Origin of the sequence: Ferrovibrio terrae (genome assembly GCF_943372915.1) — a bacterium.
GTDB lineage: Bacteria > Pseudomonadota > Alphaproteobacteria > Ferrovibrionales > Ferrovibrionaceae > Ferrovibrio > Ferrovibrio terrae_A.
In genome coordinates this window covers 56,323-167,997 of sequence record NZ_CALSAN010000002.1, presented here as the reverse complement: position 1 = coordinate 167,997, position 111,675 = coordinate 56,323, and the positions used below count along the sequence as shown (strand labels likewise).

109 protein-coding genes, 1 tRNA gene and 1 pseudogene (2 of these 111 cut by a window edge) are annotated in these 111,675 nt (G+C 64.1%); 78 read left to right on the top strand and 33 right to left on the bottom strand.

Annotation, left to right across the window (positions count from 1 at the left end):
• The 7 genes in view from AAG821_RS02285 to AAG821_RS02255 are tightly spaced (at most 44 nt apart) and all read left to right on the top strand, a layout consistent with a single transcriptional unit that may run on beyond the window.
• Positions 1-1,643, top strand: partial view of a hypothetical protein gene (locus AAG821_RS02285; RefSeq protein ID WP_341913702.1) — the 3' portion only. 595 nt of this gene lie to the left of the window's left edge; the window shows 1,643 of its 2,238 coding nt (coding positions 596-2,238); its start codon lies beyond the left edge, outside the window; it ends in the stop codon at positions 1,641-1,643.
• Positions 1,643-6,082, top strand: a complete 4,440-nt coding sequence (locus AAG821_RS02280) for a hypothetical protein (RefSeq protein ID WP_341913700.1) — start codon at positions 1,643-1,645, stop codon at positions 6,080-6,082. Before AAG821_RS02285 ends, AAG821_RS02280 begins: the two co-directional genes overlap by 1 nt.
• The gene (locus AAG821_RS02275) at positions 6,079-8,250 is read left to right on the top strand and encodes a hypothetical protein (protein ID WP_341913698.1); all 2,172 of its coding nucleotides are present in this window, start codon (positions 6,079-6,081) and stop codon (positions 8,248-8,250) included. The genes AAG821_RS02280 and AAG821_RS02275 overlap by 4 nt, the downstream gene beginning before the upstream one ends.
• A gap of 5 nt (positions 8,251-8,255) precedes the next feature.
• Positions 8,256-8,537, top strand: coding sequence for a DUF6127 family protein (locus AAG821_RS02270; RefSeq protein WP_341913696.1), 282 nt, complete (start codon positions 8,256-8,258; stop codon positions 8,535-8,537).
• Between the two features lie 3 nt (positions 8,538-8,540).
• Complete coding sequence (locus AAG821_RS02265; RefSeq protein ID WP_341913694.1) at positions 8,541-8,984, top strand: cell wall hydrolase; 444 nt, start codon at positions 8,541-8,543, stop codon at positions 8,982-8,984.
• The gene (locus AAG821_RS02260; RefSeq protein ID WP_341913692.1) at positions 8,981-9,400 is read left to right on the top strand and encodes a 3TM-type holin; all 420 of its coding nucleotides are present in this window, start codon (positions 8,981-8,983) and stop codon (positions 9,398-9,400) included. Before AAG821_RS02265 ends, AAG821_RS02260 begins: the two co-directional genes overlap by 4 nt.
• Positions 9,401-9,444: 44 nt before the next feature.
• Positions 9,445-9,675: a hypothetical protein gene (locus tag AAG821_RS02255; protein ID WP_341913690.1), complete on the top strand. Its 231-nt coding sequence runs from the start codon at positions 9,445-9,447 to the stop codon at positions 9,673-9,675.
• A gap of 59 nt (positions 9,676-9,734) precedes the next feature.
• Here AAG821_RS02255 and AAG821_RS02250 read toward each other — a convergent pair whose 3' ends face one another.
• On the bottom strand, positions 9,735-10,019 hold the full coding sequence (locus tag AAG821_RS02250; RefSeq protein ID WP_341913688.1) for a hypothetical protein: 285 nt from the start codon (positions 10,017-10,019) through the stop codon (positions 9,735-9,737).
• 382 nt (positions 10,020-10,401) lie between these two features.
• Between AAG821_RS02250 and AAG821_RS02245 the strand changes: the two genes are divergently transcribed.
• Complete coding sequence (locus tag AAG821_RS02245; protein WP_341913687.1) at positions 10,402-10,818, top strand: hypothetical protein; 417 nt, start codon at positions 10,402-10,404, stop codon at positions 10,816-10,818.
• A 33-nt stretch (positions 10,819-10,851) separates the two neighbouring features.
• On the opposite strand, the gene AAG821_RS02240 is transcribed toward AAG821_RS02245, so the two are convergent.
• The gene (locus AAG821_RS02240) at positions 10,852-11,742 is read right to left on the bottom strand and encodes a response regulator (protein WP_341913686.1); all 891 of its coding nucleotides are present in this window, start codon (positions 11,740-11,742) and stop codon (positions 10,852-10,854) included.
• A 196-nt stretch (positions 11,743-11,938) separates the two neighbouring features.
• Between AAG821_RS02240 and AAG821_RS02235 the strand changes: the two genes are divergently transcribed.
• Positions 11,939-14,242 carry an ATP-binding protein gene (locus AAG821_RS02235; protein WP_341913685.1) on the top strand — a complete coding sequence of 768 codons (2,304 nt, stop codon included), beginning with the start codon at positions 11,939-11,941 and terminating at the stop codon, positions 14,240-14,242.
• A gap of 8 nt (positions 14,243-14,250) precedes the next feature.
• On the opposite strand, the gene AAG821_RS02230 is transcribed toward AAG821_RS02235, so the two are convergent.
• The 3 genes from AAG821_RS02230 to AAG821_RS02220 are packed head-to-tail and all read right to left on the bottom strand — an operon-like array spanning position 14,251 to position 16,489.
• Positions 14,251-14,829 carry an amino acid synthesis family protein gene (locus AAG821_RS02230; protein WP_341913683.1) on the bottom strand — a complete coding sequence of 193 codons (579 nt, stop codon included), beginning with the start codon at positions 14,827-14,829 and terminating at the stop codon, positions 14,251-14,253.
• A 22-nt stretch (positions 14,830-14,851) separates the two neighbouring features.
• Complete coding sequence (locus AAG821_RS02225; RefSeq protein WP_341913682.1) at positions 14,852-15,718, bottom strand: fumarylacetoacetate hydrolase family protein; 867 nt, start codon at positions 15,716-15,718, stop codon at positions 14,852-14,854.
• A gap of 39 nt (positions 15,719-15,757) precedes the next feature.
• Complete coding sequence (locus AAG821_RS02220; RefSeq protein WP_341913680.1) at positions 15,758-16,489, bottom strand: FCD domain-containing protein; 732 nt, start codon at positions 16,487-16,489, stop codon at positions 15,758-15,760.
• A 137-nt stretch (positions 16,490-16,626) separates the two neighbouring features.
• Here AAG821_RS02220 and AAG821_RS02215 point away from each other — a divergent pair, with 137 nt between their 5' ends.
• The 5 genes from AAG821_RS02215 to AAG821_RS02195 all read left to right on the top strand — a co-directional run bounded on the left by AAG821_RS02215 (position 16,627) and on the right by AAG821_RS02195 (position 22,319).
• Positions 16,627-17,604, top strand: a complete 978-nt coding sequence (locus AAG821_RS02215) for a tripartite tricarboxylate transporter substrate binding protein (protein ID WP_341913679.1) — start codon at positions 16,627-16,629, stop codon at positions 17,602-17,604.
• A 4-nt stretch (positions 17,605-17,608) separates the two neighbouring features.
• Positions 17,609-18,601: a zinc-dependent alcohol dehydrogenase family protein gene (locus AAG821_RS02210; RefSeq protein ID WP_341913678.1), complete on the top strand. Its 993-nt coding sequence runs from the start codon at positions 17,609-17,611 to the stop codon at positions 18,599-18,601.
• 15 nt (positions 18,602-18,616) lie between these two features.
• Positions 18,617-19,576, top strand: coding sequence for a hypothetical protein (locus tag AAG821_RS02205; protein ID WP_341913677.1), 960 nt, complete (start codon positions 18,617-18,619; stop codon positions 19,574-19,576).
• Positions 19,577-19,670: 94 nt separating this feature from the next.
• Positions 19,671-21,467: an SLC13 family permease gene (locus AAG821_RS02200; RefSeq protein WP_341913676.1), complete on the top strand. Its 1,797-nt coding sequence runs from the start codon at positions 19,671-19,673 to the stop codon at positions 21,465-21,467.
• Between the two features lie 150 nt (positions 21,468-21,617).
• A complete protein-coding gene (locus AAG821_RS02195) occupies positions 21,618-22,319 on the top strand; it encodes a hypothetical protein (RefSeq protein WP_341913674.1) in 702 nt (233 codons plus the stop codon).
• Positions 22,320-22,322: 3 nt separating this feature from the next.
• Here the strand turns inward: AAG821_RS02195 and AAG821_RS02190 are convergent, their stop codons facing one another.
• Positions 22,323-22,850, bottom strand: a complete 528-nt coding sequence (locus AAG821_RS02190) for a hypothetical protein (RefSeq protein ID WP_341913672.1) — start codon at positions 22,848-22,850, stop codon at positions 22,323-22,325.
• A 303-nt stretch (positions 22,851-23,153) separates the two neighbouring features.
• Here AAG821_RS02190 and corA point away from each other — a divergent pair, with 303 nt between their 5' ends.
• The 3 genes from corA (at position 23,154) to AAG821_RS02175 (ending at position 27,236) form a co-directional block, all read left to right on the top strand.
• A complete protein-coding gene (gene corA / locus AAG821_RS02185; RefSeq protein WP_341913670.1) occupies positions 23,154-24,125 on the top strand; it encodes a magnesium/cobalt transporter CorA in 972 nt (323 codons plus the stop codon).
• A 67-nt stretch (positions 24,126-24,192) separates the two neighbouring features.
• A complete protein-coding gene (locus AAG821_RS02180; RefSeq protein ID WP_341913668.1) occupies positions 24,193-26,445 on the top strand; it encodes a hypothetical protein in 2,253 nt (750 codons plus the stop codon).
• A 92-nt stretch (positions 26,446-26,537) separates the two neighbouring features.
• On the top strand, positions 26,538-27,236 hold the full coding sequence (locus tag AAG821_RS02175) for a hypothetical protein (RefSeq protein WP_341916204.1): 699 nt from the start codon (positions 26,538-26,540) through the stop codon (positions 27,234-27,236).
• Here the strand turns inward: AAG821_RS02175 and AAG821_RS02170 are convergent.
• Both AAG821_RS02170 and AAG821_RS02165 read right to left on the bottom strand, forming a co-directional pair.
• Positions 27,233-27,730 (bottom strand): flavin reductase family protein, encoded by a 498-nt coding sequence (locus AAG821_RS02170; protein WP_341913664.1) that lies wholly within the window; start codon positions 27,728-27,730, stop codon positions 27,233-27,235. The two genes, AAG821_RS02175 and AAG821_RS02170, sit on opposite strands and share 4 nt — an antisense overlap.
• 5 nt (positions 27,731-27,735) lie before the next feature.
• Positions 27,736-29,442 carry a tetratricopeptide repeat protein gene (locus tag AAG821_RS02165; protein WP_341913662.1) on the bottom strand — a complete coding sequence of 569 codons (1,707 nt, stop codon included), beginning with the start codon at positions 29,440-29,442 and terminating at the stop codon, positions 27,736-27,738.
• 215 nt (positions 29,443-29,657) lie between these two features.
• Between AAG821_RS02165 and AAG821_RS02160 the strand changes: the two genes are divergently transcribed.
• From AAG821_RS02160 to AAG821_RS02130, 7 genes are read left to right on the top strand one after another with little or no spacing between them, the layout of a single operon-like run.
• Positions 29,658-30,122, top strand: coding sequence for an SUF system Fe-S cluster assembly regulator (locus tag AAG821_RS02160; protein WP_341913660.1), 465 nt, complete (start codon positions 29,658-29,660; stop codon positions 30,120-30,122).
• Between the two features lie 18 nt (positions 30,123-30,140).
• Entirely contained in the window at positions 30,141-31,598 is a 1,458-nt protein-coding gene (gene sufB, locus AAG821_RS02155; protein WP_341913659.1) for a Fe-S cluster assembly protein SufB, read from the top strand.
• A gap of 17 nt (positions 31,599-31,615) precedes the next feature.
• Entirely contained in the window at positions 31,616-32,368 is a 753-nt protein-coding gene (gene sufC / locus AAG821_RS02150) for a Fe-S cluster assembly ATPase SufC (protein ID WP_341913656.1), read from the top strand.
• 10 nt (positions 32,369-32,378) lie between these two features.
• On the top strand, positions 32,379-33,683 hold the full coding sequence (gene sufD, locus AAG821_RS02145; RefSeq protein WP_341913654.1) for a Fe-S cluster assembly protein SufD: 1,305 nt from the start codon (positions 32,379-32,381) through the stop codon (positions 33,681-33,683).
• Positions 33,680-34,927: a cysteine desulfurase gene (locus AAG821_RS02140; protein WP_341913652.1), complete on the top strand. Its 1,248-nt coding sequence runs from the start codon at positions 33,680-33,682 to the stop codon at positions 34,925-34,927. Before sufD ends, AAG821_RS02140 begins: the two co-directional genes overlap by 4 nt.
• Positions 34,927-35,292 (top strand): SUF system Fe-S cluster assembly protein, encoded by a 366-nt coding sequence (locus AAG821_RS02135; RefSeq protein ID WP_341913650.1) that lies wholly within the window; start codon positions 34,927-34,929, stop codon positions 35,290-35,292. The genes AAG821_RS02140 and AAG821_RS02135 overlap by 1 nt, the downstream gene beginning before the upstream one ends.
• The gene (locus AAG821_RS02130) at positions 35,292-35,663 is read left to right on the top strand and encodes an iron-sulfur cluster assembly accessory protein (RefSeq protein ID WP_341896735.1); all 372 of its coding nucleotides are present in this window, start codon (positions 35,292-35,294) and stop codon (positions 35,661-35,663) included. The genes AAG821_RS02135 and AAG821_RS02130 overlap by 1 nt, the downstream gene beginning before the upstream one ends.
• A 30-nt stretch (positions 35,664-35,693) precedes the next feature.
• Here the strand turns inward: AAG821_RS02130 and AAG821_RS02125 are convergent, their stop codons facing one another.
• On the bottom strand, positions 35,694-37,283 hold the full coding sequence (locus tag AAG821_RS02125; RefSeq protein WP_341913648.1) for a hypothetical protein: 1,590 nt from the start codon (positions 37,281-37,283) through the stop codon (positions 35,694-35,696).
• A gap of 94 nt (positions 37,284-37,377) precedes the next feature.
• On the opposite strand from AAG821_RS02125, the gene AAG821_RS02120 reads away from it, so the two are divergent.
• The 3 genes from AAG821_RS02120 to AAG821_RS02110 are packed head-to-tail and all read left to right on the top strand — an operon-like array spanning position 37,378 to position 39,454.
• Positions 37,378-38,115: a class I SAM-dependent methyltransferase gene (locus AAG821_RS02120; RefSeq protein WP_341913646.1), complete on the top strand. Its 738-nt coding sequence runs from the start codon at positions 37,378-37,380 to the stop codon at positions 38,113-38,115.
• Positions 38,112-39,122, top strand: coding sequence for a glycosyltransferase family 2 protein (locus tag AAG821_RS02115; RefSeq protein ID WP_341913645.1), 1,011 nt, complete (start codon positions 38,112-38,114; stop codon positions 39,120-39,122). The genes AAG821_RS02120 and AAG821_RS02115 overlap by 4 nt, the downstream gene beginning before the upstream one ends.
• Entirely contained in the window at positions 39,119-39,454 is a 336-nt protein-coding gene (locus AAG821_RS02110; protein ID WP_341913643.1) for an EamA family transporter, read from the top strand. The genes AAG821_RS02115 and AAG821_RS02110 overlap by 4 nt, the downstream gene beginning before the upstream one ends.
• Here AAG821_RS02110 and AAG821_RS02105 read toward each other — a convergent pair whose 3' ends face one another.
• Positions 39,455-40,579, bottom strand: a complete 1,125-nt coding sequence (locus AAG821_RS02105) for a DegT/DnrJ/EryC1/StrS family aminotransferase (RefSeq protein WP_341913641.1) — start codon at positions 40,577-40,579, stop codon at positions 39,455-39,457.
• Positions 40,580-40,589: 10 nt separating this feature from the next.
• On the bottom strand, positions 40,590-41,564 hold the full coding sequence (locus tag AAG821_RS02100) for an NAD-dependent epimerase/dehydratase family protein (protein ID WP_341913639.1): 975 nt from the start codon (positions 41,562-41,564) through the stop codon (positions 40,590-40,592).
• A 119-nt stretch (positions 41,565-41,683) separates the two neighbouring features.
• On the opposite strand from AAG821_RS02100, the gene AAG821_RS02095 reads away from it, so the two are divergent.
• The gene (locus AAG821_RS02095; protein WP_341913637.1) at positions 41,684-42,097 is read left to right on the top strand and encodes a hypothetical protein; all 414 of its coding nucleotides are present in this window, start codon (positions 41,684-41,686) and stop codon (positions 42,095-42,097) included.
• A gap of 34 nt (positions 42,098-42,131) precedes the next feature.
• Here AAG821_RS02095 and AAG821_RS02090 read toward each other — a convergent pair whose 3' ends face one another.
• From AAG821_RS02090 to ugpB, 4 genes are all read right to left on the bottom strand, one after another.
• A complete protein-coding gene (locus AAG821_RS02090) occupies positions 42,132-43,211 on the bottom strand; it encodes a sn-glycerol-3-phosphate import ATP-binding protein UgpC (protein ID WP_341913707.1) in 1,080 nt (359 codons plus the stop codon).
• An 8-nt stretch (positions 43,212-43,219) separates the two neighbouring features.
• On the bottom strand, positions 43,220-44,077 hold the full coding sequence (gene ugpE, locus AAG821_RS02085) for a sn-glycerol-3-phosphate ABC transporter permease UgpE (protein ID WP_341913635.1): 858 nt from the start codon (positions 44,075-44,077) through the stop codon (positions 43,220-43,222).
• Positions 44,077-44,958, bottom strand: a complete 882-nt coding sequence (ugpA, locus tag AAG821_RS02080; protein ID WP_341896754.1) for a sn-glycerol-3-phosphate ABC transporter permease UgpA — start codon at positions 44,956-44,958, stop codon at positions 44,077-44,079. The genes ugpE and ugpA overlap by 1 nt, the downstream gene beginning before the upstream one ends.
• 73 nt (positions 44,959-45,031) lie before the next feature.
• Entirely contained in the window at positions 45,032-46,384 is a 1,353-nt protein-coding gene (gene ugpB / locus AAG821_RS02075) for a sn-glycerol-3-phosphate ABC transporter substrate-binding protein UgpB (RefSeq protein WP_341913633.1), read from the bottom strand.
• Between the two features lie 224 nt (positions 46,385-46,608).
• On the opposite strand from ugpB, the gene AAG821_RS02070 reads away from it, so the two are divergent.
• Together AAG821_RS02070 and AAG821_RS02065 are read left to right on the top strand one after the other, a co-directional pair.
• Complete coding sequence (locus AAG821_RS02070) at positions 46,609-47,235, top strand: SprT family zinc-dependent metalloprotease (protein ID WP_341913706.1); 627 nt, start codon at positions 46,609-46,611, stop codon at positions 47,233-47,235.
• A gap of 9 nt (positions 47,236-47,244) precedes the next feature.
• Complete coding sequence (locus tag AAG821_RS02065; protein ID WP_341913631.1) at positions 47,245-48,459, top strand: multidrug effflux MFS transporter; 1,215 nt, start codon at positions 47,245-47,247, stop codon at positions 48,457-48,459.
• Here AAG821_RS02065 and AAG821_RS02060 read toward each other — a convergent pair.
• Both AAG821_RS02060 and AAG821_RS02055 read right to left on the bottom strand, forming a co-directional pair.
• Positions 48,456-49,493, bottom strand: coding sequence for an alpha/beta fold hydrolase (locus AAG821_RS02060; RefSeq protein ID WP_341913629.1), 1,038 nt, complete (start codon positions 49,491-49,493; stop codon positions 48,456-48,458). The genes AAG821_RS02065 and AAG821_RS02060 overlap by 4 nt on opposite strands.
• On the bottom strand, positions 49,493-51,607 hold the full coding sequence (locus tag AAG821_RS02055; RefSeq protein ID WP_341913628.1) for a PBP1A family penicillin-binding protein: 2,115 nt from the start codon (positions 51,605-51,607) through the stop codon (positions 49,493-49,495). Before AAG821_RS02055 ends, AAG821_RS02060 begins: the two co-directional genes overlap by 1 nt.
• 152 nt (positions 51,608-51,759) lie before the next feature.
• Between AAG821_RS02055 and AAG821_RS02050 the strand changes: the two genes are divergently transcribed.
• Genes AAG821_RS02050 through AAG821_RS02035 form a run of 4 tightly spaced genes read left to right on the top strand, consistent with a single transcriptional unit; the run spans position 51,760 to position 54,492 of the window.
• The gene (locus AAG821_RS02050; RefSeq protein ID WP_341913626.1) at positions 51,760-51,912 is read left to right on the top strand and encodes a hypothetical protein; all 153 of its coding nucleotides are present in this window, start codon (positions 51,760-51,762) and stop codon (positions 51,910-51,912) included.
• Positions 51,909-52,682, top strand: coding sequence for an ABC transporter ATP-binding protein (locus tag AAG821_RS02045; protein WP_341913625.1), 774 nt, complete (start codon positions 51,909-51,911; stop codon positions 52,680-52,682). Before AAG821_RS02050 ends, AAG821_RS02045 begins: the two co-directional genes overlap by 4 nt.
• 3 nt (positions 52,683-52,685) lie before the next feature.
• On the top strand, positions 52,686-53,561 hold the full coding sequence (locus AAG821_RS02040) for a metal ABC transporter permease (RefSeq protein WP_341913623.1): 876 nt from the start codon (positions 52,686-52,688) through the stop codon (positions 53,559-53,561).
• Between the two features lies 1 nt (position 53,562).
• Positions 53,563-54,492: a zinc ABC transporter substrate-binding protein gene (locus AAG821_RS02035; RefSeq protein ID WP_341913621.1), complete on the top strand. Its 930-nt coding sequence runs from the start codon at positions 53,563-53,565 to the stop codon at positions 54,490-54,492.
• A 72-nt stretch (positions 54,493-54,564) separates the two neighbouring features.
• On the opposite strand, the gene AAG821_RS02030 is transcribed toward AAG821_RS02035, so the two are convergent.
• On the bottom strand, positions 54,565-54,903 hold the full coding sequence (locus AAG821_RS02030) for a P-II family nitrogen regulator (RefSeq protein ID WP_290811128.1): 339 nt from the start codon (positions 54,901-54,903) through the stop codon (positions 54,565-54,567).
• Between the two features lie 208 nt (positions 54,904-55,111).
• On the bottom strand, positions 55,112-56,803 hold the full coding sequence (gene leuA, locus AAG821_RS02025; RefSeq protein ID WP_341913619.1) for a 2-isopropylmalate synthase: 1,692 nt from the start codon (positions 56,801-56,803) through the stop codon (positions 55,112-55,114).
• Between the two features lie 426 nt (positions 56,804-57,229).
• On the opposite strand from leuA, the gene AAG821_RS02020 reads away from it, so the two are divergent.
• From AAG821_RS02020 to AAG821_RS01990, 7 genes are all read left to right on the top strand, one after another.
• Positions 57,230-57,931, top strand: a complete 702-nt coding sequence (locus AAG821_RS02020) for a CoA transferase subunit A (protein ID WP_341913617.1) — start codon at positions 57,230-57,232, stop codon at positions 57,929-57,931.
• A 20-nt stretch (positions 57,932-57,951) separates the two neighbouring features.
• Positions 57,952-58,602, top strand: coding sequence for a 3-oxoacid CoA-transferase subunit B (locus AAG821_RS02015; protein ID WP_341913615.1), 651 nt, complete (start codon positions 57,952-57,954; stop codon positions 58,600-58,602).
• 115 nt (positions 58,603-58,717) lie between these two features.
• Positions 58,718-59,098: a DUF6152 family protein gene (locus AAG821_RS02010; protein WP_341913613.1), complete on the top strand. Its 381-nt coding sequence runs from the start codon at positions 58,718-58,720 to the stop codon at positions 59,096-59,098.
• Between the two features lie 3 nt (positions 59,099-59,101).
• Positions 59,102-59,608, top strand: a complete 507-nt coding sequence (locus AAG821_RS02005; protein ID WP_341913611.1) for a hypothetical protein — start codon at positions 59,102-59,104, stop codon at positions 59,606-59,608.
• Positions 59,609-59,821: 213 nt separating this feature from the next.
• Positions 59,822-60,424: a YbaY family lipoprotein gene (locus tag AAG821_RS02000; protein ID WP_341913609.1), complete on the top strand. Its 603-nt coding sequence runs from the start codon at positions 59,822-59,824 to the stop codon at positions 60,422-60,424.
• Between the two features lie 134 nt (positions 60,425-60,558).
• The gene (locus AAG821_RS01995) at positions 60,559-61,023 is read left to right on the top strand and encodes an Rrf2 family transcriptional regulator (protein WP_341913607.1); all 465 of its coding nucleotides are present in this window, start codon (positions 60,559-60,561) and stop codon (positions 61,021-61,023) included.
• 4 nt (positions 61,024-61,027) lie between these two features.
• Positions 61,028-61,714: a class I SAM-dependent methyltransferase gene (locus AAG821_RS01990; protein WP_341913606.1), complete on the top strand. Its 687-nt coding sequence runs from the start codon at positions 61,028-61,030 to the stop codon at positions 61,712-61,714.
• Between the two features lie 17 nt (positions 61,715-61,731).
• On the opposite strand, the gene AAG821_RS01985 is transcribed toward AAG821_RS01990, so the two are convergent.
• A complete protein-coding gene (locus AAG821_RS01985) occupies positions 61,732-62,151 on the bottom strand; it encodes a hypothetical protein (protein WP_341913604.1) in 420 nt (139 codons plus the stop codon).
• 36 nt (positions 62,152-62,187) lie between these two features.
• Entirely contained in the window at positions 62,188-62,664 is a 477-nt protein-coding gene (locus AAG821_RS01980) for a YkvA family protein (RefSeq protein ID WP_341913602.1), read from the bottom strand.
• Between AAG821_RS01980 and AAG821_RS01975 the strand changes: the two genes are divergently transcribed.
• The 10 genes from AAG821_RS01975 to AAG821_RS01930 all read left to right on the top strand — a co-directional run bounded on the left by AAG821_RS01975 (position 62,663) and on the right by AAG821_RS01930 (position 70,994).
• Positions 62,663-63,412, top strand: a complete 750-nt coding sequence (locus AAG821_RS01975; RefSeq protein ID WP_341913600.1) for an ABC transporter substrate-binding protein — start codon at positions 62,663-62,665, stop codon at positions 63,410-63,412. The two genes, AAG821_RS01980 and AAG821_RS01975, sit on opposite strands and share 2 nt — an antisense overlap.
• 87 nt (positions 63,413-63,499) lie before the next feature.
• Positions 63,500-64,261 carry an SDR family NAD(P)-dependent oxidoreductase gene (locus AAG821_RS01970; RefSeq protein ID WP_341913598.1) on the top strand — a complete coding sequence of 254 codons (762 nt, stop codon included), beginning with the start codon at positions 63,500-63,502 and terminating at the stop codon, positions 64,259-64,261.
• Positions 64,262-64,445: 184 nt separating this feature from the next.
• Positions 64,446-65,414, top strand: a complete 969-nt coding sequence (mdh, locus tag AAG821_RS01965) for a malate dehydrogenase (protein WP_341913596.1) — start codon at positions 64,446-64,448, stop codon at positions 65,412-65,414.
• A 188-nt stretch (positions 65,415-65,602) separates the two neighbouring features.
• On the top strand, positions 65,603-65,797 hold the full coding sequence (locus AAG821_RS01960; RefSeq protein ID WP_341915728.1) for a YqaE/Pmp3 family membrane protein: 195 nt from the start codon (positions 65,603-65,605) through the stop codon (positions 65,795-65,797).
• Positions 65,798-66,038: 241 nt separating this feature from the next.
• Entirely contained in the window at positions 66,039-66,620 is a 582-nt protein-coding gene (locus AAG821_RS01955; RefSeq protein WP_341915729.1) for a hypothetical protein, read from the top strand.
• Complete coding sequence (locus tag AAG821_RS01950) at positions 66,617-67,807, top strand: M48 family metalloprotease (RefSeq protein WP_341915731.1); 1,191 nt, start codon at positions 66,617-66,619, stop codon at positions 67,805-67,807. The genes AAG821_RS01955 and AAG821_RS01950 overlap by 4 nt, the downstream gene beginning before the upstream one ends.
• A complete protein-coding gene (locus tag AAG821_RS01945) occupies positions 67,804-68,409 on the top strand; it encodes a hypothetical protein (RefSeq protein WP_341915732.1) in 606 nt (201 codons plus the stop codon). The genes AAG821_RS01950 and AAG821_RS01945 overlap by 4 nt, the downstream gene beginning before the upstream one ends.
• A 284-nt stretch (positions 68,410-68,693) precedes the next feature.
• A complete protein-coding gene (locus AAG821_RS01940; protein ID WP_341915734.1) occupies positions 68,694-69,920 on the top strand; it encodes an MFS transporter in 1,227 nt (408 codons plus the stop codon).
• 4 nt (positions 69,921-69,924) lie between these two features.
• On the top strand, positions 69,925-70,296 hold the full coding sequence (locus tag AAG821_RS01935; protein WP_341915735.1) for a hypothetical protein: 372 nt from the start codon (positions 69,925-69,927) through the stop codon (positions 70,294-70,296).
• A gap of 38 nt (positions 70,297-70,334) precedes the next feature.
• Complete coding sequence (locus tag AAG821_RS01930) at positions 70,335-70,994, top strand: response regulator transcription factor (protein ID WP_341915737.1); 660 nt, start codon at positions 70,335-70,337, stop codon at positions 70,992-70,994.
• Between the two features lie 19 nt (positions 70,995-71,013).
• On the opposite strand, the gene AAG821_RS01925 is transcribed toward AAG821_RS01930, so the two are convergent.
• Positions 71,014-74,838, bottom strand: coding sequence for a NahK/ErcS family hybrid sensor histidine kinase/response regulator (locus AAG821_RS01925; RefSeq protein ID WP_341915738.1), 3,825 nt, complete (start codon positions 74,836-74,838; stop codon positions 71,014-71,016).
• Positions 74,839-74,948: 110 nt separating this feature from the next.
• Between AAG821_RS01925 and mtgA the strand changes: the two genes are divergently transcribed.
• The 5 genes from mtgA to AAG821_RS01900 all read left to right on the top strand — a co-directional run bounded on the left by mtgA (position 74,949) and on the right by AAG821_RS01900 (position 81,415).
• Positions 74,949-75,623: a monofunctional biosynthetic peptidoglycan transglycosylase gene (gene mtgA / locus AAG821_RS01920; RefSeq protein WP_341915739.1), complete on the top strand. Its 675-nt coding sequence runs from the start codon at positions 74,949-74,951 to the stop codon at positions 75,621-75,623.
• Positions 75,624-75,687: 64 nt separating this feature from the next.
• Positions 75,688-77,220 carry an ATP-binding protein gene (locus AAG821_RS01915; protein WP_341915741.1) on the top strand — a complete coding sequence of 511 codons (1,533 nt, stop codon included), beginning with the start codon at positions 75,688-75,690 and terminating at the stop codon, positions 77,218-77,220.
• Positions 77,217-77,927, top strand: coding sequence for a response regulator transcription factor (locus tag AAG821_RS01910; RefSeq protein ID WP_341915742.1), 711 nt, complete (start codon positions 77,217-77,219; stop codon positions 77,925-77,927). The genes AAG821_RS01915 and AAG821_RS01910 overlap by 4 nt, the downstream gene beginning before the upstream one ends.
• 111 nt (positions 77,928-78,038) lie before the next feature.
• Positions 78,039-79,556 carry a malonyl-CoA synthase gene (locus tag AAG821_RS01905; RefSeq protein WP_341915744.1) on the top strand — a complete coding sequence of 506 codons (1,518 nt, stop codon included), beginning with the start codon at positions 78,039-78,041 and terminating at the stop codon, positions 79,554-79,556.
• A 119-nt stretch (positions 79,557-79,675) separates the two neighbouring features.
• Entirely contained in the window at positions 79,676-81,415 is a 1,740-nt protein-coding gene (locus AAG821_RS01900; RefSeq protein ID WP_341916202.1) for a sensor domain-containing diguanylate cyclase, read from the top strand.
• Between the two features lie 83 nt (positions 81,416-81,498).
• On the opposite strand, the gene AAG821_RS01895 is transcribed toward AAG821_RS01900, so the two are convergent.
• Together AAG821_RS01895 and AAG821_RS01890 are read right to left on the bottom strand one after the other, a co-directional pair.
• A complete protein-coding gene (locus AAG821_RS01895; RefSeq protein ID WP_341915746.1) occupies positions 81,499-82,728 on the bottom strand; it encodes an ABC transporter substrate-binding protein in 1,230 nt (409 codons plus the stop codon).
• A gap of 44 nt (positions 82,729-82,772) precedes the next feature.
• The gene (locus AAG821_RS01890) at positions 82,773-84,056 is read right to left on the bottom strand and encodes a hydroxymethylglutaryl-CoA reductase, degradative (RefSeq protein ID WP_341915748.1); all 1,284 of its coding nucleotides are present in this window, start codon (positions 84,054-84,056) and stop codon (positions 82,773-82,775) included.
• Positions 84,057-84,208: 152 nt separating this feature from the next.
• Between AAG821_RS01890 and AAG821_RS01885 the strand changes: the two genes are divergently transcribed.
• Positions 84,209-85,630, top strand: coding sequence for a PLP-dependent aminotransferase family protein (locus tag AAG821_RS01885; protein ID WP_341915749.1), 1,422 nt, complete (start codon positions 84,209-84,211; stop codon positions 85,628-85,630).
• A gap of 155 nt (positions 85,631-85,785) precedes the next feature.
• Here the strand turns inward: AAG821_RS01885 and AAG821_RS01880 are convergent, their stop codons facing one another.
• The gene (locus tag AAG821_RS01880; RefSeq protein ID WP_341915750.1) at positions 85,786-86,379 is read right to left on the bottom strand and encodes a HutD family protein; all 594 of its coding nucleotides are present in this window, start codon (positions 86,377-86,379) and stop codon (positions 85,786-85,788) included.
• 236 nt (positions 86,380-86,615) lie between these two features.
• Between AAG821_RS01880 and AAG821_RS01875 the strand changes: the two genes are divergently transcribed.
• From AAG821_RS01875 to AAG821_RS01865, 3 genes are read left to right on the top strand one after another with little or no spacing between them, the layout of a single operon-like run.
• Positions 86,616-87,209 (top strand): TRAP transporter small permease, encoded by a 594-nt coding sequence (locus AAG821_RS01875; RefSeq protein ID WP_341915752.1) that lies wholly within the window; start codon positions 86,616-86,618, stop codon positions 87,207-87,209.
• Entirely contained in the window at positions 87,206-88,504 is a 1,299-nt protein-coding gene (locus AAG821_RS01870; RefSeq protein ID WP_341915753.1) for a TRAP transporter large permease, read from the top strand. Before AAG821_RS01875 ends, AAG821_RS01870 begins: the two co-directional genes overlap by 4 nt.
• A 20-nt stretch (positions 88,505-88,524) precedes the next feature.
• Positions 88,525-89,580: a TRAP transporter substrate-binding protein gene (locus AAG821_RS01865; RefSeq protein WP_341916200.1), complete on the top strand. Its 1,056-nt coding sequence runs from the start codon at positions 88,525-88,527 to the stop codon at positions 89,578-89,580.
• A 126-nt stretch (positions 89,581-89,706) separates the two neighbouring features.
• Here the strand turns inward: AAG821_RS01865 and AAG821_RS01860 are convergent.
• A tRNA-Ser gene (locus AAG821_RS01860) sits at positions 89,707-89,796 on the bottom strand.
• A 494-nt stretch (positions 89,797-90,290) separates the two neighbouring features.
• Between AAG821_RS01860 and AAG821_RS01855 the strand changes: the two genes are divergently transcribed.
• From AAG821_RS01855 to AAG821_RS01820, 8 genes are read left to right on the top strand one after another with little or no spacing between them, the layout of a single operon-like run.
• Positions 90,291-90,722 (top strand): CBS domain-containing protein, encoded by a 432-nt coding sequence (locus tag AAG821_RS01855; RefSeq protein WP_341915490.1) that lies wholly within the window; start codon positions 90,291-90,293, stop codon positions 90,720-90,722.
• Positions 90,723-90,743: 21 nt separating this feature from the next.
• Positions 90,744-91,637: a formate dehydrogenase accessory sulfurtransferase FdhD gene (locus AAG821_RS01850; RefSeq protein WP_341915489.1), complete on the top strand. Its 894-nt coding sequence runs from the start codon at positions 90,744-90,746 to the stop codon at positions 91,635-91,637.
• 1 nt (position 91,638) lies between these two features.
• Positions 91,639-92,265 (top strand): molybdenum cofactor guanylyltransferase MobA, encoded by a 627-nt coding sequence (mobA, locus tag AAG821_RS01845; protein ID WP_341915488.1) that lies wholly within the window; start codon positions 91,639-91,641, stop codon positions 92,263-92,265.
• A complete protein-coding gene (locus AAG821_RS01840) occupies positions 92,262-92,990 on the top strand; it encodes a biotin/lipoate--protein ligase family protein (RefSeq protein WP_341915486.1) in 729 nt (242 codons plus the stop codon). The genes mobA and AAG821_RS01840 overlap by 4 nt, the downstream gene beginning before the upstream one ends.
• On the top strand, positions 92,987-93,463 hold the full coding sequence (locus AAG821_RS01835) for a DUF6505 family protein (RefSeq protein ID WP_341915485.1): 477 nt from the start codon (positions 92,987-92,989) through the stop codon (positions 93,461-93,463). The genes AAG821_RS01840 and AAG821_RS01835 overlap by 4 nt, the downstream gene beginning before the upstream one ends.
• On the top strand, positions 93,456-94,469 hold the full coding sequence (locus tag AAG821_RS01830) for a DUF6352 family protein (RefSeq protein WP_341915484.1): 1,014 nt from the start codon (positions 93,456-93,458) through the stop codon (positions 94,467-94,469). The genes AAG821_RS01835 and AAG821_RS01830 overlap by 8 nt, the downstream gene beginning before the upstream one ends.
• Before the next feature lie 3 nt (positions 94,470-94,472).
• Entirely contained in the window at positions 94,473-95,018 is a 546-nt protein-coding gene (locus tag AAG821_RS01825; protein WP_341915482.1) for a DUF3305 domain-containing protein, read from the top strand.
• On the top strand, positions 95,011-95,619 hold the full coding sequence (locus tag AAG821_RS01820) for a DUF3306 domain-containing protein (protein WP_341915481.1): 609 nt from the start codon (positions 95,011-95,013) through the stop codon (positions 95,617-95,619). Before AAG821_RS01825 ends, AAG821_RS01820 begins: the two co-directional genes overlap by 8 nt.
• A 62-nt stretch (positions 95,620-95,681) precedes the next feature.
• Here the strand turns inward: AAG821_RS01820 and AAG821_RS01815 are convergent.
• Positions 95,682-96,875 (bottom strand): annotated as a pseudogene (locus tag AAG821_RS01815) (cation:proton antiporter); the annotation flags it as partial.
• A 247-nt stretch (positions 96,876-97,122) separates the two neighbouring features.
• Between AAG821_RS01815 and AAG821_RS01810 the strand changes: the two are divergent.
• Genes AAG821_RS01810 through AAG821_RS01790 form a run of 5 tightly spaced genes read left to right on the top strand, consistent with a single transcriptional unit; the run spans position 97,123 to position 102,748 of the window.
• Positions 97,123-97,932: a molecular chaperone TorD family protein gene (locus tag AAG821_RS01810; RefSeq protein ID WP_341915479.1), complete on the top strand. Its 810-nt coding sequence runs from the start codon at positions 97,123-97,125 to the stop codon at positions 97,930-97,932.
• Between the two features lie 32 nt (positions 97,933-97,964).
• Entirely contained in the window at positions 97,965-98,177 is a 213-nt protein-coding gene (locus AAG821_RS01805) for a twin-arginine translocation signal domain-containing protein (RefSeq protein WP_341915478.1), read from the top strand.
• Between the two features lie 58 nt (positions 98,178-98,235).
• Positions 98,236-101,136, top strand: coding sequence for a formate dehydrogenase subunit alpha (locus AAG821_RS01800; protein ID WP_341915477.1), 2,901 nt, complete (start codon positions 98,236-98,238; stop codon positions 101,134-101,136).
• Between the two features lie 23 nt (positions 101,137-101,159).
• Positions 101,160-101,750: a formate dehydrogenase FDH3 subunit beta gene (fdh3B, locus tag AAG821_RS01795; protein WP_341894706.1), complete on the top strand. Its 591-nt coding sequence runs from the start codon at positions 101,160-101,162 to the stop codon at positions 101,748-101,750.
• A gap of 26 nt (positions 101,751-101,776) precedes the next feature.
• Positions 101,777-102,748 carry a formate dehydrogenase subunit gamma gene (locus tag AAG821_RS01790; RefSeq protein WP_341915476.1) on the top strand — a complete coding sequence of 324 codons (972 nt, stop codon included), beginning with the start codon at positions 101,777-101,779 and terminating at the stop codon, positions 102,746-102,748.
• Between the two features lie 75 nt (positions 102,749-102,823).
• Here the strand turns inward: AAG821_RS01790 and AAG821_RS01785 are convergent, their stop codons facing one another.
• Positions 102,824-103,426 (bottom strand): superoxide dismutase, encoded by a 603-nt coding sequence (locus AAG821_RS01785; protein WP_341915475.1) that lies wholly within the window; start codon positions 103,424-103,426, stop codon positions 102,824-102,826.
• A gap of 217 nt (positions 103,427-103,643) precedes the next feature.
• Between AAG821_RS01785 and AAG821_RS01780 the strand changes: the two genes are divergently transcribed.
• Entirely contained in the window at positions 103,644-104,612 is a 969-nt protein-coding gene (locus AAG821_RS01780) for a WD40 repeat domain-containing protein (RefSeq protein WP_341915474.1), read from the top strand.
• Between the two features lie 17 nt (positions 104,613-104,629).
• Here the strand turns inward: AAG821_RS01780 and AAG821_RS01775 are convergent, their stop codons facing one another.
• On the bottom strand, positions 104,630-104,767 hold the full coding sequence (locus AAG821_RS01775; RefSeq protein WP_341894702.1) for a hypothetical protein: 138 nt from the start codon (positions 104,765-104,767) through the stop codon (positions 104,630-104,632).
• A 71-nt stretch (positions 104,768-104,838) separates the two neighbouring features.
• The gene (locus tag AAG821_RS01770; RefSeq protein ID WP_341915473.1) at positions 104,839-105,237 is read right to left on the bottom strand and encodes a cytochrome c family protein; all 399 of its coding nucleotides are present in this window, start codon (positions 105,235-105,237) and stop codon (positions 104,839-104,841) included.
• 85 nt (positions 105,238-105,322) lie between these two features.
• On the opposite strand from AAG821_RS01770, the gene AAG821_RS01765 reads away from it, so the two are divergent.
• The 3 genes from AAG821_RS01765 to glp are packed head-to-tail and all read left to right on the top strand — an operon-like array spanning position 105,323 to position 109,170.
• Positions 105,323-107,371, top strand: a complete 2,049-nt coding sequence (locus AAG821_RS01765) for a 4Fe-4S binding protein (RefSeq protein WP_341915472.1) — start codon at positions 105,323-105,325, stop codon at positions 107,369-107,371.
• A 10-nt stretch (positions 107,372-107,381) separates the two neighbouring features.
• Positions 107,382-107,918, top strand: coding sequence for a molybdopterin-guanine dinucleotide biosynthesis protein B (gene mobB, locus AAG821_RS01760; protein ID WP_341915470.1), 537 nt, complete (start codon positions 107,382-107,384; stop codon positions 107,916-107,918).
• Positions 107,902-109,170 carry a gephyrin-like molybdotransferase Glp gene (gene glp, locus AAG821_RS01755; RefSeq protein ID WP_341915469.1) on the top strand — a complete coding sequence of 423 codons (1,269 nt, stop codon included), beginning with the start codon at positions 107,902-107,904 and terminating at the stop codon, positions 109,168-109,170. The genes mobB and glp overlap by 17 nt, the downstream gene beginning before the upstream one ends.
• 4 nt (positions 109,171-109,174) lie before the next feature.
• On the opposite strand, the gene hisI is transcribed toward glp, so the two are convergent.
• Positions 109,175-109,636, bottom strand: coding sequence for a phosphoribosyl-AMP cyclohydrolase (hisI, locus tag AAG821_RS01750; RefSeq protein ID WP_341915468.1), 462 nt, complete (start codon positions 109,634-109,636; stop codon positions 109,175-109,177).
• A gap of 124 nt (positions 109,637-109,760) precedes the next feature.
• On the opposite strand from hisI, the gene AAG821_RS01745 reads away from it, so the two are divergent.
• Positions 109,761-110,216, top strand: coding sequence for an iron-sulfur cluster assembly scaffold protein (locus AAG821_RS01745; RefSeq protein WP_341915466.1), 456 nt, complete (start codon positions 109,761-109,763; stop codon positions 110,214-110,216).
• Here AAG821_RS01745 and AAG821_RS01740 read toward each other — a convergent pair.
• Together AAG821_RS01740 and cysS are read right to left on the bottom strand one after the other, a co-directional pair.
• Positions 110,213-110,641 (bottom strand): SufE family protein, encoded by a 429-nt coding sequence (locus tag AAG821_RS01740; RefSeq protein ID WP_341915465.1) that lies wholly within the window; start codon positions 110,639-110,641, stop codon positions 110,213-110,215. The two genes, AAG821_RS01745 and AAG821_RS01740, sit on opposite strands and share 4 nt — an antisense overlap.
• On the bottom strand, positions 110,638-111,675 hold the 3' portion of the coding sequence (gene cysS / locus AAG821_RS01735) for a cysteine--tRNA ligase (protein WP_341916198.1). It continues 342 nt past the right edge of the window; the window shows 1,038 of its 1,380 coding nt (coding positions 343-1,380); its start codon lies off the right edge, out of view — the gene reads right to left on this strand; its stop codon occupies positions 110,638-110,640. Before cysS ends, AAG821_RS01740 begins: the two co-directional genes overlap by 4 nt.

Genomic DNA, 111,675 nt, shown 5'->3' with positions numbered 1-111,675 from the left:
GCATTGGCGATGCCGAAAAGGGCACCATGGCGGCAGCCCGCGTGCGCGCGGCGATCGATGCGCGCAGCGATATCACGCCGCAGCAGAAGGCCGAACTGAAAGCGGGCGTTGATGTGCGCCAGCGCCGGGAAGTGGTGCTGGGGCAATTCGATCGTTTCCGCGCCAAGGGGCTGGATCAGGCGGAAGGCTTTGTGAATGACTTTCGCAAGGCCACAAAGGATCCGGGCATCCCGACCGATGAACGCGACAAGCTGGCCGATTATATGGATGCGCATCTGCGTGATCTGCGCCGCGAGGACCGCGAACGCACGGCGGCGCAGAAAGCGGACGATGCGGAAAAGCGTGCCGGCTGGCTGTCGGATTTCTCGATCCGCTTTGCCGAAGGTGCGGTGACGGAAGCCGAGATCGAAAAGCATTACAGCGCCGGCCTGCTCAAGCCAGGCGAGCGCACGCATTTTCGCGTGAAGCTGCAGGACATGGCAGACAGGGAAGCCACCGCGCAGGCCGCCATGGCCCGCGTGGATGATGCGATCGGCGGCGCGGTGGCGCTGGATCCGCGCAGCACCGATGACCGCAAGGCGATGAACGCGCATTATGCGCGGCGCACGCTGGGCTGGCAGAAGCTGCAGCCGGCCGAACAGGATCAGCGCAGTCTGATGTATGTGCAGGCCACCGGGATGGTGCCGGATCCGCTGAAAGCGCGGGTGCGTGGCGGCCTGCGCGGCACAGATCCGGGCAAGGTGGCGGATGCGGCCAATCTGCTTGACACGATGACGCGGCTCAATCCGCAGCTGCGAAACGAATTTTCGGAAGATGATATCGCCCTGGGCGATGCGATCGCCAGCCGGATCCGGCTGGGTGAGGCGCCGCAGTCGGCGGTGGCGCAGGCGCAGGCGGCGCTGTCGGTGCCGGCCGCGGAACGGCAGGCGCGGATCAAGCGGATCTCCGGCGACAAGCCCGACAAGGACGCACGGGCCTGGCTGGATGGCCAGGCCACCAGTGGCTGGTTTGGATCCTATCCGGCCGAAACCGGTGATGCGCTCTGGTCGGATTTCCGTGAAGCCTATCACCAGCACTTTTCCGCGCAGGGCGATGAAGGCGTGGCGCGGCAGATGGCCTGGAACCAAGTGAAGCGCGTGTGGTCGGTCAGCGATGCCGATGGATCCGGCAAACGCTGGATGCGCTATGCGCCGGAAGCGATCTACGGCAACGAATTCGGCGGCGCCTGGATCGGCGAACAGCTGCAGGCGGATCTGGCCGGCAATTCTATGTACGCCAAGGACACGGCGGGGCGGGTGCGGCTGGAGGCAGATCCGCTGACGGCGCGCGAGCGGGATCCTGCCACCGGCCAGCCGCGGCCTTTCTATCGCGTTCTGCTGAAAGATGACTTTGGCGCCTGGCAGCCGATGCTGGACAAGGATGGATCGCCGATGCGCTGGCGGCCCGATTTCGGCCAGCTGCCGGCCAACCTGCGCAAAAAGTATATTGGCGATCCGGTCGATCGTGCGCGCCGGGTGCGCGATGCCAGGCTGAACAGCGCGGATGCGGCGGCGGGCTGGTCTGCGCTGCAGGCGGCCGATGCCGTCGCGGCGGGGCGTGTCATGTCCAGCCCGGTCGGCGGCGTGACTGGCGAGGATCCCTGATGCCTTTCCAGCGCGACACGCCACCCGAGTTGCAGCCGGTGCTGGCGCCGGTCTGGCAGTCGCCGGATCCGGATCCGCAGCCGGGTTTCGGTGCGCTGGTGGGGGCTGCCTTCCGGCGCGAAAACACGATCGGCAGCGCCATCACCGGGATCCGCGAGGGCGCCGGGCAGTCCGCGGCAGCGCCGAACCGGGATTATGACCCGTTCGCCAGGCTGGAAGATCGCTATGCGCGCTATGCCGATGCCTTCGTGGAGGCGAACAGCGACGATGACGTGGCCGTGATCAAGCGCCGGATTGACGCAGAGGAAAGCGATCGGCGGCTGCTGGCGGCCGGTGGCGGGTCGGCGGTGGCGGCGCAGCTGCTGGCCGGCCTGGCCGATCCGATCAATCTTATCCCCGTGGGCGGGGTGGCGTTCCGCGGTGCCCGCCTGGGCGCTTCTGTGGCCCGTGGAGCGGCATCCACGGCACGGGCCGGTGCCCTGGGTGCGGCGGCGGCGGAAGGCGTCCTGCAGGCCACGCAGGAAACCCGCACGGCGGCCGAAAGCGTGGAGAGCGTCGGGGCAGGCACCCTGCTTGCCGGCATGCTGGGTGGCGCGGCGCCGCTGGCCGTGGCCGGCTTTCGCAAGCTGCGCGGTCCTGGCGGGATGCGGCAGGCCGCCGATGATGCCGCGCGCCAGCTGGAAACCGAGATTACCCCCCGGCCGGCCGGGCAGCCTGATCCGCTGGTGGAGCCTGGCGGGGTGCGGATCTCGGCCGATGAACTGCAGCAGGATCTGGCGGCGGCGCGGGCGGAAGCCCTGCGGGCGCCGCTGTCGGATGAAATGAACCCGGCCGGTGCGCCGGGCGGTGGTGGTTCGCTGTCGGCGGCCTCGGCGGCTGATGGTGTGCTGGATGAACGCCTGAAATCGGCACTGGGGGTGGAAAAGGCCATCAAGTGGACAACGCCACTGCTGCGCCTTTCCACCTCGCCATCGATCAAGGCGCGGCAGGTGCTCCAGCAGGTGGCGGAAACGCCGCTGGCCTATGACAAGAACGCGCTGGGCGTGGCCACGCCGATCGCGGCCGAAACGCTGGTGAAGCTGTCGCAGTGGCCGCTGGCCGATAGCATCGTGGATCTGGAACGGCAGTGGCTGTCCCATCGCGGCCTTGCCGGCAAGTCGAAGTTCGCCACGGAAACCGGTGATCTGGTGCGCGGCCTGCCGGAAGGCCATCTGACCTGGCGCGAATTCAAGGAACAGGTGGGCGCGGCCATGCGCCGCGGGGATACGCATGAAATCCCGCAGGTGGCTGCCGCCGCGCAGAAGCTGCGCCAAGGCGTATTCGAGCCGTGGAAAAACGAAGCGATCAAACATGGCCTGTTGCCCGCTGATGTTTCGGTGGAAACGGCGCAAAGCTATTTCAGCCGCGTCTACGATATCGAGCGGATCAAGGCCAGGCGGCCGGAATTTACCCGCACCGTGGCGGACTGGCTGGAAGGCGAGCAAAAGACCAAGGCCGAGATCCAGCGGCAGGTGCGCGATCTGGATCAGGAACGCGATGATCTGATCCGCCTGTTTGACAAGGCGGAAGCCAAGATCGGCCGGCGCGCGGCGCGGCAGCAGGATCTGGCCGTGCGCGCCGATGAAGCCAAGCGCGCGCAGGGCGTGGCCGTGCAACGCGGCTTCGATCTGGGCGCGCGACGCGACGAGATCAGGGCGGCACTGGATGATCTGGCCAATCAGAAAAAGCTGCCGGACAGTCTGCGCAAGCCCGATCGCCAGCCGGTTAGCCTGCTGGAATGGGTGCGCGTCACCGGGGGGCTGCGTGAAGAGGGCGGCGAACTGCTGGCGATGGGCGCCAGGCTGCGGCCGGGCCTGATCAACAACAAGGCCGGCCGTCACTTCGATGATGTGGCGCGCGATGCGTGGGAAAATGGTTACTTCTCGGATCTGACCGAGCGGCCCACGGTCAACCAGTTTCTCGATGCCATGCGCGATGAACTGGGCGGGCGCAAGATCTACACGCAGGCCGATCAGGGTCTGGCGGCGCAATGGCAGAATTATGCATCCCTGCGCGAACAGGTGGAACAGGCGGGCATTGATCCGCGCGGTATGGATGATGTGAAGCTGGGCCAGGCGCTGGAGCGGGCGCCGGCCAAGGCGATGGCGGCCGATCTCGGGCTGGATCTGGGCGATGATGTGGCCGACGAACTGGTGGCCCGGTCGCGCGAAACCGGGCAGCCGATCGAAGATTTGGTGGATGATCATGTGGAGCGCGCAGCGATCCAGTGGTATGAAGAGGAATACCGCGCGAAAGGCGGAGACAAGCGCAATGCCGAACCCATCCCCTTCGAGCCCAGCGAATTCCCGGAAGGGGCCGCGGCTCAATTCCCTGACCGGCCAGCCCAAGCTGGACAAGATCCGGATGGCGGCGCAGCTGCGCGCGGCGGCGGCGGATCCCGAAATGCCGGAGGAAGCCAGGGCGGCGGGCCTGAAACTGGCCGGGGCGCTGGAGCGGCTGACGGAGAAGCGGCCGGCCGATCGGCCGCAGCCGAGCGCCGACGACTAGACGACAATCTGCGGCGCCAGCGGATCCGCGGCGCCGAGGCGGATTTTCAGGGCCGGCGCCTGGGGGCGCGGGTCCAGGGGCTTTATGACAATCTGAGCGGGATCGAAAACGATCTGGCGGCCCTGCAGCGTTACCGCGACGATCTCGGCGCGCGGCTGGAAGGCAATGCCGATGCGCTGGATCAGCTGGTGCAAAGCTGGCCCGGCAAGTCGGATACGCCGGAAGCGATCCTGAAAGCGGCCACCGGTCTGGAGCGGGCAGAACTGGAGGATCTGGCCGATCAGATCGCCGATCATATTCTGCGCACGCCAGGCGGCCGGTCGCCTTATGAGGCTGTGCCGCTGGTGCGCCGTGTCGGGGATCCGGCCGCGCGCGGCCCGATGAAGGCGCGGGCCTTCAATATCCCTGATCAGCTGATCGAACCGTTTCTGATCTCCGATGCCGAAAAGGTGGCGCAGCAGTATGTGCGCACCATGGCGCCGGACGTGGCGCTGAAGCGTGCGCTGGGGTCGATCGACGGCAAGGAATGGCTGGAAGAGATCCGGCAGGATTATCGCGTGCTGCTGCGCGAGGCCAAGACGGAAGCGCAGCGGCAATCGCTGGAGCGGCAATCTGCCCGTGATGTGAATGACGCGGAAGCCCTGATCGCGCGCCTGCGCGGAACCTATGGTGCGCCGGCAGATCCCGATAGCATGTTCGTGCGGGTGGCGCGCGGCGTGCGGGACTGGAATTACCTGCGCATGATGGGAATGATGGCCACCAGCGCCATACCCGATATGGGCCGGCCGGTGATGGTGCATGGTTTCCAGCGCGTGTTCGGCTCCGGCCTGAAACCGCTGATCAGCGATTTCAAATCGTATCGCCTGGCCGCCGATGAAGTTAAGCGCGCATCGGCCGGGCTGGATATGGTGCTGGATACCCGCGCCATGAACATCGCCGATATTGGCGATGACTACGGCCGCCAGACGAAATTCGAGCGTGGCCTGAAGGCGGCGGCTGACAAGTTTGGCGTGGTGGCGTTGATGGCGCCGTGGAATGCCGCCATGCGGCAGTTTGCCGGCATCGTCACCAGCCAGGCGGTGATTGATGCCGTACAGGGCATGAAGGCGGGCAAGGCCGATGCCAAGACGATCGAGCGGCTGGCGTCGGGCGGTATTGATGCCGGCCGCGCGCAGATGATCGCGCAGCAGCTGGCCGAGCATGCCGAAACGCGCGGGGATCTGGTGCTGGCGAATACCGAGCGGTGGACCGATCGCGGCGCGGTCGAAAGTTTCCGCGCGGCGATCATCAAGGATGTGGATCGCATCATCGTAACGCCGGGCATCGGCGACCGGCCGCTGTGGATGTCGAGCGAGATGGGCAAGATGATCGGCCAGTTCCGATCGTTTGCGTTTGCCTCAACGCAGAAGGTGGCGCTGTCTGGCCTGCAGCAGCGCGACATGGCGGCGCTGAACGGCGTGGCGCTGATGACCGGGCTTGGTGCGCTGACCTATGGCGTGCAGGGCGTGGCGGCTGGCCGCGAGATCTCGAACAAGCCGGCCGTGTGGATCGCCGAGGGTATCGACCGGGCCGGCTGGACCGGCTGGCTGTATGACGTGAACAACATCATGGAAAAGGCCACGCGCGGGCAGATCGGCATGAACCGCCTGGCGGGCGGCGAACCGTCCTCGCGCTATGCCAGCCGCAACCTTGCCGGCGCCGTGCTGGGTCCGTCGATCGGCACGCTGGCCGATATGGGCCAGATCATCGGATCGGCCGCCAGCTTCGACTGGCAGGAAAGCGATAGCCGCGCGCTGCGCCGCATGGTGCCGACGCAAAACCTGTTTTACCTGCGCCGCCTCTACGATCAGGCCGAGGCCGGCATAAACGCTTCGCTGGGGGTGCCGCAATGAATGTACCGGTCCTGAATATTCCGTCGCTGGAAGTGGTGACCGCCAATCCGGGCCAGACCGCCTTTGATATTCCGTTCACCTTCTTCCTCGCGGCGGAAATCGCCTGCTGGGTCGATCAGGATCCGGCCGTGGGCTTTGGTGTCGTTGGCATGGGCGCTGCTGATGGCGGCACGCTTACGCTGTCCTCCCCCTGCGCGGGTGGCGAGCGCATCACCATTGCCCGCGTGACGGCGCAAAAGCGCGAAACCGAGATCGGTGTTGGTGCCGATTTCCGGGCCGATGCGATCAATGAAGAGTTAAGCCGGCTTGCCATGCAGGTGCAGGATCTGCAGGTGAAGGTGGGCAGGGCTGCGCAGCTGGCGCTGACGGATCCGCTGGTTGATATGACGCTGCCCACCTTGGCGGCGCGCGCCGGTAAGGCGGCGGGCTGGGATGAAGATGGCTTGCCGGGCGTCAGTACGCTTTCGCTGGCTGATATCGAGGGCGGTGTTACCATCGCCACCACACAGGCCGGCATCGCCACCACGCAGGCCGGCATTGCCACCACGCAGGCCGGCATTGCCACCACACAGGCCGGTATTGCCACCACACAGGCCGGCATCGCCACGGCGCAGGCGGCGGCCTCTGCCGCTTCGGCGCTGAATGCGCAGGCCGCGGTGCAGTCGGTCAGCTGGCGCAATGTGCGCTATGTGACCTCCGCGGCCAGCCCGGTCACTCTGGTTGATGAAGACGGCGGCGCGCTGTTTATCTGCGACACCAGCGGCGGCGCGATCGTGTTCAACCTGCCTTCGATCGGTGGGCTCGGGCTAGTCGATGATGTGGCCTGGTCGGTGGCCATGCAGAAGAAAACCGGTGATGCAAACGCCGTCACGATCAACCGCAATGGCACCGATACGATTGACGGCGGCACGGCGGCAGTGGTGCTGGAAAGCCTGAATGCCGGTGTCCAGTTGGTGGCTGATGCGACGCCCGCGCCGGATGACTGGGGCACGCTGGTGGTGACTGCTGTTCCGCCTGATAAGTCGGTAACTTTTGCCAAGATCCAGGATATCGCTTCGGCGCGGTTGCTTGGGCGCTTTACGGGCGGCAGCGGTTCGGCGGAAGAGATCCAGATCGGCAGTGGGCTGCAGCTGACTGGCGGCGTGCTGTCGGCGCCGGCCGCGACGCTGGCCGCGCGATATATGGCGGCCTCGGCGCTGACTCCTGTGGTTGCTGGTGGGGTCGGCGGCAAGATCGGCAGTTTCTATCATGCTGACAGCTTCGCCAGCGACACGCTGGCCACCAAGACGAATGCCAACTATTCGGCGGCGAATGACTGGTACGAGCCGCAGCGGATCTGGACAACGACCTTTGACGCCACCGTGTCGGCTGCGTTCACGGGCAGCCTCTTGGCGCGCAACCAGTATGGCTTCAAGCAGGTGATGCTGGCGTCGGTATTCAGTGCGTCGGGCAGCGCCATCCGCTTTAGCCTGCGCGGCCAGGCCGCCGAAGGCTTTACAACTCTAAGCTTCGATTTTGGCGAAAAAGCTGCCTCTGGCAATGCGTGGGACCGCGTTGGCAGCACCACGCAGATCACCGCAGATAATGGCAGCGCCAGCTTCACGATACCGACTGGCGCGCTCAAGGTGACTGACGAAATCACTATGACCTTCGATCACACGAAGGATTATGTGGCTTCGTTTGGCGTCAACAACTCGAACGATAATCTGGTGCATCGCAGCACCGCCACCACGGGCCTATCCTTCTATGAGAAGTCGGGCGGTTATACCGACTACATGAACGCGACCCCCAGCGGTTACGGCGCGCAAGGCGCGCTGTCGATGATCGAAAAGATCGAGGTGGCCACCGGTTACCTGAATATGACGCTGCGCCCAACCGCGCAGACGCTGGTGGCGGCGGATCCTGATATCGTTCGCGGCTTCTTCCTGATCTCGCCAGTGGATAGCATCAGCATGGGCGTTGACGTGATCGGTAAGGCTTCGATCAACGGCGGCAGCGGTTATGCCACCGGCACCTGGACCCGCGTGGGCGATTATGGATCCTTCCAGCAGTGGTGCCTGGAGGTTGATGTTAGTGCCCAGACCGGCAGCAGCCTGATCTGGGAAATCACCACGGCGAACAACAAAAATCTGCGGATCAAACAGTGCACTGGCTTGGTGCCGGAGTAACAGCGATGGGGATCGAAGATCTGCGCGTCCTGCATAAGGACGATCTGAAAACCCTGATCGAGGATGCAGCCGAGGAAGGCGCGCGCAAGGCGCTTTCGGCGCTGGGCCTTTCCGACCATGAGGCCGCCACGGATCTGCGCGAGTTGCGCGGCTGGGTCGCGGCGGTGCGGCTGGCCAAGCGCGAGGCGTTCAAGACGGCGATCAAATGGGTGATCGCGGTTCTGATCAGCGTGTTCGTCGCCGGCATGGCGGTGAAATTCGGCGTGAAAATCGAAATGAAGGATTAAGCCATGGATCAACAGGCGCGTGATCTCGATACGCTGGCGCGCACGCTGTGGGGCGAAGCGCGCGGGGAAGGCCGGCAGGGCATGATCGCGGTGGCCTGGGTGATCCTGAACCGTGCGCGCAAGCCGTGCTGGTGGAGCCGCAACAAGGGTGATGGCATCGAAGATGACACGATCGAGGCGGTGTGCCGCGACCCGTGGCAATTCAGCTGCTGGAATGTGAGCGATCCCAACCGGGCCAAGCTGCTGGCGGTGGATACCGCAGATCCTGCATTCCGGCTGGCGCTGGCGGTGGCTGAGGATGCGCTGGCCGGCCGGCTGCCGCCAGATCCTACGAGCGGCGCCTGCCATTACAAGGTTTCGTCGCTGCCGTGGCCGAAAGACTGGGGCGAACCGCGCGATGCGGATTTCGTGCATGGGCATCATGCTTTTTATAGGGGGATCGCATGAGCATTTTGGGCTTTCTGACGGGCGGCGGCGTTCAGGCCACTGCCACGCCGATCGAGGCGATCGGCAACGTGTTCGACAAGTTGTTCACCAGCGACGATGAAAAGGCCGCGGCGGCAGCAGTGATGGAAAAACTGCGGCAGCAGCCCGGTGCGCTGCAGGTGGAACTGAACAAGATCGAGGCGGCGCACAAGTCTGTGTTCGTTGCCGGCTGGCGGCCGGCCGTGGGCTGGATCTGCGCGGCTGGAGTTGGTTGGGCCTATCTCGGCCATCCGCTGTTCATGTGGGCGGCGGCGCTGTGGTCGCCCGGCCTGAAACCGCCTGAGATCCATACTGACAGCCTGTTTGAGCTTGTGTTGGCCATGCTTGGCATGGCCGGCCTGCGCAGCTTTGAAAAGACCACAGGTAAATCGAAATAGGATCCGCGCCGGCCGGCTGCCGGTTCAATGTCGTGAGGTGCAAGATGGTTGTGCGTCGTCTGTTTTTCGGCCTGGCTGGCCTAGTGGCCTTGTCGCTCTCCTTCGCCTTCGATCTCCTGGCGCTGCCTTCGGCAGATGGCTGGCTGCAGCTGGTGCATCTGCAACAGCTGGCCACGCTGGAAGATGTGCAGGTGATCGGCCGGCCGATGACTGGCTGGCAGGATCTGGATCTGCGCGTGGTGCGCATGTCTGGCCTGGGGCCGGTGTTCGCCTGACGCCCTGGATCCCTGCGGGTGGAATGGCGGCGCTGCAGAAATGCGGCGCCGTTTTTCGTTTAATCGATCTTCTCCGGATCGTAGGCGCCACCGAACCAAATCGCTTTGAAGGGCAGCGGGATCTGCACAACATGGTCCGGCAGCACCGCGAAGGCGAACACGGTGCGCTTGCCGCAGGATCTGCAGCGCATGCGCCTGGCGATCGCGTTGGGGTCGATCGTCGGCCGGAACTCTTTGATCAGATCTCCCGCGCGCACCACCTTTTCCACGCCGCATTGGCAGCGGAACGCCACATCAGCGTGGATCCTCTTATGCTCGGCCAGGGTTTGCAGGCGATAGGACATGGCGGGGGACTATATGTTCCCCTCTTGTTCTGGCGCAAGCCCGGTGCTATACCCGCCATCGATCCCGCCAAGTCGCCATCACGCTGGCGACTTGGCGTCATGGCATCCAAGTGCCTGCGGAGGCCCGTCCAAGTCGTGCGCGAGATCGATAAAAGCTTGGACGCGGCGGGGGTGTTAACGCGTTGATATTCCGTCACCGGCCAAGATCTCTTAATCAGCGGGTCCCAGGTTCGAGCCCTGGTGCGCCCACCATTTTTCCACTGTCGCGAAAGCACCTGCCGTTTCCGATAAAAGTCCAATGACCGCCCGGCAAGGGCTGCGCTAGCATGGATTTGCCGTTCAGATTGCCCTGCCCGGCGGTGCAGGCACGGAGTGCATGGCCATGACACCAGATGTCATTGCGTCTTACGCCACTATCATCCTGTTATTCCTGATGGCCTATTTCATGCTGGCCGCACCGGCTTTCCTGCTGGTGAAACTGGATATCCCCGTTGTCGCACAATTGCTGCGCGGCCTGTTCAGCGCCTATTTCCAAATGGTGGCCATTGCCGGTGTACTGGCGACGGCGGCAATAGCCAACACCGGCCGGCTGCATTTCGCCATCGCGATCGGCCTGATCGCTGCTTTCGCCGTGGCGGCGCGCCGTTGGTTCCTCGCCCGTATGGATGCCCAGTTCACGGCGCGCGATCGCGGTGATGTAGAGGCGGTTCACCGGCTCCGCCGGCTGCATTGGGCCGGCATGACTGCCAATTTCATCCAGCTCGCTGCCGTGATCGGTGGCGTACCGTATATTATGTGACTGCGCCGGCCTTGCCGGTGATCGGCGGCGGTCTCACGCCGCGGCGAAGCCGCGCAGCCGGTCGATGATGCGCTGGCCGATCTGGCCGCCATCGCCGGTGACGCGGTTGCGTGACACCGTATCCAGGGCGGAGGCATAGCCCGCGACCAGCGCAAGGTCGCGCGCGTCCGGCGCCGTGCGGGCGCGCAGGAAGCGGCAGAGCTCGTCGGCAATCTCGGTCACCAGCGGGTAGCCGAAGGTGCTGCCTTGGCCCTTCAGGTTATGCGCCAGCTGGAAAATCCGTTCACAGCAGGCGCGAGCTTCGGAAGGATGGCTGCTGGCAGTGCGCAGTTCAGCCGCGATCATGGTGGCCGCTTCACCCAGGAAGCGTTCGAAGTCGTCGCGCAGGCGGTCGAGGGTGCCGCAGGCATCGGCCAGTTGCCGTTGGGTCGCGGTGGTGTCGTCGCCGTTGGCGGCGCGACGGTCGGGCCCGTCATAGGCGCGCTGGCCGCGTCGACGGTCCGGTCCGCGATAGCCGTCGGTATCGACGAATTCGCGCACATTCAACAGGGCGGTGCGCAGCTTGGCCTCGATCTGCACCGGCGAGAAGGGCTTGAGCATGAAGTCGGTGATCCCGGCATCGCGCGCCGCCTTGACTCGCCACTCTTCGCCATAGGCCGTCATCATGATGATCGGAATCCGGCTGATGCGCTCGTGATCGGCACGCCGCACGCTGTCAACCAGCTCCATGCCGGTCTCGCCGATCATCTCCCAGTCGGTGAAAATCAGATCGATGGTGCTGCCGTGCAAAGCCTTGAGGCCATCCTCGACGCAGGCGCAGGCGATCACCTCGCGCACGCCAAGATCGCGCAGCAGCATGCGGAGCAGGCGGCGTGTGCCGTCATTGTCATCGACGATGAGGACGGTGGCGTTTTTGATTTTCATTCTTGCAGATCCGGATTTGACGTGCAGCGAAGTGCTGGCTGCATTCTATGGCGGGCCATGACCGCGACAAATTCATTTGCGTAGAGAATGGTGATCGTTATCGAAAATTAACGCGGTGCGCCGCGGTTTCTGTCTCATAGTGCGGCCTGACGCGTTCAGCGCCGATCATCCGGGATTGCACCGGGATACTGTTATCATGGTTCTGTTCAATCGCTTCCGCATTCGTCTGTCTGCTGCCGTTCTCGCGTTCGGCATCCTGTTCACGCTCGGCCAGATCGCCGGCGTGGCGTTGCTGCTGGGCTATGGCCGTTTCGAAACCATCGAGAATGCGCGGCACGAACTGGAAGGCCGCTCGGCGCTGATGGCGGCGCATACGCGACAAATCCTTACCGCGGCGAATATTGTTCTGGAATCCGTGGCGGAAGACGCACGGCGGGCGAATGCCCAGACTCCGGAGCAGTTCCGCGCCCTGCTGGCCGGGCGTGACAGTTTCGACCGCCTGGTGCAGCGCGCCCAGGTGGTGCCGCAGGTCGATGTCGCCACCATTGTTGCATTGAATGGCGATGTGCTGAACTTCACCCGCAGCTATCCGCCGCCGCCGATCAATCTGTCCGACCGTGACTATTTCAAGGCGCATTTCGATGGCGCCGGACTGGCGCTCTATGTCTCGGTGCCGGTGAAGAACCGCGGCACCGGCAGCTGGACTTTCTACCTCAGCAAGGCGATCCGCTCGCCACAGGGCGAAATCATCGGCATGGTGCTGACCGGCGTCGAAAGCCGCTTTTTCGTCGATGTTTTCCAGGCTCTGGCCGCCGAGGAGGCGGGTGTCGCCGTGTCACTGTTCCGCGAGGATGGTGTGCTGCTGTCGCGTTCGCCCTGGCGCGAGGATGCCGTTGCGAAATCCTTCGCTCACCAGGCCGCCTTACGTATCCTCGGCTCTGCGCCGAAGGCGCATGCGGCCGTGACCAGCGATTACCGCCTGGCCGAGCCCGGCTCCTCGGTCGAGCGCATCGTCGCGCCCAGCCGCGTCGAGGGCTTCCCCCTGGTAATCAACATGACGCTGCCGACCGGCCCGCTGCTGGCCGAATGGTGGCGGCATTCGCTGACCCTGCTTTGGGTGATTGTGCCGGCAATCCTGCTGTTCCTGCTGCTGACCGTGCTGGCGGCCCGGCTGTTCCGGCAGCGCGAGGAGATGATCGTCGCCCTGACCGAGGCGCGGGAGCGGGCCGAAGTCGCGTCGCGGGCGAAATCGTCCTTTCTGGCCAATATGAGCCACGAGATCCGTACGCCGCTCAATGGCATCCTCGGCATGCTCGATCTGGTACGCCAGCACGATCTCGCTCCGGATGTCAGCCGCTTCGTCGGCAATGCCGATCTTTCGGCGCGCCACCTGCTCACCGTGGTCAACGATATCCTCGACCTCTCCAAGCTGGAGGCCGAGATGATGACGGTGGAGCCGTTGAATTTCTCGGTGCATGACCTGGTGACCCAGGTCATGTCACTGATGAAAGTGCAGGCCGATGCCAATGGCGATGTGCTGGAATGCCAGATCGCCAATAACGTGCCGGAATATCTTTGTGCCGACGAGGCGCGGCTGCGCCAGATCCTGCTCAACCTGGTTTCCAATGCGGTGAAGTTCACGCGCAAGGGGACCATCGGCATCGCCGTCACTGCCGAGCCGCGCGGTGTCGAGACCGAAGGCAAGGCGGCGGAATGGATGCTGCGTGTCGAGGTCTCCGATACCGGGATCGGTATTTCCGAGGCGGCGCGCGCCGCCCTGTTCCAGGATTTCACACAAGCCGACAATTCGATCTCGCGCCGCTTCGGCGGCACCGGTCTCGGCTTGTCGATTTGCCGGCGCCTGGTGCGCTTGCTCGGGGGCGATATCGGCTTCGACAGCGAGGAGGGCCGTGGCGCCCGCTTCTGGCTGACGGTGCCTTGCCTTGCCGGTGAGGCGGTGGAGGCAGCGCTCAGCCAGGTGGAAATCCAGGCGGCCGCGGAGCATCGAGCGCTTCGCATCCTGGTGGCCGAAGACAATCCGATCAATCAGGAACTGATCACCCATATGCTGAAATGGGCCGGGCATCATTGCGATATTGCCGGCAACGGTATCGAGGCTCTCTCGGCCCTGGACCGTGAACCCTACGATCTGGTGCTGATGGATATCCACATGCCTGAAATGGATGGTGTGACAGCGATGCAGCAGGTCCGCGCCATGGCACCACCGCTGTCGCATATTCCCATCATCGTATTAACCGCCAATGCCATGCAGGGCGACCGCGAGAAATATCTGGCAGCCGGGGCCGATGGCTATATTTCAAAGCCGATCGAGGCGACGGTGCTGTTCAGGGCTATCGCCCACGTCATAGGGGAACGGCAGGATGACGCGGAGGTCCCTGTCACCATGCCGGTTACGCCGGAGCAACCGATGTCGTCCAAGGCGCAAGAGGACATGAGCAGCCTGCTCGCGCAGCTCGACCGTCTGGCCGATCCGCGCTAGCGCGGGATTCAGCGCAACCCGTCCTCGCCCTTGATCTCGGTTGCCGCCAGGCCACCCAGCCGGGCATGCGGCCGGCCGCCGGTCGCCATCGCCAGTGCATAGACGATCTCGTCCGGCCGCGGCGCATCGTCGATGCTGAGCCCGATGGTGTTGAAATGCGAGCGCACATAGGCCGCATTCACATGGCCCAGCGGCATCATCAGTCGCGCGCCCACCGCGCCGATCATCTTGCCGGCCGGCACGATCGCCTTGGTATCGCCCAGCACCTGGCGCATACCCCAGCCACCCGAGGGGTGCCACATGGCGCCATGCTCCATCTCGCCATCGGCACCGACAATGGCGCCCTTGCCATAGGCCTCGACCTCGTCGGGTTTGGCATCCAGCGCCTTGAGCAGGCGGCGGGCCACCTCGCGGCCCAGCTCGTTCAGCGCCTCCATGCCGGGCATCAGGTCGGCCTCGTAACGGCCGGCATATGGATTGTTCACCACAACGGCTGCCGTGCCGATGCGCAGGGGCGAGGCGAGGGCGGGGCCGCGTTCGTGCAGCACCTCCTCGACGGAGGTGACATATTTGCGGACGGTCCACATGGCGGGGCGCCTTTCTGTGCGGTCAGGCTTCGTTGACAACCGGGTTACGCAGCAGGCCGATCTTCTCGATCTCCACCTCCACCACGTCGCCATGCTTCATGAAATGCGGCGGCTTGCGGCTCCAGCCCACGCCGGCCGGCGTGCCGGTGACGATCACATCACCGGGCACCAGCTCGAAGATGGTGGAGCAGTAGTTGATGATGGTGGGAATCTTGAAGATCAGGTTGCTGGTATTCGACGACTGCTCGGTCTTGCCGTTCAGCCGCAGTTCCAGTTTCAGATTCTCCGGCTCCGGCACTTCATCGGCGGTCACCATCCAGGGACCGAAGGCACCAGTGCCCTGGAAATTCTTGCCCGCCGCGATCTGCTTGGCGTGGAACTGCCATTCGCGGATGCTGGCGTCGTTGTAGCAGGCATAGCCGGCGATATGTTTCCAGGCGTCGGCCTCCGCGATATGGCGGCCGGCCGTGCCGATGATCAGCGCCATCTCGCCTTCCCAGTCGAGCTGCTCCGACACCTTGGGGCGGATGATCGGCTGGCCATGCGCCACCTGCGAGCGCCAGACCCGCAGGAAGATTGGCGGAAACTCCGACAGCTCGCGATGCATGCCGGCGGCCAGCACCTCCTGGTGATGGTCCATGTAGTTGCGCACCATGCAGACGATCTTTTCCGGGCGCGGGATCACCGGCAGCAGGGCCACTTCATTCAGGGCCAGATCAGCCTTCAGACCGGCGACGATCTTGTCGCGCGCAGCGAAATCGGCACTGCCGATGAAATCGGCCAGTGTCGCATGCTTGCCGGCGAAGTGCTGGCCGAGGTCGACAATCCGGTCGCCTTGTACGGCGCCATAGGATTCGCGACCCTTGGTGGTGAAGGATGCCAGCTTCATACGTTTTCTCCCTGATGAACGCTCGGACTGATATGAAAATTATTCTGCAGGTTCAGCTTCTGCCTGCTGCGCCTTCATGGCATTGGCAATGTTCTGTGCCGTATTTTGCACATGCTCACGCAGGCGTTCGGCGGCCAGAGCCGGATCGCGCGACAGCACGGCATCCATCAGCCGCTTATGCTCGCCGCTTTTGTTATGGGCACGTTTGCGCATGGAGGCAGACAGACGGCGATAGCGCTCGGCCTGATCGAACAGGCTGGCGCACATATTGGCCAGCCGCTTCGAACGGCCACCGGACAACAGCGCCATGTGGAAATCGCGGTGGCGCCGGCTCCATTCCTCGTTCAGCGGCACCTGTTCCTCGTAGATGCGCTTTTCCTCGCGCTCCAGCCGGTAAAAGGCGGCAACGATGCGCGCCTCCCAGTCGTCACCACCCTCGGTGATCGAGGCTTCCACCGCTTCACGCTCCAGCACGATCCGCAGGCCCACCAGGTCATGCAGATCATCCAGCGAGATCGGGGCGACGCGGAAGCCGCGATTGCCTTCCGCCGTCACCAGGTTCTCGGCGGTCAGACGGTTCAGCGCCTCGCGCAGCGGGCTGCTGGAAATGCCGTATTCCTTTTGCAGCAGGTCGATCTTCAGCTTTTCGCCGGGAAGCAATGCGCCGCGCAGGATGGCCTGTCGCAGCAGGGCATGGGCCTTTTCCACCAGGGTGGCTTCGGCCCCCGCAGACGGGGCTTCGGGGCGGGCGGCAGAGGCTGTGGCATCCATGGCTGAATCTGTTTTGTGCATTGTTGTAGACATTATGCATAAAATTGGTCTTAATGCAAACACTACAAGGGTGCCCGCGGAGCGAAATCGCATGCTCCGGAGCGGTAATCCGCAGAAAACGTCTAGGGAGAATCACCATGCGCAGAATCGCAGCGCTCGCCGGAGCCGTCTTCAGTGCCTCAGTCCTTGCCAGCCCGCTGGCCCAGGCTGCCGACTATCCCACCCGCCCGATCACCCTGGTGCATGGCTTTGCCGCCGGCGGCACGGCGGATGTGATTTCCCGCCTGGTGGCCCAGCCGCTGAGCGAGATTCTCAAGCAGCCGGTGATCGTCGAGCAGCGCCCGGGCGCCGGTGGCAACAATGCCTCGCGCTCGGTCGCCAATGCCGCGCCCGATGGCTACACCATCGGCCTGCCCACCGGCGGCCATGCCGTCTCGGCCGGCCTGTACAAGAACCTGCCGTTCCATCCGGTCGACAGCTTCGAGATGATCTCCACCGTGGTCTATTACGCCTTCGCCGTGGCGGTGAAGCCGGATTTCCCCGCCAATGACATGAAAGGTCTGCTGGCCTATGCCAAAGCCAATCCAGGCAAGCTGGATTACGGTTCGGCCGGCATCGGCTCGACCCATCATCTGACCGGTGAACTGCTTGGCTCGGTGGCCGGCATCCAATGGAACCATGTGCCCTATCGTGGCGAGGCGGCGGCCTTCACCGGCCTGCTCAGCGGCGATCTGCCAATCATCATCGCCACCACGGTGACGGTGCAGCCGCAGCTGACCGCGGGCAAGCTGAAGGCGCTGGCGGTCAGTTCACCCACGCGTTTCCGTGGCATGCCGAATGTGCCGACCGTCGCCGAAAGCGCCCTGCCGGGCTTTGACGTGCGCACCTGGGCCGGGCTCTTTGCGCCCAAGGGCACGCCGAAGGAGATCATCGCGCAACTGAATTCCGCCGTGCAGCAGGCGCTGGCCCGCCCCGAGGTGAAATCCAAGATCGAGGAAATCGTCGGCGGCGACGTGCAGGGCAGCACGCCCGAGGCGATGCGGACCATGGTGGCATCGGAAGCCGCGCGCTGGACCGATGTGATCAAGAAGGCAAATATCCCGCAGCAGGAATGATGGTGTGAAGACAGTCCTGATTCACAAGACCGGTGGGCCCGAGGTTCTCGAGCCCACCGATATTGCCATGCCGGTGCCGGGCCCCGGCGAGGTTCTGGTGCATGCCGCGGCCATCGGCGTCGGCTGGCCAGATGTGTTGATCCGCACCGGTGTCTATAAATGGATGCCGCCGCTGCCGACCAGTCCGGGCAGCGACATGAGCGGCCGGATCGCCGCACTCGGTGCCGGGGTAAACAACTGGACCGTCGGCCAGAAGGTGCTGATCACCGCGCGCGAGCTGAAACAGCGCGGCGGCTGCTATACCGAGGCGCTGGTGGTGCCGGCGGCAGCGCCATTTCCGCTGCCGGAGGATGTCGATCTCGAGGCTGCGGCCTGCCTGCCGAATTACCAGGTGGCCTGGGCGATGCTGCGCGATGTGCTGCAGGGCCGCAAACTGCGCAGCGTGTTCATCGCCGGGGCTGCTGGCGGTGTCGGCTCGGCTGCCGTGCAGCTGGCGCGCCACCTCAATCTCAAAGTGATCGGCAGCGTCAGTTCGGCGGCGAAGGAACGCTTTGCCCGCGAGCAGGGTGCCGATCATCTGATCGACTACAGGCGGGAAAACCTGCTGGCCCGTGTCCTGGAGCTGACCGATGGCCGCGGCGTCGATCTGGTGCTCGACCATATTGGCGGTCCAGGGCTGAACGATTGCCTGAAGATGCTGGCGCCGTCTGGCACGCTGGTGTCCTACAATGCCATCGCCGGGCTGCCTTCGAGCGACATTTTCGGCGAGATGCGGGCGCTGCTGACCAGGAGCCTGACACTGCGCTGCTTCTCCATGCATGTGCTGGATGCCGATCCGGACCTGCGCCGCCAGATCATGACCGAGGTGATCGACCTGCTCGCCAGCGGCGCAATCCGGCCGGTGGTCAGTGCGCGCCTGCCGCTGGCGCAGGCCGCCGATGCCCATCGCATGATCGAGCGTGGCGACGCGCTCGGCAAAATCCTGCTTGTACCGTAAGATTTGAGGACTGACATGGTCGAACCGATCATCCGCATCAAGGACATTGCCTGGATCCGCCTGCGTTCACCCGATCTCGACCTGCAGGAAGAGTATCTCACCACTTTCGGCCTGCATCGGGTCGAACGCACGGCCACGGCGCTCTACATGCGGGGCACCGATCCGGTGCATCACATCCATATCACCGAGAAGGGCGACCCGGCCGTGCTGCGCATCGGCTTCTGGGCGAATTCACTCGATGACCTGCACAAGCTGTCAAAGGAAGGCGCCGGCGCCTCGGCGGTGGAATCGCTGGACGAACCCGGCGGCGGCAAGCGGGTGCGGATCAAGGAACATAACGGCATGGAGCTGGAGGTGGTGTGGGGCGTCGAGGGCGCCGCGCCGCTGCCGGTCGAAACCCATACCCTGAATGCCGGCTACGACAAGCTGGCCCGGCCCGGCGCGCTGCTGCGCGTCGGTCACCGGCCCTCGCAGGTCAAGCGCATCGGCCATGCCGTGATCAGCACGCCCGAGATCGAGAAATCGGTGGCCTGGGCCCAGCGCCATCTCGGCATCGTCGCCTCCGACGATGTGCATGCCGAAGATGATCCGTCCATGCTGCTGGCCAGTTTCAACCGCGTCGATGCCGGCGAGACCTATGTCGATCATCATGTGATGATGTTCGGCCGCCATGCCAGTGTCGGCCTCAATCACATTTCCTTCGAAGTGCAGGATATCGACGATCTCGCCACCGGCCATGACACCCTGATGCAGAAATACCCCGACCTGCATCTCTGGGGGCTGGGCCGCCATACGCTGGGTGCGCAGATCTTCGATTACTGGCGCGACCCCTGGGGCCGCGTGCATGAGCACTGGACCGATACCGATGTGCTCAACAGCAGCCATGAATACCGCCGGCACCCGAAAAGCACCGGCCTGCATTCGCAATGGGGGCCGCAGGCGCCGCAGGCTTTCCGCGATGCGGCGAGTCGATAACGCCTGCATTTGATTCCGGCGGTTTTCCACCGCCGGGATGGAACCAGGGCCAAGCTGCGCCGTTTCATGGGCTCACACCAGTTGGGGTAGCCCTTTGACACTTCCGCAAGCTTTATCGTTCGGCCTCATCGCCGGCATCGTCGCGCTGTTCATCTGGAACCGCTTTCGCTTTGACCTGGTCGCCCTGTTCGGTCTGCTGGTCGCTGTCGCCATCGGCGTGGTGCCGGTGGAGAAAGCCTTTGACGGTTTCAGTGACCAGGTGGTGGTGATCGTCGCCTCCGCGCTGGTGATCAGTGCCGGCGTCGGCAAGTCCACCGTGATTGCCCGCCTGGTGCGCAAGGCAGAACCGTTCCTCACCTCCACCACGCGGCAAGTGGCGGCACTCACCTTTACCACCATGGTGCTGTCGGCCTTCATGAAGAATATCGGCGCGCTGGCTATCCTGCTGCCGATTGCAATCCAGATGGCGCGGCGCAGCCAAACCTCGGTGTCCAAGCTGCTGATGCCGATGGCCTTTGCTTCGCTGATCGGTGGCCTGGTCACACTGGTCGGCACTTCGCCGAATATCCTGGTCGCCCGCGTACGCGCCGAGCTGAGCGGCGCACCGTTCGAGATGTTTGACTTCGCACCGGTCGGTATCGGTATTGCCGTCTGCGGCTTTCTGTTCCTGACCTTTGGCTGGCGTTTGCTGCCCTCTAACCGCACGCCGCCCACCTCGGCCGATCAGGCCTTCGCGACCGATCCGTATCTGACCGAGGTGCGCATCGGCGAGAAGTCGATGCTGCTGGAGAAGACCGTCGGCGACCTGGAGGCGCTGGGTGAGGGTGATGTCGAGGTGGTGGCTATCGTGCGCGAGAACAAGCGCCGCTACACGCCAGCCTGGCATTGGAAGTTATTCGCCAACGATATTCTGGTGCTGCGCAGCGACCCGCATGCGCTGAACAAGCTGATCGAGGAAGCCAAGCTCGATTTGCATGCGGCCAAGAAGGCCGAAGCCGAGGCCGAAGCGGGGGGCAGCGTGCCGCCGAAGGACGTGTCAGTGGTCGAGGCCGTGGTGACGGCCGACTCGCCGATGGTGAATGCGTCTGCCCGCAGCCTGCGCCTGCGCGAACATGAAGGCTTGAGTCTGCTGGCGATCAGCCGCTCGGGGGAACCGCTGAACAAGCGTCTGAGCCAGATCCGCTTCCAGACCGGCGATGTGCTGGTGCTGCAGGGGCCGAGCGAAACCCTGGCGGATTCCCTGCGCAACCTCGGCTGTCTGCCGCTGGTCGATCGCGCCATCGGCCTTGGCCGCAAGCGTCAGGAATACCTGCCGCTGGCCCTGCTGGCGCTGGCCATGATCCTGGTGGCGTTCAAGCTGGTGCCGGTGACGGTGGCCTTCTTCGGCGCCGCCGTGCTGATGGTGGCGCTCGGGGTGCTGACGCTAAAGGAAGCCTACGAGGCCATCGATATCCCGATCATCATGCTGCTGGCCTGCCTGATCCCGGTCAGCGATGCGATCAGCAGCACCGGTGGCGCCGAACTGATCGCCGGCGGCCTGGCCGTGGCTGCCGGTGCCCTGCCGCCAGTGGGCGCGATCACACTGGTCATGGGCACGGCCATGCTGCTGACCCCCTTCCTGAACAATGCCGCCACGGTATTGATCATGGCTCCGATCGGCGCCAGCCTTGCGCAGAAGCTTGGCCTCAATCCCGATCCTTTCCTGATGGCGGTGGCCCTGGGTGCAGCCTGTGACTTCCTCACTCCCATCGGCCATCAGTGCAACACCCTGGTGATGGGGCCGGGCGGGTATCGCTTTGGCGACTATGCGCGGCTCGGTTTGCCCCTGTCATGTCTGGTGCTGCTGGTCGGCACGCTGCTGGTTCCGCTGGTCTGGCCGCTGCAGCCTTAGTCACGTTTGAATACATTGTAATGCAGCCTTCCGTCTGTGGCGGCCTGTCCCCGGATTTTTAACCAGGCCGGATGTATGTCTGATGCGCGCTGGCCAGCTGATTTGCCAGGGGCGCGGCGCGATCCTCATCGAACAGAAGGAAGCGCTGCCATGTCAGCCACATCCGTGGATTCCTACATCCAGACCATCGTCGCCGCACTGGAACAGGGCGGTTTCAGCATCTTCATCGAGCCCGATATGGGTGACTGGGTTCGTTTCATTGCTGCTGCGCCGAAGAATGCCGGCGTCAATCCAACCTTCGATCCGCGCCATCATGCCTTGTCGCCTGCCGATGGATCCTACTGGTTGCGCGTGATGCATGACGACCGGCCGGCAGCCTGCATTGCCTTCCGCCGCTTCTTTGCGCCCGATGGCTGGATTGCATTGCTAAAGTCCAATCGCATCTGGTCGGAATACCTCACGCCGCTGGCACCGCCGCGTATCGTGCATCCGCTTGCGCAGGATTACCGCGGCGAGATCGGCCATCACGGCGGCCTCTGGGTGCACCCCGATCATCGCGGTCGCCATCTGCCCTATTATCTGACGCATCTGGTGCGGGCCCGCTCCGTGGCTAGCTTTGCTGTCGACCATCATTGCGGCATTGTTTTCGAGGGCCTGAAGCAGTCTGGCCTGCCGGTGCGGATGGATGGCTACGAATACGAACGCGTCGATCCTTCGCTGGAAGGATTCCTACAGCCGGTCGGGCGCACCAGCCGCATGTTCACCACGCATATCTCGCGTGCCGGCATGCTGGGACAGATTGCAACGGGGATTCAGGCCTTCGGCACCGAAAAGGTCCGCAAGGCAGCCTGACGATCAGTGCAGGTCGGACAGACGACGCAGATGCAGGATTGGTTCGACCAGGGTGACGATGGCGGCTACCGCGCCATTCGGTTCGGCGGGGAAGGGGAACATCGCGCGATGATAGACGCGCTCGGTCATTGAGACCGTGAAGAAGCATGGCTCCGCGCGCTGTTTCACCAGGGGATAGGTGTGCATGGCGACGAGCAGGGCAAGCGGCGAGGAGATCTCTCGCATCCTCTGGCCCTCGCAGCGCTCGCCGTCCATGGCGAAGCTGTGCGGGATATAGCTCAGCATCATGAAGTCGTTGGGATCGCTGTCCACGCAATCAACCATATGGGCCGGATCGGGGTCGAACAGCGTGCGGCAGTTGTTCAGGAATCGCGTCGCTCCCTGCCGGGATTGCTCGCTCTGCCGGAACAGCGACAGTGCCATGCCGGTTTTGGGGTTGGTACGCGCCACATGCCGGATTTCATTGGTGTAGATTTCCACCGTGGCATTCGGGCTGGCTGAGAGCACCAGTTTCTGGCTTGGGGTCAGCATGCTGCCCCCGCAGTCTGGCCGGGACGGGCCGGTCGGCGGAGGTGTGAAACTTGCGGCATGGTACGCAGGAGTTGCATACCCGCAGCTTGTCTTTATCGCCCACCGGCTGCAATCCGCAGATCCCTTAAAAGCCGGTAAGGTATTCATTTGGCTATGTCTTCCTGTCGCCAGCCAGGGTGAATAGCCTGGTAATCCGCGTCCCCGCGGAATCGTGGTTTCCCGGCCGGTTACCGGGTCGCCAAGGCGTGTTCCGGCCGGGCATGCGCGGTAGCATCGGCCCGGACAGTCAACGAGGAGGTATCGATGAAGGGCGTGATCGCCTGTGCGGCTTACGGCAATGGCAGGCGGCTGGCCGATGTGCCTTTCGAGGCCTGTGGAACGGCACTGCCGTCAGAGGCTGATTTCATCTGGATCGGATTGCATGAGCCCGAACCGCGCGCCCTGCAAATCCTGCAGCAGCAATTCGGCCTGCATCCGCTGGCGGTGGAGGATGCCGAGCGCGCGCACCAGCGGCCCAAGCTGGATATCTATGGCGACAGCCTGTTCGTGGTGCTGCGCACAGTTCGGCTGGTCGAGGGCGAGCCGGAATATGGCGAGACGCATATTTTTGTCGGCAAGGGCTATGTGATTTCGGTCCGGCATGGCGCGTCGTCATCCTATGCGGAGGTCCGGACCAGGCTGGAAAGCCGGCCCGACATGCTGAAACTGGGCGAGGCGGCGGCGCTGCATGCGATCATGGATTTCGTGACCGATAATTTCTTCCCGGTCATCGATGATGTTCAGGCCGAATTGACCGAAATCGAAACCCATGTGCTGGATGAAACGTTCGACCGAAAAACTATCGAACGGCTGTATCACCTGCGTCGCCAGCTGCTGGGTATGCGCGGCACCGTGCTGCCGCTGCTGGAGGTCTGTAACCGCCTCAACCGACTGGATCAGTCGCTGATGCCGGCAGAAATCCGGCCCTATTTCGCCGACGTGCATGACCATGTGCAGCGGGTCGCCGAGGCGATCACCGATCTGCGCGATGCGGCGGCGGCGGCCTTCGAGGCGGAAATCCTGCTGGCCAATACGCGGCAGAATGATGTCGTGCGGCAACTGGCGGCCTGGGCCGCGATCCTGGCGGTCCCGACCGCCGTTGCCGGCATCTACGGCATGAATTTCGACCATATGCCGGAACTGCACTGGATCTATGGCTATCCACTGGTGCTGGCAGGGATCGCCGGTCTCTGCAGCCTGCTGTATTGGCGCTTCCGCCGCAGCGGCTGGCTGTGAACCGGCCATTGGCAGCCGGAAAATCGAGTTATATCCTGCACTTCCATTGAATGCCGGGGAGGGCTCCATGGCCGAGGCGCAAACCGACCAGAGCGGAACAGAAACTGCCGGGCGCCCACAGCAGCGGAATCCGCATCGCTGGCGGTTTTTCCGCGCCGGCGGTTTCGACCAGCTGCGGCTCGAAACCGGCGAAGACCTCAGGCATCTCTCCCAGCTCGACCAGAAGCTCTGGCTGGCACTCAGCTGCCCGACCAAGGGCATTGATTTCGACCGTCGCACGCTCGAACTGATCGATGCCGACAAGGACGGCCGCATCCGCGCGCCGGAATTGCTGGCCGCCGTGAACTGGACCTGCCGCATGGTGCGCGACGCCGATGCGCTATTCGCCGGCCATGGCGAACTGCCGCTCAGCCTGATCAATGACCGCCATGAGGAAGGCGCGCGCATTCTTGCCTCGGCCAGGCGCATCCTGACCAATATCGGCAAAGCCGATCTCGCAGCGATCAGCCCGGCCGAAGCTGCCGATGTCAGCCGCATCTTCGGCAAGACGCAGCTGAACGGCGATGGCATCGTGCCGCCATCGGCAGCCGGAACGGATACTGAAACGGCCGCTGTGATGGCGGAGATCATGAAGCTGGTGGGCCAGAAGCCCGATCGCGGCGGCGAGGCCGGTCTCGGCCAGGAAGAAGCCGACACCTTTTTTGCTGCGCTGGATGCCTATCTTGCCTGGTGGGACGAAGCGCTCGCCAAACCGGAAATCCTGCCGCTGGGCGAAGGCACACTGCCAGCGGTCGAGGCGGCACAGAAGCTGTCGGCCAAGCTGGATGACTATTTCTTCCGCTGCCGGCTAGCCGCCTTCGATCCGGTGGCCGGTGTCGCGCTCAATGCCGATGACAAGGATTTCGCCGCGATTGCCGATACCGACCTGTCGGCTGGTGCGGCGGCGGTCTCGGCGTTTCCGCTGGCGCGCGTCGCGGCCGAGCGCCCATTGCCGCTTGGCCAGGGCATCACAATGGGGGGAGTCAATCCGGCCTGGTCCACGGAAGTGGCGCGGCTGCGCGATGCTGCCGTGACGCCGTTGCTGGGCGGTGGTCGCGATGCGTTGAGCGAGGCCGACTGGCGTGACATGCAGGCGCGACTGGCGCCGGCAATGGACTGGCTCAAGCGCAAGGCTGGCGCTCTGGTCGAGCCATTGGGCATCACCCGCCTGCGTGCGATCAGGCAGAACAATGTGCAGCAGAAGATCAATGCCCTGATTGCCGCCGATACGGCGCTGGCGCCGGAATTCGAGGCCATCGCCTCGGTCGAGACGCTGGCGCGCTATGTGCGCGATCTGGTGCCACTGCTCAACAATTTCGTCGCCTTCAAGGATTTCTACACCCGGCGCGGCCGGGCGATCTTCCAGGTCGGCACCCTGTATATCGATGGCCGCTCCTGCGATCTTTGCATCGCCGTGGACGATCCGGCCAAGCATGCCACATTGGCATCGCTCAGCCGCATCTATCTGCTGTATTGCGAGTGCACGCGACGGGGCCCGGATGGCAAGCCGACTGGCGAGAAGCTGGTGATTGCCGCCGCCGTTACCGCCGGCGATGCCGACCAGCTGATGGTCGGCCGCAATGGCGTGTTTTATGATCATGACGGCAATGACTGGGATGCGGTGATCATCAAGATCGTCAGTCACCCGATCTCGATCGGTGAAGCATTCTGGCTGCCGTTCAAGAAGGTCGGAAAATTTGCCGGCGATCAGATCGAGAAGTTTGCCACCGCACGGTCCAAGGCAAGCGAACAGCAGATGACGACGCAGCTGCTGCAGACCGGCACCCAGGCGATAGCCGGGCAGCCCGCCCCGCCAACACCTGCTGCCCAGCAGCAGGCTTTCGATGCCGGCAAGTTCGCCGGTATCTTTGCCGCCATCGGCCTGGCGATCGGTGCCATCGGCACCGCGCTCGCCTCCGTCGTTACCGGTTTTCTCAATCTGGCCTGGTGGCAGATTCCGCTCGCCATCATCGGTGCGGTGCTGATCGTCTCGGGTCCGTCGATGATCATCGCGGCGATGAAGCTTCGCCAGCGCAATCTCGGCCCGCTGCTGGATGCCAATGGCTGGGCGGTGAATGCGCGCGCGCTGATCAACATTCCTTTCGGTGGCAGCCTCACGCATCTGGCCAAACTGCCGCCTGGTGCGGAGCGGGCGCTGACCGACCCCTATGCCGAGAAGCCGCAGCCCTGGGGCCTGTATCTGCTGCTTGGCGTGCTGGCCGGGATCGCCATCGCTGGCTGGCGCTATGGCTGGTGGGCCAGGCTGTTCAACGGGGGCTGACCCGTTAAGAGTCGATTAGGGCGGCTTGGTTAACCAAGGCGGGGCAAGACTCTGGGCCGGGAGGCGGCTAAGATATTGCCCAGAGACAGGCTATGACCCTTAACCCGCGCTTCTTCAATCCCATCGGCACGCTGCGCCATGCCGATCGTCTGGGTTTCCTGACCCAGGATGTCCGTGCTGCGGGCACCGTACTCGGATTCTTCGGTGCCGCTGCGGCGCTGGGTGCGCGGCCCGATGAGCTGGCCCTGCTGGTCTGCCGCCGCCATAGCCCGGCCGACCTGCATCGCCAGTTCGTTCTGGTGTTCCACAAGGATCCGGGGTTCGCCGATCATCTCGGCCGCCTCTATCGCGCCCATAACCGCCCGCTCGGTTTCGAGGCGCAGCGCCGCTGGTGTGCAATCCCTGAGCCATCCTTCCTGGCCGACGAAACCTTTGCATTGCTGGCTGCGCGTTTCCCCACCCTGCTGCTGATCGAGGAAGAGCATGACGGTCGCGCTCACATCGCCGTCTATGCTTCGGCAGGTTTCAAGGAGCATCCGAAGCTGAAGCTTGCACCGCTGGCGACGCGGCCGGCTGCCAAGGTGATGGCACTGCCGCGCCGTGCACCGGCCCCGCAACCGATCCTGCGGCCGCAGCCCCGCCCTGCCGCCATGGCGGCAGCGCCGCTGGCATCCAGTGTGCCGCTGCGGCCCCGCAAGCTGAAAAGCACGGTGGCGCTGAATGAAAAGGTCGAACGTCAGGTGGTGAACGAGTTCCGCCGCCTGATCAAGACGGTGGCGCTTTATACCTAAGGTGTCAGCGGCCCTGTGCACATGTAGGTGCCGTCCTGGTAGACCAGCGGTGCCACATCGGGGCGACATACCGCATGAGTCACCCGGCTGATGCACACCGAATGCGTGCCATAGGCATGCAGCGCCTCGACCTCGCAAAAGATATTCGCCTGGGCATCGGCCAGATAGGGCACGCCCTCAGCATTGCTCAGCCAGTCGCCCTCGGTGAAGCGGATCTCGCCCTCCAGCGCGCCGGCAAACACTTCTGAGAGGCGTTGCTGGCTGCAATGCAGCAGGTTGATGCAGAGCCGGCGGCCAAGGCCGAGCTGGGCATGCAGTGCGGCCGAGCGGTTGACGCAGGCCAGCACGGCCGGTGGATCGGCCGAGACCGAGGTGACGGCCGTGGCCGTCATGCCGTGGCGCGCGCCGTTCTCCGCCGTGGTGGAAATGACGGTCACGGTGGCAGCCATGCGTCGCATGGCGGCCCGGAAGGTGGTGTTGAGGCTGTTGTCCATCCCCTTCATTTAGCGGAGGGGAAGCGCAGCTTCAATTCTGCCGCCACGGTTTCGGCCAGGCTGTGCCAGTCGCCGGCGGCGGGCTGACGCAGCAGGCGGGCGGTCGGATACCACGGCGTGGTCTCGCCATTGCGGGTCCAGTACCAGTGCGGCGAAATGCCGTGATGTAGCAGCACCAGCGTGGGTTTGCCCAATGCCGCCGCCATATGCGCGGTGGTATTGCTAGTCGAGATCACCATGTCCATGGCCGCCACCTGGGCGGCAAAGGCATCCAGATCCTTCATCTGGTTGATGGCCGGATCGGCGATCACATCCACGTCATGGGCTTTTTTCAGGGCCGCGCGGTCTTCTGCGCGGTCGCCGTATTGCAGGTCGACAAAGCGCAGGCCGGGCAGGGTGAGGAAGGCGGCCAGGTCGGTCAGCAGGGCCGATTTCGGCGCCCCCAGCTTCGGGCTCGCACTGTGCCAGGCAATGCCGATCAATGGCGCATCGCTGCCAGCCCGATACTGCGTGCGCAGGGCCGCGGTGCGGGCGATATCGGCGCGGATCGGCAAGGCGCCAGTACAGTCGGCCGGCGACTGGCGGAAGACACGGGCGAGATCGAACAGGGTGGCCTGCATCGCCAGATCGGGCGCACTGAAGCGTGGATGCGGCGGGTTGGCGCGGCCATAGGCTTCGATGCCGGGGAAGCTGCGCTCCAGGATCGGGATCATGCGCGGGTCGCATTCCACGATCGGCGTGATGCCGCGCGCCAGCAGTTCGGGCAGCAGGCTCCACAGCACCAGCGATTCACCCACGCCCTGTTCGGTGAACAGCAGCAGATTTTGCCCCGGTGCCAGCGCCTCGCCCTTCCAGAAGGGCTGGGTGAAGGGACGCTTGTCGACATCGGTGTCAGCCAGGCTCCAGCGCGCCTCGAAATGCGGCCAGGCCTCGCGATAGCGGCCATCAACCATCAGCGACACGGCATAGCGGTTATGCGCCTCGCCATAGCCCGGCCGTTCGTTCCAGCCGCGCTCATACCACTGCCGCGCACTGTCCAGATCATTGCGCAGCCGTGCGATGTCACCAAGCAGCAGGCAGACTTCGGCGGTATCACCGGGTGGTTTGTATTTGGCGACCAGGCTTGCCTTGTAAGCGGTTTCGGCGCCGGCCATGTCCTGCAGCCCGGTCAGCGCCAGGCCGAGATTGCGATGGATCATACCCATGTCGGGGCTGAGCCTGGCCGCTTTCTTCAGCACTTCGGCTGCGCCGGCAAAGTCCTGCCGGTCGATCAGCACGGCACCCAGGTTGCTCATCGCATCGGCATAGTCAGGCTTCAGCTTCAGCGCAGCGCGATATTCTGTGGCGGCCTCCTCGCCGCGGCCGAGCTGGCGCAGCAGATTGCCGCGGTTGCTGTGCGCTTCGGCATATTTGGGATTGAGCCGGATCGCCTCGTCCAGACTGGCCATCGCCAGATCGGTCTGGCCCTGCAGGCGCAGCAGTTCGCCCAGATTGTTGTGATACAGCGGCTGGCCCGGATTGAGCGTGATCGCCATGCGCAGCAGGCTGAGCGCTTCGTCGCTGCGGCCGGCGGCATGGGCCTGCAGGGCCTGGTCGTTGAACTTGTTGGCCTCGCGCTGCACCTCGGCCGAGGGAGCGGCGATGGTGAGCGGAATCGCCGCTGCTGCCGGGGACTGGGCCGCAGCCCCGCCCGCCGCCGGTTTCCCGGCCATCTTTTCCTGTGCCCGCCGCTGCTTCCGATTCACGCCACTGCCCTCGATTCGACCCCAATATTAACCATTGCGCCCCAACCCCTTAAGACCCGGTTTAACCGGCTTGACTTCCAGCGATCCGAAATCATCTTGCAATCAAGACCAAATTGGTCTTATTTGCCGCCGTCCAATCGGACCGAACTGGTCCGGATTGCTAATTGCGAAGGATTTGCAACATGTTGCGCCTGAGCCGCCTGGCCGATTACGGCGTCATGGTCATGGCCTATGCCGCTGCCGAGCCGGCTGGCGTGCATAATGCCGCCGATGCCGCTGCCGCCACCGGTCTGCCTGGCCCCACGGTGGCCAAGATCATGGCCAAGCTGGCCAGGCACGGCCTGCTGGTATCCCATCGCGGCGCCCATGGCGGCTACCGCCTGGCTGCAGCGCCGGAGCAGATCACGGTGGCCTCGATCATCACGGCGCTGGATGGCCCGATCGCGCTAACCCAGTGTTCGGACCATCACCAGCCCAGCGCCTGCGACCGTGAAAACCTCTGTGTCTCGCGGCGTGGCATCAACCGCATCAACACGGCGATCCGCAGCGCGCTGGAAGGCGTGACTTTGGCCGAGCTGTCGCGGCCCGCCTTTGATTTCCTCGGCCCCCTGCCGCCGCGCGCCGATGCGCCGGCGCCCAACGCTTAAACCCGGAGCCACTGCCCCATGGCTGCCAATGCCCAAACCATCGAAACCGTCGAAGGCCTGGCCGGCGACTACAAGTATGGTTTCGTCACCGACATCGAATCCGAGCTGCTGCCCAAGGGCCTGAGCGAAGACACCGTCCGCTTCATCTCGGCCAAGAAGGGCGAGCCGCAGTGGATGCTGGACTGGCGCCTGCGGGCCTATAAGGCCTGGCTGCGCATGGCCAAGGAAAAGGGCGAGCCGGGCTGGGCCAAGGTCAGCTACCCGGAAATCGATTTCCAGGACATCCATTACTATTCTGCACCGAAGAAAAAACTGCAGAGCATGGATGAGGTCGATCCGGAGTTGCTGGCAACCTACGAGAAGCTTGGCATCCCGCTGAAGGAACGCGAGATCCTCGCCGGCGTAGCGGTGGATGCCGTGTTCGATAGTGTCTCGGTTGCCACCACCTTCAAGGACAAGCTGAAGGATATGGGCATCATCTTCTGCTCGATGTCGGAAGCGGTGCGCGAGCATCCCGAACTGGTGCAGAAGTATCTGGGCTCGGTCGTGCCGGTCACCGACAACTTCTATGCCACGCTGAATTCCGCCGTCTTCTCCGATGGCTCCTTTGTCTATGTGCCGCCCGGCGTGCGCTGTCCGATGGAGCTTTCCACCTATTTCCGCATCAACGAGGCCAAGACCGGCCAGTTCGAGCGCACGCTGCTGATCTGCGACAAGGGCGCCTACGTCTCGTATCTGGAAGGCTGCACCGCGCCGATGCGCGACGACAACCAGCTGCATGCCGCCGTGGTCGAACTGGTCTGCATGGAAGATGCCGAAATCCGCTATGCGACGGTGCAGAACTGGTATCCGGGCGACAAGAACGGCAAGGGCGGCATCTACAATTTCGTCACCAAGCGCGGCGCCTGCCGCGGCGCGCGGTCGAAGATCAGCTGGACCCAGGTGGAAACCGGCTCGGCGATCACCTGGAAATATCCGTCGGTGATCCTGCAGGGCGATGACAGCGTCGGCGAGTTCTACTCGGTCGCAGTCGCCAACAATGCCCAGCAGGCCGATACCGGCACCAAGATGATCCATATGGGCAAGAACACCAAGTCCACGATCATTTCCAAGGGTATCTCGGCCGGCAAGGCACAGAACACCTATCGCGGCCTGGTGCGGGTGATGCCGGGTGCGGCTGGCGCGCGCAACTATTCGCAATGCGACAGCCTGCTGATCGGCGACCGCTGCGGCGGCCATACCGTGCCCTATATCGAAGTGAAGAACCGCTCGGCCAAGGTCGAGCATGAAGCCACCACCTCGCGCATCTCCGACGACCAGCTGTTCTACTGCCGCCAGCGCGGTCTGTCGGAGGAAGACGCGGTATCCACCATCGTCAACGGTTTCTGCAAGGAAGTGCTGCAGAAGCTGCCGATGGAATTCGCGGTCGAAGCCCAGAAGCTGCTCGGTGTCAGCCTCGAAGGCTCGGTCGGTTAAGGTTTAAGGATTGCCCCATGCTTGAGATCAAGAACCTGCACGCCACCGTTGATGGCAAGGATATCCTCCGCGGCATCAACCTGACCATCAATCCCGGCGAAGTCCATGCCATCATGGGCCCGAATGGCTCTGGCAAATCGACGCTGTCCTATGTGCTGGCCGGCCGCGACGGTTATGAGGTCACCAAGGGCGACATCCTGTTCCACGGCCGCAGCCTGCTCGGCCTGGAGCCGGAAGAGCGCGCCCGCGACGGCCTGTTCCTCGCTTTCCAGTACCCCGTCGAGATTCCCGGCGTCGCCAATGCCACCTTCCTGCGGTCGGCGGTCAATGCCGTGCGCAAGCACAAGGGCCTGGCCGACATGGACGCCATGACCTTCCTGAAGACTGCCAAGGCGAAGATGAAGCAGCTGCAGATGGACGAGAAGTTCCTGCAGCGCGCCGTCAACATGGGCTTTTCGGGCGGCGAGAAGAAGCGCAACGAGGTGTTCCAGATTCTGATGCTGGAACCCACGCTGGCCATTCTGGACGAAACCGATTCCGGCCTGGATATCGATGCACTGAAGATCGTGGCCGAAGGCGTCAATGCGCTGCGCAGCCCGGAGCGTTCGGCCCTGGTCATCACGCATTACCAGCGCCTGCTGGATTACATCGTGCCCGATGTGGTGCATGTGCTGTCCAAGGGGCGCATCATCAAGACCGGCGGCAAGGAGCTGGCCCTCGAACTCGAGGCCAAGGGCTATGCCGATGTCATTGCTGCCGATGCGGCCTGAGGTCTGAGCGATGTCCGCCTTGCCCTTTGTCGAACAGCTCGCCGTTGCCTATCGCGCCGCGGCCGGCGGCCTGCCCGGTGCAAAAACCCCGGCCGTGGCTGCGCGTCGCGATGCCGCGCTGGAGGCTTTCCGGCGTCTTGGTCTGCCGAACCACAAGCTGGAAAGCTGGAAATTCACCGGCCTGAATGCGCTGGAGCGCCAGAACTGGTCGCTGCCGGCCAATGACGGTGGTGTCGATGCCGCCCGCCTGAAGGCCGCCGCCCTGACCGCCGATAGCCACCGGCTGGTTTTCATCAATGGCCGTTTCGATGCGGCTGTCTCGAAGATCGGCGACCTGCCGCAAGGTGTGATGCTGCTGCCGCTCAGCCAGGCCGGCGACGCGGTGCAGGACGCACTGGTTGCGGCTGGTAATGATCGCGCGATCTCTCTCAGCGAGCTGAATGCGGCCCTGGCCAGCGACGGCGTGGTGCTGCTGCTGGCCGATGGCGTGCAGCTGGATCGCCCGGTCGAGATTCTGAACTTCGGTACGCCGGCACTGGTCAACCTGCGCCACCTGATCCGGCTGGGCCGCAACGCGCAGGCGACAGTGGTGGAAAGCTACCGCGATGGTGGCGTGGCGCAGCCAGGCTGGAGCAATGTGTTTGCCCATGTTGCCGTGGGCGAGGGTGCCAGGCTGACCCATATCCGGCTGCAGGGCGAGAATCCTGCGGCCTATCATGCCGCGTTGGGCCGGGTTTCGATTGGCGCCGGCGCGCATTATGCCCATGTGTCGGTACAGGCTGGCGCGGCGCTGGCCCGCCATGAACTGCATGTCGCTTTTGCCGGCGGCAATGCCACGGCCGATATCCAGGGGCTGGTGCTGGCGCGCGGCAAGGCGCATCTCGATCACACGCTGTTCCTGCATCATGCGGTGCCCGAATGCCGCAGCAACCAGCTGTTCAAGCATGTGGTGGATGATGAAGGGCATGCGGTGTTTCAGGGCGGCATCCGGGTCGCGCCCCATGCGCAGAAGACCGATGCGCAACAACTCAGCCGCACCCTGCTGCTGGCCGATCGCGCCCAGATCGACACCAAGCCGGAGCTGGAAATCCTCGCCGACGATGTGAAGTGCAGCCATGGTGCGTCCATCGGCGATGTCGATGCGCAGCAGATGTTCTATATGCAGACGCGCGGCATTCCCGCCCATGAAGCACGCCGCCTGTTGCTCAGCGGCTTTGCCCATGAAGTGGTATCGGCCGTGCCCGAAGGCGCGCTGCGCGACCATGTCGAGAGCTTTGTCGAAGCCTGGCTGGCCGAAAAGGGAGTTGCTGCATGAGCGCGCTTCCGAAGACCAAGCAGACGGGTTTCGATATTGAGCGTATCCGCGCCGATTTCCCGATCCTGTCGGAAAAGGTCTATGGCAAGCCGCTGGTTTTCCTGGACAGCGGCGCCAGCGCGCAGAAGCCACGTGCCGTCATTGATGCGATGACGCAGATGTATGAGCATACCTACGCCAATGTGCATCGCGGCATCTATGCCTTGAGCCAGCAGGCGACGGATGCCTATGAGAAGGCACGCGAGAAGATCGCGCATTTTATCGGCACCCGGGATGTTCGCGAGATTGTCTTCACCCGCAACGCCACCGAGGCGATCAACCTGGTGGCCCACAGCTGGGGCTGGAAGAATCTGAAGGCCGGCGATGAGGTGTTGATCACCCATCTGGAGCATCACGCCAATATCGTGCCCTGGCAGATTCTGGGCGAGCGGTATGGTGTCGTGCTGAAAGTGGCGCCGATCAATGATCGCGGCGAGCTGATCTTGGACGAGTTCGTCAAGCTGATTGGCCCGAAGACGAAACTGATCGCGCTGGCCCATGTCTCCAACACGCTGGGCACCATCCTGCCGGTGGCCGATGTGATCCGCATCGCCCATGAGAAGGGCGTCAAGGTGCTGATCGACGGCAGCCAGGCCGTGCAGCATATGCCGGTGGATGTGAAGGCACTGGATGCCGACTTCTACGTCTTCACCGGACACAAGCTCTATGGCCCCACCGGCATCGGCGTGCTCTATGCCAAGGCGGAGATCCTGGAAGGCATGCCGCCCTGGCAGGGCGGCGGCGACATGATCCTGTCGGTCAGTTTCGAGAAGACCGAATACAACGACATTCCGCACCGCTTCGAGGCCGGCACGCCGGCCTTCGTCGAAGCCGTGGGCCTGGGGGCTGCCATCGACTATGTGCAGTCCATCGGGCTGGAGGCGATTGCAGCGCATGAGGCGGACCTGACGGCCTATGCGATGGAAAAGCTGTCGGCGATCAACTCGCTGCGCATCATCGGCACGGCCGCGCACAAGGCCGGGGTGATCTCTTTTGTGCTGGAAGGCATTCACCCGCACGATATCGGCACTATCCTGGACCGTGAGGGTATCGCGGTGCGGGTTGGCCAGCATTGCGCCCATCCGCTGATGGAACGCTTTGGCGTGCCGGCCACGGTGCGGGCCAGTTTCGGGATGTACAACACGCGGGCCGAGATCGATGCGCTTTGCGCCGGTCTGCGGCGGGTCAGGGAGATTTTCGGCTGATGTCGTCGTCAGATACGGAAAACAAGGCGGAAGTGGGCCAGAATCAGGCGGCCGGGACCCCCGATGAGCTGCGCGAGCAGGTGATCGAGGCAATCAAGACCGTTTTCGACCCTGAAATACCGGTTAACATTTACGAATTGGGCCTTATATACAGTGTCGAGGTGAACGAGGCGCGGGATGTCCAGATCGACATGACGCTGACCTCGCCGAACTGTCCGGCCGCCCAGTCGATGCCTGCCGAGGTGGAGCAGAAGACCCGCTCCCTGGCCGGAGTCGGCGAGGTGACTGTCGATGTGGTATGGGATCCGCCGTGGGGCCCGGAACATATGTCCGAGGCGGCCCGGCTTGAACTGGGTGTGATGTGATGTCGACGACCGAAACCACGACAGCAACGGCCCGGCCGGCCTTCAAGCCGGTCACGCTGACCGATGCCGCGGCGGAACGCGTGCGCACGCTGATCGCGCAGTCAGACAAGCCGGTGCTTGGCCTGCGCATCGCCATCAAGACCAAGGGCTGTTCGGGCTTCTCCTACGACATCCAGTATGCCACCGAGAAGGAAAAGTTCGACGAGGTGGTGGAGGACAAGGGCGTCACCGTCCTGATCGAAGCCAAGGCGCAGATGTACATCTTCGGCACCGAGATCGACTGGGAGGAAGACAAGCTGCAGTCCGGCTTCGTGTTCCGCAATCCCAATGAAAAGGGCCGCTGCGGCTGCGGCGAAAGCTTCCACGTTTAAGCGGGATTTGCCATTAGAGGGCGCGATGCCTCACTTGAGGCCGTCGCGCCGGCGGTAAATCGTGTAGCGATCCAGATCGAGCGCGCGGTCGTAGTCCTCGAAGCGCTTGGCAAACAGCGGATTGCGCGAGAAATAATCCAGATAATTGAAGGCCTCGCCCTGGCAGCGTGGAATGCCGGGCACATTGTCGACGATCAGCAGCGACGGTTTCTTCTTGTAGAAATCCTCGGCCACGCTGCGGAAGACGAATTCCTCGGCCCGGCTCATCGTGTCCGGCGAATTATAGAGCGGCGCGAATTCCTGGCAGCCGGAATAGGCGCCCTGCAGCAGCCACATGCTCTCGAACCGCATCGTCATCTTCATGTTGAGATAGTTCAGCAGCGGGAACATCGGATAGATGCCGGGCGATAGCACCAGCATCCTGTCGTTGCGCGCCTCCTGTTTCACCACATGCATCAGTCGCTGCAGGTCTGATCCCTTGTATTCCAGCTGCTTGAAGAACGGCCGGCTGTGCAGGCCTTCCTGATAGAACACCAGCAGCATCAGGGCTGCGGCAAACAGCTTGGCCGGGCGGGTGTCGCGGCGCTTGGGCCAGACCACGTGGTCCATGACATGAGCGATGATCACGCCTACCAGCAGCAGGGTGAAGGCCTGGGCCGGCAGGGCATGGTAGGGCCAGCCCTTGCCCTGGGCATAGGCTGAGACCAGACCGCCGACACCGGCCAGGAAGATGATCCGGGCCATATGCGAGCGCACCGCCACAAAGGCGGTGATGCCGAGCAGCGGCAGGATGAAGGTGGGCGGGCCGAGATTGGCGCTGATCGCCAGGTCAACCATGCTCCACTGGCTGACTTCGCTGTAGAAGGCGCGGGCCAGCGGCAGGGCGATGGTGAAGTATTCCGGCGTGACAATGATGGCAAACAGCCCATGGGCGACGCAGATGGCAAAAACCGCCCAGGGCGAGGGGTCGGCCAGGCTGCGGCGCAGGGTCAGCTGGCTCGCGACATACAATTCGACGAACAGCGGGATACCGAGGAAATACGGCTTCATCGCAAAGCCGATGCCGGCCATGATGCCAGTGGCGATCTTCAGCCGTGTCGACAGTTGCTCGCCATCGGCTCGCCCGCTGGCCACCAGAAGATAGGGCATCGCCAGCACCAGCATCATGTGCTCGCGCTGGGCAAACATGTTGTTGGGATAGACGATCAGAAGGAACAGCAGCAGCAGCGGCAGCAGGGCGTCGGCGGTGGCATGGGCCGGGTCCAGGCTGGCGGCCAGCACCTTGCGACAGGTGATGAACGAGCCGGCAATACCCAGACCGAGCAGGGCGACCAGAATGGTGGTGCCCTGGATGCCGGTCAGCTTGGCGATCGCCTCGGGCAGCAGGTGGACAACGAAGACCAGCGGGGTGTTGATATCGATGGCATCGACATACAGCCGGCTGCCCGCCAGCCAGGCCTTGGAAATGTAAAGCAGGACCGCGGTATCGTGATTGATCGGGGGGAAGAAATAGCCCACCAGCCAGAGGGTACAGACCGCCAGCACCAGGCCGTGCAGCAGGCGCGGCCAGTCCCATCCGCGGCGCAGCGCGGCATCTTGAGGGCTGAGGGTCTTGTTCATCTCGGTTGTTGGCAATCTGGACTGGCCTAACCTAGGGTCGCCTTGGTAAATCATTCACTTACATAGAAATCAAATGGAAAACCGGTAAGCGCGCATGGAACGGGTTGAATACCACCGGATGGCGATGTTGGAGGCGACCATGTGGTGGTATCGCGCCCTGCATGCCCGCATGGAGGCTCGGCTGCAGCGGCTCGGGCTGCCGGCCGGCGCCAGGCTGCTGGACGCCGGCTGCGGCACCGGCGGCCTGCTGGTCTGTTTGTCTTCCATGCGCACCAGCCTCGCCCTGCATGGCCTGGAATTCGATGCCGAGGCGGCTGCCGTGGCCCGGGAGAAGACCGGCCTTGCCATCCAGGTCGGCTCGGTCAATGCCATGCCCTATGCCGATGGCGCCTTCGATGTGGTGGTGAGTGCCGATGTGCTGTGCCATGCCGGCGTGGACGAGGCGGCCGCCCTGGCCGAGTTCCACCGCTGCCTGCAGCCGGGTGGCCGGCTGCTGCTCAACCTGCCGGCCTACCAGTGGATGGCGTCGGCCCATGATGCCCATGTCCATAATGCCCGCCGCTACACCGCCGGGCAGGCACGGGCGCGGGTGGCGGCGGCCGGGTTTACGGCGGTGACGGGCAGCTATTGGAACAGCCTGCTGTTTCCGCTAATGCTGCTGCACCGGCTGATGGCCCGCACCGCCAGCGATGAAGGCAGCGATGTGCGGCCGTTTCCAGCCTGGCAGGACCGGCTGTTCTTCGCCGTGACGGCGCTGGAACGGCAACTCGACCGCGCCGGATTGCGGCTGCCATTCGGTGGCTCGGTCTGGATCGAGGCAAGAAAACCATGAGGCCGCAGACCATGCCCGGCGAGACCATGACCGACACCACGTTGGCGCCCAAGCCGCTCTTTGCCCTTTCGATTGTCGTGCCGGTCTATAACGGCGCCACCAGCGTGCCTACCCTGGTCGAGGCGCTGGCCCAGCTGGAGGTCCCCGGCGGGCTGGAGATCGTGCTGGTCAACGACTGCAGCCCTGACAATTCGCTGGAGGTCTGCCGCGAGCTGTGCCGCAAGAATGCCGTGGCGCTCACCGTCGTCAATCTGGCCCGCAATTTCGGCGAACATAACGCGGTGATGGCAGGCCTCAGTCATGCTCGTGGCGACTACATCATCAACATGGACGACGACCTGCAGAACCCGCCAGAGGAAGTGGTGCGGCTGTGGCGCTATGCCAAGGAAAACGCCTTCGACGTCGTCTATACCTACTATGCCGACAAGCAGCATGCGGCCTGGCGCAATCTCGGCAGCCGTTTCACCAACTGGTGCGCCGATCACCTGCTCGACAAGCCCAAGGGCCTGTATCTTTCCAGCTTCCGCTGCATGAGCGCTTTCGTCGCCCGCACCATCCTGATCCATACCGGGCCGTTCCCCTATGTGGATGGCCTGATCATGCAGGTGACGCAGAATATCGGCCGGCTGCAGGTGCAGCATCTGGCGCGCGCCGAGGGGCGCAGCAACTACACGATCCGCCGCCTGGTGCGGCTGTTCATGTCGATGTTCCTGAATTTCTCGGTGATGCCGCTGCGCATCGGCACGCTGGTCGGCTTTGTCATGGCCGCACTGGGCCTGCTGGCCTTCCTGGTGATCCTGGTCGAGGCGATCAGTGGCCGCACGCCACAGGGTTATGCCTCGGTGATGGCGGCGATCCTGCTGCTCGCCGGCGTGCAGCTCATCATGCTGGGCCTGGTCGGCGAATATCTCGGCCGGCTGTTCCTCACCGTCAATCGCAAGCCGCAGTTTGTCGTGCGCGATGTCGAGCGCAATGCGCGCGCCATGCCGGTGGAGCCGCAGTCATGACCTGGTTCTATGTCGCGCTGGGTGTCGGCGTGCTGCTCGGTGTCGCCGGGCAGATCCTGCTGAAATCCGGCGCCAGCGGCGAAACCCTGCTGCAGCAATTCCTGGCGCCGCAGTCGATCATCGGTCTCGGCCTCTATTTCGCTGCCGCGCTCTGCTACATGTACGCCCTGCGCAAGATCCCGGTCTCGATCGCCTTCCCCAGCGTATCACTGTCCTATGTGCTGGTCGCGCTGCTCGGCTTCTGGCTCTACGGCGAGGCGCTCACCCCGTCCAAGCTGGCCGGTATCGCCCTGGTCTGCGTCGGCGTCTTCCTGATCACGCGAACGGCGTAATCACGCCGCCCAGGCCGCCTTCACGGCGCCGATCACGGTATCCACATCGGCATCGGGCAGTTGCGGGAACAACGGCAGGCTGAGCACGCTTTTCGCCGCCCGCTCCGTGTTGGGCAGGCCGCCGGGGCCCAGCGCGATCTTGCCTAGATAGGCCGGCTGCAGATGCACCGGCACTGGATAATGGATCAGCGTGCCGACGCCGGCCGTCTTCAGCCTGGCCTGCAGCTCGTCACGGCGCGCACCGGCATCGACGACATAGAGATGATAGACCGGCGCAGCATTGGCGCGGATCTTCGGCAGGCCGAGGCCCGGCAATCCGGCCAGCCCTGCGGTGTAGCGCGCGGCAATGGCGCGCCGGCGCTCGGTATCTGCGGGCAGCGCCGTGAGCTTCACGCGCAGGATGGCGGCCTGCAGCGGGTCCAGGCGGCTGTTCATGCCGGCAAGGGCGCTGATATAGCGCTCGCGCCAGCCGTATTCGCGCAACGCCCGCAGGGTTTCGGCCACACCGGCATCGTCGGTGGTGATGATGCCACCATCACCGATGGCACCCAGATTCTTGGTCGGATACAGGCTGTAGGCCGCCGCCTTGCCCCAGCGGCCGACCATGCGGCCCTGCAGCGTCGCGCCATGGGCCTGGGCGTTGTCTTCCAGCAGGATCAGGCCGTGGCGCTCGGCAATCGCCGAGATCTCGTCCATCGCCGCCGGCTGGCCATAGAGATGCACCGGGATCACCGCCTTGGCCTTGGGCACGCCGGACGGCCAGGCCTTCAGCACGGCCTCCAGGGCAGCCGGTGCCATGGTCCAGTGTTCGTCGGTATCCACCAGCACCGGGGTTGCACCGGCCAGTTCGATGGCCGCCACGGTGGCCACGGCGGTATGCGAGACGGTGATGACCGCGTCGCCGGGCCCGATGCCAAGGCCGCGCAGGGCCAGGATCAGCGCATCGGTGCCGCTGGCGCAGGCCACGGCGTGCACGCTGCCGGTATAGGCGGCAAAATCACGCTCGAAGGCCGCCACTTCCTCGCCCTGGATGTACCAGCCGGTCTCCAGCACGCGGCGGATCGCGGCATCGATGGCCTCGCGCTGGGCGAGGTAGGCGGCTTTGGGATTGGTCTGCGGAATCATCGTCTGTGTCTCACAGGTAATGCGATGCGTTGGCGCGATAGAAGTCGAGGGTCTTTTGCAGGCCGTCGGCCAGCGCAGTACGCGGCTGCCAGCCGGTGGCGGCGCGGAAGGCGGTGTCGTCGGCCACATAGTCGCCGATATCGATCTTCTTGCGCTCGGCGGGGAATTCCTTGCGGTCGAAGCCGCCGCTGCCACCGATCCTGATCAGCAGTTCCGCCAGTTCCAGCAGCGACATCGGCGGGCAGCCGCCGATATTGTAGATTTCGCCGATGGTGCTCTCGGTCTCGGCGGCGATCAGCGCCGCATCCACCATGTCCTCGACATAGGTGAAATCGCGCTTCTGTTCCCCGCCCCAGACCTCGAAGCGGCTGTTCTCGATGACATGGCGGATCCAGATGCCGAGGAAGGTCTGCTTGGCATCGCGGATGCGCATGCGCGGGCCGAACACATTGGTCAGGCGCAGTGCGGTGGTGCGCATGCCATGCACCCGGGCATACAGCATATGATAGGACTCGGCGGCGTATTTATGGATGCCGTTGATATCGGGCGGTGCGATCGGATGCTTCTCGTCGACCGGCAGGTATTTCGGCGGGCCGTAGAACTGCCGGGTCGAACTGAAGATCAGGCGCACCTGCGGGTTGACCCGCCGCACCAGTTCAAGGAAACGCAGGTTGGCTTCCTGGTTCAGCCGCAGGTCTTCCAGCGGCTGCTTCATCGAATCCATATGCGAGGTCTGGCCGGCGAAGTTGAAGATCACCTGGGCCTTGCCAATTGCCTCGAAGATCGCCGCCTCGGCACCGATATCGGCCTCGATCAGCTCAGGCAGCTGCAGGCCCGAGAGGTTGAACGGGTTGGCGCCATACTGCGCCAGCATGCGGTCGATCACCGTGACAGCGGCGCCGGAGTCGACCAGGCGACGGACCAGGTTGGACCCGATGAAACCCATACCGCCGGTGACGATCACCGACTTGCCGCGCCACGACATCACATCTCCAACATTGCTTTGGCCTGTCCGGCCATTCCCGCAGGCAATTATGCCCGAAATAGGGCGGTTTTGTCAGGGTCGGGCTTGCCGTTACGAAGAGGGCGCGGCAAAGTACCGCCATGGACAAGACGCTGACATTCTCGTGGCCCGCCCTTGCCGGCCTGCTGCTTCTGCTCGGCGGCTGCGGCGTTGTGGGCAGCGAGCCTTACATGCTGGGGCGTGCACAGCCGGGCGATGCCTCCAAATTCGAGCTGGGCCTGCTGCCGACAGTCAATGATGCGCAGACTGGCCGGCCGTATTTCTCGCTCTGCTACAACCGGCTGAGCCACAAGCCGGAGCAGATCCGCGCCCTGGTGCAGAAGCACTGTGCCGATCCGCAGCCGTTTTATAACCAGACCGACCTGTATTCTTGTTCACTGTCGGCGCCGGTACGGCTGACCTACAGCTGTGCGGCGCTCAGCCGCACGGCAGAGGAAGCGCGTCCGAACCTGAACGCTTCAGGCTCCTATCTCGGGACGATTCAGCTCTACTAGATCACATCTACCAGGCCAGCGTCGGCAGGCCGCTTTACAGTATGATCCGCATGCCGCTTTCGGGATCGAACAAATGCGCGCGGGCGATGTCGACGACCAGGCCCGGCTTGGAGTTATCGTGGAAGCCGGCATGGCTGGGCACGCGTGCGACCAGGTCTTCGCCGCCGAGCTTGCCATGCAGAAGGGTGTCGGCGCCCAGCTCTTCGGCCACATCGACGCTGAGGACCAGCTGCACCGTCTCGCCGGGGCGGGCAATACGCATGGTTTCCGGCCGGATGCCCAGTGTATAGGTGCCAGCCGGCGGGTTCCATTCGGCGGGCAGCATCAGGGCGGTGCCGTCGGCCAGCACGGCCTTGGGGCCGCCATTGCCGGTCTCGACGCGGCATTTCAGGAAATTCATTGCCGGCGAGCCGATGAAGCCGCCGACATAGGTGGTGGCGGGCTTGCCATAGACATCGAAGGGTGAACCGACCTGGTCGGCGCGCCCCTGGTTCATCACCACGAGGCGGTCGGCCAGCGTCATCGCCTCGACCTGGTCGTGGGTGACGTAGATCGAGGTAACGCCGAGCTGCTGATGCAGGCGCTTGATCTCCAGCCGCATCTGCACACGCAGCTTGGCATCCAGGTTGCTGAGCGGCTCGTCAAACAGGAAGACGCTGGGTTCGCGCACGATGGCACGGCCCATGGCCACGCGCTGGCGCTGACCGCCCGATAGTTCGCGCGGCTTGCGCTGCAGATAGGGCTGCAGCTGCAGGATTTCGGCGGCGCGCTGCACGCGTTTCTCGATATCCGCCTTGTCCATGCCGCGGATGCGCAGGCCGTAGGACATATTCTGGTACACGCTCATATGCGGATAGAGCGCATAATTCTGGAACACCATGGCGATATCGCGGTCAGCCGGTTCGATGTCATTGACCACACGGTCGCCGATCACGATCTCGCCCTCGCTGATCGCTTCCAGGCCGGCGATCATGCGCAGCAGGGTGGACTTGCCGCAGCCGGATGGGCCGACGATGACGATGAACTCGCCATCCTTGATCTCCATGTCGACGCCATGGATGGCCTTCACCGGGCCGTAATTCTTTTTTACGCTTTTCAGCGTCACCTTCGCCATGAGGGCGCTCACTTTTCCGTTTCAACAAGACCTTTGACGAACCAGCGCTGCATCAGCACAACGACGGCCACCGGCGGCAGCAGGGCCAACACGGCCATGCCCATGATCACCGGCCATTCATAGAAGGCGTCGGGCGCGCGGATCAGGCGGCCGATGGCCAGCACGATGGTCTGGTATTTGTAGTCAGACGCGATCAGCAGGGGCCACAGATACTGGTTCCAGCCATAGATGAACTGGATCACGAACATGGCGGCGATGCTGGTGCGGGTCAGCGGCACCAGGATGTCCCAGAAGAAACGCATGGGGCCGGCGCCATCAATGCGGGCAGCCTCCACCAGCTCGTCCGGTACCGTCATGAAGAACTGGCGGAACAGGAAGGTGGCGGTGGCCGATGCGATCAGTGGCAGCACCAGTCCGGTATAGGTATCCAGCAGCCCCAGATCGGCGACGATCTTGTAGGTCGGGATGATACGCACCTCGACCGGCAGCATCAGGGTGATGAAGATCATCCAGAAGAAGAAATTCTTCAGCGGGAAGCGGAAATAGACAATCGCAAACGCCGACAGCAGCGAGATGATGATTTTGCCCACGGCGATCGCGATCGCCATGATCAGGCTGTTCATCATCAGCACGATGGCCGGTGTCGCGCCACTGACACCCACCAGCTGCGGACCATCGAACAGCGCGCGCGCGGTGTTGGTCAGCAGCTCGGCGCCGGGCAGCAGCGGCATCGGTGTCTGCGACACATCCTGGATCGTGTGCGATGCGGCGATGATGGCCAGGTAGATCGGGAAGGCGACGATGATGATCATCGCCACCAGCATCAGGTGACCAAAGGCATTGGCAACGGGACGGCGCTCGATCATCAGTAGTGAACCTTGCGCTCGATGTAACGGAACTGGATCACGGTCAGGCCGATCACGATGGCCATCAGGATCACCGACTGCGCGGCCGAACCGCCAAGATCCTGCGCCTCGAAGCCGTCATACCACACCTTGTAGACCAGGATTTCGGTGCTCTTGGCCGGCCCGCCGCGAGTCAACGAATGGATCACGCCGAAGGTCTCGAAGAAGGCATAGACCACGTTGACGACAACGAGGAAGAACAAGGTGGGTGACAGCAGCGGGAAAACGATAGTCCAGAAGCGGCGGATCGGGCCGGCGCCATCGATGGCGGCTGCCTCGATCAGCGATTTCGGGATCGACTGCAGGCCGGCGAGGAAGAACAGGAAGTTGTAGGAAATCTGCTTCCAGGTCGCGGCGACGACGACGACGAACATCGCCTGGTTGCCGTTGAGGTGGAAGTTCCAGTCGACGCCGGCCTGCAGCAGCAGCCAGGCGAAGATGCCCGGTCCGGGCAGGAAGACGAAGCCCCAGAGCGCACCGGCCACAGCGGGCGCTACGGCATAGGGCCAGATCAGCAGGGTCTTGTAGGCGGTGGTGCCGCGCACCAGGCGGTCGGCCGTGACGGCCAGCAGCAGCGACAGCGACAGGCCGATCGTGGTGACCAGCGTGCTGAACAGTGCCGTGATCTTGAAGGAGTTGAGATAATACTCGTCCTCGAACAGGATGATGAAATTCTCCATCCCGACGAAATAGCTGCTGGTGCCGAAAGCGTCCTCGCGCAGCACCGACTGCACGACCGCCTGACTGGCCGGCCAGAAGAAAAAGACAATGGTAATCGCGATCTGCGGTGCAATCAGCAGATAGGGCAGATAGCGATTATGAAAGACGACTCGTTTTTCCATGGGGCGCCAAAGAAAAGCCCGCGCCCTGCAAAGTCAAGGCGCGGGCTTCCGTTAAGAGGACCGAATCAGCTCATTACGAGCGCTTGGCGTCGCGCTCGAACTGGCGGAGCAGGCGGTTGCCACGCTCCACGGCAGTATCGAGGGCTTCCTTGGGCGACTTCTTGCCCGACCAGACCGCTTCCAGCTCCTCGTCCATCACGTCGCGGATCTGCACGAAGTTGCCCAGGCGCAGGCCCTTGGAGTTGTTGGTCGGGGGCTTCAGCATCATCTGCTGTACCGAGGTGTCGGTGCCCGGATTGGCCGCATAGAAGCCCTGCTGCTTGGTGGCTTCATACGACATCGGGGTGATCGGCAGGTAGCCGGTATTCTTGTGCCACCAGGTCTGGTTCTCGGTCGAGGACAGGTAGTCGAAGAACTGGGCAACACCCTTGTATTCTTCGGCCTTGTGCTTGCCGAGCACCCACAGCGAGGCGCCGCCGATGATCGAGTTCTGCGGCGCGCCCTGCACGTCGCTGTAGTAGGGCAGCATCGAAATGCCCCATTTGAACTTGGCGCCACGCGCGAAGGTCGCGTAGCCGGCCGAGCTTTCCATATGGATGGCGCATTCGCCCGAAACGAACTTGGCATTCGCTTCGTTCTTGCGGCCGCCATACACCATCAGGCCGTCCTTCATCCAGGCCTGCAGCTGGGTGATGTGGCGGACATGCAGCGGGCTGTTGAACTTCAGCTCGGTGTCGAAGCCATCGAAGCCGTTCGACTTGGTGGCAAACGGCACGTTATGCAGGGCGGAGAAATTCTCCAGCTGCACCCAGGTCTGCCAGTTGGTCTGGAACGGGCAGGTGCTGCCCGAAGCCTTCAGCTTCTTCAGCATCGGCTCGAATTCCTGCCAGGTCTTCGGCGGCTGGTTCGGGTCAAGGCCAGCCTTCTGGAAGGCGTCCTTGTTGTAATACATCACTGGAGTCGAGGAGTTGAACGGATAGGACAGCATCTTGCCGTCCGAGGTGCTGTAATAGCCGGTCACCGAGCTGATGTAGGAGCCGGGGTCGAACTTGTAGCCGTTCTGGGCCATCAGCTCATACACCGGCTTGATCGCGGCGCGCGAGGCCATCATCGTACCGGTGCCGACTTCGAAGACCTGCACGATATGCGGGCCCTTGCCGGCACGGAAGGCGGCCATGGCGGCGGTCAGGGTTTCGGGATAGCTGCCCTTGTTGACGGCAACGACCTTGTACTTGTCCTGGCCCTTGTTGAACCCGTCGGCCACTTCATTGACGCGCTCGTTCAGGGCGCCAGTCATCGCATGCCACCACTGCAGCTCGATGCGATTGTCCTTGGCCTGCGCCAAGGCGCCGCCGGCGCTGAAGGCCATGGCAGTGCCAGCCAGCAGCGCGAACGCGGCGCGCGCGAGTTTCCCTGTCGATTTCATTGTTCAGTCTCCAGTGCTAAAGAAAATCCGCCCTGAGTCGGGTGGCCGACTTTTTTTATGGTTCCTACGATGACGTTCGCACGTAAGATTTATTACGGTTATATGACAAGGGGCGGGTGTTGACCAAGCCTTATTCTGCCGCTGTGGAAATCGGCCCCGATAGCCTGACCGTCGGGGCGGTCAGTTTCCCGTTTCTCGTCAAGCGCGACTCCAGGGCCCGCCGTATGCTGCTGCGAGTAATGCCCAGAGATGGGGCAGTCGTCCTTGTGCTGCCGACTCGGGCAAGTCTGAAATCCGGGCAGCAATTTGTCACCGAACAGGTGGATTGGATTCTGGCCCGGCAGGAAGAAAGGCCGGAATCCCAGCCCTGGCATGATGGAGCGGTGCTGCCGCTTTATGGTGCGCCGCACACAATCCGGCATCGTCCGGCGGCGCGCGGCGGCGTCTGGATCGAGCGCAATGAAATTCATGTGACCGGCCAGGTCGAGCATCTGCCGCGCCGTCTGCGCGACTGGCTGAAGCGCCGCGCCCGCGAGGAATTCGGCCAGACCGCGCGCGAGATGGCGGCCGGCATCGGCGTGCAGGTCCGCCGCGTCACCGTGCGCGACACCCAGAGCCGCTGGGGCAGCTGCTCCGCCCATGGCAACCTGTCTTTCTCCTGGCGGTTACTGCTGGCGCCGCCTGCCATCGGCCGCTATCTCGTCGCCCATGAGGTGGCGCATCTGAAGCATATGGATCACAGCACCGCGTTCTGGAGCTTGTGCGCCCGGCTGCTCGGCAGCGACAGCGAGCTGCGCGCGGCCCGCATCTGGCTGCGCCGGCACGGCGCTGCCCTGCATCTGCACGGCTGAGCCGGCTGCATGCGGCCGCTGTCACGCGATTCATCTGCCCTGGTCTTCCTGCTCGGCTGTGCCACCGCGCTCGGGCCGCTCAGCACCGACATGTATCTGCCCTCGCTGCCGGTGCTGATCACGCTGTTCGGTACTGACGCGGCGGCGGTGCAACTGACGCTCAGCGTCTTCCTCGCCGGCTTCGCGGTGATGCAGCTGGTCTACGGCCCGGTCTCGGACCGCTATGGCCGCCGGCCGGTGCTGCTGGCTGGCGTGGTGATCTACACCCTGGCCTCGATTGGCTGTGCCTTCGCCACCAGTATCGAATGGCTCATCCTCTGGCGCTTCGGCCAGGCACTGGGTGCCTGTGCCGGCGTGGTGCTGGGCCGTGCCATCGCCCGCGACCTCTATGAAGGTCCGGCCGCGGCCCATGCGCTCTCCACCATGGCCATGGTGCTCGGCCTGACGCCTGCAGTGGCGCCCATACTGGGTGGCTATCTGCACAGCTGGTTCGGCTGGCAGGCGAATTTCTATGCCATGGCCACGGCGGGCGCCCTGTTCGGCCTCTGCGTGCTGGTCTTCCTGCCGGAGAGCAACCAGCGCCGCAATCCGCTGGCCACCCGGATCGGCCCGATGCTGCACAACTTCGCCCTGCTGGCACGCCATGCGGGCTTCCGCGGTTACGTCGCCTGCGTTGCCTTTTCATACGGCGGCATGTTCGCTTTCATCTCCGGTTCGTCGTTTACGCTGCGCACGGTTTTCGGCATCGACGAGACGACATTTGGCTACTGCTTCCTGCTGATCGTGGTCGGCTATATCGCCGGCGGTTTTATCGGCGTGCGGCTGACACGACGGCTGGGCGTCGACCGCATGCTGTTCCTGGGCGCCGGTCTCTGCGCGCTGGGTGGCACAAGCATGGTGCTGCTGCAGCTTTGGATCTGGGGGACAGGCGGCGGGCACTGGTTCAGCCTGATCGGACCGATGATGCTCTTCACCATGGGGGTCGGTCTCACCATGCCGCAGGGTCAGGCCGGCGCCTTGCAGCCGTTTCCGCAGATGGCGGGTGCGGCCGCGTCGCTGATGGGCTTCATTCAGATGACGCTCGGTGCCATCGGCGGCATCGTCGTCGGCCATGCGCTGAACGACACCGCGCTGCCGCTCAGCATTGCGATTGCCGCCATGGGGCTGGCCACAGTGCTGAGCTATCTGCTGATCGTGCGGCGCCAGCAGTCGACCGGCGGTTAAGGCACCATCTTGCTGAGCAGCCAGGTGGCGATCCGCCCGGTCAGCTGCGGATCGATCTCGCCCTCGAAACCCGGATCCTTGTCGCCCTGCAGCGGCTTCAGGTTATGGCTGGTGCGCGGCAGCACGATCATCGCGTGGTCGTCATTGCCGCGCTGCTGCAGCGCGCGATCCAGCGCCAGTGCATCGCGCTCTGACGAAATTTGGATATCGGCATCGCCCTGGATCAGCAGCACCGGCCCGGCATATTTCGCCGCCAGCATGGCGGGTTCCAGCTTGAACCATGATTGCAGGAAGGGACCAAGAAACGCGGCGTAATAGAGCGGGGCGAGGCCGGGTGGCACATTGTCGGGTATCCTCCCCGTCTCGCGGATCGCCTTGATAATACGCTCATTCTCGCTCAGGAAATACTTGCGCTGCGCTTGGCTGGCCTTCTGCTCAGTCAGCTTGAATGCGATCTGATCCTGCAGCACCTGGCCCAGGGGGCGCCCGGGGGTAGCGGCAAGGATCAGGAAAGCCGGTTGTTCTGCCGCGATCAGGCGGCTGGTGAGATCGAGCGCGATCAGGCCGCCCTCGGAATGGCCGAGGAAGCCGGTCTTGGCCATATCCACAATGGGTTGCGCGCGCAGGAAGGCATAGGCGGCATAAGCATCGTCGACAAAGCGGCCCCAGTCGAAATAGCTGGCATAGTCCGCAGGATCGGCGGGGATGCTGGCCGCGTTGGCGGGCAGACCGCGCTTGTCATAGCGCAACGTGGCAATGCCCTTCAGCGCCAGGCCCTCGGCGATCTGGCGCAGCAGGTCGGTGCGCAGCACGGGCGGCTGGTTGCCGTCGCGGTTGGTCGGGCCGCTGCCCTGCAGCAGCACCAGCGCGGGCACCTTCTCGGTGGTGCCGGCCGGCAGGGTCAGCGTGCCGGCCAGGATGCTGCCGTCATTGGAGGTGAAACTGATCTGCTGGTTGGTCACGCCGTCAACCGCCTGCGCATCGGCGATACCGATCCCGAACAGGCAGAGCAGGAGCGCCAGCCGTCGCAGCATTATGGGCGCACCGCTTGCGGGCCGACCTGCCAGATCATCTGCGGTTCGGCGGTTTGCTGTGTGTTTGGCGCCAGTTGGTTGGGTGGCGGCGCGGCGGGTTCGATCACGCTGCGCGGCGGTGGCGGTATGGCCGCCGGCTGGCGCGCCTGCACCGGGCTGCTGCCGAAGCTGCCAACGATGCGGTCCCACAGCGAGGGCAGGCTGAAGCTGCGGCTGGGCGGCTGCGGCAGCTCGCTGACCGGCCGGCCCTTCAGCGCATCGGCCATGAAGCTTTTCCAGATCTGCGCCGGAAGGCCCGGGCCAGTGACTTTCTTGGTCGGTGAATTGTCGTCGTTGCCGACCCAGACGGCAGAGATCAGATCCGGCGTGTAGCCGATGAACCAGGCATCGCGGTAATCAGACGTGGTGCCGGTCTTGCCCGCCACCGGGCGGCCGATCTGCGCCGCACGACCGGTGCCGCGTTCGACCACGCCGCGCAGCAGATCGTTGAGATCGCCCAGCACTTCGCCGTTGATCATATGCGCGTAAGCCCCCCCGGTATCGCGACGGAACAGCACCGTATTCTGATTATCGCGGATCTCGATCACGCCGTATGGCTGTACCGCATAACCGCCATTGGCGAAAGCGGCATATGCGGCGGTCAGCTCTAGCACGCCGACCTCGAAGGCGCCCAGCGCCAGCGAGGGATGCGGCTTCAGGTCGCTGGTTATCCCCAGGCGGCGGGCCGTCTCGATCACCTTGTCGCGGCCCACTTTTTCATCCACCTGCACGGCGATGGTATTGATCGAGCGGGCCACCGCGTCGCGCAGGGTCATGGTGCCGTGATACTGGCCGTCGTAATTGCGCGGCTTCCAGCCGGCGATGTCGATCGGTCCGTCAACGAACTGGTCATCGGGACGGATGCCCTGCTCCAGCGCGGTCATGAACACCAGCGGCTTGAAGGCCGAGCCCGGCTGGCGGCGCGCCTGGGTGGCGCGGTTGAACGAACTGTCGAGATAGTCGCGGCCGCCGACCATGGCGCGCACCGCGCCATCGGGCGACAGCGTCACCAGGGCGGCCTGCTCGACATCCTGCTTCTCGGCCTCACGATCCATCAGGGTGCCGATCGAGCGCTCGGCGCTGCCCTGCAGGCGGCTGTCCAGCGTGGTCCACACCGTGAGGTCGGGATGGTCGCGGCCGACCTGCTGATACACCTCGTCGATCACCCAGTCGGCGAAATAGCGCGCATTGGGCAGCGGCAGGCGCGAGCGCGCCAGCTGGGTGGGCTTGGCAATGGCCGCCTCGGCCGCGTCCGCAGTGATGTAGCCGGCCTCGGCCATGTTGCGCAGCACCTGGGCGGCGCGGGTCTGCGCCGATTTGATATTGCCGGTCGGCGCCAGCCGCGACGGTGCTTTCAGCAGGCCGACCAGCATGGCCGATTCACCCAGCGTCAGTTTCGTCGCCGGCTTGTCGAAATAGCGCTGCGCCGCGGCTTCCACGCCATAGGCCCCGGCGCCGAAATAGACGCGGTTGAGATACATCTCCAGGATCTGGTCCTTGCTGAATTTCTGCTCCAGCCGGAAGGCCAGCATCAGCTCCTGGACTTTGCGTTTCAGCGTGCGGTTCGGGCTGAGGAAGACATTCTTCGCCAGCTGCTGCGTCAGGGTCGAACCGCCCTGCACGGTGCGGCCGGCGCGCAGGTTGGCAAAGGTGGCGCGCGCCAGGCCGAGCGGGTCAATGCCGAAATGCGAATAGAAGCGGCGATCCTCGGTGGCCATCAGCGCCTGCGGCAGATGCGCCGGCAGCAGCTTCAGTGCCTGATGCTCGCCATAGAGATCGCCATAGGTGGCAAGCACCATGCCGTCGGCGGCCTTCAGCGTCACCGAGCTTTTGCGCTCGACGATATAGAGGTCGTCGAAATCGGGCAGGTCATAGGCGTAATAGGCGAACAGCCCGCCGATCACCACCAGACCCCAGATGCCGACCACCAGGCCCAGCCGGGCCAGCCGGCTGAACCAGCCGCCGCTGCCATTGCCGGCCAGGGCCTGTCTGAGCCGCGCCAGAGGCGAGGCGCGCCCACGGCGGCCTGTGGAGGTCTTTTTCGGGGACGGGCTGCGACGCGGCGAACGGGCCATGGACGGGGAAAACTCGGTTGTCTGAACACAGGAAACGCCGGGGATGCCGGCCGGTTCGGGGTTTGGCAGCGGAATGTGACCGGTTTAGGGCATGGCGGGTTGACGGGCGGTGAATGATGCATGTTATAAGATAACATCAAGGATCAACCGATATGCCCGCCCACCGCCACGCCGACCGCCACCGGCCTGCCTTCGACTTGCCGATCTCCGTGCTCACCGCCGGGGTGGGCCTGCGCATGGCCGCCCTGCTGCCGCTGATCGCCGTGCTCTGGGCCGCAATCGCCTGGGCTTTAGGGACCGAATGATGATTCCCGCCGGTGAAATCCGCCTCACCGATGTGACGGTGGCCTATGACCGTCATCCGGCGGTGCATCATGTCAGCGGCCGTTTCGCGCCCGGCTCGCTCACCGCCATCCTCGGCCCTAACGGTGCCGGCAAGTCGACGCTGCTCAAGGCCATCGTCGGCCAGTTGCCGGTCGCGGCCGGCAGCATCGAACGCGGCCCGCTGAAAGCCCGCGACATCGCCTTCCTTCCGCAGCAGTCGAGCCTCGACCGCGGCTTCCCGATTTCCGTGCTGGAACTGGTGCTGCTCGGTCACTGGCAGCGCGCCGGCGCTTTCGGCCGCATCGGTAGGCAGGGCATCGAGGCGGCCCGCGCGGCGCTCAGCGCCGTCGGTCTCGAAGGATTCGAGCAGCGTCCGCTCGGCACGCTGTCCATCGGCCAGGCCCAGCGCGCACTGTTTGCCCGCGTGCTGGTGCAGGATTCCCGTGTCATCCTGCTGGACGAACCGTTCAATGCCCTGGATGCGCGCACTATCGCCGATCTGCTGGCGCTGCTGCAGCGCTGGCATGCGGAACAGCGCACGGTGATTGCCGTGCTGCATGATTTCGATCTGGTGCGGCAGTCCTTCCCCGAGGCGGTCTATCTCGCGCGCCGCCTGATCGCCTGGGGCCGTGTCGAGGATGTGCTGACGCCGGAAAACCAGCTGGCCGCGCGGCAGATGGCGGAGTCCTGGGACGAAGACGCGCCGCTTTGCGCGGTCGATGATCATCACGATCACCATCACGCGGCCTGATCCATGACCGCAGCCTATGATTTCCTGTTCGGTCCGTTTGCCGAGTTTGCCTTCATGCGGCGGGCGCTGGTCGCCTGTTTTGCCATGGCCCTGGGCAGCGCGCCGATCGGCGTGGTGCTGATGCTGCGGCGCATGAGCCTGTTCGGCGAGGCGATGAGCCACGCCATCCTGCCCGGCGCGGCCATCGGCTTCCTGGTGGCCGGCTTCTCGCTGCCGGCGATCAGCGTTGGCGGCGTCATCGCCGGCCTGATCGTAGCGCTGCTGGCGGGTGCGGCAACCCGCGCCACAGACCAGCGCGAGGATGCCAGCTTCGCCGCCTTTTACCTGATCGCGCTGGCGCTTGGCGTCACGCTGATCTCCACGCGCGGATCTGCCGTCGATGTCATGCAGATCCTGTTCGGCTCGGTGCTGGCGGTGGACGAGGCGGCCCTGCTGCTGCTTGGCGCGGTGGCGAGCCTGACGCTGCTGGTCTTTGCCGTGATCTACCGCCCGCTGCTGGCCGATGGCTTCGATCCGGAATTCCTGCGCAGCGTGCAGCCCGGGGGCGGCACACTGTATCATTTCATCTTCCTGGGGCTGGTTGTGGTCAACCTGGTCGCGGCCTTCCAGGCGCTGGGCAGCCTGATGGCGGTGGGCCTGATGATGCTGCCGGCCCTGGCGGCGCGCTACTGGTGCCGGTCTTTCGTCGCCGGCATGCTGGTGGCGGCACTGATCGCCGCGCTCTCAGGCTATTGCGGCCTGCTGCTGTCCTTCCATGCCGACCTGCCGTCCGGCCCCGCCATCGTGCTGTTCGCCGGTGCGGCCTATATCCTGTCGCTCGGCTTCGGCCGCCATGGCCTGCTGCTGCTCTGGCATCGTCGTCGCCATCTGGAGGCCTGAGATGCGCCACATCTTCGCGATCCTAGCGGTCATGCTCCTGATCTCCGCTCCGGTCCGGGCGCAACCAAAGCTGCAGGTGATCGCCAGCTTCTCGATCCTGGCCGATGTGGTGGCGCAGGTCGGCGGCGACCGGGTCGAGGTCGCGACGCTGGTGCCGGCCATGGGCGATGCGCATGTCTTCCAGCCGACGCCCAGCGATGCGCGCCGGGTCGCCACCGCGGCGCTGCTGGTGTCGCATGGCCTGAATTTCGAACCCTGGCTCGATCGCCTGGTGGCGGCATCGGGCTTCAAGGGGCCGCGCATCGTCGCCAGCACGGGCATCAAACCGCGCCGCATGGGCGGCCATGCCGGCCATGACCATGGCCATGATCACGGCCCCGCCACCAAAGCCGGTACCGTCGATGATCCGCATCTGTGGCACGATCTGCCGCGCATGCAGACCTATGTCGCCACCATCGCGGCCGGTCTTGCCGCCGCCGATCCCTCTCATGCCGACGCCTATCGCCAGCGCGGCGCGGCCTATGCAGCCGAGTTGAAGGCGCTGGATGCCTGGGCGGTGGCGCAGTTTGCCTCGTTGCCGGTGGCCCATCGCAAGGCGATCACCCAGCATGATGCCTTTGGCTATCTGGCCGAGCGGTTCCAGATCGCATTCCTGGCACCGCAGGGCGTCAACACAGATGCCGAAGCCTCGGCCGACGCCGTGGCGCGACTGATCCGGCAGATCAAGCGCGAACGGGTGCAGGCGCTGTTCTTCGAGAATATTGCCAATCCGCGGCTGATCGAGCAGATCGCGCGCGAGGCGAAGGTGAAGGTGGGTGGCCGGCTCTATTCCGATGCGCTGTCGCCGCCCGGTGGCGAGGCCGACAGCTTCGTGGCGATGTATCGCCTGAACATCACGCGGCTCATCGAGGCGATGAAGCGCGACAGTTAGCGGCTGGCTGAAAAGAAACGGCCCGGCGGTCTTGCGACAGCCGGGCCGGTGTCTGGGAAACCTGAGGCTCTCTTACAGAGCGTCGTCGTCGGTCTCGCCGGTCCGGATGCGCAGTGCTTTCTCCAGGTCGACCACGAAGATCTTGCCGTCACCGATCTGGCCGGTCTTGGCGGCGTTCTGGATCGCCTCGATCACCCGATCGGCGAGGGCGGACTTCACCGCCACCTCGATCTTGACCTTCGGCAGGAAGCTAACGGCGTATTCGGCACCACGGTAAATTTCGGTATGGCCCTTCTGCCGGCCGAACCCCTTCACCTCAGTGACGGTCAGGCCCTCGACGCCGAGGCTGGTAAGCGCCTCGCGAACCTCATCGAGTTTGAATGGCTTGATGACTGCCATGACCAGTTTCATGTGTCTCACTCCTCAGCGTTGTTGGCCGCAGTCAGGATCGTTGCCCGCACGGCGCGTCGTCGCCACTCCCACCCTTCAAGAACCGTGCCGGTTGTCTGGCCCGAGTCTCTCGCCACTTTAGCCGGGGGGAGCACCGACAGGGAAGGCCGCGTCGCGGGTTTCTGCCCGAAACGCGGCGCCCTGCCGAAAGATTAGGCAGTGAATCTCCTTAACTGGCGAGCAGCCGATTGGCCGCCGAGGTGACCGCTTTGAGGGAGGCTGCGACGATATTCCGGTCACGGCCTACCCCGAACAGGGTGGTGCCATCGGCCCGCTTGATCTCGACATAGGCCACCGCTTCCGAGGAGGCGCCGCCATTGGCCGCAGTCGGCGCGATGGCATGCTCGCGATAGTCGATCAGGTTGATCGACACCCCGGCATGGCGGTTCAGCGCGTCGATATAGGCATCGATCGGCCCGGTGCCATGGCCTTCCAGCTCGATGGCCTTGCCGCCGTCCTGCACGCTGGCGGTCAGGCTGCGCCGCTCGCTCTGATGCGGGTCGGGCAGGGTGCGGTGGCTGGCAAAGCCGAAGCGGCCCTTGGGCTGGACCAGATACTCGTCCTGGAAGGTGTCCCAGATCAGCTGCGGCGAGATTTCCTTGCCGGTGCCATCGGCGATGCGCTGGATCACCTGGCTGAACTCGATCTGCAGCCGGCGCGGCAGTTCGAGGCCGTAATCGGTTTCCAGCACGTAGGAGATGCCGCCCTTGCCGGACTGGCTGTTGATGCGGATCACCGGTTCGTAGGCGCGGCCCACATCGGCCGGATCGATCGGCAGGTAGGGCACTTCCCAGATCTTGTCGTTGCGCTGGGCCTGCGCTGCCATGCCCTTCTTGATCGCATCCTGATGCGAACCCGAGAAGGCGGTGAAGGCCAGCTCGCCCACATAGGGATGGCGCGGATGCACCGGCAGCTGGTTGCAGTATTCCGCTGTACGGGCCGCGGCCGTGATGTCGGTGAAATCCAGTTCGGGATCCACACCCTGGCTGAACAGGTTCATCGCCAGCGTCACCACGTCCACATTACCGGTGCGCTCGCCATTGCCGAACAGTGTGCCTTCCACGCGGTCGGCGCCGGCCATCACGCCCAGCTCGGCTGCCGCAACCCCGGTGCCGCGGTCGTTATGTGGGTGCAGGGAGAGAATGATGCAGTCGCGATTCTTCACCTTGCGCAGGAAATACTCGATCTGGTCGGCATAGATGTTGGGCGTGCTCATCTCCACCGTGGCCGGCAGGTTGAAGATGATCTTCTTCTGCGGCGTCGGCTTGATCACGTCCATCACCGCTTCGCAGATCTCGATCGAGTAATCGATCTCGGTGCCGGTGAAGCTTTCCGGCGAATACTGGAACACCCAGTCGGTCTCGGGTGCCTTGTCCGCCAGTTCCTTCACCAGCCGGGCGCCGTCAGTGGCGATCTTGGTGATGCCGGCCTGGTCGAGGCCGAACACCACGCGCCGCTGCAGCGTGGAGGTGGAGTTGTAGAAATGCACGATGGCCCGCTTGGCCCCTTTCAGGGCTTCGAACGTGCGGGTGATCAGTTCCGGCCGGCACTGGGTCAGCACCTGGATGGTCACATCATCGGGGATCAGCTTGTCCTCGATGATCTGGCGCGTGAAGCTGAAATCGGTGTCCGAGGCTGACGGGAAACCAACCTCGATCTCCTTGAAGCCGAGCTTCACCAGGGTGTCGAACATGCGCATCTTGCGCTCGGGCCCCATAGGCTCGATCAGCGCCTGGTTGCCGTCGCGCAGGTCGACGCTGCACCAGGTCGGCGCCTTGGTGATGGTTTTGCTGGGCCAGGTCCGATCCGGCAAGTTGATCGGCGGGAAGGGGCGGTATTTGTGGAAATTCATCTTGTTCATGACTTCGCTCCTGAAGCGAAAATACGGATGGTTCGGTTCGACTTGGGCCTGATACGGCCGCTGACAGAGGCCCGCTGTTCAGCAGCCGTCAGTAAGTCGTAGGTGCGTCAGGAGGCTGGGAATCAGAACCGGCACCGCAGAAACCGCAGTGCGTGAAGATGAGGCAGTGGTGTGAGGCGAGATCAACATGGACAAAACGACCGTTATAGGACTGCGCGCGCGTCTTCGGACGACCCGACCCTGCTTACAGGATCGGGCAGATAAGAAGGAGGCTGCTCAGTCGGGCGGTTTTGTTCATATCCCCAACAAATTGCCAGTCATGCGGCGCCGCGTCAAGTCAGCCGTTGCCGGGGGGCTGGCGCACCGCTAATGTCCCCGCGTTTCAGGGACTTGGATCCCCGAACCCACGGTCTTGGGAAGAGGCGCATGAACAAAGTTTACCCCAATGCGAAGGCGGCGCTCGAAGGCATCGTCCGCGACAATATCATGGTGATGTGCGGCGGTTTTGGCCTCTGCGGCCTGCCGGAACGGCTGATCGACGCGCTGATGGACAGCGGCGTGAAGGGCCTGACCTGCGTGTCCAACAATGCCGGCGTCGATGGCGCCGGCCTGGGCAAGCTGCTGGAGACCCGCCAAGTCAAGAAGATGATCTCGTCCTATGTCGGCGAGAACAAGATCTTCGCCAAGCAGTATCTGGCCGGCGAACTGGAGCTCGAATTCAACCCGCAGGGCACCATGGCCGAGCGCATCCGCGCCGGCGGCGCCGGCATCCCGGCCTTCTTCACCAAGACCGGCGTCGGCACCCTGATCGCCGAAGGCAAGGAAGAGCGCGTCTTCAACGGCGAGCGCTACATCATGGAGACCGGCCTGGTCGCCGACATCTCGCTGGTGAAGGCCTGGAAGGGCGACACGGCGGGCAACCTGGTCTACCGCAAGACCGCGCGCAACTTTAATCCCGCGATGGCGACTGCCGGCAAGATCACGGTGGCGGAAGTGGAGGAACTGGTCGAACCCGGCCAGCTCGATCCCGACCAGATCCATACGCCTGGCATCTACGTGCAGCGCATCATCCTGGGCGCGCCGTATACCAAGGTGATCGAAAACCGCACCGTGCGTAAGCGCGCCTGAGCCCAGAGGAGATACGCATCATGGCTTGGACCCGCGATGAAATGGCCGCCCGTGCAGCGAAAGAGCTGAAGGACGGTTTCTACGTCAACCTCGGCATCGGCATCCCGACGCTGGTATCGAACTTCATTCCCGATGGCGTCGATGTGGTGCTGCAGTCGGAAAACGGCATGCTCGGCATGGGCCCGTTCCCCTATGAGGGCGAGGAAGATGCCGACCTGATCAATGCCGGCAAGCAGACCATCACCGAACTGCCGCATTCCAGCTTCTTCGGTTCCGATCAGTCCTTCGCGATGATCCGCGGCGGCCATATCGATCTGTCCATCCTGGGCGCCATGCAGGTGGCCGAGAATGGCGATCTGGCCAACTGGATGATCCCGGGCAAGATGGTCAAGGGCATGGGCGGCGCCATGGATCTGGTCGCCGGTGTCAAGCGCGTCGTCGTCGTCATGGAACACAATTCCAAGGACGGCGAGAAGAAGCTGCTCAAGCGCTGCGACCTGCCGCTCACCGGTGCCGGCGTGGTCGACATGGTAGTGACCGATCTCGCGGTCTTCACCATCGACCGCAAGGGTGGCGGCATGGTGCTGATCGAGCGCGCGCCCGGCGTGACGCTGGAAGAACTCAGGGAAAAGACCGGCGCGGATTACACCGTGGCCGCTTCCGCCAAGTAAACGCGGTCAAATTCCCGCGACCGAAGGCCCCGGCAGGCGACTGCCGGGGCTTTTTTGTTGCCTGCCGCCATCCTACCTAGGAGACTGCAACGACCGTCCGGACCGGAGAACCCCCATGCGTGCCTTCCTGTTCCGCCATCGCAAACTGCTCGCCGCCGGCCTTGTGCTGAAGCTCGCGCTCACCGGCATTGTGGGGGCAGCACTCGCCCATCACGGCTGGGGTTCGTATGACTCCACCACGGTGCTGACACTGGACGGCACGGTGGAGAAGATCACGCCCGACAATCCCCATGCCGAATTCCTGCTCAAGACCGCCGACAAGACCTGGCAGGTCACGCTGTCGCCGCCCTATCGCATGGCCAATCGCGGCAAGCCGGTCGCCGATATCAAGGTCGGCGACCGCGTCGTCGCGGTGGGCTATCCCAGCCGGGTGACGCCGAACGAGATGCGGGCCGAACGCATCACCCATAACGGCGTCACCGTCGAGCTGCGCTGAATCTTGGAGCACGCCGCCTCCGCACATCCCTGGCTGGTCGGGCTGGAACAGTCCGGCCTTGGCGCCGCCATGCGGCAGTCGATGGTGCTCTATCCCGCTGTCGAGGTGGTGCATATCCTGGGATTCGTGCTGCTGGTCGGCAGCATTATCGGCTTCGACCTGCGCCTGCTCGGCCTCACGCGCCTGCTGCCGGTCGCGCCCTTTGCCCATCATGCCGTGCCGCTGGCCATGCTGGGCTTTTTCATCGCCGCGCCGAGCGGCTTTCTGCTGTTCACCACCGAGGCGACCAGCATCGCGGTCAACCCGGCGTTTCAGGTCAAGCTGGCCTGTGTTGCCATCGGCCTGCTCAACGCGGCCGTCTTCCACCTCGGGCCATGGCGCAGCATGACGCGCCATGGAGATGATATGGCGGGTGGTGCTGTTCCCGCCATCGCCCGCGTCAGCGCTGCGGTCTCGCTGCTGGCCTGGTGCGGCGCCATCATCGGCGGACGCCTGATCGCCTATCTCTAGGCCAGCGCCGCGATTTGGCCGCAATTCGCGGCCCAGTCCCGGTTGAGACAAAAAAACGATCATTGCAGCGGACCGGAACCGCAGGAACCGGTGCGCGTTTGTTGTCTGCCACCCAGATCGGGAACCCCGGCATGGACACGGCGGACGCGACAGGCCTGCATCAGGTCAATCTAGCGGACGTGCGCGCTCCAGCCTGGTCATAAGGAGAAAATCATGATCGCGCGTCGCAAATTCTTCATGCTTGCCGCGGCCACCATCGCCGCCACCTCTGTCGTTGCCTGCGCGTCGCAGACCTATTCGGTCGGCGGCACGGTTTCGTATCGCGAGCGCCTGATCCTGCCGGCCGACTCCCAGGTCGTCGTGCGGCTGGAAGACATCAGCCGCGGCCAGTCCTATCCCAGTGTTGTCTCGGAGCAGCGTATCGTTCCGAACAGCATGGCCGTGACCTCGTTCCAGCTGCCCTATGACCGCAGTGCGATCAATCCGAACGCCACCTATGTGGTGAATGCTTGGATCGAGCAGGGCGGTCGCGTCATGTTCCGCAACAGCAAGGTCTATCCGGTGCTGACCAAGACGGCGCCGATGGGCCATGTCAACATCGAGCTGGAGCAGGTCGCCGCGGTCTTCGTGCCGCAGCCGGTCGCCACCGTTCAGCCGGCGCCGGGTACTGTGGTGCAGCAGACCACCACCACGACCACGACGCCGACCGGCGCCGTGATCGTGCAGCAGGCGCCGGCCACCCCGGGCACCTACTATGTGCAGCCGGCTCCGGCCGCGCCGCCGCCAGGCACCATCATCCTGCAGCCGGTGCGCTAAGCGCTAAGCGCTGACCGCCTGCCAGTTGAAGGTCTGGGCCCGTCTCCCGTGTCAGGGAGGCGGGCCCTGATCTTTTGTATCTGGCTCGACGCCGGGTGTTGACCTGTCCCGTTTCATGTAATAATTGATATTACATGAAACGGGACAGCAAATTGTCAGGTGTGCTTCACGTGCTGCTGCATATGGCGCAGCGGGATGCGCCGGCCACATCCGAAATGCTTGCCAGGGCGATGCAGACCAACCCGGTCGTGATCCGACAGACCATGGCGGGGCTGCGCGAACGCGGCTATGTGCGCTCGGAAAAAGGCCATGGCGGCGGTTGGACGCTGGCCTGCGACCTCTCGACGCTCACCTTGCGGGATGTCTACGAGGCGCTCGGCGAGCCGTCGCTGCTGGCGATGGGCAACCGAACCGAAGCGCCGGGCTGCCTGGTTGAGCAGGCCGTCAACGCTGCGCTCGGCCGCGCCTTCGACGAGGCCGAAGCGATGCTGCTGTCGCGCTTCGCCTCGGTGACGCTCGCACAACTCCGCGATGACTTTCAAAATCGGCTGGCCGGTCGCAGGCGATCTTACGATCTGGAGGCGGTTCATGCCGGATGACCAAATGATGCAAGCCCTGCTCGCATCCTTCAGCGACCCCGAGCATGCCCGACGGTATGGCGAGGGCCCGCAGCGGTTCATACCAGGCTTTGCCGATCTGCATCGCATGACGGCGATACTGCTCGCCGAGCGCGCTTCGCACCACGCTCATGTACTGGTGCTGGGGGCCGGTGGCGGCCTTGAGCTGAAGGCCCTGGCTGCCGCACAGCCGGAGTGGCGCTTTGTCGGCGTCGATCCGGCCGGTGCCATGCTGACCGAGGCGAAACGCCTGCTGGGGTCAGATGCGGCGCGCGTCACGTTTTGCGAGGGATATATCGATGATGCGCCCCTGGGCCCGTTCGATGCCGCAACCTGTCTTCTGACCCTGCACTTCCTGGCGCCGGAAGAGCGCAGGCGCACGCTCGCCCAGCTTCGTCGGCGACTCAAACCCGGCGCTCCGTTCGTGGCAGCGCATATCAGCTTTCCGCAGGACAGCGGTGCCCGTCCGCTCTGGCTGTCGCGGTACGGCGCCTTCGCGCGCGCGTCCGGCGCCGAGCCCGCGCAGGTGGAAAAGATGGTCGCGACAGTCGACGCGCACCTGCCGATGCTGACGCCCGAGCAGGACGAAGCCATCCTGCGCGATGCAGGCTTTTCGAATGTCGCCATGTTTTATGCCGCTTTCAACTGGCGCGGCTGGGTCGCCTGTGCCTGAAGTCGGACAGCCCTGACTCACGGACAGGGCGTTTCACGGAAGGCATAGATGCGGTCATCCGCCGGCGTGAAATCGGCCCCGCCTGGCTTGTCGACGCCTCTTGTCGCCCAGTCCGGCGAGATGATGGTCTGGTAGATCAGGCAGGCGGGCCGGCCGTTGCGGCTGCCGTGATAATATTCCGCCTTCGCCGCCCAGCGCCCGTCCGGCTGCAGCAGCCGCGTCTCGCCGTTCTCCACCACCACATGCCAGCGCAGCGCCGCGCCCTCGTGCAGCGTCAGTACCACCGGGCCAGGCCGGGCCGGCAGTTCCACCGCCTCGGCCAGCACATGGCCGCCGGCCAGCACGGTATCGGCCGCGAACTGCAGCGGAGGCGCCGGCAGGTCTGCGGCCAGGGCAGCGCTCGAGATCAGCAGGGCAATGGACAGGGGCAGGCGCATGGCCCGAGCCTAGCACAGGCGCAAATGTGCGTGGTGTCAGCCGCGCCGCAGCTTGTCGAGCTGGGCCTGGGCCTGTTCGCGATGGGCGTCGGTAATGCTGGAATCGACCGCCTTGATCGCGGCCAGGATCACGGCGAGATCGTCGCCATAGCCCAGGGCGCCGAAAATATCGGGGATGAAGTCCACCGGCACGATGAAATAGCCCAGCGCCCCGAACAGCACGGCCTTGGCCATGGTCGAGGTTTTTGGGTCGATGGCCGCGTAGAAGGCCGCCAGGAAGGTGGCCGCGCCGGGCAGATAGCTGATGGTCTTTTTCAGCTTGCGCCAGAAACGCTTGGCCAGGCGCGGCTGTTCGATCCGCAGGCGGGCGGGATCGGCCGGCACCTGGAAGGCGAGGGGATTGGGGTCGAGGCTCATGCCGGGACATATGGGGAGTCCCGATTGACGCTGCAAGCCGGGCAGGGCTGTGCCATAACTGAGCCAGGGCAGCAGGGGAAAAGCTTTGCCGGTCATGGGATTGCGGTCAATCGCCGGGTTTGCGGCGCTCCTGGCGCTGGGTCTGGTCCAACTGGCCCAGGCGCAGACCGGGATGCCGCTCGCCCTGGTGACGGGCGACGACTACCCGCCCTTTGCCGACTCCCGCCTGCCCGGCGGCGGCCTCGCCACCATCCTGGTGCAGCGCGTGATCCGTGGCATGGGCGCCACCGCCACGCTGGAGTTCCAGCCCTGGCGGCGGGGCTATGAAGAAACCCTGCGCGGGCGTTTTGATGCCACCTTCCCCTATGTGCGCACCGCCGAGCGCGAGCGCGATTTTCTCTATTCCGAACCGCTGATCCGCCTGCGCCAGGTGGTGTTCATGTCGACCGAGCGGCCGTTTGCCTATCGCAGTCCGCGCGATCTGCAGGGCCGCCGGGTCTGTGTCGCGCTGGGCTATGCGCCGCCGGCCGAGTTGCAGGTGATGATCGAGCAGCGGCAGGTCGAGCGCGTGACGCCGGGCAGTGCCGCAAGCTGTCCCAACATGATCGTGGCCGACCGCGCGGATTTCTTTGTGCAGGACGAGCGCATCGGCAGCGCGCTGGTTGCCAAGGTGGGACTGTCGGCAACGATCCGGCCGCTCAGCGATCTGCCCTTCGGGGTCACCGAGATTCATTTCATCGTGCCGCACCAGCGACCCGATGCCGTCGGCCTGATCGGCCGGTTCAACGATGCCCTGCAGCGGCTGCGGGCCAGCGACGAATACGAGCGCCTGTTGCTGCAATAAAGGCCAGATCGTAGCCAAATCCGGGGCGATTGGTTATAACCACCGCCCGGAATAGTTACGATATATAACGATCAAAGGGAGTGTTCCATGGATCTCAAGGGCGTAGGCGCGATCATCACCGGCGGTGCCTCGGGTCTGGGTGCGGCCACCGCGCGCGAGCTGGCCAAGGCCGGCGCCAGGGTCGCCTTGCTCGACATGAATGTCGAGCTGGCCGAACAGACCGCCAAGGAGATCGGCGGCGTGGCGATCAAGTGCGATGTGGTCGACGGCCCGGGCGGCGAGGCCGCCGTCAAGGAAGCCGTCGCCAAGGTCGGCCCGGTGCGCGTGCTGGTCAACTGCGCCGGCGTCGGCACGCCGATGAAGGCGGTGGGCAAGGATGGCCCGGTGCCGCTGGAGAAGTTTGTGAAGGTCGTGCAGATCAACCTGATCGGTACCTTCAACATGATCCGCCTGGTCGCGCATCACATGCAGCAGCAGCCGGAGATGGCCGACAAGGAACGCGGTTGCATCATCAACACGGCGTCGGTCGCTGCCTTCGACGGCCAGATCGGCCAGCCGGCCTATGCCTCGTCCAAGGCCGGCGTGCATGGCATGACGCTGCCGCTGGCGCGCGAATTCGCCCAGTTCGGCATCCGCGTCTGCACCATCGCGCCGGGCCTGTTCGGCACGCCGATGATGTTCGCCCTGCCGCCGGATGCGCAGGAGTCGCTCGGCAAGTCGGTGCCCTACCCCTCGCGGCTCGGCCGCCCGGAAGAGTATGCCGCGCTGGCCAAGCATATCTGCGAGAACACCATGCTGAACGGCGAGACCATCCGCCTCGACGGCGCCCTCCGCATGGCGCCGCGCTAAGCGGTTTACGGTCTGGAAATACAGGGGCCGCCGGGAGAACCGGCGGCCCTTTTTGTTTGCGCAGAATCCGGCGGTGTTCGGCCTTCGGAGGGCCCCGGAGCCTTGCCGGGCTCAGCGATTCCCGCTACCCCTTGGGCCGACCATTTCCCACCCCAAGACTGATGCAATTCCGGAGGATTTCCCTATGGCGCGCAAGAAAATCGCCCTGATCGGCGGCGGCAATATCGGTGGCACCCTGGCCCTGCTGGCCGGTATGAAGGAACTGGGCGACATCACCATCTTCGACGTGGTCGAAGGCCTGCCGCAGGGCAAGGCGCTCGACATGGCCCAGGCCGGCGCCGTCGAAGGTTTCGACGCCAAGCTGAAGGGCACCCAGGATTACGCCGACATCGCCGGTTCGGATGTCATCATCGTCACCGCCGGTGTGGCGCGTAAGCCCGGCATGAGCCGCGACGACCTGCTCGGCATCAACATCAAGGTCATGCAGGCCGTCGGCGCCGGCATCAAGGCGCATGCGCCGGGTGCCTTCGTCATCTGCATCACCAACCCGCTCGATGCGATGGTGTGGGTGCTGCGCGAAGTCTGCGGCCTGCCGCATAACAAGGTGATCGGCATGGCCGGCGTGCTCGACAGCGCCCGCTTCCGTCATTTCCTGGCCGAGGAATTCAACGTCTCGGTCAACGACGTGAACGCCTTCGTGCTCGGCGGCCATGGCGACACCATGGTGCCGCTGATCCGCTATTCCACCGTCGCCGGCATCCCGGTGCCCGACCTGATCAAGATGGGCTGGTCGACGCAGGAGAAGATCGACAAGATCATCCAGCGCACCCGCGATGGCGGCGCCGAGATCGTGGCGCTGCTGAAGACCGGTTCGGCCTTCTACGCGCCGGCCTCGTCGGCCATCGAGATGGCCGAGAGCTACCTGAAGGACAAGCGCCGGGTGCTGCCCTGTGCCGCCTGGCTCGACAAGGGCAAGTATGGCCAGACCGGCATGTATGTTGGCGTGCCGGTGGTGATCGGCGCCAATGGCGTGGAGAAGATCGTCGAGATCGAGCTGAATGCCGAAGAGAAGAAGATGTTCGAGCATTCGGCCAATGCCGTGAAGGGCCTGGTCGACGCCTGCAAGCAGATCGATCCGAGCCTGGGTAAGTAAGCCTTCAACGCATCAGCGTTCGACAGGCGGCGCGCCGGGCAACCGGCGCGCCGTTTTTTGATTCTCAGAGACTCTCACCCTACCGCTGACGCGGGCCCCTCCTTCTCCCGCTTTTGTGGGAGAGGGTGGGGTTGAGAGCTCTTATTTTTGCTATACTCCCTCCGACTCAACCGCTCGGAGACTCCGAAGTGCGCCTGCTGATCGCGATCTTCCTGCCCTTCCTGCTGTTCTTCACCATCGGCCGGCCGATTGCCGGCATCCTCTGCCTGATCCTGCAGGTTACCCTGATCGGCTGGATTCCGGCCGCGCTCTGGGCGGTCTATTCCCTCAGCCAGTACAACACCGCCAAGCAGATCGAGAAGGCGACAGGGCGATCCGTGTAATCGCCCAGTCAAGTCTGCCTGGATCGACCGCACCAGTCTCAGAAAACTCAACTATAAGCTGTTGCATTTTCCTGCACAGTTTAGCTAGGCTACTCGCGGGTAGGTATTTGGGGGACTGACTTTGCGCAACCTTATTGTTTCGGCAGCGCTTATCCTTGCGCTCGCCGCGTGTAATACACGCACGCATCAACTCACCACGACCATGAACCGCGCCGAAGGCCAGGCCCCGAAAGTGGTCCTGATGCCACTCGACGTCGAGCTGTCGTCGCTGTCGGCGGGTGGAACGCCTGAATTGCGGGCAGACTGGACCGAAACAGCCAACAAGCTGCTGCTGGATGCGCTCCGCAATGAGAAGCAGGCCCGCGACATCCAGATGGCGGTCTTCGAGGATGCGAAGACCGATGAGGCCAAGGCCGATCTCGCCAATCAGTTGATCAAGCTGCATGGCGTGGTGGGCAATTCCATTCTGCTGCATCAGTACAACCCGCAGGCTGCACTGCCGAACAAGAACGGCGCTTTTGAGTGGAGCATCGGACCGGCCGCCAAAGCGCTGAAGGAAACCTATCAAGCGGATTACGCCCTGTTCGTCTGGGTGCGCGATAGTTACACCAGCGGTGGCCGGGCGGTGGCAATGTTCCTGGCTGCCGCGGCCTTCGGCGTCGCCCTGCCGGGCGGCCAGCAACTCGGGTTCGCCTCTCTGGTGGAACTGGATACCGGCAATGTCGTCTGGTTCAACCTGCTGGCCCGTGGCAGTGGCGATCTGCGTAATGCCGAGGGTGCAGCCAATACTGCGCAGAATCTGCTGGCGCAGCTACCCAAATGATTGCCTCCGCCCGCAGGGCGCCAAGCCGCAGGCATGTGCTGCGCGGCCTGTGCGCCTGCTCGCTGGTCGGCCTGACCGCCTGCAATGCCACCACCGGCAACGAGCCGCCGCTGGCAGCGGGATATCGCCCCTCGGCTGGGACAGACGAGGGAGGCCTGTGGCATAGCGTCGAGAAGATCGAGCGCGAGACGGCGCGGTCGCGCTATCGCATCCGCGATGCGGAGCTGAACCGCTATCTCGAAGAGATCATCACGCGGCTCAGTCCTGAATTTCATGCGGATATGCGGGTCTATCTGCTGCGCACGCCGTATTTCAATGCCAGCATGTACCCCAACGGCATGATGAATGTCTGGACGGGCCTGATGCTGCGCGCGAAGGACGAGGCGCAGCTGGCCGCCGTGCTTGGGCATGAAATCGGGCATTACACCCAGCGTCATTCGCTCTCCCGCTTCCGCGATGCCAAGGCACGCAACGATTTCAGCGTGTTTCTGAACATGGGGCTGGCAGCCGCCGGCGTTGGCGCCGTCGGCAACCTGACCAATCTGATGCTGGTCGCTGGCATGTTTGCCTATAGCCGCGAACATGAGCGCGAAGCCGACGATGTCGGTGTCACGCTGATGACCAAGGCGGGATACCGGCCCATGGCAGCTTCGGAGATTTGGCAGCAACTGATCGACGAATCCGAGGCCGACAAGGATCGCCGTTCGCAGAGCCTGATGTTTGCCAGCCATCCCGCCGAGCAGGAACGCATGGCGACGCTGAAGGCGAAAGCCGAGCAACTGGGCAATGGCGGCGAGGGCTTTGCCGACCGCTATCGTGAGAAGATCCGATCGATCCGCTTCATGATGCTGGAAGACGAACTTCGCCTGCGCCAGTACGACCGCAGCCTGGTGTTGATCCAGCGCTTGCAGAAGGAAACGCCGGGCGATGGCGAACTGATATATTGCGAGGCGGAAATCTACCGCCTCCGCGAAGGCAAGGACGACCTCAAGCTGGCAGAGACCACCTATGAGCGTTCGGTGCAGGCAGCCAATCCGCCGCCGCAGGCCTGGCGTTCGCTCGGGCTCATCCAGCGACGTGACGGCCGCCATGATGCCGCTGTGCAGTCATTCCGGAAATACCTCGATCTGCGGCCGGACGCCGAGGATCGGGCGATCATTACCAGCTATATGGAAAAAGCAGCATGACCCGGTTTATAAAACACGCTCGCCACGGCGCCGTTCTCGCGCTTCTCTTGATCATTGCGGCCTGCGCGCCGTTCTCCCTGGTGCCGGCCTCGACGAATGACGTTGCCAACTTCCGTGTCGATGCCGATATCGCCTGGAACAAGGTGAACCAGCTGCGGCTGGAAAGCAGCGCGCCGCTGGCCTATTGGACGGTCGATGGCCCGTCGCTTAACGGCATGCTCTTCATCGGCGGTGTCAAAGATGGCCAGCCGGTGGTCAAGGTGCAGGGCGATACCACCAAGGACAACGCGCTGATCTTCCGCAATGGCATGACGGCGACGGAGATCGTCGAATTGTGGGAGGCGACAACCGCCAAGATTTCGCAGACCACGATTGCCAAGGGCAGCAATATCGAAGGGGCCACCTTCGGCGGCACCAGCGGCTTTAAATTCGACTTCCATTATGTGACCAAGGATGAAGTCGACCGCTCCGGCATTGGCTATGCCACGGTGAAGGACGGCAGGCTTTATCTGATCTTCTTCTCTGGCACCAAGCTGCATCACTACCCGGCGCGGCTCGCCAGCGCGAAACGCATCATTGAATCGGCTCGCATCACCGGCTGATCTTCGCCCTCAAAGCATCGAGAAGCCGGGCGGGTGACTGCCCGGCTTTCCTTTTGCCCAGAATGTTGCTATAATGTTCTTATTTACGAGCATTGCCGGGCCGGCGATGCAGGCGTGAATTGAATGAACCCCAGCGAACCCCAGCGAACCTGAACGAACCTGAACGAAGCTGCCGCCAGAGCCCGGCCACAGCCCGGAATGTATGGTCGCAATTCTGAACTTGCCGCTCCCCGGCCGGTGGCCTAGTGCTGACGGCAACCGTCCGTGCCAGGAGATCTGAAGCCATGACCGTTTCCGCCGCCCGCATCCCCTGGCGCACCCCCATGCTGGTGATCGTCATCGGCTGTACGATCGCCCTGCTGAATTTCGGCGTGCGCTCGGGCTTCGGCCTGTTCCTCGAGCCGATCAGCATCGCCAATGGCTGGGGCCGCGAGGTGTTTGCCTTCGGCATCGCCATCCAGACCGTGCTCTGGGGCTTCGGCCAGCCCTTTGCCGGCGCCATTGCCGACCGCTACGGCTCCGGCCGCGTGCTGGCGGTCGGCGCGCTGCTCTATGCCGGCGGCGTTGCGCTCACCGCCTATGCCGCCACGCCGCTGATGCTCAACCTCACGCTCGGCGTGCTGCTCGGCATGGGCCTGGCCGGCACCTCGTTCACCGTGGCGCTGGCCGCCATCGCCCGCATGGTGCCGCCCGAGCGGCGCTCCTGGGCGCTGGGCTTAGGGACAGCCGCCGGCTCGATGGGGCAGTTCCTGATGGTGCCGCTCAGCCAGGGCTTCATTGCCGCCTGGGGCTGGCAGATCGCCCTGCTGCTGCTCAGCCTGTTTGCGCTCGCCATCGTGCCGCTGTCCAGCGTACTGGCCGGCAAGGCGCCCGAGGGCAGCGGGCCGAAGCAGTCGATGGGCGAGGCGCTGAAAGAGGCCGGCAACCAGAAAAGCTACTGGCTGCTGATCTCGGGCTTCTTCGTCTGCGGCTTCCACGTCTCCTTCATCCAGACGCATCTGCCGGCCTATATCGTCGATCGCGGCCTCGATCCGGCCACCGGCGCCTGGGCGCTGGCGCTGGTCGGCCTCGCCAATGTGGTCGGCTCCTACACCGCCGGCGTGCTGGGCGGCAAGCGCAGCAAGAAATACCTGCTCAGCTTCATCTATGCCGCCCGCGCCGTGGTGATCGCGGTGTTTGTGCTGCTGCCGATGACGCAGGTCAGCGTGCTGATCTTCGCCTTCTGCATGGGCCTGCTCTGGCTCTCCACGGTGCCGCTCACCTCCGGCCTGGTGGCGCAGATCTTCGGGCCGCGCTACATGGCCACCCTGTTCGGCATCGTCTTCTTCAGCCACCAGGTCGGCGGCTTCCTCGGCGTCTGGCTCGGCGGCCGGCTGTTCGATCTTACCGGCTCCTATGACGTGGTGTGGTGGATTTCGCTCGGGCTTGGCGTCTTTGCCGCCATCGTGCACTGGCCGATCGACGAACGGCCGCTGGTCCGCGTGGCGCCGGCGCCGGTTGCGGCGGAGTAACTGTATGGCCGCCGGGCATCGTCTGGCACTCGGACTGCTGCTCGGCGTCACGCTGGTCTGGCTGCTGCTGCTGGGTTGGACAATCCGCCAGGCGGTGCTGCCGCCCGAGGCCAGCGGCCGCGTCATCGCCGTCTATCCCTTCGGCTGGGACGGCACCGCCAGCCTGGCGGCGGCGCTCGGCACCGAGGCCCGGCTGGTGCGGCAGACCTGGCTCGGCAATGCGCTCGAACTGGCCTCCGACGATCCCGGCTTCGCCGCGCGGCTGCGGCAGAATGGTGCAATTGCCGTATTTCGCGCCCAGCCGCTCACGCTCTTCACGCTGGCGGGCTGCACCGGGATGCCGCCGCAATCCTTTTTCCGTGCCCGCCTGGGCTGACCTTGCTGCCAGCGGGGCGCTGGTTTACCCTCGTAGGCATGACGGGAGCAGCCAAAGCCGGCGCCGCAGAACCGGCACTGACGATCATCATCGCCGACGACCATCCTCTGGTCCGTGAGGCGCTGGGCCAGGCCCTGCGCCAGGCGATGACCGGCGTCGAGGTGGTGGGGGCTGCCGATCTCGATGGCGCCCGTGCCGCCCTGGATGCCCGCGAGTCGGTCGATCTGCTCATTCTCGATCTCGACATGCCGGGCATGGACGGTTTCGCCGGCCTCGCCGCGGTGCGCTCCAGCCATCCCGCCGTGCCGGTCGCCATCGTGTCCTCCACGCGCGAGCCTGCGGTGATGCGCCGCGCCATCGAATTCGGCGCCGCCGCCTTTGTGCCGAAATCGGCGGCGATGGAAACCATCGCCAGCGCCCTGCAGGCGGTGCTGGATGGCGAGGTCTGGCTGCCGCCGGAACTGGAAGGCGGCGATGCCGCGATGCCCGACGATTTCGCCCGCCGGGTCAGCGAGCTGACGCCGCAGCAGCTGCGCGTCCTCACCCTGCTCAGCAAGGGCAAGCTGAACAAGCAGATCGCCCATGAACTCTCGGTCGGCGAGGCCACGGTGAAGGCGCATGTCACCGCCATCCTCAAGAAGCTGGGCGTGCGCAGTCGCACCCAGGCCGTGATCGCCGCCAGACATTTCTCAGTTTAACTGGCACTTCTCGGTCTGATCAGTCGCCGGTTTCTGCGAGGGAACCCGCCGGACGGCGGCGCTGACTGATCAGCGCGCGCAGGGCTGCCGGCTTCACCGGCTTGTTCAGCACATCGACACCCATCTCGGCGGCGCGCTGGCGCATTTCCTGGCTGCGATCGGCGGTGATCAGGATTGCCGGGATGCGCTGGCCCCAGTCGCGGCGCAGTTGCGCGATGGCTTCCAGTCCGTCGGGACTGTCTTCATCCAGATGCAGGTCGGCGAGGATGATATCCGGGCTGCGGCCGGCCGCCGCCACGGCCTGTCGCGCGGCGGGAATGGAGTCGACGGCGGCGACCTTGCAGGACCAGCCATCCAGCAGCGTGGTCATCGCCTCGCGCACGCCGGCCTCGTTCTCGATGCACAGCACGAAGCTGCCGCTCAGCGAGCCGGCGACGAAGGCCGGTATCGCCTGGGCTTCGACTGCCTCGGCCGGTTCGACGGCAGCGCGTGGCACGGTGATGCTGAACACCGAACCGCGCGCAAGGCGCGAGTCGACCCGGATCGGGTTGTTGAGCATGCGCCCGATGCGGTCGACGATGGCGAGGCCGAGGCCGAGGCCGCGTTCGGCGGCATCGCCGCCGCGCTCCAGCCGGGCGAATTCCTGGAAGATCACCTGCCGCTTGTCGCCGGGGATGCCGGGGCCGTTGTCGCAGACCGCGATGCGCACTTGGTCGCCCTCACGGCGGCAGCCGACCACCACGCGGCGGTCGTCGCGCTCGGGATTGGCATAGCGGATCGCGTTGGCGACGAAATTCTGCAGCACGCGGCGCAGCAATGCCGGGTCGGTGTTGATCGTCACCGTGGTCGGCACCACCTTCAGTGTCACGCCGCGCCGTGCCGCCAGCGGCCCGAACGATGTCGCCAGGGCATCGAACAGCGAGGACAATGCGGTGGGGCGGATTTCCGGGCGCACCGCGCCGGCATCCAGCTTGGAGATATCGAGCAGCGCATCGAGCAGCACTTCCACGGAACCCAGCCCGTGGTCGATCTTCGACACCAGCGGATTATCCGGCTCGCGTTCGGCCAGCGCCGCGGTAAACAGCCGCGCGGCATGCAGCGGCTGCAGCAGGTCGTGGCTGGCGGCGGCGAGGAAGCGCGTCTTGCCGAGATTGGCGGCTTCGGCCTGAGCACGTGAGGCTTCCAGTTCCTGCACGGCCAGCTGCAGTTCGGCGGTGCGCTCGGCGACGCGGCGTTCCAGGCCTTCATAGGCGGCGCGCAATGCGGCATCGGCGCGGCGGCGCTCGGTGACATCCTGATAGAGCAGGAAGAAGCCCAGCACCTCGCCGCGATGGTCGACATGCGGAATATACGTGCCGTGTGCCACCTCGATCTTGGCGTCATTGGTGGGGAATTCGATCTCGAAGCTCTGGCGCTGACCGGCCAGCGCGGCATCGATATGCGGCTTCAGCCGGGTATAGCGTTCCGGCGAGATCATTTCCTTCAGTGGGCGGCCGTCGATCTGCTGTTGCGGCAGGTTGAGCGAGCGGCGAAACGGCATGTTGGTGAAGCGGTAACGTTCTTCGCGGTCGACATAGGCGATCAGCACCGGCACGTTGTCGGTGTAGATGCGGATGGCGCGTTCGGAGGCGCGCAGGGCTTCGGCGGCACGCACACGCTCACTGACATCGGTGCAGGTGGCGACGAAGCCGCCATCAGGCATCGGATCGACGCGGATTTCGATGACGCCGCCATCGGGTCGCCGGCGTTCATGGATCTGCGAACCGCGCGCGCCCGAAGCCAGTGTCATAGCCAGGTCGCCGGTGCCATCGCCGGCCAGCTGGGTGAGCGGGATGCCGTTTTCAGCCAGGTTGGCCGGCAGGCTCAGCAGGTCGAAGAAACGGTCGTTCCAGGCCGCCAGCCGCTGTTCGCGGTCGAACACGCCGATGCCCTGGCTGATATGATCCAGCGTGGTGCGCAGCAGATCGAGATTGTGCCGGATGGCCTCCGACGCCTCGCCCAGCATGGCGCGGGCCGCACGCGGGCTGAGCAGGTTCTTGCCGCGTGCCGAGGCCATCACGATGCGCGCCGAGGCGGCGCCGATGGCACCACCCAGCAGATGTTCGGTGAAGGCCATGGCCTCGGCCGGATTCATCCGGCGGCCGGCGAAAGCACGCTCGGCGCGTTCGCTGCCGATGAAGCGGGCCGACAGGGCACGCAATTCCTCGATACGCGGATCGTTATCGGCTTCCTCGAAGGTGGCAGCCGGCAGACCTTCGCCGCCGGAAACGAAAATCGCCGCCTGTTCGCGGTCGCGCATGCTGGGGCGGGACAGCAGCGAGATGCCGACCAGCAGCGCGGTGTTCACCACGCCGCAGGCGACGAAGCCCTGCAGGATGGCGTCGAAGCCGTTGAAAGGCGCGGGCAGCCAGGGCGTCAGCGGTGCGACCATCGGCTGGCCACTGGCAGCGCCCTGGATCGAGGGCAGCAGCAGGGCATAGATCCAGACCGCGAAGCCGGCGAACAGGCCGGCGATCACGCCATAGCGATGGGCGCGGCGCCAGTACAGGCCAAGCAGCAGCGGCGGCGCGAAGTTGGCCACCGCGCAGAACGAGATCATGCCGATCGAGGCGAGCGGCAGGTAGCCGGCGATCCAGGTGTGATAGATATAGGCAGCGATAAGAATGACGATGACGGCGGCACGACGCACATTGAGCACGATCTGTCCGACTTCATGCGAACCACCGGCGCGCGAGCGCAGCAGCAGCGGCGTCACCAGTTCGTTTGATACCATGATCGAGAGTGCCATGCAGGCGACGATCACCATGGATGTCGCCGCCGACAGGCCGCCGATGAAGGCAAAGACCGAAAGCGCCAGCTGATCGCTCATCAGCGGCAGGGTGATGACGAAGAAATCCGGGTTGGTGCCTTTTTCGGTCAGCAGCAGGCCGGCCGCGGCAATCGGCACGACGAAAAGGTTGATGGCGATCAGGTAAGTGGGAAACAGCCAGCGGGCTGCCTTCAGATGGTTGGGATCGTTGCCTTCCACCACGGCGACATGGAACTGGCGCGGCAGGCAGAGGAAGGCGAAGCCCGAGAGCAGAGTCATCGCGATCCAGTTGGTGCCCAGCCCCTTGCTTAACTGATCGGCCAGGCCGGGCGATGCCTCCACCCGCGCCAGCAGGTCGCTGCCGGAATCGAACAGGCCGTAAAACACGAACAGACCCACGGCGAGGAAAGCGGCCAGCTTGACCAGCGACTCAAATGCGATGGCCAGCATCATGCCGCGATGCTGCTCGGTTGCCTGCACGTGCCGCACACCGAACAGGATCGTGAAGAGGCCCATGATGCCAGCCACGAACATCGCGGTGTCACGCCATGGCGGCGGCAGGGTGGCGTTGAGTAGATGCGCCATCTCGCTGCCGACCAGCACCTCGAAGGTGACGCTGACGGCCTGCATCTGCAGCGAGATATAGGGCAGCACGCCGATCACTGCGATCAGGGTGACCAGCACGGCGACGGCGCGGCTTTTGCCGTAGCGTGAACCGATGAAATCGGCAATCGAGATCACGTTCTGGCGCTTGGCGATGCGGATCATCTTGTCCATCACCGGATAGCCGGCCGTGATCGCCAGGATCGGGCCGACATAGATCAGGACAAAGTCGGGGCCGGACAGCGCGGCACGGCCGACCGAACCGTAGAAGGTCCAGGATGTGCAATAGATCGCCAGCGACAGGGCATAGATCGTCGCGCCGCTACGGCCGCTGTACCAGCGCGAGCCGAGCCGGTCGCCCAGATGGGCAACAGCAAACAGCAGCCCGAGATAGCCGAGCGACAGAAGTAGGATGGCGCTGCCTTGCAGCATCTGATGTTTTCTCCCCGTTCCGGCCAGTAAATCTCCCCGGCCGGCCCCTGTCTACGGATTAGGGGGTGCGGACAGTTGCGATACCCGCCCGGGCGGGTTTTGCTGCATGGATGAGGCTGCTGGTCGGGCTGCTGAAACTCCTTCTGCTGGCGCTCGCCTTGTTCTGGGGCGGCGGCCTGCTGCTGTTCCGGTTTGTCGACCCGCCGGCGACCCCGCTGATGCTGATCCGTTCGGTCGAGCGCGGCAGCGCCGTGCAGTATCGTCCGTTGCCGCTCACCGCCGTGGCGCCGGGCCTGGCCCGGGCGGTGATTGCCGCGGAGGATGGCCGCTTCTGCCTGCATCGCGGCATCGACCTGGATGCCGTGCAGGATGCCCTGGATGATTACGAGGAAACCGGCCGTTTGCGCGGCGCCAGCACCATTTCGATGCAGGTGGCGCGCAACCTGTTTCTTTGGCCAGGTGGCGGTTTTGTCCGCAAGGCGCTGGAAGCGCCGCTGGCCCTGGCGCTGGACGCCGCCTGGCCCAAGCGCCGCATCCTGGAGGTTTATCTCAGCATCGCCGAGATGGGGCCGGGCCTGTTCGGGGCCGGGGTTGCCGCGCAGGCGCATTTCGGCATCCCGGCCAGCCGGCTGAGCGATACCCAGGCGGCCCGGCTGGCCGCCATCCTGCCCAGCCCGAACCGCTGGAATGCGGCGAGCCCGACCGCCTATATCGAGCGCCGGACCGGCATCATCCGCGGGCGCATGGGTCAGCTCGGGCAGGCCCAGCTTGGCTGTATCAATTGACGCACCCCCGGGCCGGTTGTCGCCCCGGGGCTGTACGGGCTTGAAGCCTGTGGGATAATCGGCCATGACTTCGCTTGCCGCCCTTCATCTGGCTGGAGACGAACCTGCCCGCGCGCCGGTGGGCAAGGTCCTGCTGCAGAGCCTTGCTGCCGCCAGCGTGGTCGGGCTGGCCGGGGTTGGCGTTTTTGCACTCAGTCGCGCCATCGACGTCAGGTCGGCTTCGATCCTGTTCGTGCCGGTGATCCTTGGCGCTGCGATTTTCGGCGGCATGATCCCGTCGCTCACCGCGGCCGTGGCGGCCCTCGCGGTCTGTTCGGTGTTGTTCTACAACCCGGCCTTCAGCCTGCCGGATGCCGATCCGCAGGAATTTGCCGACATCTTTGTATTCGCCGGGGTTGCCATCGCCTCCAGCCAACTGGCCGGCTATGCACGTCGCGCTGCGGCCGCCTCGCGGCGGCGGGAAGCGGTGATGGAATACCTGCTGGCCTTCAACCGCCGCATCAGTGCCGTGGTCGATCCTGCCGAAACCCCGGCCGTCCTGGCCGATGAACTTCATCGTGGACTGGACTGCGGGGTCGCGATCTATCTGGCCGATGGCGAGACGCTGACCTGTGTTGCCGTTGCGGGATCATTTGGCGCGATGACGGCGGATACCTTAGCGCAGGCCGCCTGGCAAAGGCGCGATGGCGATACCGGTGATGCGTCAACCTATGTGTTGCGCAGTGGGGGACGGCCATTTGGCGTCGTCGTGCTGGGGCCGGACCTGGCAGACCGGCTCGATCCGCTGGCGATTGCGGCCATGATGGAACAGTCCGGTCTGGCACTGGCGCGCATGCGTCTGGCCTTGCGCGTGGAAGAGGCGCGACTGCAGGCTAAGGCCGAGGGGTTGCGCGAGGCGGTTCTGGGCTCGATTTCCCATGACCTACATACCCCGCTCGCCTCGATCCTCGGCTCGGTCACCACATTGGAGAAATTTGGCCCGATCTGTGATGACGCCACCCGCGCTGAGCTGCAATCCACCATCCGCGAGGAAGCCGAACGGCTGGAACGCTATATCCGCCGTATGCTCGATCTCACCCGCATCCGGGCCGGCCGCCTGGCGCCGCAGGTTGAACCGGTGGATGTCGCCGACATTGCCAATGCCGCCCTGCGGCAGAGCCACAAGGCCCTGGCACGGCATCACCTGGAGTCTGACGATCTGCTTGATCTGCCGATGGTGCAGACCGATCCGGTGCTGATCGAGCAGGCGCTGGTCAATATTCTGGAAAACGCCGCCAAGTATTCGCCGGTCGGATCGACCATCGCATTGCGCGGGCGTGTCGAGCAGGATCGGGTCGTCCTGAGCGTGCAGGATTCCGGTATCGGACTGCAGATGAGCGACGTTCAGGAAATTTTCGCACCCTTCTATCGTGCGGATGCCTCATCGGGCCAGGTCGCCGGCAATGGTCTTGGCCTGATGGTCAGCAAGGCCTTTGTCGAGGCTGCGGGCTGTGAAATCTGGGCGGAAAGCCGCGGGGCGGGGCTGGGTGCCGCCTTCCATATCGGCATGCCACCAGCCAAGACATTGCAGGTGGTGGATGAAGGAGAAGCCGCATGAGCGACAAGCGCAAGATTCTTATTGTCGATGATGAGGTGCAGATCCGTCGCTTTCTGCGCCCGGCGCTGGCCATGCATGATTTTGACGTGATCGAGGCCGCGACCGGCGCTGAGGCGCTGGATGTCGCGGCCAAGGAGGAGATCAGCCTGGTTGTGCTGGATATGCAGCTGGGCGATCAGGATGGTCTCGACGTGCTGCGGCGCCTACGTGAATGGAGCTGGACGCCGGTGATCGTGCTGACCGTGCGCAACCGCGAGGCCGACAAGATCCGCGCCTTTGAATGCGGCGCGGACGACTACCTGACCAAACCGTTCAGCATTGCCGAATTCCTCGCCCGGGTGAATGCCGTGATACGCCGGGCTCCCCCGGCGGCCAACGAGCCACTGTTCGAGGTGGGCGGCCTGACGGTCGATCTGGCGCGGCGCCGGGTGGTGGTGGATGGCGCGGAGGTGAAGCTAACGCCCAAGCAGTATGGTCTGCTGCAGCATCTGGCCCGGCATGCCGGCAAAGTGGTGACGCATGAGCAGCTGCTGCGCGGCGTCTGGGGCGATGAACATGCCGAAGACGTGCATTACCTGCGCATCTTCATGCGCAAGCTGCGGCAACGGATCGAACGCGATCCGGCGCGGCCAACCTATGTGGTGACGGAGCTGGGGGTGGGCTATCGCCTGCTGGCGGCCGACCAATTAGAGACCGCGGTCTCCTGACGGTAATTAAAACGCGCTGAACAGGCCCGGCGCCGGCCGTGAGGCTTGCGCGGACCGGGGCGGGGACGATTTAGTACGGACGTCCGACCCGCAACCGAAGCGCAAACAGAAATGTCCGAGAATCTCTATACCCTGATCCGTTCCCGCGTCGCCGATCCGGCCAAGACCTTCATCGAAACCGGTGAAGGGCGGGTATTCAGCTATGCCGATGCCTTTTCGCTGGCCGAACGCTTTGCCGGCACGCTGACGGCGCTCGGGGTGCAGCCCGGCGACCGCGTGGCCGTACAGGTCGACAAATCGGCCGAGGCGCTGATCCTATATCTGGGCGTGGTGGCTGCCGGCGCGGTCTATCTGCCGCTCAATATCGGCTACACGCTGACCGAACTGGAATACTTCATCGGCGATGCCGAGCCGCGCGTGGTGGTCTGCCGGCCATCCGTCGAGAAGGATCTCGCGCCCCTGGCGCAAAAGCTGGGCGTCGCCCATTGCCTGACGCTTGGATCGAAAGGCGATGGCAGCCTGATGGACAAGGCCAAGGCTGCGCCCACCGGCTTTGCAGCCGTGCCGCGCAGTGCTGACGATCTGGCCGCGATCCTCTATACCTCGGGCACCACCGGGCGCTCCAAGGGCGCCATGCTGACGCACCAGAACCTGTTCTCCAATGCCGAGACGCTGGTGGCCTACTGGAAATTCACCAGGAATGACGTGCTGCTGCACGCATTGCCGATCTTCCACACCCACGGCCTGTTCGTTGCCAGCAATGTCACCCTGCTGGCCGGTGCCTCGATGATTTTCCTGTCCAAATTCGACGCCGATGAGGTTGTGCGCCAGTTGCCGCGCGCCACCAGCATGATGGGTGTGCCGACCTTCTATGTGCGCCTGTTGCAGAGCCCGGCATTGACCAAGGATCTGGTCAAGCATATCCGCCTGTTCGTCTCCGGGTCGGCGCCGCTGCTGGCCGATACCCATCGCGACTGGGAGGCCAAGACCGGCCACCGGATTCTCGAACGCTATGGTATGACCGAGACGAACATGAACACCTCCAACCCCTATGACGGCGAGCGTGTTGCCGGCACGGTGGGTTTCCCGTTGCCCGGCGTCAGCCTGCGCATCACCGATCCGGAAACCGGCAAGCCTCTGGCGCAGGGTGAGATCGGCATGATCGAGGTGAAAGGCCCGAATGTGTTCAAGGGCTACTGGCGCATGCCGGAAAAGACGGCGGCGGAATTCCGCGCCGATGGCTTCTTCATCACCGGCGATCTCGGCAAGGTCGATGATCGCGGCTATGTGCATATCGTTGGCCGCGGCAAGGATCTGATCATCTCCGGCGGCTACAATGTCTATCCGAAGGAAGTCGAGACCGAGATCGACGCGATGCCCGGCGTGATCGAATCTGCTGTGATCGGCGTCGACCATCCTGATTTCGGCGAGGGTGTCACGGCCGTCGTGGTGGCTGCGAAAGGCCATGCGCTGGACGAGGCCGCCGTGCTCAAGGCGCTCGACGGCCGCCTGGCCAAGTTCAAGCTGCCCAAGCGGGTGTTCTTCGTCGATGACCTGCCACGCAATACGATGGGCAAGGTGCAAAAGAACCTCCTCCGCGAGCAGTACAAGACGCTCTACAAGTCCTGATCACCCGTATGGCGGGTCTTCCGGGTGCGCATACGGCTTTGTGATTGATTTGCCTGTGTAATCGGGCAAAATCGGTTGCAACGGCGCTATCATGTCGGCGCACCATCAGGGCCAGGCCGATGCAGCTTCCGGGTCTTTTCAACAAGATGTCCATCCGCGCCCAGATGACGCTGGGTACAGCGGGGCTGGCGGTGTTTCTGGTTGCCGGGGCAACGCTGAGTGCGGCCTGGCTCGGCCGGGACAAGGCCTCCCAACTGGTGAGCACACAACTGGCCGAGCAGTCCGCCGTGATGGCGGATCGGCTCGATCGCGATATGGCCGTGCGCTACCAGGAGATCGGCACGCTGATCGAACTGCAGCCGTTGCGCAGCATATGGCAGGATAATCCGGCTGTCCTGCGCGGTGTGCTGGAGCGGTTGCAGGACAGTTACCCCGATTATGCCTGGATCGGCTTCGTCAAGCTGGACGGCACAGTTGTGGCAGCCACCAAGGGCATGCTGGAAGGTCTGTCGGTAGCGCAGCGGCCATGGTTCATCGGTGCCAAGGACAAGCCTTTCGTCGGCGATGTGCATGAAGCCCTGCTGCTGGCCAAGCTGCTCGGTCCGCGCGCCGACAATGAACCCTTTCGCTTCGTGGATGTTGCTTATCCGGTGCGCGATGCCGGCGGCACGATCATCGGCGTAATCGGCGCGCATCTGAGCTGGGACTGGGCTTCCGATGTGCGGCAGTCCGTGCTGCCTTTGGATGGCCGTTTCGCCACCGCCGATATCAGTATCCTCGATATGAATGGTCGCGTGCTGCTTGGCAAGCGCGTCAACACTGTGATGCTGAGCCCGGAGCAGCTGGCGGCGATGCGGGCCAGGCCATCGGGCTCGGGCCTCGCCTATGGCGACAACCCGGCGCAATGGCTCACCGGCTATGCGGTCAGCAAGGGTTATCGCGATTATCCGGGGCTGGGCTGGATCGTCGTGGCGCAGTTGCCCATTGCGGTGGCGCATGAGCCGATCCGCGACCTGGTCGGCTCGATCCTGCTGGTTGGTGCCGTCCTCGGCATTATCGGCGTTCTGATTGCCTTCTGGTTGTCCGGCCGACTGGCCGGACCGATCCAGAGCATCACACTGGAAGCTGATCGCATCGGCCGCGAGGCCGGGGTCAATACACTGCCGCGCGTTGGCGGCGCATTGGAAGTGGTGCAGCTGTCGCGCGCCTTGCGTTCGCTGCTGCGCCGCGTTGGCATGGCCGAGCAGCGGCTGGAGGTCGCCACACGCGATGCTGAAAGCCACGCGGCCGAAACGCGTGAGCTGTCGCAGGATATCGAGCGGTTGCGCCGACTGTCGGAAACCGATCCGCTCACCGGACTGCTGAACCGCCGCGCCTTCCTGTCGACTGCCGAGCGCCAGGTTGCCTATGTGCGGCGCTACAGCCGCAACCTCGCCATCGTGGTGGCCGATATCGACCATTTCAAACTGGTCAACGATACATATGGCCATGCGGCAGGCGATGCGGTAATCCGCGAAGTGGCTAACCGCCTGCAGGCCGCTGCCCGCGAGACCGATCTGGTCGCACGTTTCGGTGGCGAGGAATTCGTTGTCCTGCTGATGGAAAGCGACGTCGCGGCGGCGGCCTCTTATGCCGAGCGCGCGCGCGTCATGATTCAGGGGGCGCCGATCAAGATCGATGACAGTCAGACTGTGAGCGTGACCATCAGTCTGGGTTGCACGATACTGGCGGTCGATGATCGCGACATTCAGGATGCCATCGACCGTGCCGATGGCGCGCTCTATGGCGCCAAGGCCGCTGGCCGCAACCGCGTGCGGGTCTCGCTCTCGGTGGTGCCGCCGGCTGCTGCTACGGGCTAATTGCAGACTCTGAAACGCAAACGGCGCCGGATTACTCCGGCGCCGTTGATCGTTTTAAGCGGCTGTCTTTCAGGCGATGGAGATTACATCTTCGCCAGCGGGCAGTTGCCCTCGGCCATCGGCCTAAAGGCATCCTTGGCCGGAATGGTGCGCACCAGCTTGTAGTAGTCCCAGGGTCCCTTCGATTCTTCCGGCTTCTTCACCTGGAAGAACAGCATGTCATGCACGGCACGGCCATCGGCACGGATATTGCCCTTGCCAAACAGTGCATCGTCGATCGGGATCTCGCGCATCTTCTTGGCCACCACGGTGCCGTCGGTGCTGTTGGCCGCCTTCACGGCCTTCAGGTAGTGCAACGTGCCGGAATAGACGCCGGCCTGGTTACCGGTCGGCCGGCTGCCGTTCATCTTTGCCGCGAAGCGATCGGCAAATGCACGGGTACCTGGGTTCAGATCCCAGTAGAAGGCCTCGGTCATGTAAAGCCCCTGGGCATTCTTCAGGCCCAAGGCATGCACATCGGTCAACTGCATCAGCAGTGCGGCTAGGCGCTGCTCGCTGCCGGCGATCCCGAATTCTGCCGCCTGCTTCACCGAATTGATGGTGTCGCCCACCGCATTGGCCAGGCCGATGATCTGGGCCTTGCTGGCCTGGGCGCGCAGCAGCGGCGAGGAGAAGTCATTGCCATTCGGCGGGTGCTTCACGCTGCCCAGCACCTGGCCGCCGGTCGCCTTGATCACGCCGGTGGCATCGCCCTCCAAGGCATGGCCGAAGGCATAGTCCGCAGTGACGAAATACCAGGTCTTGCCGCCACCCTCGGTCAGCGCGCGTGCCGTGCCGTTGGCCAGCGCATAAGTGTCGTAGGTCCAATGGATGGTGTTGGCTGAGCATTTGTCGCCGGTCAGCACCGTGGTGCCGGGGCCAGAGGCGATGAACATCGTCTTACTGTCGCGCGTCACTTCGCTGACCGCCAGGGCGACCGAGGAGAAGGGTACGTCGAGGATGGCGTTGATGCCATCCTGGTCAACCCATTTGCGCGCCGCCGCCGAGCCGATATCGGGCTTGTTCTGGTGATCGGAGAAGATCACCTCGATGGACACCCCAGGCAGTTCCTTGGCGAAATCTTCGGCTGCGAGCCGCGCGGCAACCACCGAGCCCATGCCGGTGGAGTCGGATGCGAAGCTGCTCATATCGGTCAGCACGCCGAGCCGGATCTTGTTGCCGGCGATTTGTGCCGTGGCATCTGATGCGGCGGGCAGGGCAAGAGCCGCGCCCAATGCGACGGCGACGGCCGTCAGTTTCAACGGGTATGTCATGGTTTCCTCCGGTTTATGATTTTCTGTGGTGATGGACGGACAGTTCAGGCTTTGCCGCGCAGCTCGCGCAGCACGGTTTCGGCAACGTCCTGGCGCACGGCCTTACGCTCGACCAGAACCGCGGCGACGCGCGCGACCTCTTCGCCGGTGGCGCCAGCGGCAATCGCGACATTCTGTGCATGCAGTGCCATATGGCCGCTCTGGATGCCGGTGGTGGCCAGCGCCTTCAGGGCGCTGAAATTCTGTGCCAGGCCGACAGCGGCAATGATGCGCGCCAGGTCTGCGGCGGATTGGACGCCGAGGATTTTCAGGCAGGCCTGCGCGGTGGGATGCACCTTGGTGGCGCCGCCGACCAGGCCGACCGGCATCGGCAGCTCTAATGTCCCGCTGAGACCTCCATCAGCGGCGACCTCCCAGGTGGTCAGGCTGCCGTAATGGCCATTGCGCGCGGCATAGGCATGGGCGCCGGCTTCCACGGCGCGGGTGTCGTTGCCGGTGGCCAGCACGATGGCTGACACACCATTCATGATGCCCTTGTTATGGGTGGCGGCCCGATAGGGATCGGCATCGGCGAAGTGATAGGCTGCAAGCATGCCATCGCGCACGGCGGCACCGCCGATGGCCTCCAGCGGCCAGGTGGCGCGCGCGCGCGCCAGGCGCCGGTCGGCCAGATTGGACAGGATGCGCAGATAAACCTTGCCGCTACCCCAGCGCTCGATGGATGGCGCCAGCTTTTCGGCCATGGTGTTCACCGTATTGGCGCCCATGGCATCGCGGGTATCGACGATCAGATGGGTGATTACCATCGGCCCGCCCTGGGTGGCGATGACGCGGACTTCCACATCGCGGAAGCCGCCGCCGAGCTTCACCAGCACCGGATCGCAGGCGTTGCAGATTTCGGCAATCTCGGTCTTGCGTTCCAGGATGCGGATACGGGCGGCCTGCGGATCGGCCACCTGCACCAGCTGGATCTGCGCGATCATCTCGGTGCCGGAGACCGACGTGGTGAAGCCGCCGGCGTCATAGCATTGCCGCGCGGCGTTGCACACGGCGGCCACGACGGAGGATTCCTCTGTGGCCATCGGCACCAGCAGGTCGCGGCCGTCCACTTTCATATTGGTGGCGACGCCGATCGGGATACTGATGGCGGAAACCACATTCTCGATCATGTGATCGGCCAGATGCGGATCGAGGGCAGGCTGGGCCAAGTGGCCGGCAGCGGCGGCATCCAGTCCGGCAAAGCCCTGAACCAGTTTCAGCCGGTCGGCCGGGCTGAGTTTGTGAAAGCCGCTGATGCGCGAGGACTTGCCGGTCTCGACCGATCCCATTCTCTGTCTCCATCCCTGTCCGCCGGTTGACCCTGCAAGTTGATTGACTCGGGGGCGGTACAGTTTCCAAACTGTCCCAATACGGTTCTATGGCTCAAGGGACGGCTCGGCGGATTTCGGCCGGGCCTGTACCAGCAGAAAAGGCGGGACAGTTGGCGAGCAGCAAGAACACCGGGCAGGGCCCCAGGCAGCGCCCGGTAACGCGGGTGGATGCGATCATCACGCGGCTGTCGCGACTGATCGCGGAAGGTCTGGTGAAGCCTGGCGAGCGCATTGCCTCGATCCGCCGCGCCGCCATCGACCAGGGCGTGTCGAAGAACACCATGGCTGAAGCCTATGACCGCCTGGTGGCACTCGGCCTGCTGGAGGCGCGGCCCGGCTCTGGCTATGTCGTTGCTGCGGCGGCGGCCGGCGCTGCACCACGGCCCGCGCCGCATGTGGCCGAGGCGCTGGATCTGGTCTCGCTGCTGCGCGAACAGATGGAGCAGCATTACGAGGTGCGGCCCGGCGATGGCCGACCGCCGCCATCCTGGATGGAAGGTTCGGAGCTGAGCGCGCAGTTCGAGGGCATGAAGCTGCCGCGCGGTGTCGGCATCGAATACGGCTATGGCACGGTGCGCGGTTTCCTGCCACTGCGCGAGCGTATCGGGCTGTTGCTGGCCGAGCGTGCGATCCATGGTTCGCCCGAACAGGTGCTGCTCACCCATGGCGCCAATCATGCGCTTGATCTGATCATGCGACAGTTTCTCGAGCCCGGCGATGTCGTCTTCGTCGACGATCCGGGCTACTATCCGCTGTTCGGCAAGCTGCGGCTGGGCAAGGCACGCGTGGTCGGCATCCGGCGCAATGCCGATGGGCCTGATCTGGATGATTTGAATACCAAGCTGGCGGTGCTGCAGCCCAAGCTGTTCTTCACCCAGTCGCTGGCGCATAACCCGACCGGCGGCTCATTGTCGCTGTCGGTGGCCTACGGCCTGCTGCAGGCGGCAGAAAAGCATGGCTTCCATATCGTCGAGGATGACCCCTTCGCCGATATCCTGCCGCCAAACAGTCCGCGGCTGGCCGCACTCGACCAGCTCAATCGCGTGCTCTATGTCGGCACTTTTTCCAAGACGCTGTCGGCCTCGCTGCGGGTCGGTTATGTGGCTGCCAGTGCGGCACTGACCGAGGCGCTGGCCGATATCAAGCTGCTGACCGTGGCGGCGTCTTCGGCCCATGCCGAGCGCTTTGTCTATGGCCTGATCGCTGGAGGGCATTATCTGCGCCATCTGCGCCGCCTGCGTGGCCGGGTGGAGGAGGCCACAACACGTGCGTTGGCCGATCTTGCCCGCATCGGCCTGCCCGTGGTGCCACCCCATGGTGGCGGATTCTATCTCTGGGCCGAGTTTCCAGACGGCATCGACGAGCTGGCGTTATGCCGCGATGCCGCCCAGCAGAGCATCTTCCTGGCGCCGGGCGCGGTGTTCAGTCCCGAGCGCGTGTCGCGTCAGCCGGCGATGCGTATCAATGTGGCCCATGCCAGCCATCCGCGTTTTCTCGGCTTTATGAAACAGGCGCTGCAACAGGTTCGGTGACGGGTGACTCCGGCGGAGGAATTTATCAGCGCGCTGGGCACCGCAAGCACCCGGGTGCTTAACCTCAGCCCCGGCGAGGCAGCTGTGAAGCTCTGACGCAGACGGCATAGCCAAGGCTGCCGGAAGCCAGTCGATGGAGGTGGATAGCCGCCGCTTTATTCGCGCAGGCGGATGCAGGCGACGGCAACGCCGCCTGCCTTGACCTCCACGGTCATGGGCAGATCGCCGTCGATACGGATCGTGGCATCGGCTGCGAGGCTGTAGTCCTCGCCGTCGATCGCGATCACCGCCGCTTGCGGGGCATAGATGAGGCCGGTGCTTTCTGGCAGTTTCACCGCAGCGGGTGCGGTGTGGAATTCCAGCAGCGTCTCGGCCAGTCGCCGGTCCGCCAGCAGGTTCAGCACTGCCACCGGCCCCTGGGTGAGTTCACTTGCGATGCGCCAGCCGCCGTCGAAGAACACCGGTTGGAAGGGGCGGCGGACATCCAGGCTAGGTGCTTCGGCGGGATGCAGCATCAGGCCACTCCCTTCGATCACCATCAGATGGCGATCGAATCCGCTGAGGTCGGAGAAGGGGCCGGGCTGCTCGATGCGGGTGCGGCCAAAGCGCCAGATCATGCCGTCCCAGCTGCCAATGGCGGCGCCGGGACGATAGGCATCGGCAATATCAATGGTGACGCCGCCACCGTTTTTCCACGGGGTGCGCCGATAGCCGGCAGGATCAAGGCGGAGAGGCTTGAGGACAGACATGCTGGCACCATGCTAGCGCCTTCCTGTCTTTGATGCGAGGACGCCGGACCAGCGGTGCCATGGTGGGTGGTTTCGCTGCTGGTTGCTGACAGCTTCCGCCCCCTGCGGATCAGATGGCGGCGATACGCAGGCGTTACTCCTCGGCAGTGCGGGAATATTGCCTTGTTCGCCCATTGGCCGCTCTCTAGGATGAGTCGATAGATCGGCAGATGCCGACCGGTGCTGGGGGATATTGCATGAAAAAGGCTGACGGGCAGCCCGATTTCTGGGCTGCGCGGGTTTCGCGTTATCTGGCCTGGTTGAGCGGCGGCATCCTGCTGGTGGGCTGTGCCGGCTTGATTACGCTGGATGTGGTGTTGCGATATTTGCTCAACCGCACTGTGGTGGAGAGTTTTGAGATTTCCGGATATGCCTTTGCGGCCGCGGTTGCGCTCGGCATGGCCTATACCGTGAGCTGCAAATCGAATATCCGCATTGACCTGGTGGCGAACCGTTTGCCTTTGCTGCCGCGGGTAATGCTGGATTTAGTGGCGCATCTGGCCATTCTCGTCGTGGCCGGGGCGATTGCATGGTATGCGCTGCAGACTTGGCTGCAGTCCCTGAAGCTCGACGCCAAATCCATCAGCATCCTGCAGGTGCCTCTCGTCTTGCCCCAGGGTATCTGGCTGCTCGGCCTGCTCTGGTTTGCGCTGTTCGCGGCGCTGATTGCCTTGCTCTCGGCCCGCCTGCTGCTGCGTGGCGATCTTGCCGCCGTGCAGCACCTGATTGGACCGGCAACCTTGCGCGAAGAGATTGAGCAGGCCGGTGCGCCGGCGAAGGATGCCGAATGATTTTGCATGCATTGCTGGTTCTGTGCCTGTTTCTGGTGCTGAGCATTCCGGTTGCGGCCACACTTGGCCTGCTGGGTTTCACGTTGCAAAGCCAGTTTGCTTTCTTCCCGATGATTGGTGCAATCGGTGAGATCGCCTGGAACACCTCCACGGAATTCGTGCTGGTGGCGGCGCCGATGTTCATCATGATGGGTGAGTTGATGCATCGCTCGGGCGTGAGCCAGCGGCTGTTCAATGCCCTGGCGCCCTGGTTCAACTGGCTGCCCGGCCGGCTGATGCACACCAATATCGCCGCTGCCGCGATTTTCGCTGCCACATCGGGTTCGTCAGTGGCCACTGCCGCCACCATCGGCACGGTGGCGATCCCGAACATGAAGAAGGGCGGTTACAACCAGCCGCTTTTCCTAGGCACCATTGCCGCTGGCGGCACGCTTGGCATCCTGATTCCGCCCAGCATCAATATGATCATCTATGCCGTGCTGTCGGATACCTCTGTGACCAGTCTGTACGCTGCCGGCTTTGTGCCCGGCTTCATGCTGGCCGGACTGTTTTCGCTCACTGTGGTGCTACTCTGCCTGTTTCGTCCGGCCTGGGGCGGCCCGGCACTGGCCGACACGTCGCTATGGCGCGAGCGGATCGCCGGACTGATCCATCTGCTGCCGCCGCTAGGGCTGTTCATGGTCGTGGTCGGCTCGATCTACGCCGGCGTCGCCACGCCCACCGAGGCGGCCGCGCTGGGTGTTATGGCTTCGCTGGGGCTGGCTGCCGCCAATGGCGCGCTCACCTGGCCGGTTCTGCTCGGTGCCTTCGAGGGCACGGTGCGCACCACCTGCATGGTGATGCTCATTGTCATTGCCGCATTCTTCCTCAATTTCGTTATTGTCGGCATCGGCCTGGTGAAGGTGCTGACCGATGCCATCGTCGGCCTGGGCTGGCCACCGCTCGCGGTGCTGCTGGCGATCATCGTGTTCTATCTGCTGCTCGGCTGTGTGATGGAAACGCTGTCGATGATGATTGCCACCACGGCCGTCGTGGTGCCCATCCTGTCGGCGCTCGGCTATGACCCTGTCTGGTGGGGTATTGTGTTCATGATCCTGATGGAGGCGGCATTGATCACGCCGCCGATCGGTCTCAACCTGTTCGTGGTGCAGTCTGTGCGCGGCGGCGGGCGCTTCTCCGATATTTGCATCGGCTCACTGCCTTTCGTGGGCGCGATGATTGTCATGATCGGCCTTTTGATTGCTTTCCCGGGTATCGCCCTGTGGCTGCCCGACATGCTGAATCCGAAGAATTAATCAACGCGAGGAGAAACACGATGAAAAGACTGGCTATTGCGTCGGCGGTGTTGGCGTCGGCACTCGGCATGGCGGTGTCGGCACAGGCACAGGGCCTGCCGGTCACCAAGTTCAACCTGGTCGGTTCGATCGGCAATCTGTCGATGTACACGCAGCAGGAAGTGCCGTTCTGGACCAAGACCATGCCGGAAAAATCCGGCGGTGCCATCCAGGTGGAGATCAAGCCCTTCACCGAGCTGGGCCTCAAGGGCGGCGAGATTTTCCGCCTGGTCAGCCAGGGCACATTGCCCATGGCCACCACGGTGCTGAACTACAACACCGGTGAAATGCCGATCAATGAATCGGCTGATCTGGTGGGCCTGGTGGGTTCGGTGGAAGAGCTGCAGAAGGTGGCCAATGTCGTGCGCCCCATGCTGGCGGCGGAATACGAAACCAAGCACGGCGTCAAACTGCTTGGCTTTGGTTCGTATCAGGCGCAGGTGATCTATTGTCGCGACAAGATCAGCAGCCTGGCCGACCTGAAGGGCAAGAAGGTGCGCGCCTCGGGCATCTCGCAGCAGTCTTTCGTCAACTACCTGGGCGGTTCGCCGCTGAACATTGCCTTTGCCGAAGTGCAGCCGGCGCTGGCCAAGGGCGTGGTGGATTGCGCCATCACCGGTTCACTCTCGGGCTACAAGTCGAAATGGCATGAGGCGGCCACCCATCTGCTGCCGATGCCGGTGAATTTCGGCCTTGCGGCCACCACGGCCAATCTGGCCTGGTGGAACAAGCTGGACGCGCGCGTGCAGGCCCTGATGACCAAGGAAGTACGTGTGCTGGAAGACAATATCTTCGCGCAGGCGGCCACCGAGACGGCGATCGGCGTGGCCTGCAATACCGGCACTGCGCCCTGCCCGGAAGGCACACCGGCCAAGATGGTGCTGGTGCCGGTCACCGATGCCGATCAGGCCCTGCGCAAGAAGGCTTTCGCCGAAGCGATCCTGCCGGATTTCGCCAAGCGCTGTGGCCCCGATTGCGTGAGCCGCTGGAACGACACTGTGGGTAAGGCCGTCGGCATCACCGCCAAGGCCATGTAATTCGTTTCACGTGATAAACCGCCGCGGCCCGGGCTGCGGCGGTTTATTTTTGCCCATATGCGGGCGGGACCGGAACGCGCCCGGAATGACGCGTCTGAATGATTTGCATTTTCTGGGGTGGAAATCTGGCGGAGAGGGTGGGATTCGAACCCACGGTACGCTTGCACGCACAACGGTTTTCGAGACCGCCCCGATCGACCACTCTGGCACCTCTCCGCGAGGAACCGGCGAAAGGTGCAAACCGTCGCCGGGGGTCGAAAACGGCGCGGACCTTAACTGAACCGCTCCCCGCCCGCAAGGCTCCGGCCCCCCCCGTCGGACAGGGCAAAGCCAAAGGCTGTTCAAGCACTTAAATCCCGTCTTGGGGGCGGTGCGGCGGAACAGGTCTTGTCATCGCGGCGGGCTTGGCGGACACTGTCGGCACCGTGGGGCCGCGATCAGCGGAGTCGACGGCAAAAATACACCGGGAGGCCTGATGAGCACCGGGAAGACTGCAGGGACGAACGCCGGAACCAAGGGTGCTGCCGCAAGCCGGGCAGCAGGCCACGCGGCTGTGCCATCCCGCGCCCGGCATCCCCAAATCCAGCCATCACCCGCCGCCAGCCGTGCAACCGGCGGCGCTTTGTATCGTTTTCTGGAGGTTGCGTAGCCGGATCTGCATTCAAACAGCCCGCCTCAGATCGTCGGGCAGAAAAGAGGAGGACACAACCATGGGCGTTGCGGCAATTCTCAAGGACAAGGCGCCTGGCGTGGTCAGCGTCAGGCCCGATGACGGCATCGAGACGGTCTGCCAGAAACTGGCCGACAAGGGCATCGGCGCGGTGATGGTGCTGCGGCCCGATGGCGGCATCGCCGGCATCCTGTCGGAACGCGATATCGTGCGCGGCCTGGCCATGATCGGCACCGACCTGCTGCAGCAGAGCGCCGACACCATCATGACGCGCAATGTGATGGTCTGCTCCAGCCAGGACACCATCGAGGATGTGATGCACCTGATGACCAAGCGGCGCATTCGCCACCTGCCTGTTGTGGATAACGGCAAGTTGACCGGCATGATTTCCATCGGCGACGTGGTCAAGCGCCGCATTGCCGATACCCAGATGGAGGCCGAGGCCCTGCGGCAGTACATCGCCACCGGCTGAGTTCTGCCCTATATAGGAGCCATGAAGATTCAGCAGCCCGCCTATCTCGTCCGCCCCGACCCGCAGAACCCGGCGCTCACCGAGGCCGTGCAGGGGATCGACCAGGACGGCCGGCCTATCGATACCCGCGTGCCGGTCGAACGCCCGCTCACCCTGTTCCTCAACGGGCAGGAGATCGTCACCATGATGACGATCGGCGACTATCCCGATTATCTGGCACTCGGCTATCTGGCCAACCAGCGCATGCTGCTGCCCGAGGATGAGGTCACCGGCATCGACTACGATGCCGATATCGAGACCATCGTGGTGCGCACCGCGCGGCAGACCGATTACGAAGACCGCCTGAAGAAAAAGACCCAGACCTCGGGCTGCGCCCAGGGTACCGTCTTTGGCAACATGATGGATGCGGTGGAGAGTGTGGCGCTCGATCCCGATGCGGTGCTGAACACTTCCTGGATCTACAGCCTGTCGAAACAGATCAACCTGACGCCCTCGCTGTATCTTGAGGCCGGCGCCATCCATGGCTGCGTGCTGTGCGAGGACGACCGGCCGCTGATCTACATGGAGGATGTCGGCCGCCACAACGCGATCGACAAGATCGCCGGCTACATGCGGGTGCATGGCCTCTCGGCCAAAGGCAAAAGCATGTACACCACCGGACGGCTGACCTCGGAAATGGTGATCAAGACGGCGCAGATGGGTATCCCGATCCTGATCAGCCGCTCGGGCTTCACCGCCTGGGGCGTGCAGCTGGCGCGCCAGATCGGCATGACCCTGATCGGCCGCGCCAAGGGCAAGCGGTTCGTGGCCCTGGCCGGCACCGAGCGGCTGCGTTTCGATGCCGATCCGGCCGCCGTGGCCGAGGAAGACGCCCGCAGCCAGCGCAAGGGCGGCCGCGACGACGAGGCGGCCTAGCATGTCTGGCAAGGTTCTCGGTGTGGTGCTGGCCGGCGGATTGGCACGGCGCATGGGTGGCGGCGATAAGGGGCTGCAGCTGCTCGGCGGCAAGCCAATCCTCTCGCGGATCATCGAGCGTCTGGTGCCGCAGGTGGATGGCATCGTGCTCAATGCCAATGGCGATCCGGCGCGCTTTGCCGCCTGGGGCCTGCCGGTGGCCGGCGATGCGGTCGATGGCTTTGTCGGGCCGCTGGCCGGCGTGCTGGCGGGCCTTGCATGGGCGAAAGCCAATCGGCCGGAGATGACTGATATCGTTACTGTACCGGGCGATGGGCCGTTCCTGCCGCGCGACCTGGTGGCGCGCATGGCGGCGGCGCGGGCGCAGGCCGGCGCGGATCTCGCCTGCGCCATGTCGGCCGGGCAGGCCTATCCGGTGGTCGGCCTGTGGCCGGTGCGCCTGTATGACGACCTGCGCCATGCCGTGGTGGACGAGGATATCCGCAAGGTGGATCGCTGGACGGCACGACACCAGCTGGTGCAGGTTGATTTCGCCGCCACGCCGGTCGACCCGTTTTTCAATGCCAACGCGCCGGAAGACCTGGCCGAGGCCGAGCGGCTGCTGGCCAGTTTTGGGGATGCTGCATGACACCGGAAGAATGGCCCGACCTGCCGCCGGGCTACACATTAAAGCTGTGTGTCGCCGACGCCTTCAGCACCACCTGCCAGGCGGCGCGCGACGGTGCCGAGGATGGCTTCATGCTGATGGTGGACCGGCCGAGCCGCTGCGAGGCGGCGCTGGTGCTGCGTCCGCTCGATCCGATCCAGCCGGCGCTGACGCTGGCCTATGTCGGCCTGCTGGGCCTGCATGACGGTCTGGCCGCCGTGGCGCCGGCCGAAACCCCTGTTGCCGTGGGCTGGCCGGATCGCCTGATGGTGAATGCGGCCTGCGTCGGCGGCATCCGCATCGCGCATGGCCCGCTGGTCGAGAAGGAAGGCATGGCCGACGTGCCCGAATGGCTGGTGCTGGGCATCACCGTGCAGATGGTGTCCGAGCGCGACGACGATGCGCCGGGCACTGAGCTGGAATATACCAACCTGCATGAGGAAGGCTGCCGCGACGTTACCGTGCCACAGCTGGTCGAATCCTTCGGTCGCCATCTGCTGCACTGGCTCGACCGCTGGCAGGAACAGGGTTTCGAGCCGGTGCGCCGCGCGTTCCTGCATGACCTGGATGACAAGGCGCTGAAGATCGATGCGAATGGCGATGCCGCGAGCGAGACGGAAGCCGGCGTAAAGACTTTCTATCCGCTGCGCGACCGGCTGCGGCAGCCGAGCTGGCAGCTGCCCGAAAACGTACAGGCCCTGCAATGAAGCTGCTGCGCACCATCCGCTTCGACGAGTCTGACACCCGCGTCTTCCCCGAAGCCGCCGATCCTGGCGAGTGGGCGGTGCCGGGTACTTTCGCCTTTGCCGATGCCGATCCGGACAGCCTCAGCCGCCAGGAAAAGCAGGCGTTTTCAAATGGATTCCTGGGCCTCGACAGTTTCGGCTGGTCGACGCTGGTGACAGTGTCGACCATCGAGCGCGAGGAATATGACGCGGTGATCGAGGCGCTGGCCCGGCATCTGCAGCAGGAGTATGGCGCGCCGGATTTTGCCACTGCCAAGGCTGCCGCCAAGGAAGAGATCGATTACGCCGTTTCGCTGAGCGAGCATCCGATCAACACGCTGCTGAGTCTCAGTCGCTTCATCGAGGGCGATGCCATCCGCGAACAGTTTCGCATCGTGCAGCCGCCGGGCGACAAACCGCATACGAAAATCTGGGAGATCGCCCCTGATGTCTGAAGGCTTCTGGATCAGCAGCGGCTATGACCTGCTCGACCGCGGTGCCGATGGCCGGCTTGGCATCAGTGGCGATTTCATCCGCGCCTATCTCAGCCGGCCGGAAATGGCGCCGCCGGACGAAGCCTGCGCCGCCGAGCGTGCCCTGCATGCCAGCCTGCTGGGCGATCCGCTGCGCAGCGTGGCGGCTGCCGATCTCAGCGCGCTGGCCGATGCAGATGCGCAGGAGAATTACACCATCTTCCTGCGCTTCCGCGATCATCTGATCCGCAGCGGCACCCTGGAAGCGGCCTATGTCGGCCTGTTCCGGCCCAAGGCGCCGGCCGTGCCGGCGATGTTCATGGATCATCTGGCCGCCGCCATCCTGCGCGACCTGCTGGATGGTCGCGACAATGCCTTCCAGGCCCGCGCCGCCGAGCTGTTTTTCCGCGTGCAGAAGGCCACGATCCAGGACAGCCGCATCCTGCTGGCCGATGAGGAAACCGTCGAGATGCTGTCGGCCGGCGGCTTCGGTTCGCTGGGCGCGCTGGTGGCCGAGGCGGGCACGGCGCTGCGCAGCATCGACATGGATATCCTGACCAAGGAAAATGCGCCGCAATACTGGGCGCGCAGCGACAAGCACGACTTCGTGCTGGACTTTGGTTTTACCCGGCCCGGGCAGGATGCCTTTGCCCGGGTGATCGAGGCCTGGGTTGAACGGCTGACCGGCGCTGCCGTGCAGGTGCAACCGGTGCAGACCATCCGCGACGAGCGCTGGGTCTGGCATGTCGGCATGGACACGACCTCCAGCACGATCATGAACGCACTGTATGAGGGCAAGCCGGTCGACGAGGACCACATGCGCCAGATTCTGGCGCTGTTCCGGCTGGAATTCCGCGATCCGTCGCTGATGCTGCCGCGCGTGGCCGGCCGGCCGGTCTATCTCGGCATTGCCATGGATCATCATGGCAAGCTGCGGCTCAAGCCGCAGAATCTGGTGGTCAACCTGCCGCTGAATGCGGGAAGCTGACGCATGGCCGATATCCTGCCGCCTGAAACCGAAATCCGCCGCGTCGGCGTGATCCTGGAACGTCGCAAGCTGGACAATCCCTGGAAGGATTACAGCTGGCGCCCGGTGCAGGTGTTGCCCGGCGTGCCGGATTCGGCACCCTGGACCAAGCTGGCCGAGGGCGAGGGCTGGGTGCAGTTTTATGCCGGCGATGCCGAGCTGGCGCTGTATCGCCATGAGAGCGAGACCTACGCTTACAATATCGAAAGCGCGCAGCCCGCCGTCTGGGTCTTCCTGCGCAACAGCGATCTGGAGCCGGGCATCGCCCTGCATGGCGCTTCGGTCGATCCGGGCGAGGCGCATGCCCATAACGATACCGGCGACGACATCGTCGATTTCGTGCCGATGCCAGCCGCCATCCTGGAATGGATGCAGGATTACGTGCAGCGGCATCCGCCGACGAAAGAGCATTACAAGCGCAAGCGCGATCGCGCCGATCCGGAAGCGCTGGCGCGCCGCAACTGGCTCTACACATCCGATCCCCTGCGCCAGGTGCCCGAAGATGAGTGACCCTGGCAGCCGCGACAAACCCGAAGGCGCCGATGCGGAAGCCGGCGGCTTCCTGTCGCGCTGGTCGCGTCGCAAGGCGGAAGCGCGGCAGCAGGAACAGGCCCCGGCTGCAGAACCGCCTGTCGCGCCGGAACCGGAGCCCGAGATCGATCTGGCCGCGCTGCCATCGATCGACAGCCTGACGGCCGACAGCGATTTCAGCCTGTTCCTGCGCAAGGGCGTGCCGCCGGCGCTGAAGGCCGCGGCGCTGCGCAAGCTGTGGCTGGTTGAGCCCAGCGTGGTGAACTATCAGGCGCTGGTCGAATACAACTGGGATTTCACCGCGCCGGGTTATGGCGATCTGCTGCCGGGCGATGATGTGGTGAAAATGGCGCAGAAGGTCTTTTCGGGATTCAGCCAGGAACCGAAGCCGGCTGAAGAAACGCCGGCCATGGCGATGCCGGCGGATTCAGGCGAACCGCAGCAGGCCCTGCCGGCACCGGATGAAAGCGAAAGCATCGTGGCCGTATCCGCACCGCTTGAGCCAGATGCGCAGCCGGCCGCGGAGGCGCAGGAGACGCCGATGCCGCGCCGACGGCATGGCGGAGCTCTGCCGACTTAAGGCTTCTCGTTGTCTTTCTCCATGCCCAGCTTCTCGGCGCCCAGACGGCGCAGCAGGTCGGGCCGCGCCCGCAACCAGGCTTCCAGCGGCTCAAGCGCGCGGAACAGCAGCGGATTCAATGCAATCGACAGCAGGGCGCCGGCCAGGATCAGGTCGCGGCCGTCAGGCGGCAGAAGACCGAAGGACACACCAAGGCCGGCGAGGATGAACGAGAATTCGCCGATCTGCGCCAAGCTGGCCGATACCGTCAATGCCGTGGTGAGCGGATGGCGGAAGGCCAGCACGATCAGGAAGGCCGCCAGCGATTTGCCAAAGATGATGATCAGCACCACCGCGAGCACGCCCAGCGGTTCGTCGAAAATGATGCTGGGCTGGAACAGCATGCCGACCGAAACGAAGAACAGTACGGCGAAGGCATCCTGGAACGGCAGCGAGCGCTGCGCGGCATCATGGCTGAGTTCGGATTCGTTCATGATCACGCCGGCGAAGAAGGCGCCGAGCGCAAAGGATACATCAAACAGCATGGCCGCACCGAAGGCGATGCCCAGCGCGCAGGCCAGAACCGCGAGCGTGAACAGCTCACGAGATCCGGTATTGGCCACATGCTGCAGCAGCCATGGAATGGCGCGCTTGCCGACCACCAGGGCCAGGGCCGCAAACAGTGCCACTTTCACCGCTGTCATCAGCAGGGTGTAGGCAATGCTTTCGCCGCTGCTGTTCGGGCGGCCGCCCAGCATGTCGGCAAAGGCCGGCAGCAGCAGCAGGGCCACGATCATCAGGATATCTTCGACCAGCAGCCAGCCGACAGCGATGCGGCCCTGATCCGTATCGACCTCGTTGCGGCTTTCCAGCGACCGCAGCAGCACTACGGTACTGGCCACCGATAGCGCAAGGCCGAAGACCAGGCCGCCGCCAATCCCCCAGCCAAAGAACTGCGCGACAATGAAGCCGAGCAGGGTTGCTACCGCGATCTGCACAACAGCGCCGGGAATCGCAATCCAGCGCACCCGCATCAGATCGCTGGGCGAGAAATGCAGCCCAACGCCGAACATCAGCAGGATGACGCCGATCTCGGCAAGCTGTTGCGCCAGCACGGTATCGGCGACGAAGCCCGGCGTGTGCGGGCCCACCGCGATGCCGGCGAGCAGGTAGCCGACCAGCGGTGACAGGCGGAACTGTTGCGCGATCAAGCCGAAGGCGAATGCAATCACGAATGCGAGAGCCAGCATCGTGATCAGCGGGGCGTCATGCGGCATGCCTAGGGGAATCCTTACGCTACGGAACGGTGAGCCATTGTCGAACTGTCTGGGAATACAGCCAGTTGGTTAGCAGTTAGTGCACCCGGTGCGCAGTTTAAAATGCTTACAAAATACTGCGATTAAGAATTGCTCTCAAAATTTCGCAGGTGCAGCAAAAAGCCTGAAAAATCAGCAGGTTATGCCGATTTCCATTGGCGACCGACAAATCAGTTTGTAAGTTAACGCAGTGCAGGGAAGGGGATTCGTGAGCGACTCACTGACAAAAGCTGTGGCCTTGGTTGGCGGGCAGACTCAACTGGCTCGTCTGCTGGGTGTGAAGCAGGCCAATGTCTGGCATTGGCTGAACAAGGCTGAGCGTGTCCCCGGCGAATACGTGCTGGCAATCGAAAGCGCGACAGGTGGGCAGGTAACCCGTCATGACCTGCGCCCCGATCTCTATCCCGACGTGCAGGCCGCCGATGCGGCCCCGGTGATTCCCGAGGAAGACCTGTGGCGCGCGCAGATCTACGCCCTGCTCGGGCGCAGCCTGGCGCGGCGCCCCGACACGGCGCTGCTGACCGCGCTGGCCCAGCTCAAGGGCGATGCCAGCCCGATGGGTGCGGCGCTGGCCGATCTGGCCGAGGCGGCCCGCGCCATCTCGCTGGAGCGCGCGCAGGACGAATACGATGCGCTGTTCATCGGCCTGCCGCGTGGCGAGCTGGTGCCCTATGCCTCCTTCTACCGCACCGGTTTCCTTTACGAGCGCCCGCTGGCCAAGCTTCGGGGCGACATGCAGAAGCTCGGCTATGCCCGCGCCGACCATGTGGCCGAGCCGGAAGACCATATGGGCGCCCTGTGCGAACTGATGGCGCTGCTGATCCGGGGCGGCGAAGGCCGCGGTCCGGCCGAACTGGCCACGCAGGAGCGCCTGTTCCGCCAGCATATCGCCCCCTGGGGCGAGCGGTTTTTCAGCGATCTCGAACAGGCGCCCAGCGCGAAACTCTACCGGCCGCTCGGCACAGTCGGCCGGCTGTTCATGCTTATCGAAACCCAGGCTTTCGCCATGGCCGCGTGAGCGGCCGGCACACCCATACGGAGGAAACCGCCATGAGCAAAGATAAATCCGCCGAGAAGAAAGAAGCCCTCGATCGCCGCAGCTTCCTGCGCACCGCAGGTGTGGGTGCCGCGGCCGCCGCGGTTGCCGGCGTCGTTGCCGTGCCTGCCAAGGTCGAGGCGGCCGAGAATGCCGAAACCCGCAAGAAGCAGCGCTACAAGGAAACCGAGCACGTGAAGCGCTACTACGACAGCAACCGGCTCTGATCCGTCAGCGCCGCAAGACCAGCCCGAAGACGTTAAGTCCCGATACCGGAGACGCCCCATGTTGATCAAGAAAAGCTCCACCACCGGTGCCGTGCCCCAGAAGGCCGGCGGTAAACTGTCAGGCATCCTGGCCGGCGCTGCACTGCAGACCATGGATCGCCGTGGCTTCCTCAAAGCATCCGGCCTCGCGGCTGGCGGTCTGGCCGCCGTTTCGGCGCTGACGCCTGCGATGATCAAGACCGCCAAGGCGGCACCGTCTGCCAGCGGCAACATCGTCAAGAAGAAGAATATCTGCACCCATTGCTCGGTGGGCTGCACCGTCACGGCGGAAGTTGAGAACGGCGTCTGGGTTGGTCAGGAGCCGGCCTGGGACAGCCCGATCAACCTCGGCACACATTGTGCCAAGGGCGCTTCGATCCGCGAACTAACCCATGGCGACCGCCGCCTGAAATATCCGATGAAGCTGGTCGACGGCAAATGGACCCGCATCAGCTGGGATACTGCGATCAACGAGATCGGCGACAAGCTGCTGGAGATTCGCCAGAAGTCCGGCCCAGAGTCGGCGTACTGGCTCGGTTCGGCCAAGTTCTCCAATGAAGGCGGCTATCTGTTCCGCAAGTTCGCCGCCTTCTGGGGCACCAACAATATCGACCACCAGGCGCGTATCTGCCATTCCACCACGGTCGCCGGCGTAGCCAATACCTGGGGCTACGGCGCGATGACCAATTCTTACAACGACATCCACAATTCAAAGTGCATCGTCATCATGGGCGGCAATCCCGCCGAGGCGCATCCGGTGTCGCTGCAGCATGTGCTGCGCGGCAAGGAAATGAACAAGGCGCCGATGATCGTTATCGACCCGCGCTTCACCCGCACGGCCGCGCATGCCACCGAATACATGCGCATCCGTCCCGGCACCGACATTCCGGTGATTTACGGCCTGCTCTGGCACATCTTCCAGAATGGCTGGGAAGACAAGGAGTATATCCGTCAGCGCGTCTACGGCATGGATGACATCCGCGCCGAGGTGGCAAAGTGGACCCCGGAAGAGACCGAGAAGGTGACCGGCGTTCCGGGCGAGCAGATGAAGCGCGTCGCCGAACTGATGGCGAAGAACAAGCCTGGCACCCTGATCTGGTGCATGGGCGTGACGCAGCACACGGTCGGCACCGCCAACGTGCGTGCGCTGTCGATCCTGCAGCTCGCGCTGGGCAACATCGGCGTGGAAGGCGGCGGCGCCAACATCTTCCGCGGCCATTGCAACGTGCAGGGCTGCACCGATCTGGGCCTCGATGTGACGACGCTGCCGGCCTATTACGGCCTGGTCGAAGGCGCCTGGAAGCATTGGGCGCGCGTCTGGGACGTCGACTACAACTGGGTGCTGAGCCGCTTCCAGGACAAGAAGTTCATGGAGACCAAGGGCATCCCGTCGACCCGCTGGTTCGACGCTGTCATGGTCGACAAGAAGGATCTCGAACAGCCCGACAACGTGAAGGCGATGTTCTTCTGGGGCCATGGCGGCAATACCGTGCCGCGCATGCCCGAGATGCGCACCGGCATGGAGAAGGTCGAGCTGATGGTCGTGGTCGATCCGCATCCGACCACGGCTGCCGCGCTGCCCGACCGCAAGAACGGCACTTATCTGCTGCCGGCCTGCACCCAGCTGGAGACCCGCGGTTCGCGTACCGCGTCGAACCGGTCGCTGCAGTGGGGCGAGCAGATCGTGCCGCCGGTCTTCGAATCGAAGCCCGACCACTGGATTCTGTACAAGCTGGCCAAGAAGCTCGGTTTCGAGCAGGAGCTGTTCAAGAACATCAAGATCGACGCCGGCGACGAGCCGAATGTCGAAGACATCCTGCGCGAGATCAACAAGGGCACCATCTCGATCGGCTATTCCGGCCAGTCACCGGAGCGCCTGAAGGAGCATATGGCTCACCAGGGCGATTTCGACATCATCTCGCTGCGCGCCACCAAGGGCCCGCTCAAGGGTGAGTTCTACGGTCTGCCCTGGCCGTGCTGGGGCACGCCCGAGATGAAACACCCGGGCACCCATGTGCTCTACAACACCAACCTGCCGGTGAAAGACGGCGGCGGCGCCTTCCGTGCCCGCTTCGGCGTCGAGCGCAATGGCGTCTCGCTGCTGGCTGATGGATCCTACCCGAAGGACTCGGAGATCCAGGACGGTCATCCCGAATTCACCTACGGCCTGCTCAAGAAGATGGGCTGGGACAAGGAGCTGACCGACGCGGAACGTGCCACGATCGAGAAGATCGGCGGCAACAACCCCGATGCGGTCGGCTGGGCGATTGACCTGAGCTGCGGCATCATCCGCGTCACCATGGCGCATGGCGTGCAGGCGATGGGCAATGCCAAGGCGCGTGCCAATGCCTTCGGTCTGCCCGATCCGATCCCGGTGCATCGCGAGCCGATCTACACCTCGCGGCGTGACCTGGTCGCCAAGTATCCGGCCATGGCCGACCGGCGCGATTATCGCCTGCCACATCTGGGCAAGAGCCTCCAGGACAAGGATGTCACCAAGGACTTCCCGATGATCCTGACCTCCGGCCGACTGGTCGAATACGAGGGCGGTGGCGAAGAAACCCGTTCGAACAAGTGGCTGGCCGAGTTGCAGCAGAACATGTTCGTCGAGATCAACCCGGAAGACGCGACCCGCCTTGGCATCAAGGAAGGTCAGAATGTCTGGGTCTACGGTCCGGAAAACAATGCCAAGGCCAAGGTCAAGGCGATGGTGACGCCGCGCGTCGGCAAGGGCGTTGCCTTCATGCCGTTCCACTTCTCCGGCTTCTGGCAGGGCGTGGACCAGCGCAAGAACTATCCGCCGGGCGCCGATCCGATCGTGCTCGGCGAATCGGTCAACGGTGTGACCACCTACGGCTACGACCCGGTCACCCATATGCATGAGAACAAGGCCACGCTGTGCCGCATCGAGGCGGCGTAAGCGCCGGTTAGGGAGATATAATCATGGCCCGCATGAAATTCCTTTGCGACTCCGAGCGCTGCATCGAATGCAATGCTTGCGTCACTGCCTGCAAAAACGAGAACGAGGTGCCCTGGGGCATCAACCGCCGCCGCGTCGTCACGCTGAATGACGGCGCCAAGGGCGAACGTTCGATCTCGATGGCCTGCATGCATTGCGAAGATGCGCCCTGCATGGCGGTCTGCCCGGTAGACTGTTTCTACAAGACCGAGGAAGGCGTCGTCCTGCATTCCAAGGATCTGTGCATCGGCTGCGGCTACTGCTTCTATGCCTGCCCGTTCGGCGCGCCGCAGTATCCGCAGGTCGGCAACTTCGGCAGCCGCGGCAAGATGGACAAGTGCACCTTCTGCGCTGGCGGTCCGGAAGCCGACAACACCAAGGAAGAGTACGCCAAGTACGGTGCCAACCGTCTGGCTGAAGGCAAGCTGCCGCTCTGCGCCGAGATGTGCTCCACCAAGGCGCTGCTCGCCGGCGATGGGGATGTGATTGCCCAGATCTACAAGGAGCGCGTCAGCCGCCGTGGCTATGGCTCCGGTGCCTGGGGCTGGGCGACCGCTTACAAGACCGGCGCCTGATCGTGGCTTACAAGGGAGACAGCAAGATGCGCCTTTTCGGTTTCAAGCGCACATTCCTCGCCGCCGCGCTCGCACTGGGCCTGGCATTCGCTATTGCCGCACCACTGGCGGCGATGGCGCAGCAGACCCCGGCTGACGAGGCTGCTCTGCTGCAGCAGCTCAAGGGCGCTCCGGTTACCGGGCGCGTATCGATCCCCGATGCGAAGTCCGGTGTCCTGATCCAGCCTCAGGGCCGGGACTGGCGCCAGGTCTCGCAGGGTGCGGTGAAATCGGCCGGCGGCTGGCTGCTGGCCATCACAGTGATCGCACTTGCCGCTTTCATGGCGATCCGTGGCCGTATCAAGGTCGAGCATGGCATGTCGGGTCGTACCATCGAACGCTTCAAGGGCATCGAGCGGTTTGCCCATTGGCTGACGGCGATCTGCTTCGTCATCCTGGGCCTGAGCGGCCTCAATGTCTCCTTCGGCCGCAGCCTGCTGTTGCCGATCATGAGCCCGGAAGCCTTCACCGCGATGAGCGCGTTCGGCAAGCTGGCGCATAACTTCCTCAGCTTCCCGTTCGTGCTGGGCGTCTTCCTGATGGCGGTGATGTGGATTCGTCATAACATCTTCAATGCCATCGATATGGAGTGGTTCCGTCAGGGCGGCGGGCTGCTGCAGAAGGGCGTGCATCCGCCGGCCGGCAAGTTCAACGGTGGTCAGAAGGTCATCTTCTGGCTCGTCGTGCTGGGCTCCATCGCACTGGCCATCAGCGGCTATATCCTGATGTTCCCCTTCTACGGCACCGATATCGCGGGCATGCAGCTGGCGCAGCTGGTGCACGCCATTGCCGGCATCGTGATGGTGGCGGTGATCCTGGCCCATATCTACATCGGCAGCATCGGCATGGAAGGTGCCTTCGATGCCATGGGCAGCGGACAGGTGGATGTGAATTGGGCGCGCGAGCATCACAGCCTCTGGGTCAAGGATGTCACCGCACGCGGCGCCGGCGACGACTAGTCGGTCGCGTAGAAAAAATGAAAAGGGCGGTGGTTATCCACCGCCCTTTCTTTTTGTGCGAACCCCGCTGAAACCTCAGCCGAGATTTTGTTCGGCAAATTCCCAGTTCAGCAGTTTGTCGATGGCGGCATTGAGGTGATCTGGTCGCCGGTTCTGGTAGTCCAGATAATAGGCGTGTTCCCAGACATCGAGCGTGAGCAGGGGAGTTACCCCCTTCATGTGCAGCGGATTTTCCGCATTGGCCGTTTTCTTGAAGACCAGCTTGCCGCCCTCCAGGCAGAGCCAGGCCCAGCCTGAACCGAATTGCGTCACGCCGGTATTGGCAAACTCATTCTTGAAGCTGTCGTAATCGCCAAAGCTGTCCTTGATCAGGTCGGCGATGCGGCCTCCCGGTTTACCGCCACCTTTCGGTGACAGGCTTTGCCAGTAGAAATCGTGGTTCCAGACCTGGCCGGCATTGTTGAAAATCGCAGTCTTGTCGGCCTTGCCATGGGTCGCCTTGATGATCTCGACCAGGCTCTTGTCCTTCAGCGGGTCATCAGCGATCAGCTTGTTCAGCGTATTCAGATAGGTCGTGTGGTGCTTGCCGTAATGGAATCCCAGTGTCTGGGCCGAGATCACGGGATCGAGGGCATTCTCGGCATACGGCAGGGGCTTCATGGTGAAGGGGGCGCTCATGACTTACTCCTTGAAGTGTCTGGTCGTCTGGGGCGGTCCACTGGCGGACCGGGGGCTCATATAGGGCGGCACATCCTGCAGCGGCAATATGATGCGGATGTTACGCATCGGCGGGAACGGGACCGTGATCCGCCAGCTGCACAGGCACGCTTGCATTGTCGCGGGGTGCGGTCATGATAAACGCCAGCGGGACGGAAAAGTTGCACAGGATGCGGCGATGACTCTGCGGCAATTTGCAGTACTGGCGGGCGTGATGACCGGCGTGGCCTTTGCCGGCAGCGCGCGTGCGGATATGGTTGGACATGGCGCCATGGTGAATGCCGTGGCGGTCTCCGCTGATGGCAAGCGATTGCTCTCGGCCAGCTGGGACTACACCCTGCGGCTCTGGGATCTGGGCAAGCAGAGCGAATTGAAAGTGCTGGATGGCCACACCGCCAGCGTCAATGCCGTGGTCTTCCTGCCCGATGGCAAGAGCGCGCTTTCAGCCAGCTGGGATCACATGGTGATCCGCTGGGATCTCAACAGCGGCAAGGAAACGGCGCGGCTGACCGGCCATGTCAACAACATCGCCGGCATGAGTCTGAGCCGCGATGGCCGCCGGCTGGCGACGGCAAGCTGGGACAGGACCGTCAAACTGTGGAATCTGGCCAGCAACAAGCTGGAGCGCAACTTCGAAGGCCATGAGGCGAATGTGATGCAGGTCGCCTTCGCCATGGATGACAAGCAATTGATCTCGGTCGGGTATGATCTGACCGCGCGGCTCTGGGATGTTGCCAGCGGCAAGGAGCTTGCGGTGATGACCGGCCATCAGGCCAGTGTCAACGCCGTGGCGGTGGCGCCCGATGGCAAGTCGGCGCTGACCGGCAGCACCGATGGTTCGATCAAGCGTTGGGATCTGGTGGCACAGCGTGAAAGCGGTAGCCTGCCCGGCCACAGCGGATTCATCACCTCGATCGCGATCTCAAAGGATGGGCGCTATGCGCTGTCGGGCGGCGGTGATCGCCTGATGCGGCTGTGGGATCTGAAAGACGGGCGCCAGCTCAAGCAGTTTGCCGGTCATGAAAAACCGGTCTGGTCGGTGGCCTTCACACCCGATGGCAAACGCGCCGTATCAGGCGGCTACGATACGGTCATCAAACTCTGGTCGCTGGAAACCGGCGCGTTGATTCCCGCGCCGAAATCCTAGGACCAGACCTGTTCAGCTTAATGCTGCTCGGGCGTCACGCGTGCGCCTTCAGTGCTGAAGGCAACATCGACAGATTTGTTGACGGTCTGCAGAATGAAGGCGGCGCCAATGGCGATGACGAGCGCAGCGATCAGGCCGGAAACGAAGGCTTTCATGGGGGCAACCTCCAAAGCATTGATACAAATAAATTATATAGGGTTTTGTGGGCCGATTGGAAGGGCTGTGGCTATTTTCCCGCCGCCTGTTTCAGCCAGGCAATCAGATCGACGCGATCCTGGGCGATGGCCAATCCGCCATACATTTTGTTGCCCGGCATGAAGTCCTGGGTGGCAGCCAGATAGGCGTCGAGCGTCTGTTCGGTCCAGACCACGGCAGACTTCTTCATCACCTCGGAATAGCGGTAGTCGGCTACACTGCCGGCCTTGCGGCCGAACATGCCATGCAGACGAGGGCCGACGATATTGCGGCCCTTTGGCTCGATGGTGTGGCAGGCGCGACATTTGCCCCAGAGTTCGGCGCCGCGCTCCAGGCTGGGCGGTTCTAGATCGTCTGCTTTCGTCTGGGCCTGGGCCATGCCGGCACAGACGAGAAGGCCTGGAATCAGCAGCCAAATGACAATGCGCAAACCGGGTCTCCGGCTGGTTTTCCTGTGCCCTCAACACTATAGTCCTGACAGTGAGTTTACCAGATAGTCGGGTGGAAAACGGGTGATGCGGCTGGACGGAAAACGCGTCCTGGTGTGCAACTGCGAAGGCACCATGCCGCTGGACGGCAAGGCGCTGGCCAAGGCCTGTGGCGCAACAGAGGGTAGCGAGGCAGCAACGCAGCTCTGTCGCGCCGAACTGGGCCGTTTCCAGGCCGCGCTGAAAGCTGGCGAGCCGCTGACGGTGGCCTGCACCCAGGAAAGTGCGTTGTTCGATGAGCAGCGCGAGGAGCTGCGCAGCGACACGCCGGTCTCCTACGTCAATATCCGCGAAACCGCCGGCTGGTCGTCCGAGGCCGCCGATGCGATGCCGAAAATGGCGGCGTTGATCGCGGCAGCGGCGGTGCCGACCCCGGCCTTGCCGACCGTGACGATGAAATCCGAAGGCGTTGCGCTGATCTATGGCCGCGACGAGGTGGCGATTGCCGCCGCCCGGCAGCTCAGCAGTCGCCTTGATGTCACCATCATGCTCGACCGGCCGAAGGATGTTGCGGCACAGCCGCAGATGGATCTGCCGATCGTACAGGGCCATATCGCCGGGGCGCGCGGCCATCTTGGGGCCTTCGAACTGGTGGTCGACAATTACGCTCTGCCATTGCCGTCGTCGCGCCAGAGCCTGAAATTCGGCGCACCCCGCAACGGCGCCAGCTCCACCTGCGACATCATCATCGACCTCACCGGCGGCACGCCGCTGTTTCCGGCGCATGAAAAGCGCGACGGTTATTTCCGGCCCGATCCGAAAGATCCGGCGGCGGTACAGCGGGCCTTGTTCGAGGCCAGCGATCTGACCGGCAGTTTTGAAAAGCCGATCTATGTCGCCTACCATGCTGAAATCTGCACCCATTCGCGCTCGAAAAAGACCGGCTGCACGCGTTGCCTGGATGTCTGCCCCACCGGCGCCATCACGCCGTCAGGGGATCATGTCACGATTGATCCATATATCTGCGGTGGCTGCGGCAACTGCGGTGCGGTCTGTCCCACCGGTGCTGCCGAATACCGCCTGCCGCCGCCGGCGACGCTGGCCGAACAGCTGCGCGCCCTGTTGCTGGCCTATCGCGAGGCTGGCGGTCGCCAGGCCGTAGTGCTGGTGCATGATGCCAAGCATGGTGCGCCGCTGATCGATGCCTTGGCCCGCCATGGCGACGGCCTGCCGGCGCGCGTGTTGCCCTTTGCCGTCAATGCGCTTGGCGAATGCAATGTCGCCTTCTTCGCCTCTGCCTTCTCCTATGGCGCAGCCGATCTGCGCCTGCTGACGCCGGGCAAGCGCAACGATGACGCGGCCGGCATCGGCCAGCAGATGGCCCTGGCTGAAAGCGTGCAGGTCGGCCTCGGCTATGAGGGCGGCCGTGTCGGCCTGATCGAAACCGATGACCCCGAGCAGCTTGGCGCGGCCCTGGCGGCACTACCGCGGCGCGAGGGACCGAGTGGTGCCAGCTATCTGCCGATGGGGCGCAACCGCGATCTGGCCCGACTGGCCTTCCGTCATCTGCACAGCGTGGCGCCGCAGCCGGTCGATGCGATTGCCCTGCCGCCGGGCGCACCCTTTGGCAATCTGCAGATCGATGCGGAAAACTGCACACTCTGCCTGGCCTGCGTCTCGGCCTGCCCGACCGGCGCGCTGAGCGACGATCCGGAACGGCCTCGGCTCAGCTTCACCGAAGATGCCTGCGTGCAATGCGGCCTGTGCAAGAACACCTGTCCGGAAAAGGTGATCGCGCTGGAGCCGCGGATCAATTTCACATCTGAGTCGGCCCGTCAGCGCCAGGTGAAGGAAGAAGAACCCTTCCACTGCATCCGTTGCGCCAAACCGTTCGGCACCAAATCCTCCATCGAGAAGGTGATTGCCAAGCTGGAGGGCAAGCACTGGATGTATGGCAAGGGCGGCGACATTGCCGACCGCATGCGCATGTGCGCCGACTGCCGCATCATCGTGCAGAGCGAGAACAAGATCGATCCCTATGCCGGCGCGCCGCGGCCCGATGTGCGCACCACCGACGATTACCTGGCCGAACGTGCCGCCGCCGAACTGAAGGCGTCGGGCAAGAAGCCCTCATGACGGTGCCGGTATGAAAGTGCTGGGCATTTCCGGCTGGAGCGGCGCCGGCAAAACCACCCTGCTGGCCGCGCTGATCCCGCTGCTCACGGCACGGGGCATCACGGTCTCCACCATCAAGCATGCGCATCACGACTTCGATGTCGACAGGCCCGGCAAGGATTCCTATCGCCACCGCGAGGCTGGTGCCAGCGAAGTGCTGATCAGCTCGGCCAAACGCTATGCCATCATGCATGAGCATCGCGGTGCGCCGGAACCGACGCTGGAGGATCTGCTCACGCGGCTCAATCCGGTCGATCTGGTTCTGGTGGAAGGCTTCAAGAAATCCAGCCATGCCAAGATCGAGGTCTGGCGCGCCGCTGTCGGCAAGCCGCTGTTGCAGGCAGAAGATGCCAGTGTCATCGCGGTCGCCAGTGATGCGCCGGTGCCGGAACTGAGTGTGCCGCAGCTCGATGCAAATCAGCCGCAGCAGGTGGCTGATTTCATCATCGCCTGGCTGGATCGACCGACCGCCACGTGGGACGGGGCGCGCCGTGGCGCAGCTGAGTGACGACTGTTTCGCCCATGGCGGCGCCCTGATGCGGCTGGACGATGCGCTGGCCGAACTGACCCAGCGCCTCGTTCCCATCGCCCCTTCCGAAACCCTGCCGATCGCCTTATGCCGTGGCCGTATCCTGGCCATGCCGCTGGCCGCCAGGGTGGCCGTACCGCCACGCGACAATTCCGCTGTCGATGGGTATGCGGTTTATCACGACGACCTGTCAAAAGACGGCGAGACCCGCCTGCCGGTGATCGGTCGTGCTGCCGCCGGCCATCCTTTCGAGGGACCGCAACCGCGCGGCACCGCAGTGCGCATGCTGACCGGCGCCGTCATGCCGCGGGGCGAAAATGGCGACCCCGATACCGTGATGATGCAGGAAGACTGCATGCGCGATGGCGATACCGTGGTGGTCCGCCCGGGCATCAAGCGCGGTGCCAATCGCCGGATTGCCGGCGAGGATATTCAGGCCGGCGAGACGATGCTCAAGGCAGGCCGCATTCTGAGCGCCGCCGATCTGGCGCTGGCGGCTGCCGGCGGCCATGCCATGCTGCCGGTGCACCGGCCCTTGCGCGTGGCGCTGCTCTCGACCGGTGATGAGGTGCACGAGGCCGGCAGCACGCTACCCGATGGCGGTATCTACGACGCCAACCGGCCGCTGCTGGCCGCCCTGCTGACGGCTGCCGGCTGCAAGGTGAGCGATCTGGGTATCCAGCCCGACCGCCGCGATCATCTCGCGGCTGTCTTTGCCCAGGCAGCCCGCGAGCATGATGCGGTGGTCAGTTCCGGCGGCGTTTCCACGGGCGACGAGGATCACGTGAAGGCCGCCATCGAGGCCCATGGCCGGCTGGATTTCTGGCGCCTGGCGATCAAGCCGGGCCGGCCGGTGGCACTGGGGCTGATCGGCCGGGTGCCGTTTTTCGGCCTGCCGGGCAATCCGGTGGCGGCGCTGCTCACTTTCTGCTTTTTCGCCCGCCCGCTGCTGCAGCGGCTGAATGGTGCCCTGCCGCAGGCGCCACGCAGCTTCCCGGTGACCGCCGGATTTTCCTACCGGAAGAAATCCGACCGCCGCGAATGGGTGCGGGTCTCGTTGCAGGACGACGGGAACGGCGGCTGGCGGGCGGAGAAATATGCCGTCGATGGCGCCGGCGTCATCACGTCGCTGACCCGCACGGATGGCCTGCTGGAGCTGCCGGAAGACCTGCTGCGGCTGGAGCCGGGACAGCCCGTGCGCTTCTATCCGTACGAAACGCTCGGGCTGTAGCGGATTACAGAATCGTCGGGTTCGGTGCGTCGCCGTAGACTTCCTTCGGATCGAACATCTTCTCCTTCTCCTCGAAGGTGAGTTCGACCTTGTCGGCCGATGCGCCGGTCGGCACCGAACGGTAGAAGCAGGAGCGGTAGCCGACATGGCAGGAGGCATCGCCCGGAATGGTCACGCGCAGCCAGACCGCATCCTGGTCGTCGTCGATGCGCATCTCGACCACTTTCTGCACCAGACCCGAGGTGGCGCCCTTGTGCCACAACACCTTGCGGCTGCGGCTGTAGTAATGCGCCTCGCCGGTCTCGATGGTCTTGCGCAGTGCTTCGGCATTCATATAGCCGAGCATCAGTACCTCGCCGCTTTCGGCGGCGGTGGTGACACAGGCGATCAGGCCGTCGGCGTCGAATTTCGGCGCCAGATCCTTGCCTTCTTCGACCTGCTCAATGGAGACGCGATTGGCGAACACGGGGCTTGCTCCTGACCGGCCAGCCTGTAGAAACTGCCCGGATTGCTCTTGAAGGAATGGCCGTTATATATCGTCGGGTGGCCGGTGCTTCAAGCCGAGCCGGCCGAGGAGTAGCCTAAGCGCCATGCTGAATGCCCTCTACAACGAAAAAATCCTTAATTTTGCGGCACATATCGGCCAAACCGAGCGCCTGACCGCCCCGGATGCCACCGTGACGCACCACAGCCCGCTCTGCGGCAGCCGGATCACCGTGGACCTGACCCTGGCCCCGGACGGCCGGGTGGCCGCCTATGGCCAGCAGGTGCGGGCCTGTGCGCTCGGCCAGGCCGCCGCCAGCATCCTGGGCCGGCATATCGTTGGCCAGGACGCTGCCACCCTGCGCCAGCTGGTGGGGGTGATGCGCAGCATGCTGAAGGAAAATGGCCCGCCGCCGGGGGCGGATTTCGCCGGTGGCGCCTTCAGCGACCTGGAGGTGCTGGTGCCGGTGCGCGAGCACAAGGCCCGCCACAACGCCGTGCTGCTGCCCTTCGAGGCAGCGGTGAAGGCAATCGACCAGATCGAAGCGGCGAAAAAGGCCTAGGCGGCTTTCAGTTCCGCCTTCGCCACCGACTGGATCAGCGCAATCATGCCGTTCAGGCCGTTGATGCGGTTGGATGTGATGTTTTCCCACACGCCGATGCGCTGCAGGAAGTCAGGCGGGTTATCGATGATCTCCTGCGGCTTGCGGCCGGAATAGACCTTCAGCAGCAGGGCGATCAGCCCGGCAACGATCTCGGACTCGCTGCTGGCTTGGTAATACACCCGGCCATCGCGCGCTTCGCCATGCAGCCAGGCGCGATTGATGCAGCCCTTCACCCGCCATGCATCGGTGCGCAGCTCGTCAGGATAGGCGGGCAGGGCGCGGCCAAGATCGATCAGGAAACGATAGCGGTCCATCCAGTCGTCGAACATCGAGAAGTCTTCGACGATCTCTTCCTGCACGGCCTTGATATCAGGCTCGCTCATGAGGCCACCCGCCAGGTGGTTTCACCCGCCTTGTCTTCCAGCAGGATTCCTTTGGCAGCGAGGTCGTCGCGGATGCGGTCCGATTCTGCCCAGTCCTTGCGCGCGCGCGCAGCCTTGCGTTCGGCGATCAGTGCCTCGATGGCCGCGGTATCCACATCGGCGGCACCGGCACCTTTCATCCAGGCGGCGGGATCCTGCTGCAAAAGGCCGAGTAGCCAGCCGCAGGCCAGCAGTTCGCCCTTCAGGCGGGCCCGCTCGGCGGCATCGCTGGCCTTGTTCGCGGCATTGGCGATCTGGTGCAGTTCGGCCAGCGCCTTGGGCGTATTGAGGTCGTCGGCCAGCGCCGCCATGAAGCCGGCCGGCGCAGGGCCGTCACTGGCTTGCACGTCCTTCAGGCTGTCGAGTGCGCGATACAGGCGGTCGAGCTGGGCGCGCGCATCCTTCACCGCAGTCTCGGTCCAGTCGAGCGGCTGACGGTAATGCGCCGACAGCAGCACCAGGCGCAGTGCTTCACCCGGGGCAAGCTCCAGCAGATTGTGCACCAGCGTCACATTGCCGAGTGACTTTGACATCTTCTCGGCATTGATGTTGACGAAGCCGTTGTGCATCCAGACGCGGCAGAACAGTGCGCCATTATGGGCGCAGGTGCTCTGGGCGATTTCATTCTCATGATGCGGGAAGATCAGGTCATGGCCGCCGCCATGGATATCGATCGGGCCGATGCCGAAATTGCGTTCGATCATGGCCGAGCATTCGATATGCCAGCCCGGCCGGCCCCGGCCCCAGGGGCTGTCCCAGCCCGTCATGTCGGGGGTAGAGGGTTTCCAAAGGGTGAAATCGGCCGGGTCGCGCTTGTAGGGCGCCACGTCGACGCGAGCCCCGGCGATCATATCGTCGCGGTCGCGGCGCGACAGCTGGCCATAATCCTTGAAGGACGGCACATGGAACAGTACCTGGCCATCTTCCTCGTAGGCATTGCCGGTGGCAATCAGCCGCTCAATCATTGCGATGATGGCACCGATGTGCTGGGTCAC

Excerpts from the sequence above, each read along its gene's own strand:
- AAG821_RS01805 (WP_341915478.1), top strand. The coding sequence starts at position 97,965 with ATGAGCAAAGATAAATCCGCCGAGAAGAAAGAAGCCCTCGATCGCCGC.
- mdh (WP_341913596.1), top strand. The coding sequence starts at position 64,446 with ATGGCGCGCAAGAAAATCGCCCTGATCGGCGGCGGCAATATCGGTGGC.
- ugpA (WP_341896754.1), bottom strand. The coding sequence starts at position 44,958 with ATGGAAAAACGAGTCGTCTTTCATAATCGCTATCTGCCCTATCTGCTG.
- ugpE (WP_341913635.1), bottom strand. The coding sequence starts at position 44,077 with ATGATCGAGCGCCGTCCCGTTGCCAATGCCTTTGGTCACCTGATGCTG.
- AAG821_RS02040 (WP_341913623.1), top strand. The coding sequence starts at position 52,686 with ATGACCGCAGCCTATGATTTCCTGTTCGGTCCGTTTGCCGAGTTTGCC.
- AAG821_RS02275 (WP_341913698.1), top strand. The coding sequence starts at position 6,079 with ATGAATGTACCGGTCCTGAATATTCCGTCGCTGGAAGTGGTGACCGCC.
- AAG821_RS02205 (WP_341913677.1), top strand. The coding sequence starts at position 18,617 with ATGGTCGAACCGATCATCCGCATCAAGGACATTGCCTGGATCCGCCTG.
- AAG821_RS02180 (WP_341913668.1), top strand. The coding sequence starts at position 24,193 with ATGGCCGAGGCGCAAACCGACCAGAGCGGAACAGAAACTGCCGGGCGC.
- AAG821_RS01825 (WP_341915482.1), top strand. The coding sequence starts at position 94,473 with ATGGCCGATATCCTGCCGCCTGAAACCGAAATCCGCCGCGTCGGCGTG.
- AAG821_RS02105 (WP_341913641.1), bottom strand. The coding sequence starts at position 40,579 with ATGATTCCGCAGACCAATCCCAAAGCCGCCTACCTCGCCCAGCGCGAG.
- AAG821_RS02160 (WP_341913660.1), top strand. The coding sequence starts at position 29,658 with ATGTTGCGCCTGAGCCGCCTGGCCGATTACGGCGTCATGGTCATGGCC.
- AAG821_RS01785 (WP_341915475.1), bottom strand. The coding sequence starts at position 103,426 with ATGAGCGCCCCCTTCACCATGAAGCCCCTGCCGTATGCCGAGAATGCC.
- AAG821_RS01980 (WP_341913602.1), bottom strand. The coding sequence starts at position 62,664 with ATGACCGGCAAAGCTTTTCCCCTGCTGCCCTGGCTCAGTTATGGCACA.
- AAG821_RS02260 (WP_341913692.1), top strand. The coding sequence starts at position 8,981 with ATGAGCATTTTGGGCTTTCTGACGGGCGGCGGCGTTCAGGCCACTGCC.
- AAG821_RS01950 (WP_341915731.1), top strand. The coding sequence starts at position 66,617 with ATGATTGCCTCCGCCCGCAGGGCGCCAAGCCGCAGGCATGTGCTGCGC.
- leuA (WP_341913619.1), bottom strand. The coding sequence starts at position 56,803 with ATGAACAAGATGAATTTCCACAAATACCGCCCCTTCCCGCCGATCAAC.
- AAG821_RS01945 (WP_341915732.1), top strand. The coding sequence starts at position 67,804 with ATGACCCGGTTTATAAAACACGCTCGCCACGGCGCCGTTCTCGCGCTT.
- AAG821_RS01995 (WP_341913607.1), top strand. The coding sequence starts at position 60,559 with ATGAAACGGGACAGCAAATTGTCAGGTGTGCTTCACGTGCTGCTGCAT.
- AAG821_RS02050 (WP_341913626.1), top strand. The coding sequence starts at position 51,760 with ATGCCCGCCCACCGCCACGCCGACCGCCACCGGCCTGCCTTCGACTTG.
- AAG821_RS02020 (WP_341913617.1), top strand. The coding sequence starts at position 57,230 with ATGAACAAAGTTTACCCCAATGCGAAGGCGGCGCTCGAAGGCATCGTC.
- AAG821_RS02000 (WP_341913609.1), top strand. The coding sequence starts at position 59,822 with ATGATCGCGCGTCGCAAATTCTTCATGCTTGCCGCGGCCACCATCGCC.
- AAG821_RS01890 (WP_341915748.1), bottom strand. The coding sequence starts at position 84,056 with ATGGGATCGGTCGAGACCGGCAAGTCCTCGCGCATCAGCGGCTTTCAC.
- AAG821_RS02060 (WP_341913629.1), bottom strand. The coding sequence starts at position 49,493 with ATGCTGCGACGGCTGGCGCTCCTGCTCTGCCTGTTCGGGATCGGTATC.
- AAG821_RS02015 (WP_341913615.1), top strand. The coding sequence starts at position 57,952 with ATGGCTTGGACCCGCGATGAAATGGCCGCCCGTGCAGCGAAAGAGCTG.
- AAG821_RS02135 (WP_341913650.1), top strand. The coding sequence starts at position 34,927 with ATGTCGTCGTCAGATACGGAAAACAAGGCGGAAGTGGGCCAGAATCAG.
- AAG821_RS02170 (WP_341913664.1), bottom strand. The coding sequence starts at position 27,730 with ATGGACAACAGCCTCAACACCACCTTCCGGGCCGCCATGCGACGCATG.
- AAG821_RS01935 (WP_341915735.1), top strand. The coding sequence starts at position 69,925 with ATGGCCGCCGGGCATCGTCTGGCACTCGGACTGCTGCTCGGCGTCACG.
- AAG821_RS02010 (WP_341913613.1), top strand. The coding sequence starts at position 58,718 with ATGCGTGCCTTCCTGTTCCGCCATCGCAAACTGCTCGCCGCCGGCCTT.
- AAG821_RS01870 (WP_341915753.1), top strand. The coding sequence starts at position 87,206 with ATGATTTTGCATGCATTGCTGGTTCTGTGCCTGTTTCTGGTGCTGAGC.
- AAG821_RS02130 (WP_341896735.1), top strand. The coding sequence starts at position 35,292 with ATGTCGACGACCGAAACCACGACAGCAACGGCCCGGCCGGCCTTCAAG.
- AAG821_RS02265 (WP_341913694.1), top strand. The coding sequence starts at position 8,541 with ATGGATCAACAGGCGCGTGATCTCGATACGCTGGCGCGCACGCTGTGG.
- AAG821_RS01875 (WP_341915752.1), top strand. The coding sequence starts at position 86,616 with ATGAAAAAGGCTGACGGGCAGCCCGATTTCTGGGCTGCGCGGGTTTCG.
- AAG821_RS01985 (WP_341913604.1), bottom strand. The coding sequence starts at position 62,151 with ATGCGCCTGCCCCTGTCCATTGCCCTGCTGATCTCGAGCGCTGCCCTG.
- AAG821_RS02235 (WP_341913685.1), top strand. The coding sequence starts at position 11,939 with ATGGTTCTGTTCAATCGCTTCCGCATTCGTCTGTCTGCTGCCGTTCTC.
- AAG821_RS02100 (WP_341913639.1), bottom strand. The coding sequence starts at position 41,564 with ATGTCGTGGCGCGGCAAGTCGGTGATCGTCACCGGCGGTATGGGTTTC.
- fdh3B (WP_341894706.1), top strand. The coding sequence starts at position 101,160 with ATGGCCCGCATGAAATTCCTTTGCGACTCCGAGCGCTGCATCGAATGC.
- AAG821_RS02280 (WP_341913700.1), top strand. The coding sequence starts at position 1,643 with ATGCCTTTCCAGCGCGACACGCCACCCGAGTTGCAGCCGGTGCTGGCG.
- AAG821_RS01775 (WP_341894702.1), bottom strand. The coding sequence starts at position 104,767 with ATGAAAGCCTTCGTTTCCGGCCTGATCGCTGCGCTCGTCATCGCCATT.
- AAG821_RS02035 (WP_341913621.1), top strand. The coding sequence starts at position 53,563 with ATGCGCCACATCTTCGCGATCCTAGCGGTCATGCTCCTGATCTCCGCT.
- AAG821_RS02220 (WP_341913680.1), bottom strand. The coding sequence starts at position 16,489 with ATGGATGCCACAGCCTCTGCCGCCCGCCCCGAAGCCCCGTCTGCGGGG.
- AAG821_RS02225 (WP_341913682.1), bottom strand. The coding sequence starts at position 15,718 with ATGAAGCTGGCATCCTTCACCACCAAGGGTCGCGAATCCTATGGCGCC.
- AAG821_RS01900 (WP_341916202.1), top strand. The coding sequence starts at position 79,676 with ATGCAGCTTCCGGGTCTTTTCAACAAGATGTCCATCCGCGCCCAGATG.
- AAG821_RS02110 (WP_341913643.1), top strand. The coding sequence starts at position 39,119 with ATGACCTGGTTCTATGTCGCGCTGGGTGTCGGCGTGCTGCTCGGTGTC.
- AAG821_RS02245 (WP_341913687.1), top strand. The coding sequence starts at position 10,402 with ATGACACCAGATGTCATTGCGTCTTACGCCACTATCATCCTGTTATTC.
- AAG821_RS01975 (WP_341913600.1), top strand. The coding sequence starts at position 62,663 with ATGGGATTGCGGTCAATCGCCGGGTTTGCGGCGCTCCTGGCGCTGGGT.
- AAG821_RS01745 (WP_341915466.1), top strand. The coding sequence starts at position 109,761 with ATGCTGAATGCCCTCTACAACGAAAAAATCCTTAATTTTGCGGCACAT.
- AAG821_RS01930 (WP_341915737.1), top strand. The coding sequence starts at position 70,335 with ATGACGGGAGCAGCCAAAGCCGGCGCCGCAGAACCGGCACTGACGATC.
- AAG821_RS02125 (WP_341913648.1), bottom strand. The coding sequence starts at position 37,283 with ATGAACAAGACCCTCAGCCCTCAAGATGCCGCGCTGCGCCGCGGATGG.
- AAG821_RS01850 (WP_341915489.1), top strand. The coding sequence starts at position 90,744 with ATGAAGATTCAGCAGCCCGCCTATCTCGTCCGCCCCGACCCGCAGAAC.
- AAG821_RS01830 (WP_341915484.1), top strand. The coding sequence starts at position 93,456 with ATGTCTGAAGGCTTCTGGATCAGCAGCGGCTATGACCTGCTCGACCGC.
- AAG821_RS01835 (WP_341915485.1), top strand. The coding sequence starts at position 92,987 with ATGAAGCTGCTGCGCACCATCCGCTTCGACGAGTCTGACACCCGCGTC.
- AAG821_RS01915 (WP_341915741.1), top strand. The coding sequence starts at position 75,688 with ATGACTTCGCTTGCCGCCCTTCATCTGGCTGGAGACGAACCTGCCCGC.
- AAG821_RS01855 (WP_341915490.1), top strand. The coding sequence starts at position 90,291 with ATGGGCGTTGCGGCAATTCTCAAGGACAAGGCGCCTGGCGTGGTCAGC.
- AAG821_RS01765 (WP_341915472.1), top strand. The coding sequence starts at position 105,323 with ATGCGGCTGGACGGAAAACGCGTCCTGGTGTGCAACTGCGAAGGCACC.
- ugpB (WP_341913633.1), bottom strand. The coding sequence starts at position 46,384 with ATGAAATCGACAGGGAAACTCGCGCGCGCCGCGTTCGCGCTGCTGGCT.
- AAG821_RS02065 (WP_341913631.1), top strand. The coding sequence starts at position 47,245 with ATGCGGCCGCTGTCACGCGATTCATCTGCCCTGGTCTTCCTGCTCGGC.
- AAG821_RS02165 (WP_341913662.1), bottom strand. The coding sequence starts at position 29,442 with ATGGCCGGGAAACCGGCGGCGGGCGGGGCTGCGGCCCAGTCCCCGGCA.
- AAG821_RS02195 (WP_341913674.1), top strand. The coding sequence starts at position 21,618 with ATGTCAGCCACATCCGTGGATTCCTACATCCAGACCATCGTCGCCGCA.
- AAG821_RS01820 (WP_341915481.1), top strand. The coding sequence starts at position 95,011 with ATGAGTGACCCTGGCAGCCGCGACAAACCCGAAGGCGCCGATGCGGAA.
- AAG821_RS01940 (WP_341915734.1), top strand. The coding sequence starts at position 68,694 with ATGACCGTTTCCGCCGCCCGCATCCCCTGGCGCACCCCCATGCTGGTG.
- mobA (WP_341915488.1), top strand. The coding sequence starts at position 91,639 with ATGTCTGGCAAGGTTCTCGGTGTGGTGCTGGCCGGCGGATTGGCACGG.
- mtgA (WP_341915739.1), top strand. The coding sequence starts at position 74,949 with ATGAGGCTGCTGGTCGGGCTGCTGAAACTCCTTCTGCTGGCGCTCGCC.
- AAG821_RS02030 (WP_290811128.1), bottom strand. The coding sequence starts at position 54,903 with ATGAAACTGGTCATGGCAGTCATCAAGCCATTCAAACTCGATGAGGTT.
- AAG821_RS01790 (WP_341915476.1), top strand. The coding sequence starts at position 101,777 with ATGCGCCTTTTCGGTTTCAAGCGCACATTCCTCGCCGCCGCGCTCGCA.
- AAG821_RS02250 (WP_341913688.1), bottom strand. The coding sequence starts at position 10,019 with ATGTCCTATCGCCTGCAAACCCTGGCCGAGCATAAGAGGATCCACGCT.
- AAG821_RS02190 (WP_341913672.1), bottom strand. The coding sequence starts at position 22,850 with ATGCTGACCCCAAGCCAGAAACTGGTGCTCTCAGCCAGCCCGAATGCC.
- AAG821_RS01800 (WP_341915477.1), top strand. The coding sequence starts at position 98,236 with ATGTTGATCAAGAAAAGCTCCACCACCGGTGCCGTGCCCCAGAAGGCC.
- corA (WP_341913670.1), top strand. The coding sequence starts at position 23,154 with ATGAAGGGCGTGATCGCCTGTGCGGCTTACGGCAATGGCAGGCGGCTG.
- AAG821_RS02140 (WP_341913652.1), top strand. The coding sequence starts at position 33,680 with ATGAGCGCGCTTCCGAAGACCAAGCAGACGGGTTTCGATATTGAGCGT.
- sufB (WP_341913659.1), top strand. The coding sequence starts at position 30,141 with ATGGCTGCCAATGCCCAAACCATCGAAACCGTCGAAGGCCTGGCCGGC.
- AAG821_RS02230 (WP_341913683.1), bottom strand. The coding sequence starts at position 14,829 with ATGTGGACCGTCCGCAAATATGTCACCTCCGTCGAGGAGGTGCTGCAC.
- AAG821_RS01780 (WP_341915474.1), top strand. The coding sequence starts at position 103,644 with ATGACTCTGCGGCAATTTGCAGTACTGGCGGGCGTGATGACCGGCGTG.
- AAG821_RS01905 (WP_341915744.1), top strand. The coding sequence starts at position 78,039 with ATGTCCGAGAATCTCTATACCCTGATCCGTTCCCGCGTCGCCGATCCG.
- AAG821_RS02095 (WP_341913637.1), top strand. The coding sequence starts at position 41,684 with ATGGACAAGACGCTGACATTCTCGTGGCCCGCCCTTGCCGGCCTGCTG.
- AAG821_RS02120 (WP_341913646.1), top strand. The coding sequence starts at position 37,378 with ATGGAACGGGTTGAATACCACCGGATGGCGATGTTGGAGGCGACCATG.
- AAG821_RS01990 (WP_341913606.1), top strand. The coding sequence starts at position 61,028 with ATGATGCAAGCCCTGCTCGCATCCTTCAGCGACCCCGAGCATGCCCGA.
- AAG821_RS02090 (WP_341913707.1), bottom strand. The coding sequence starts at position 43,211 with ATGGCGAAGGTGACGCTGAAAAGCGTAAAAAAGAATTACGGCCCGGTG.
- AAG821_RS02240 (WP_341913686.1), bottom strand. The coding sequence starts at position 11,742 with ATGAAAATCAAAAACGCCACCGTCCTCATCGTCGATGACAATGACGGC.
- AAG821_RS02270 (WP_341913696.1), top strand. The coding sequence starts at position 8,256 with ATGGGGATCGAAGATCTGCGCGTCCTGCATAAGGACGATCTGAAAACC.
- AAG821_RS02045 (WP_341913625.1), top strand. The coding sequence starts at position 51,909 with ATGATGATTCCCGCCGGTGAAATCCGCCTCACCGATGTGACGGTGGCC.
- AAG821_RS01840 (WP_341915486.1), top strand. The coding sequence starts at position 92,262 with ATGACACCGGAAGAATGGCCCGACCTGCCGCCGGGCTACACATTAAAG.
- AAG821_RS01740 (WP_341915465.1), bottom strand. The coding sequence starts at position 110,641 with ATGAGCGAGCCTGATATCAAGGCCGTGCAGGAAGAGATCGTCGAAGAC.
- AAG821_RS01970 (WP_341913598.1), top strand. The coding sequence starts at position 63,500 with ATGGATCTCAAGGGCGTAGGCGCGATCATCACCGGCGGTGCCTCGGGT.
- AAG821_RS01955 (WP_341915729.1), top strand. The coding sequence starts at position 66,039 with ATGCCACTCGACGTCGAGCTGTCGTCGCTGTCGGCGGGTGGAACGCCT.
- AAG821_RS01895 (WP_341915746.1), bottom strand. The coding sequence starts at position 82,728 with ATGACATACCCGTTGAAACTGACGGCCGTCGCCGTCGCATTGGGCGCG.
- sufD (WP_341913654.1), top strand. The coding sequence starts at position 32,379 with ATGTCCGCCTTGCCCTTTGTCGAACAGCTCGCCGTTGCCTATCGCGCC.
- AAG821_RS02255 (WP_341913690.1), top strand. The coding sequence starts at position 9,445 with ATGGTTGTGCGTCGTCTGTTTTTCGGCCTGGCTGGCCTAGTGGCCTTG.
- AAG821_RS02175 (WP_341916204.1), top strand. The coding sequence starts at position 26,538 with ATGACCCTTAACCCGCGCTTCTTCAATCCCATCGGCACGCTGCGCCAT.
- AAG821_RS01880 (WP_341915750.1), bottom strand. The coding sequence starts at position 86,379 with ATGTCTGTCCTCAAGCCTCTCCGCCTTGATCCTGCCGGCTATCGGCGC.
- AAG821_RS02055 (WP_341913628.1), bottom strand. The coding sequence starts at position 51,607 with ATGGCCCGTTCGCCGCGTCGCAGCCCGTCCCCGAAAAAGACCTCCACA.
- AAG821_RS01865 (WP_341916200.1), top strand. The coding sequence starts at position 88,525 with ATGAAAAGACTGGCTATTGCGTCGGCGGTGTTGGCGTCGGCACTCGGC.
- AAG821_RS01925 (WP_341915738.1), bottom strand. The coding sequence starts at position 74,838 with ATGCTGCAAGGCAGCGCCATCCTACTTCTGTCGCTCGGCTATCTCGGG.
- sufC (WP_341913656.1), top strand. The coding sequence starts at position 31,616 with ATGCTTGAGATCAAGAACCTGCACGCCACCGTTGATGGCAAGGATATC.
- AAG821_RS02115 (WP_341913645.1), top strand. The coding sequence starts at position 38,112 with ATGAGGCCGCAGACCATGCCCGGCGAGACCATGACCGACACCACGTTG.
- mobB (WP_341915470.1), top strand. The coding sequence starts at position 107,382 with ATGAAAGTGCTGGGCATTTCCGGCTGGAGCGGCGCCGGCAAAACCACC.
- AAG821_RS02215 (WP_341913679.1), top strand. The coding sequence starts at position 16,627 with ATGCGCAGAATCGCAGCGCTCGCCGGAGCCGTCTTCAGTGCCTCAGTC.
- AAG821_RS01910 (WP_341915742.1), top strand. The coding sequence starts at position 77,217 with ATGAGCGACAAGCGCAAGATTCTTATTGTCGATGATGAGGTGCAGATC.
- AAG821_RS02070 (WP_341913706.1), top strand. The coding sequence starts at position 46,609 with ATGCTGCTGCGAGTAATGCCCAGAGATGGGGCAGTCGTCCTTGTGCTG.